Genomic DNA, 115,343 nt, shown 5'->3' on the forward strand with positions numbered 1-115,343 from the left:
GACGTCGAATTCGTTGCCCTCGGGGTCCTGCATAGCGGCGGCGTAGAGCCCCATGTCCGGCTCATCCTTGATCCGCAGCACGGTGGCACCAGCTTTGACCAGCCGTTCCACCGTAGCCTTGACCCGCTGTGTGCGGACGTCCAGTGGGACGTCACGGCCCCCACCGACCTTCAGGTCGAAGTGCCACCGGTTCTTGGCGACCTTCGGCTCCGGAACCTGCTGGAACCACACCCTCGGTCCTCGTCCGGCAGGATCGGTGATCGACTCCGGAATGTCCCCGGCACCGGCCGGCAAATCTGCCTCGGGCACGCCCATCGACGCCCAGTAAGCACGCCACGTGGCGTGCCCGCCCGGCGGAGGCTCAGGCACATAGCCCAGGGCCTCGGCCCAGAAGGTCACCATTTTCTGTGGATCGGAGCAATCGATCGTCAGTTGCAGCGTCATCTCCATGCTCGGAGCATCCCAGACAGGTCTGACAGACGATCCACTTTCGCAACAGGTCCTGTCTAGGGGCGGGTTCGGCACAGTTCCTGACCCATGAGTGTGAGCATGGCCTGCTGAGTGTCCTGGCCGCCGTCACTGGTGACGTACACCACGGCGGTCCGGGTCCCGCCTCGGGCGGCGCCACCCCAGGTGACATAGCCGAGGAGTTCGCCCCGGTGACCGAAGTAGCTGCCGCCACAGGGCAACGGAATCTCGGCAAGACCGAGTCCATACCTCACGCCCAGCTCGGGCGCGGGCACGGTGGTCGTCATCTCGTCGAGCTGCGCCGGAGCCAGCAGACGGCCGCCGAGCAGCGCGGCGTAGAACCGGTTCAGGTCGTGCGCGGTGCTGATGACCGAGCCGGAGCCGACGGTCATACTCGAATTGAGCTCCGTGACGTCGATGGCGGTGTCGGTGCCGAACGCGGCGTAGCCACGGGCGTGCGGGCCCAGGATGGATGGGAAGACGCCGGGCGTACTGGTGTCCCTCAGGTGCAGGGGGCGGATGATCCGGTCCTTCACCTCCCGTGCCCAACTCCGGCCGGTGACCTTGTGGGTGATCATTGCGGCGAGAGTGTAGTTGGTGTTGGAGTACGACCAGCCTTCGCCCGGAAAGAACTTGGGAGAGTGCCGCATCGCCAGACCCACCAACTCCTCGGGGGTGTACGTGCGGAACCGTTCGGCCCGATAGCCGTCCGCGCTGGTCAACGCGGATATCTGCGGTCCGACATCAGGGATGCCGCTGGTGTGCTGCAGCAACTGCCGCACGGTGATCCGGCTGCCGTCGTTGCCGTTGCCCCGGACCACTCCCGGCAGCCACTGCTCGACGGTGTCCTCCAGGGACATTCGTCCCTCGCCGACAAGTTGCAGCACAACCGTGGCGGTGAAGGTCTTGGTGGCACTGCCGATCCGGAACCTGCCGTCCCGCGGCATCGGCCTCCTTGTGTTCATCGCGGCCGTCCCGGCGTACGCGCTGTCGCGTGCGTCCGGTGACGTCACCTCGGCGTGCACACCGACGGCCCCGGTGTCGTGGATCGCCTCCACCTGCCGTTGGAGCGGATCGGCCGGCCGCGGCTTCGCCGCCGCCGTGGGCGCGGTCGATGCGGCGAGGAGAGCTGTAGCCAGGCTGGTCAGGACGAGCAGGCCTCGCCGACGCTTTCTTAACCCATGCACGACGACCCCTTCTCTGTTCAGGTTGCGCGCGTTCAGGGACCGCTCAGGCTGTGGCTCGCGACTGTGTCGCCCCTTGAGCCGACGGTCGGAGACCATCCCACCAGCGGAGAGGGGATCGGGCCATCCGGCTTTCCCCCTGACGTGCCGACGCGCTGTCCTCAGGGCGGTGCCGGGGGTTGCCCCCCGCAGGGAGGCTTGAGGCTCCCCCCGGCCGGTCCCGACCGGCAAGATCACGTTCTACGGCTGGATGCCTGTCCCGCGGTTGACACAGGGCGCGAGATCTTACGCAAGGGCCCGGTACCGCGAGAGCGTCGCGGTGCCGGGCCCCTTTGCCCGGTGCACGCGTACCTCCCTGGACGATTAGTTCCGAATGCTGTCGGCCCATCCGGAGTGCGGGGAGGGTGACCGAGATTGTTCACGGGAGGGCGGTGGCCGGCTCGGGCGGGCCCGCCACGCCGACGCACGCCTCGTTGCCCTCGGGGTCGGCCAGCACCCAGTTCGACGGCGCGTCGGCATCGTTCACCAGACGACCGCCGGCCGCGAGTGCTGCGGCTATCCGGGCCTCGGCCTGGTCGTAGGGCACCCACACGTCGACGTGGACCCGGTTGCGCTGTGGGCGTGGCGCGTCCATCTGCTGGAAGTAGAACGGTGCCCCGCGGCGGCGCGGGTCGATCAGGTCCTCGCCGCTGTTGGCGCGGTCCTGGTAACCGAGTAGGGCACGCCAGAACGCCACCACGTCGGGAGCGGCGAGGGCATCGATGGTGACCTGGACGGTCTGCACGACGGATGGGTCGGCCAGCATGTCCAGGGTGCGGGCCACCGCCGAGATCTGCCGGGCCAGCTCGATGTGTCGTTCGGTCATTCCGTAGTAGTCGTCCGTGACCGTGATCAGCCGAACGATCACACCCTCCTGCCTCACATCGACGTCCGGGTGATCGTCCTCAATTCCCGGTATCCCACTGATCGCCTGCACGAACTGGGCACCGACCGCGAACGACCCGGTGCGGAAGTACGCACACGCCCCCTCGCCCACCACGCGCCAGTCCTCCACACCGACAGTCTCGTGGAACTGCTGCGGCCTGATGCGCTCCGTCTTGCTCTCTACGTAGGTCATGCGCTCAACGTAGCGTGCAGGTCCGACAACTCCCGCCGATCTTGCGGGACCTCGGAACTACTCGTCGGGGCGGAGGCGCTCATTGCCCGGTCACTGGCCAAGGAATCGGACGGCCGATTCCCGGGCGAATCGACCGGTGCGCGAGATCAACGGGAGTCGGGGTCACCACTCGGAGCCTCGGCCGTGACCAGCAGGCCGGCGAGCAGGCCCGCGAGCAGCGTGAGGCCGACCGCCCACCAGAGGATGACGGAGTAGCCGCCCAGGACCGCCTTGTCGGTCTCCCTTACGACGTCGGACAGTGCCGCCGGAAGGTTCTGTCGGCTGAGCAGGACGCCTTGCTCGACTGCTTTGGTCAAGCCCTCAGGAGCGCCTGACATGTGATCCAGCTGAGCGGAGACCACCGAGGCGAGGATGCCGCCGAACAGGGGCGAGGCGGCCCAGCCGCCCGACTGCTGGGCCATGTTGACCATCGCCGAGGCCCCGCCGGAGTCCTGTGGGGAGATCTCGCCGGTCGCGGTGGCGAAGAGCGGCACGAAGGCCAGGCCGAGACCGAAGCCGATGAGGAGAGTGCCGGGCAGCACCTGGGTGGCGTACGCACTTTTGGCGTCGAGGCCGGTCAGGAGCGCCAGGCCGATCGCCGTCAGCACCAGGCCCGGCACGATGAGGACGCGGGGCGCCAGCCGGCGGTACAGGCGGGCGGAGACCTGGGTGGCGGCGATGACGACCGCACCGGCCATGGGCAGCAGGGCCACGCCGATCTGGGAGGGGGCATAGCCGAGGGCACCCTGCAGGTACCTGGTCAGTATCAGGTGCAGGGCGAACATGCCCATGCCGATGAAGGCCAGGGCGAGGCAGGAGCCGACGCGGTTGCGGTCCTGGAAGACGTACGGCGGCAGGAGTGGGCTGGTTGTCGCGGTCTGCCACCAGGCGAAGACCAGGAGCAGGGCGAGCCCGCCCACGAGGAGCAGCACGACCAGGAGATCGGTCCAGCCGCGCGACTCGGCCCGGCCGAAGCCGTAGACGAGGGTGGCAAGCCCGACGGAGCCGAGCAGCAGGCCCGGAACGTCGAGGCGGGCAGGGGAGCGGACCGGGCCGTCGTGCACCAGGGCGGCCGCACCGATCGCCGCTGTCACGGCGAGCGGGACGCCGGCGTAGAAGCACCAGCGCCAGCTCATGCTTTCGGCCAGCCATCCGCCCCCGAACAGGCCGATCGCCGTTCCGCTGCCGGCGATCGCCGCATAGATCCCGAAAGCCCTGCCGCGCTCCTTCGGACCGGTGAAGTCGGTTGACACCAGGGCCAGCACGGCCGATGAGAGCAGCGCGGCGGACGCGCCCTGCAGGACGTCGGCCGCGATGAGTACGCCGAAAGAAGGGGACAAGCCGCCGATCACGCCCGCCACCGCGTAGCCGACCAGACCGGTGATCAACGTCCGTTTGCGGCCGATGAGATCAGTGATGTGTCCGCCGAGCAGCAGCAGTGCGCCGAATGCCAGTGCAGAGGCGAGGGGCAACGAGTCCAGGTCGTCGGCAGCGAGGTGCAGATCGGCGTAGATGGACGGCAACGCCATGTTCGTGGTCGTCGTGCCGATCAGCACCAGCAGTTGCGCCAGCACGGCCACAGCCAGTCCCCCCCACCGTCTGGGGTGCGGACCATGGACGTCGGCCGGGGCCGGTGACGGGGGCCAGGCACCTGGCACCGGGCCCGCGGATGGCGCGAACCCCGGCGGCGCCGGGCGGTGGTCCGCCGGTGTCGTCGGGGTGTACACGGGAGGTGGGGGAAGTGGCTGGGCCTGGGCCGGGATACGCGGGCCCGGCTGCGCGGTCCGTGTCTCCGGGGCGAAGTCCAGCAACTGGGCCGCATGGCGTCCGAGTTGGGCGAGCACCGAGCCGGGCAGCCATTCGCCGTCCTGGTCGGTGACCGTACGGGCGGCCACGTCGGCGGGCGTGGGCCGCTGCGCCGGGTCCTTGTGCAGGCATGCGCGGACGAGATCGACGAGTGACTCCGGTACGCCGGTCAGGTCCGCTTCCTCCTCCGCGATCCGGAAGAGGTGTGCGTTCAGGCCGGTTTCCGTGGCGCCGAAGAGGAGGCGGCCGGTGGCGGCGTAGACGAGGACGGCACCCAGGCAGAACACATCGCTGGCCGGGGTGAGTTCGAGGCCGCGTACCTGCTCGGGCGACATGAAACCGGGGGATCCGATGAGCATCCCGGTGCGGGTGTGCAGGCTGTCCCCGGCGAGGCTGTCCATCGCCCGTGCGATACCGAAGTCGATCACGCGCGGGCCGTCCACCGTCACCAGTACGTTGGACGGCTTCAGGTCGCGGTGGATCAGGCCCGCCCCGTGGACCGACTGCAGGGCCACTGCCAGGCGGTTGGCGAGGGTGCGGACCGAGTGCTCGGGCAACGGCCCGAAGTCCTTGGCGACCACGGTGGTCAGATCGGGCCCGGGGATGTACTGGGTCGCCACCCAGGGCACCTGTGCCTCGGTGTCGGCGTCGAGCACGGCTGCCGTCCAGGTCCCGCCCACTCGCCGGGCAGCCGCCACCTCGCGTGCGAACCGCCTGCGGAATTCGGGGTGCTGGGCGTGCTCGGCCTGCACCACCTTCACAGCCACTGTTCGTCCGGCTTCCGAGCGGCCCAGGTACACCAGGCCCATGCCGCCCGCGCCCAGACGGGCGATCAGGCGATACGGGCCGATGCGCGTCGGATCCTCGGTGATCAATTGGTCCACGGCAGTAAGGTAGTTGAGGCGCCCGGACCTCGGTGTCGAATCACGGTGAATCATCGATGCAGTGTGTGAACGCCGTGCGGTCGGTGCTGGTCGAGGAGGCAGGGCAGACCGTGACATTCGAGATCCGTGGTGACGGCGAGCAGTGCCAGATCACCGACAACGGCTCGGGCCGGGCCTTCGTGGTTGCAGCAGGTGATCGGCCCAGCCGACTTTGATGTCGTGTCACTTTGACCCGGACGCGACCACGCTCTGCCGGACGCGGCGCAGGTGGGCGCTCCTGCTGGTGACGGCCACTGGGGCTCCATGTCCGCCGCAGCGGTCCTCACCATCGCTCCGACGGTGATCCTCTTCGCCTTCGCGAGCCGCCATATCGTGCCGGGGCTCACTTCGGGGGCAGCCAAGGGGTAGGGCGACGGCCTTCGGGCCCCCGAGTTGCCGGGGGCCCGGTCACCAAGGCGATGTCCAGCGGCTTTCCGCGTCGAGGTCGCGCCTCAGCCGATGCAGAGGACGAGTACGCAGATCTGCGAGGGCGACGTCGATGCCGGTGGAGGGCTCGCCGGTGTACCCGAGTCGGAGCCGGTGCTGCCGGTGTTGCTCGCGTTGTCGGCGGGCGCGGGTGCTTGCTGCGGCGGCTTGGCGGCGGGAGCGGGGGCCGTTTCGGTATCGGTCGACGGGACGGCGTCCCCCGTCCGAGGCACCGACCTCGCCACCGTACGAGGAGCGGCGGGGGCGTCCGGCCGGGCACTCAGCGGCGCGGCGTGGGCCGGGGCGGCAGTGGGCTGCCGACGGGCGGTGTCGGTCGCGGGCGACTGCGCGGCGGGGATGCGGGAGGAGCGCTGCGTCTCGGGCTGCGCCGCCGACGCGCCGGGGTGCTGCTGCGTCCGTTCCTCCGCGGAGTCCATGCTCGCGACGTCCGGCGCCGGGACCGCCGGCGCGCTGGCCGCCTGTGCCTGGTCGGCGGACTGCCGGTCCATCGCGGTGACGGTCAGGCCGCCTCCGACGAGCGCGACGGCGGTCGCGACCACGGCCCGGCGCTTGTTCTTCTTCCAGCGCGCCATCTCACGCCGTCGCGCCGCCCGCCCGCGCGGCGCAGGCACCGGGCCGGTCCGGGCCGTCGCCTCGTCACCGGGACCGCCGTCGTCGTCGTGCCAGGTGTGCGAGGGCGAGAACTCGTAAGCCGCCGTGGTGGCCCGGGCAGGGACGGCGCGACTGCCGACCGTGCCGGGAGCGATGTCCGGGGCGTAGGCACCGCACCCGGGACACACCAGGGCACCGTTGAGATGCCGACGACACGAGGAGCAGTAGTCCATCTGCGGTCTTCCTGAGTTGACATGCCGTCGAGCCGCCGGATCGCGGCCTGGTGCACGTTCGCACGTGGAATCGAGCGGCCAGCAACGCTAACGAGGATGTCGAGCAACTGTGTGCAGCCTGTGTGACGCTCCTGCACGGATTCTCTGCGAGCTTCGCATGCGGGCCATTACGGGGGGCCGTCGTCCCGGTCAAGGGCGTACCGAAATGCCGACGGCCGCATGGGCGCGTAGCGTGACTACCGGCTACGGACGGTGGCTGTGGGGCGGGTGGTCAGGAGGTGGAACGCCGACGGGCCCGGAGCACGAATCCGGCCGGCCCTCCAGCCGGTGCGGCGACGCCGTCCCGGCCTGCTCTCCCTTGACCTGCGGAGGTCGGACGTGAATCTCGGCTTGCACTACTGGAACTACTCGACACCGGCCGACCCCGCGCTCATCGCGCCGACACTCGCGGAGTCGGTGAGGATCGCCGAACAGGCGGGGATCTCGTCGTTCACCGTGATGGATCACTACTTCCAGATGGAGACCGGGCAGACCGTCGCCGACGACCCGATGCTGGAGGGGTACACCACGCTCGGCTACGTGGCGGCGGTGAGCGAGCGCATGACGCTCGGCCTGATGGTCACGGGCGTGATGTACCGGCACCCCGGGCTGCTGGCGAAGATCGTCACCAGCCTCGATGTGCTGTCGCGCGGCAGGGCCAGGCTGGGCATCGGCGCCTCCTGGTACGAGCGGGAGCAGTACGGGCTCGGAGTGCCGGTGGTTCCGGTCGCCGAGCGGTTCGAACGGCTGGAGGAGACGATCCTGATCTGCCTGCAGATGTGGAGCGACGACAACGGCCCGTTCCGGGGTCGTCATTACCAGCTCGCCGAGACGCTGTGCGTGCCCGAGCCGATCGGCGAGCGCCCGCCGATCATGATCGGCGGCGGGGGCGAGAGGAAGACCCTGCTCCTGGCCGCCCGCTATGCGGATGCCTGCAATCTGTTCGCCACCGACCAGGAAGAAGTGGCTCACAAGCTCGACGTGCTGCGCGCCCACTGCGCCACGGAGGACCGTGACTACGACGCCATCGCGAAGACCGTGATGTACAACGGCCCGGTGCTGGCCAGGCCGGACGCGTTTCTCGCGGAGGCGGAGGCGTACGCGAGGCTGGGCATCAGCGAGATCCAGGTGCTGCCCGACCGGCACCCGGTCAGCTTCACCCACCAGGTCGCCGAGCACATCGCACCTGGCATTGCCGCGATGGGGTAACCGGACGGGGCCCGGTGGGGTCGCGGCGGCGGGTGCCCAGGAGACACTGCCCGTATAGGAATATAACGGTCATATGGGTGTGCGACGTCTGTGGGATCACTTCCGGGAGCATCCAGCCGGTGGCGGGCTGGTGGCGGTCCCGTTCGTGCTGATCGTGACGATCGCCGCGCTGGATATCTCCACCGGGCGCGATATCCATCTGGGCCCGCTGCTGGTCATCGCGCCCGCTCTGACCGCCTCCCTCGCCGGGCCGCGGCTCACCGCTCTCGCGGGGGCCCTGGCAGTGGCGGCCCAGGTGCTCATCGCTGTCGTCCTCGGCGGACTGACCACGCCCAACCACTTGGCGCAGACCATTGCGCTGACCGTGCTCTCCGCTTTGGTGGTTTTCATGCGGTTTGTGCGGGAGCGGCGCGACCGGGCGCTGAGCCGGGCACGCTCCGTGGCGGAGACGGCTCAGCGTGTCCTGCTTCGGCCTCCACCACGCCGGATCGGCCCGCTGCAGGTGGCATGGCTGTACATGTCCGCGGAGGACGAGACCGAGATCGGGGGTGATCTGTTCGCGTTCGCCCGCGCCGCGCATGCCGCGACCCGGGTGGTCATCGGCGATGTCCGGGGCAACGGGCTGGCCGCCATCGGTGAGGCCTCGCTGGTGCTGGGGGCATTCCGTGAGGGCGCTCACCGGTATGCCACCCTCCCCGGGCTGGTAGCTGCCCTCGGAGACAGCGTCTCCCGGAACCTGGAGGACGTGACGGACACCGAGCACGACCCCGGCGAGCACTTCATCACCTGCCTCGTCCTGGAGATCCCCGACGACGGCCTGCCGGCCGCCGAGATGATCAATTGCGGACATCCCCCGCCCCTGCTGGTGCGCGATCAGCGGGTCACGGTCCTGTATGCCCGACAGCCCCTGCCTCCGCTGGGCGTGTGCGAACGAACGATCGAGGACGACCGCATCGACCCGTTCACCTTCGAAGGCGGTGACATGCTCGTCCTCTACACCGACGGTGTCATCGAAGCCCGCTCACCGTCCGGAGCGTTCTACCCGCTCGCCAAACGGGTCGCCTCCTTCCCCGCCACCAACCCCGACACCCTGCTGCACCACATCCACCGCGATCTGCTCGCCCACGTCGGCGGCCACCTCGCCGACGACGCCGCCCTCCTGGTCATCGAACGCACTTCTTCTCACCGGCCGCATCTCACGCCCCGTCTCCCCGACGGCCACCACCGGCACCACCCCGGCGGAGCCGGAACGTAGATCCAGGTCGGCGCCGATGCCGGATTCTCGCCAGAGGATGACCAACGGCCAAGGCTCGACTGCTCGCATGACCACCACGCGGCCGGAGAGGCGCCTTCGAGGCCCGCTGACCCGGCCACCACAAATCAGCACGACAACTACGGTGCCTCGGCACACCGTGCCGTTGTGACCGGGCGGTCGGTCACAGCACTAGACGCCGGTGGAGCCGTCGACGATCTCCCGGATCATGTCGAGGTGGCCGTTGTGTCGCGCGGTCTCCTCGATCAGGTGCAGCACGATCCAGCGCAGATCGGGATACCGGCCGTCTCTCTGCGGGCGTTTGGCCGGAGTGTCCAGGTCGTGGGAAGCGACCAGTTCGCGGTAGCGGGTGGTCCGTGCCTCGTACTCCGACAGCAGGTCGGCGAGCGGGATGTCCACCGCGATACGCATCTCGCGGTCGGGGTCCTCGTCCGTCCAGGGCCCTTCGTCCTCGCCACCCAGGAACGCCACTTCGAACCAGTAGTACTCCACCCAACTGAGGTGGCTGATCAGCCCGGAGACCGTCATCAGGGGCGAGCCGGGCAGCGGGGCGCGGCGGGCATCGTCGGTCGAGATGCCCTCGCACTTCGCGCGTGCGGTGCCGCGGGCGTAGTCGAGGAAGGTGGCCAGCTGGGTGCGTTCGTCCCATGCGGGAGGCGTGTCGGTGCGTGTCATCGACGTAAACCATGTGCGACGGCCCGCCCCCTGTCCATCCATTTCGGCCGGGAGCGAACCGAGCCGCAGTGGCGCGCCCTGCCCGACCGGGGCGGCTTCGACACCACGGCGATCTCCCGCGGCGCCCGTGCAGCCCTCGTCGAGGCGGCCCCGCGCAAGGCTCCCGCATGGCGTCCCTCCGAGGACCTTCCAGGGGGACCTGAGTCCCCCCTGGAAGAGGGGTGACAGGCCCAATGATCCCGGGGCGGTCGCACGACAGACTGCTCTCTGCCGGGACCAAGAGGACCCACTCGCAGGAGGCAGTCATGACAACACCAGCACCGCCCAGGCTCTGGCAGTCGCCGCTGCGGGGAATCGCCCTGGCGGCGCAGAAGGCGCCGCAGCTCGCACTCTTCGTCCTGACGGTGATCTCCCTCGTCTATCTCGGGTTCGGCGTGGGTGTGCTGCTCCTGCCGCTCGCGGTGGCGGGCGTACGGAAGCTGGCGAACCGGTCGCGGCGCCTGGCGTACACCTGGTCCGGGGTCAGGATCTCCGAGCCGTACCTTCCGCTGCCCGGCCAAGAGCCGGGATTCCTCGGCCGGGTGCGCCGCTGCCGGCAGCTGCTCACAGACCCCGCCACCTGGCGGGACATGCTGTGGACGATCACCGACCCGGTCATCGGTACCGTGCTCGCGCTGCTGCCCGCGGCCCTGCTCGTCTACGGACTGGAGGGCCTGGTCTTCCCGTTCGTCTGGGACGCTCTCGTGTCGGCCGGCTACGACGACCACTACGCCGGTCTGATCGATGTGAGCGGCGAGCGGGGTGTGGGGGCCTGGCTGATGCCTCTGGCCGGCATCGGGTTCATCGGCCTCGGCCTCTGGGCCGGCCCCCGCCTCCTCACCGCCCACGCCCTGTTCACGCGCAAGCTGCTCGGCCCGCGGCCCGGGGACGAACTCGCCGCGCGAGTAGGCCATTTGACCCGCACACGGGGGGCGGTCGTGGACAGTCAGGCGGCGGAGCTGCGCCGCATCGAACGGGATCTGCACGACGGGGCACAGGCCCGGCTGGTCGCCATGGGTATGAATCTCGACGCCGTCGAGCAACTCCTGGACACCAACCCCGAAGCCGCCCGCGCCCTGTTGGCGGAGACCCGGGACTCGTCCTCGAAAGCGCTCGGCGAACTCCGCGATCTCGTCAGGGGAATCCACCCGCCGGTCCTCTCCGACCGGGGACTGGGCGATGCCGTACGCGCCCTGGCCCTGGACAGTCCCCTCCCGGTCGACGTCGCCGTCGATCTGCCGGGCCGGCTGGACGCACCCGTCGAGTCCGCCGCGTACTTCGCCGTCAGCGAGTTGCTGACGAACGTGGCGAAGCACGCCCGCGCAGGGCGCGTCTGGATCGATGTCCGGCACGAGAACGACGCGTTGCGCATCAGCATGAGCGACGACGGAGTCGGTGGAGCGACCGCATCGGCGGGAACCGGGCTGCACGGAATCGAGAACCGCATTGCCGCATTCGACGGCATACTTGCCGTGAACAGCCCCCAGGGCGGACCGACGATGGCGACCATGGAGATCCCGTGCGCATTGTTCTCGCCGAAGATCTCTTCCTCCTGAGGGAAGGTCTGGTCCGCCTCCTCACGGCCCATGGATTCGAGATCGCCGCAGCCGTGGACAACGGACCCGCCCTCCTGGACGCGCTCATCGAGCACCGGCCGGACGTGGCGCTCGTGGATGTGCGTCTCCCGCCCACCTTCACCGACGAGGGACTGCGCGCCGCCATCGAGGCACGGACCAGGATCCCCGGACTTCCGGTGCTGGTGCTCTCGCAGTACGTGGAGCAGCTCTACGCACGCGAACTGCTGGCGGACGGCTCGGGCGGGGTCGGATACCTGCTCAAGGACCGGGTCTTCGACAGCCGGCAGTTCATCGACTGTGTGCGCCGGGTGGCCGCCGGAGGCAGCGCGATGGACCCGGACGTGGTGGCGAAACTCCTGGCGGGCAACGCGAGCGACGAACCGCTGGCCCGGCTCACCGCACGCGAGCGTGAGGTACTCGCGCTGGTGGCGGAGGGCCGGTCCAACGCCGCCGTCGCCGCACGGCTCGGTATCAGCGAGAAGGTCGTCACCAAACACACGTCGAATGTCTTCGCGAAACTCGACCTGGCACCGTCCGACGACGACAACCGCCGTGTTCTCGCCGTCCTTGCCTATCTGAATTCCTGAACGCCGCAGCTGTACAGGCGCCGTACAGCCGTCACGGGCATGCTGCGCCCGATGAGTCATGACCTCATTCGGGGAAATTCAGAGAAATTCAGATGAAGGCGCTCGCCGCCGACACCTCCTGGATCGAGCGCCACGACGCGGAGGCGGCACTCGCCGCACACCCACGGCCTGACCCCCAACCCCCCTGAATCCAACCCCTGGACGAGGAGTCCCCATGTCAAGACCGCACAGCTGGGCCGACCGGCTGCTGACCTCACCGGGCGGAAGGAAGGGCAAATGGCTGACGCTGATCGCGTGGCTGATCATCGTCGCCGTGTCCGTGCCGCTCGCCGGACAGCTGTCCGGCATCGAGAAGGACGAACTCACCGTCGAGCTGCCCCGCGGGGCCGAGTCCACCGATGTCGCGGGCCTCGCCGACCGGTTCGCCGACGGCAGGATCTCGCTCGGCATCGTCGTCTACGCCCACGCCGACGGGCTCACCTCCGAGGACAGGGCGAAGGTCGCCGCCGACGTCAAGGAGTACGCCGCACTGGCGGCCGGGCCGGTCGAACCGGCCAGGCCCTCCGCAGACGGCAAGGCGCTGACCGTACTGGTGCCCCTCGACAAGGAGGACGGCACCGCACTCGCGGACAACGCCAAGAAGGTGCGGGAGCGGGCCACGGCCGACCGGCCCGACGGCCTCGAAGCGAAGCTGACCGGACCGGCGGGCAACTCGCTGGACGCCACCGACGCCCGTGAGTCGACCGGCCGCGCGCTGACCGTCATCACGGTCCTGGTCGTCGCCGCGCTCCTGCTGATCACCTACCGCAGCGCGATCCTGTGGCTGCTGCCCCTCCTCGTCGTGGGCGTCGCCTTCCTCACCACCCAGGCCGTCTCGTATCTCCTCGCCAAGGGCTTCGGCCTGACGGTCGGCGGAGGGAACGAGATCGTGGTGACCGCCCTGCTGTTCGGTGTGGGCACCGACTACGCGATGCTGCTGCTGGCCCGCTACCGCGAGGAGCTGAGGGTCCACGACGACCGGCACCGGGCCGCCCGGATCGCGGCACGCCGTGCCGTGCCGGCCATCGCCGCGTCCGCGGCGACCGTCAGCATCGGTCTGCTCTGCCTCACCCAGGCGGACGTCGGGTTCAACCACACGCTCGGCCCCTCCGGAGCCATCGCCATCGTCTGCGGACTCGCCGCGATGACCACGCTCTTCCCGGCCGTGCTGGTGCTGCTCGGGCGCTGGGTGTTCTGGCCCAACGTGCCGCGCGCCGCGGTGGCCGTGAAGAACGCCGACCACCGCCTGTGGGACCGGATCGGCGGCCGGATCTCCCGGCGCCCCCGTCTGGTGTGGATCGGCTCCGCTCTCGTCCTCACCGTCCTCGCACTCGGTTCGCTGGGCCTCAGGACCGGACTCGACGACGACCACCTCGTGGTCGGCAAGCCGGGCTCGATCGCCGGCCAGGACCTCCTCGCCGCCCATTATCCGGCCGGGCAGAGCCGGCCGGCCCAGGTCATCAGCAGGGCCGACGCGGCCCCCGCGATCGCCGCCGCGCTCAAGGGAATCGACGGGATCGCCGAGGTGGCCCCGGCGGAGAAGTCCACCGACGGCACTCTCGCCGTCACGCGCGCCGTGCTGAAGGACAGCGCGGACAGCGAGGCCGCGGCCCGCACCGTGGACCGGATCCGGACCGCGGTGCACGCCGTGCCCGACGCCGACGCGAAGGTCGGCGGGCCCACGGCGATGGCTCAGGAGAAGGCCGAGGCGCAGGCGCACGACCGCAAGGTGGTGATCCCGCTGGTGCTCGCCGTCGTCTTCCTCGTCCTGGTGGCGCTGCTGAGGGCACTGGTCGCCCCGCTCCTCCTGATGGCGACCGTGGTGCTGTCCTACTTCGCCGCGCTCGGCATCAGCCGGCAGCTGTTCCAGCATGTCCTGGGCTTTCCGGCGGTGGACGTCCAGGTCATGCTGATCGGCTTCCTGTTCCTGGTGGCGCTCGGCGTCGACTACAACATCTTCCTCATCCACCGCATCCGCGAGGAGGTCGGTCATCGCGGCCACCACGCCGGGGTGCTCTCCGGCCTCACCTCCACCGGCGGGGTCATCACCAGTGCGGGCGCCGTGCTCGCGGCGACCTTCGCCGCGCTGACCACCGCACCGCAGGTGGCGTTCATCGAGATCGGCATCGTGGTGGCCGTCGGCGTCCTCATCGACACCTTCCTCGTCCGGTCCGTGCTGGTCCCCGCCCTGGCTCTCGATGTGGGCCGCAGGTTCTGGTGGCCGGGCAGGCCGGCCGCCACGGACGCCGCACCGCCGGCCACCGGGGAGCGGCTCGCGCCGGCCGCGGTGCCGGCCGACAGCGGGGGCGGGCGCACATGGCCCGGAGATGGCCAAGAGCCGGAAGGCGGTGGCCTGTTCAGCCGGGCATGACCGGCGGGCAGCTCCGCTCAGCCTGACGGGGACGGCCCATTGGGGCCCGCCCCTGGGCCCGTGGGCCCAAGCCCGGGCGGGCGGAGCTCATTACGCTCGTACCCGACCATCCATGAGCCCACCTGACCAGGCGCCCGTCACGAGCGCCTGTCCGGCGTGCCCATGCGCACCTGGATCTTCACGTTCCACCACTTCTTGGGGTGATGTGTCGATGAGTGACGGTTTCTTCTACTCGTACCACCTCGGCTGGAGCCGCCCGGATGCCGAGTCGCTCTTCGGCGATCTCGACGCGGCAGGACTGCGGCTCAGACACCCCGTCACGAGGCGGGTCACGCTCCTCGGCCCGGGGCCGGACCCGTGGGGCACTCCTTCGTGGGTGACCAGGGAGCAACTCGTGCTCCTGGCCGGCCTGCAGCGGATCGACCGGGTCGACTTCCTGCTGTGGGTGAACAGCGGAGCCGAAGTTCCGGCGCGCATCCGGCGGATGGGGGACGGAGTCGTCGCGCTCGAATTCGGATTCGGACGGCTGACGCGGGACGAGCAGGAGGTGGCCGCGCGGGCGATCAGAGAGGCGATAGGGCGGGCCTCCGTGCTCTGCATCGGCTTCGTGGTCGACCGGGAGGGCGCTTCCGCGGCGACCGACTGGAGCGGTGTCGTCATCAACGGCACGACATTCTTCGACAGTTGGCCGGACACGCTCGCAGTCCGGCATGAAATCGCGGCGATGCAGCCGCAGTTGTCAGGAGTGGCATCGTTCGATCAGTCGCCGTGGATGCTGTTCGGGAGCGAGGTCCCCAGCCGGTAGCGGGACGGTCCACCGACCCTCTGCGTATCTGCAACTCCTGGCGGAATCAGCAACTTTGAGCCTCGCATTGGGTCCTGAGGCCCATGCCCGAAGGGTGCCGATGTGGTCGGATGCGTGGAGTGGCTGAACTGTGGCTGCACACCGGCAAGCTGGGGGACTCGTCGTGTCTGGCATAGGCGGATTTGCGGTTTCGGGCGGCGCCGGTGGGGGTGCTGCCGTGGCTCAGCAGGGCAGGCAGCCGTTGCCGCGCCCGTTGCAGGCGGTGCTGATCCTCGTCCGGGTCCTCTTCGCGGCCGCGGTCCTGGGCGGCGCCGGTGTGCTGACGGTGGCGTCGGCGGTCAATGAGGTCGACGGCCAGCTGTTCGGTCTGCTGCTGTACGCGGCGCTGCCGAGCGTAACCGCATTCGTGCTCTCGCTGTATCTGCGGACCGGCGGCATCTGGATCTGGCGCGGGCTCCTGGCCGTACACGTCTGGCTCACCCTCGGTGCGCTGGCGACCCTCGGCGGGGACGGCGGCGGGCGAGGCGTGACGCAGCTGGTGATACCCGTCGCCGTTGTCATCATGCTGTTCCGGCCGAGCTCCCGCGAATGGTTCGAGCTTCCCCCCGAACAGCGTGTGCCGCACCGGCCGTTCAGTATCGCGCGGATGATCAGATGGCGCCGCGACGACGGCGGTCAGACCGCGATGGAATACCTGGGCATGGTCCTGGTGGTCGTGGCCCTCATCGGCGGACTCATCGCCACGGGGATCGGCGCCCAGCTGACCGGTGAGATGCGGAACGCGATCTGCCAGCTGACCGGGAGCGCGTGCCCCGCGCCCGGGGGCGATGTGGTGGCCGGGGACGGGAAGAACTCCGGGGGCACGGAGTCCGGGGGAGCCGGCTCGGACGCGGGTGGCGCGGCCGCGGCCGGGGGTACGGACTCGGGCGGATCCGTCGTCGGCGGCGGTACGGACTCCGGCGGGTCCGGGGCAGGTGGTTCCGACGCTGCCGGTGGTTCCGACGCGGCAGGTGGATCCAACGCGGCCGGTGGTTCCAACGCAGTCGGCGGCTCCGGTTCCGGCAGCTCCGGTGGAGGAGACACCGCCACCCAGGTCGACGACGGCGGCGACGACGTGGACACCTCCGGGGAACCGGACGGCGGCGACGATGTGGACGACAGCGGCAACGGCGGCGACGAGAAGCCCGGCGAGAGCTGCACCTCCGGCGTCGGCGCGTTCTTCTCCTGTGCCGCACACCAGACCGGTGGCTTCTTCAAGGGCCTGGTCGGCGACGGCCTGTGGGGTGACATCACCGGCACGATCGACACGGTCATCCACCCCATCAAGGCCTGGAACGGCCTGAAGGACTACGGCAAGAGCCTCGGCGACAAGTGGAGCCAGGACTCCAAGGGCGCCGGCGACAAGTGGTCCAAGGGCGACTACCTCGGTGCGGTCTGGGACTGGACCAAGGCGTCCGGCGGCACCGGCATCAAGGTCCTCGACGACGTGTTCATCGGCGACGACGTCCGGGACATGTGGAAGAACGGCAACGAGGGCCAGGCGATCGGCACCGGTCTCTGGAACATCGGCTCGCTGTTCATCCCCGGCTACGGCGAGGGCAAGCTCGTCGGCAAACTCGGAAAGCTGGGCAAGCTCGGGAAACTCGGCAAGCTGGGCGAGTTCGCGGAGAAGGCCTCGGAGGCCGCTTCCAAGGCGAAGAAGGCCGCCAAGGCGGGCGACGTCACGGCCGCGGAGAAGGCCGCGAAGGAAGCGCAGCAGCACGCCGACGACGCCGCCGAGCAGGCGGGCCTCAAGGGCTGCACCGTCGGGATGGGCGGTCGCGTACGGATCCCGTACGGCAGCGGCGCGGGCATCGGACTGCCCGGTTCCGGCACCGGCCTCCTGGCCGCGCCGCCCGCCTCCGTGCCCGTCGGGTTCCTCACCGGCAAGTGCGACGAGGTCGACCCGGAGAAGAAGGCCGCCGCCGACGAGGCCCAGAAGCTGGCCGACGAGGCGAAGAAGGCCGCGGACGCGGCCAAGCGCCGCAAGGCCCTGCAGGACGCCCAGAACCAGCCGAAGCCGGCCTGGTACAAGGACCTCAAGGACCCGCCGGCCGGGGCCAAGGACGGCGGTTCGGGCAACTGGCAGGAGATCAAGCCCGGCGTCTGGAACTACCCGACCGAGATGGGTGCCCGCTACCAGGAGCAGATCTCCAAGGTGGGCCGCGGCAAGGAGTACCGGGTACCGCTGGACAAACTCACCGGCAAGCCGGTCGACTTCGACGGCTGGGACGCCTCGCGGGGCACCTACCTGGAGGCGAAGTACGGGTACAAGGGCAAGGACTTCTACAACGCCGAGACCGGGACGCTCACCTCGAAGGTCGCCGACCGGTGGGCGGACCAGGCCCGCCGGCAGGTCGACGCGGCACGCGGCAAGCCGGTCGAGTGGCACCTGTCCGACCCGGACGTCGCCGAGGCGGCGCGCGAGATGTTCGAGGAGAAGGGCATCCCGGTTAAGGTGATCCACACCCCGGGGGATGTGACCGGCTGAACACCGGACGGGGTGTGGAACCGCAGACCGGAGCCCTAGGGAGAACGTGTCGTGCTGTACGTCGTCGTCAACGGTTTCTGGGGCCTGCGCGGGGAATCGGTGCCGGGCATCGCCGAGCGCTGGGCCGGCACGCTCAGCGCGCTCAAGGACATCGACGGCCCGACGTTCGACGTATGGCACGAGGCCGGTGACGACCTCCCGTCCGATCCCGTGCTGGAGCCCTCGGTCCCCGCGCTGACGGAGTACATCGAGCGGAAGAACACGGGCCCCGACCTCGACGTCGTGGGCTACACGACGTCGCTGTGGGCGCACAACCCCGCAGCGGCGCGGGTGTCCGTGGCCCTTCACGCGGGCAGTACCTCGCACTACGCGCTGAACTCCGTCTCGCTCGCCTTCCGGTCGCGCGAGGTGGACGAAACCGCGGAGGTGATCCGGCGTGCCCCGGAGATCCTGCGCCTCCTCGCGGAGAACTGGGAGATCGACGCCGGGCAGGTCTACAGCAAGCCCCAGTACCGGGCGGTGGCCGAGCGCTTCGACCTGGCGAACAGCGACCCCCGCTGCGGCCGTGCGGTCTTTCTCTCCGCCGGCCGTGCGGCCCTCGCCCCCGAGGGGCTGCCCGGCACGTACGTCCGCACCACACACGGTGGACTGGTCATCGACCTCACCCGTGGCGGTACGGAGTCCCCGGCCATCGAGACGATCATCGAGGCGAACACACGACTGCGGGCCGCTGGGGCGCTGGAAAAGCTCCCGATGCCGTTCGACCGGGCCACGTTCTGACCCCTGCGCGCCCGTGAGCGGCGTGTCTCAGAGCCACCCACGCATCGCCGCGAACCCGACCAGCAGCCCCACGGCGAACAACCCCAGCACGACCGCGAACACCGCGGGCATCACCACCGGCCCCCACGCCCGCGGGCCCGCCACCGTGGCGTGCTTCGACGGGGCCGCCGGGTCGTAGCTGACCCGGACCGGCGCCCCGACCTCGAAGCCGAAGGGGCCCGGGGCGTGGTCGGTGAACTCGATGTCGCGGCCGTCCCTGGTGCGGAACGCGAAGACGTACTCGGTGGCGTAACTTCGGTCCATGCCCGGACCCCGGTCGATGGTCCGGCGGTCCGCGCACCGGCCCTCGGCGTGTTCGCCGTGCCGCACCAGCCGCAGCACCCGATGCAGACGCAGTGCCGAGCGGACGGCGAACGCGCCGAGGAACAGGCCGAACAGAAGCAGGAACGTGGCCGTGCCGCCGGGCAGGATCTGCATGAACGTGCGCCCCTGATCCGCTACTTGACCGTGATCGAATCGACGAACGCGTCGAGGTCCTGCCGGCTCAGCGAGCCCTTCACCGCGTTGATCCGGACCGCGAACGGCACATGCTTCGAATCGACGCCCGCCACCACGACGCCCGTCATCTCGGTGCCCGGAGCCGGGGTCCGGTCCTTGCCGCTGGACGTGAACTCGTAGTCGATCCTGCGCGCCTCGCGGGCGCTCTCCGCGCCCGCGAGCCGCACGTCCGAGGTGTTCTTGCGGGTCGCCCCGAGACCGATACCGGCACCCGCCGCAGCCGCCGCCTCACCGGCGTCGTCCACGCCCGTGGCGAAGTCGAGCTGCACGGAGACCATGCCGCTGCGCAGCCCGCCCTCCTCCTTGACCGCGACGGCGGCGTTGGCCTTGGCGCGTTCGGCCGCGGACTGTTCCTTGTAGCCCTTCTTCTCGGGGTAGCCGACGGAGAGGCTCTTGGTGTCGAGCTTGCCCCAGCCCTCCGGGAGCGCGGCGGCGTCGCCGCCGCAGCCGGTGAGCAGGGTGAGGCCGATGGCGGCGGCAGCAGCTGCGCCGATTGCCCGGGACATCTTCATCGTCGTCGTCATCGCCTATCGCCTCTTCGTCGTGCGTGGTCGGTGCTGTGCCGTAGCGGTACCGTGCCGCAGCCGGTACCGCCTTGGCTACTTGGCGCAGTAGCTGTACGGAAGGTACGAGCGCTTGTCGCCCTGCGGAGCCCCGAGGAACTGCGCGTCCGTCAGTGTCTCCTTCTTGTGCTCGTCCGAGATGGAGAATCCGAGACTCATGCCGAGCGACACCTCGAAGCCGAACTCCTGGGCATCCGTCTCACCGTGGTACTTCATGCTGCTCGACAGCCCGTCCTGGAACATCAGCTGGTCGAACGGGTCGGTTCCGGTGGGCTTCTGCTGCATGGAGTGGTCGCCGAACATGTACTCGAACGGGGCGGTGTTGTTGCCGGAGCCGTTCAGCCACTGCTCGGCGACGGCCCGCTTGTCCTCGGTGGCCTGGTCCGTGTCCTTGCCGAAGACGATCGAGTTGGTCAGGACCTCGATGCCGGTCTCGCTGGAGGAGTCGGTGCCGCTGACCTTGCCGCCGCGCTTGTCGCCGTCCTTCTTGCCGTTGTCGCCGCTGATGTCGCCCTTGTCGGACTTCGCGCCGCCCTCGAGGGTCTGGGTCATGTCGATGCGGACGATCTTGCCGGTCTTCTGGTCGCGGGTGACGGTGATCGCGCCGGTCCGGCTGTCCTTCGCCGCGGCCGTGCCGCCGAGCGGACCGGCCGAACCGCCGACCTTGCCCTCCAGTTCGAGCTTGGCGGTGTACGTGTACGACTCGTTGCCGTTGACGTCGTCCTTGGTGATGGTCACCTCGGGGGAGAACTTGGCCTTGCCGCCGAGCTTGGCGCCGAGCTTGGTCTCGTCGCCCGCGCTGATGGAGAGGCCGCCGTCCGCGTACACGTTGAGGCCGATGGTCGAGTAGGAGATCTTCTTGTCGCCGATCTTCTTCTCGACGTCCTTCTTCTTGTCGGCCCACTTCATGCCGGAGTACCAGCCGCCGCCGTAACCACCGCTGTACTTGGTGGAGGTCTCCCACATCTTCATTTCCTCGATGTCGTCCCGCATCTTCTTGGCTTCTTCCTCGCTCTTGAAGACCCAGGTGTCACCGTTGGTGATCTTGATGCCGCCGCCGACGTCCACATCGGCCTTGCCCAGTTTGCCGAGCTTGATGCCGGGGGTGCTGGCGGTGGCGCCCGCCGAGGCCGCGTCGGTGAACGTCATGTAGACCAGCTTGTCGTTCTCGTCGACCTTGCCGTCACCGTTCACGTCCGTCTTGGCCTGGCTGACCTTCTGCTGGAAGCCGTACTCGTTGCCCCACTCGAACCAGCCGATCTTGACCTTGTCGCCGACGGTGTCGGAGATGCTGGAGACCTGGCACATCTTGGGCTCGTAGTCGGCGTCCGTCTTCGGCTTCGCGGTGGTTTCGCCGCCGCCGGTGGAGCAGCCGGCACCCCCGCCGCCCATCGAATTGATCGCACAGCGGATGCGTTCGCCGATCTGCCCGCCGACACCCGCCATGGCCATCGCGCCGATCATCGTGACGACGAGGACGATCACCCCGAGGTACTCCATGGCGGTGGCTCCGCCGTCCCGCCAGGAGTACGGCTGGTACGGCGCGGGCGACTGCTCCTCGCGGTCGTCCAGCAGCCGGTCGACGGCCAGCCCCAGAGCCGAACCGGTCACCAGCGAGACGACCGGCATCAACGCGCCCTCGAAGCCCATGAGATGCCAGGACACGGCGAATCCGTAGGCGAGCGCGGCCAGCGGGACACCCAGGGAGGCCAGCAGTGTCAGCAGGCGGGACTCGCGCTGCTCGTCGGGCAGGACGCGGGCCGAGGCCAGGACCGTGAGCACGGTCGTGATGACGTTCGGTACGTGCAGCAGGGCGAGGCGCCAGCCGAAGGACGTGAGCCGTTCGTCGGTGGCGAGCATCTCGACGAGCCCGCGCGACACCAGATATCCGGCGGCGATGTAGACCAGGGCGCCGGCGGCCCAACTACGGGTCAGCGCAAAGAACACGCCACTGCTCGTGCCGGAACCACCACCCCCGCTCCCCGGCGGTATGTGGCCCGCGCTTCCGCTTTCCCAGCCCCCGCCACCAGTCACGGTTCTTCCTCTCCGACGCCCACTTGTCATGCCTGTGCCCGCAGTTCTGCATGCGGGTGTGGGCGTGAGCGTACGGGTGTACGGGTCGGGTGACCTGGGCCCTTGGCCCCAAAGTCGGGCCCAACGACGGACGGTGCCCGGCCCCGCCCGCGTGGGTGCGCAGGAGAGGCCGGGCATCGGGGGAGAAGCGGCGAGGGTCAGTCCAGGTCGTCCGCGAACGTTCCCGCTCGTTCGGCGACTTCCGGCCTCCGGACCCGCAGCACGGCGAAGCCGACGACACCGACGACCAGCGCGCCCACGAACACGTACGGCAGCACGTTCAGCGGCCAGGCCGGGACGGGCCACAGGTTGCGGTAGAAGACGTAGATCATCGCGGCTGCGCCGATCAGTCCCAGGCCCCAGGTGACGATCAGGCCACGGGCCCCGATCCGGCGCACGAACAACGGCGCGGCCAGACACACCAGGGTGTAACTGAGCATGTAGCCGAAGACGCCGATGGTGTCGATGTACGACGTCGCGTCCAGCGGCTCGGTCCCGGCGCCGACCACGAGCACCGCGGGGAGGGCGACGAACGGGGCGACGGCCCAGATCGCCACGGAAGGGGTCCGGTGACGGGGGTGCGCGACACCGAGCCGGGCCGGCATCACCCCCTCCTTCGCCATCCCGAACAGCAGGCGGGCGGCGACGGTGATGCAGGCCATCACCACGGCCACGAACGAGGCCGCGAAGCCCGCGTGCAGGAAGAACTTCAGGAAGCCGAGGCCCGACAGCTCCGCCAGCTCGTCCATCGGGTCGGAGCTCTTCGCCAGGGCGTCCGCCCCGCCGAACCCGGCGACCTGTGCGTACGTCGCGAACATGTAGAGCACCCCGGCCAGCACCGCGCTGCCCATCACCGAGCGGGGAATCGCCCGGTACGGGTCGGTGGCCTCGGCCCCGAGCGATGCGGCGCCCTCGAAACCGACGAAGCCGAGCACACCCAGCACCACGGCGAAGACGACACCGTCGAGGGTCGATCCGCTGAGGCTCAGCTGGTCGGTGTCGATGATGTTCCCGCTCTTGAAGAAGGCGGGGACCAGCACGACGACGATGAGGACGATCGACACGACCTCCAGTACGGAGGCGACGCGTGCCGCCGTCCGCACACTCGCGATCGTCAGCCGGATCGCGACGGCGGCCAGCAGCACATCGAGCAGGATCTGGCCGGGGATCCCGGTGAAGAGCCCGATGCCGATCTGGTCGAGGGCGCGTGCCGTGTAGTAACCGGCGCCCGCGAGCGAACCCGAGCCGATGCACACCGCGCCGATGAGCAGGGCCCAGCCGGTCACGAAGGAGCCGGGCGCCCCGAGCGAGAGCCGGGAGAAGGCGTACAGCGAACCGACCCCGGCGCGCCTGCGGGCGAAGACGCAGATGCAGTACGCGATGGCGAGGACGGCGGCCATGGCCAGGAAGAACGAGAACCAGGCGCCGTTGCCCGCGGACGCCGCCATGCTGGCGGGGGCGAACGCGATGACGGCGCTGGGCGCGACATTCGCGACGCTCTGCGCACCGACCTCGAACGTGGAGACGGAGCGGTGGGCCAGCCCGTCGGCAGGCTTTCCGGGCGCGGCCTGCTTTCCGGCGGTGCTCATGTCCGGTCCTCCATCATCAGCAGCTGACGCAGGGCGTGCCCGGCGGCGAGGTCGGCCAGCGCGTCGCCCGCCTCGTCCAGCGGGCGCCGTGCCGAGATCATCGATTCCACGTCGAGTTCACCCGACACCACGAGGTCCACCAGATCCGGGATGTCGCGGGCGGCGTCGACCGAGCCGTAGTTGGAGCCGAGAATGCGCTGGTCGGCCTCGGCGAGCGCGAGCGGGTCGAAGCGCGCGGTGCGGCCGGTCGGCGGCAGGCCGACGATGACGGCGGCGCCACCCTGGCCGAGCGCCGCGATGGACTGCTCGGTGGTCTCGATCTTGCCGATGGCGTCGAACACGTAGTCGAGGCCCTCGGGGACCAGGGCCCGCAGCGCCTCGACGACATCGCCGTCACGCGCGTCGACCGCGTCCGTCGCTCCGAGCCGGCGGGCCAGCTCCAGCTTCTCGGGGACGACGTCGACGGCGACGATGCGGCCGGCCTTCGCCAGTCGGGCGCCCTGCACGCAGGACAGGCCCACGCCCCCGCAGCCGATGACTGCGACGGTGGCCCCGGCCTCGACGCCCGCGGTGTTGCGGACCGCGCCGACACCGGTGGCGATGGCGCAGCCGACCAGGGCGATCACATCGAGGGGTGCGTCCTTGCGCACCTTGACCGCGCCGGAGGCGGGGACCACGACGCGCTCGGCGAACGAGGAGACGCCCAGGTAGTGGTGGGCCCGCTCGCCGTCGACCGAGAGCCGGCTGGTGCCGTCGTACAGCACCCCGCCGGGCGCCACGACCTCGGCGACCAGGCTGCACGCGGCCGGGCGCCCGGAGACACAGAAGCGGCAGGTGCCGCAGGACGGGACCCAGGACAGGACGACATGGTCGCCGGGTTCGAGACCGGTGACGCCCTCGCCGAGCGCGGTGACCACGCCCGAGCCCTCGTGTCCCAGCACGACCGGGGTGGGGTGGTCCCACTCGCCGCGGATGACATGCAGGTCGGAGTGGCAGACACCGGCCGCCGCGACGGCGACCTCGACCTCTCCGGGGCCGGGCGGGGCCAGGGTGACGTCGGTGACGGTCACTTCCTGCCCCGGGGAGCGGAAGACGACGCCGCGCACGGTGCGTGCGGTGCTCGCTCGGTAGGACGGGGAGCTCATCGGCTTACTCCTCGGGTGGTGCGGGACGGGCAGGGAGGGGGAGGGGGGCGGCACGGCAGCTCACCAGGAGGCGTTGTCCGGTGCCTCACCCGGCGCCTTGTTTAGCGCCATTAAACTTTCGTCAATGTTTTACAGCACTAAACTCGATGGGTAAAGACCCTTGTGACCTGCATTTCTCCCCGGCCACTCCCCGTGACTTCCCCTACAGGTAGCGTGTCCGCCATGCCCGAAGCCCCTGACAGCCACATGTCCACGATCGGCCCGCGGCTGCGCGAGCTCCGCCTGGCACAGGGACTGACGCTCGCTCAAGTCGCCGAATCCGCAGGCGTGACCAAGGGTTTCGTCAGCCTCGCCGAGCGCGGCAAGACCTCGGTCTCCGTCCCGACCCTGATCCGTATCTGCGAGGCACTGGGCACCGGCATCGCCGCACTCTTCGACTACCCGGACCAGGACGTCGTGAAGGGCGGCCTGGGCGCCAAGCTGGAGATGGGCGGGCACGGCATCGAGGAGTTCCTGCTCACGCCCGCCGAGGAACGGCACGTCCAGGTCATGCGGACGATCCTGCGGCCCGGCGGCGGCTCGGGCGGCGCGTACAGCCTGGAGGCCGAGACCGTCTTCGCCTACCTGGTCCGCGGCACGCTGCGCCTCAGCGTGGACGGCGAGCCCAGGTTCCTGGAGGCCGGTGACTCGACGACCTTCTCGGCCCGCGCCGCACACGCCTGGGACAACCCGGGCGAGGACGAGGCCGAGGTCCTCTGGTCGATCGCCCCCGCCCTGCCGCTCTCCCGGACCAAGCTCCGCCCGTAGCCGGGCGCCGCTGCCCGGCCCGTGGCGGGTGGGGCCACCCGCTGCGGAGATAATCGGCAGCATGCCCGACGACGATCCGGCCGCCCAGGCCACCGCCCCCGCACAGCAGCTCGTGCGGCAGCGCGGCCGCCGAGCGCAGCCGCAACCGCCGCATCCCCCCGTCCGTGGTCGCCTCGTCGCGGCCCTCGCGGCTGCGGCACCGGCCCTCGGGGCGTACGCGGCCGTGCGTCTGGTCGGTCTCGTCGTCCTCGCCGCCGCCGCGTCCCACGCCGACAAGAGCGCCTTCCACCTCCTCGGCGAGCGCTGGGACTCCGTCTGGTACCAGCGGATCGCCGAGAACGGCTACGGCTGGACCGTCACCCTCCCGAACGGCGGCATCCACTCCGACCTGGCCTTCTTCCCCCTGCTGCCCGCTCTGGAACGCGGCATCGCCGAGCTGACCCCGCTCTCCCTCGCCGCCGCCGGACTGCTGGTCGCCTGGGTCGCCGCGCTCTTCGCGGCCTGGGGGATCCACGCCGTCGGGGCGCATCTCTACGGGCGTCGGGCAGGGGTGGTGCTGGCGGCGCTGTGGGGCGTGTACCCGACGGCGTTCGTCCAGTCGATGGCGTACACCGAGACACTGTTCACCGCGTTCGCCGCCTGGGCGCTCTACGCCGTACTGACCAGGCGCTGGATCGTGGCGGGCGCCCTGTGCGTACTCGCCGGGCTGACCAGGCCCTCCGCCGCTGCGCTCATCGCCGCCCTCGCGATCACCGCAGCGGTCACGCTCGTGCGGGAGTACCGGGCCGGCCGGACGGACGGCATCGTCCGCCGCAACGCACGGATGCTGACCGGTACCGCACTCGCACCGCTGGGCTGGCTCGCGTACGTGGTGTTCGTCGCCGTACGGGAGGGCAGCCCCTTCGCGTACTTCGACGTCCAGGCGCAGTGGGGCAACAGCATCGACGGCGGCGTGGCGCTCGCCTCGTTCATCCTCGGGCTGCCACTGCCCGGCGCGCTCGGGCTGTGCGCGGCGCTGGTGGGTCTGGGATGGGTGGTGTTCCTGTGCGTACGGCAGCGCCAGCCGCTCCCCGTGCTCGCCTACTGCATCGCCGTCGTCGTCATCGCACTGATCGGCTCCGGGTACTTCGGGTCCAGGCCGCGGCTGATGATGCCCGCGTTCCCGCTGCTCCTCCCGCCCGCCGTCGCGCTGCTGCGGCTGCGCACCACGGCCCGTACGGTGACGGTCGTCGCCGTGCTCGCGGTGGCTTCGGCGGCCTACGGGGCGTGGACGCTGCTCGGCTCCGGCCCGCCCTGAGCGCGAGCCCGGTCGGGGCCGGGGCAGGTCCAGGGGGAGTCCCGGTCAACTCGCCCTCCGCGGCTGCGCTCATCGCCGCCCAGGGCTATCCGATGGCCTGCCACGTCCGCGGCGACGTCATCTTCGACGCCGTACCCGTCGAGCGCCACGACCGTTTCCAGGAGGAGGTCGCCGTCCCGGCCACCTCCCTCGGCGGCCGCCCCACCTGGACGGCGTGAACGAGGTGTCGTAGGGGTGAGAGCGGCCCGGCTGCCCGGTACGCGAGGGCAGCCCGGCCGCCCACGCCTCAGAGCCTGTCGGGTGACCTCTGATCGGGCGGCCACGCCCTGGCACGCACGCTTCCCGCGTTACCGAAATGCCCTAGTAGCTCCGCTACGAGGGCATCCCGCCGCCTTGGAATCGCACGCACCAGACCGCGTCCGCTATCCGATCGAAGGTCATCCGACAGGCTCTCAGCCCCGGCCCTCCTGCGTCTGGACGATCCGCACCCGCGCCCCCGGCCGCAGTCCCCACTTCTCCATCGCCCCGGCCTCCGACTCGATCACATGACGGGCCCGCAGCCGCGGCATCCCGAGCCGGCCCGGCTTCATCGTGTGCACGGCGACCACGTTGAACTTCCGGTCCAGGTACGCCACATCGATGGTGAACCGCATCCGGAAGGTGTGCACACTCCCGCACGGGGTGATCAGCAGGGCGCCGTCGATCCCGTCCTGCCCGAGCAGCCCGCGGCTCCTGGTCCGGTACGTGGCGGCGATCCGCAGCGGTATCTCCGGCTCCTGCCCTCCCTGTGGATCGGTGACCGTCAACGTCCCATTCCCATTGCGCCATTGAGCCATGGCCAAGACGGTAGCGTCCGGTGACGGCCGCTGGGTCCACAACGGTGCGCAGTGGGCCCCAGGACCCATGACCCCGTGCCCGGCACCCGCCTAGGGTCTGCTCCGTGTACGCCATGCTGACAGTGCTCGCCGCACTCTGGGGCGCAGCGGCCGGACTGCTGGTCCCGCGCGCCGCCTACCGGTTCTCCGTCGAACCGGAGGACGCCTGGCGGGACACCTGCCCCGCGGGCCACGCCCTGACCGGTGCCGCCCGCGGCTGGCTCGGCTCCACCCGGTGCGCCATGTGCGCGGCGGCGGTGCCGGTCCCCACCGCTCCGGGCGCCGAGCCGGGAGACCCGGGCGGCGGGGAAGACACGGCGCAGCCCGCGGCGCGCTACGCCCCCGGTGTCCTCGTTCCCGTCGTCACCGCGCTCGCCTGCGCCGTGCTCGCAGCGGCCACCGGACTCCGGCCCGAGCTCGCCGTCTGGCTGCTGCTCGCCCCCGTCGGGGTACTCCTCGCGACCATCGACCGCCGCGTCCACCGCCTGCCCGACCGGCTGACCCTGCCCGCCGCGGGGGCGGTCGTCGCACTTCTGGGCGTTGCGGTGCTGCTCCCGGAGCACGGCGGATCCTGGCTGTCCGCCCTGCTCGGCGGTGCGGCCCTCGGCGCCTTCTACTTCCTGCTCTTCCTCATCAACCCGAACGGAATGGGCTTCGGAGACGTCAAGCTCGCCCTGTCGCTGGGCGTGGCCCTCGGCTGGTACGGCTGGGGCGTGGTGTTCGCCGGGGGCTTCGCCGGGTTCCTGCTCGGTGCGGTGTACGGGTTCGGGCTGATGGTCCTGAAGCGGGCCGGGCGCAAGACCGGCATCCCGTTCGGACCTTTCATGATCACGGGCGCGCTGCTGGGCATACTGCTCGGCGGACTGGCCGCCTGACCGCTGCTCGTCCCCGGCCCGCCGTATTGAGGTCGCGCGGGCCACCGCCCGGCTGACACCATTTCCGTATGCCCGGAACACCCGCAGAAGCAGCAGAACACGCACGGTTCGACGCCCTCGTCGCGGAGGCCGCCGCCGTCTCCGTCGACGGCTGGGATTTCTCCTGGCTCGACGGCCGGGCCACCGAACAGCGTCCCTCCTGGGGCTACGCCCGCGCCATGGCGGACCGGATGGGACGGGCCAGGGCCGCGCTCGACATCCAGACCGGCGGCGGCGAGGTCCTCGCCTCCGTGCCGAAGCTGCCGCCGCTCACCGTCGCCACCGAGTCCTGGCCGCCGAACATCGCCCGCGCCACCGCACTCCTGCACCCGCTCGGCGCGGCCGTGGTCGCCGATGCGGACGAGCCGCCGCTGCCGTTCGGCGACAACGCCTTCGACCTGGTGGTCAGCCGGCATCCGGTGACCACCTGGTGGGCGGAGATCGCGCGGGTGCTGACCCCCGGGGGTACGTACTTCTCGCAGCAGGTCGGCCCGGCCAGCGTCTTCGAACTCGTCGAGCACTTCCTCGGCCCGCAGCCGCCCGAGGTGCGCGGTGCCCGCGACCCGGAGAAGGCACGGGCCGGAGCCGAGGCGGCCGGACTCGAAGTCGTCGATCTGCGGATGGAGACGCTGCGGACCGAATTCTTCGACATCGGCGCCGTCGTCTACTTCCTGCGGAAAGTGATCTGGATGGTGCCTGGCTTCACCGTCGAGGAGTACCGGCCGAAACTGGCCGCGCTGCACCACCGGATCGAGACCGAGGGGTCGTTCGTGGCCCACACCACCCGATTCCTGATCGAGGCCCGCAAGACCGAGGCCGGCAAACCGGAGTAGGCCGTGCCCCCTGCTTTCGCCCGGAGGATGCGACCCTGGGCGGTGAGCGCATGGGAGGGAACCGGCCATGAGGGTGGGGAACGAAGGGGAAGCACCGCGTGCGCAGGGGAAGGCCGACTGGCTCAGAGGTGCACGGATCGTCGGAGTGCTCGGCGTCTTCTACCGGCCGGAGGGGCGGATGGGGGAGCCGGAAGCCGTCGAATTCCTGCTGGCCGACGGCCAGTCGGTGCTCCTGACCTGTGCCTCCGACCGGACCCTGCAGGTCGGCCCCGGTGCCTGGCCGAGGCTGCCCGACTGGTGCGTACCATCGGGACAGTGGGAGTTCGCCGCCGTGTGGAACCTGCCGCAGCCGCCCGACGGCGGCTGGACCGTCACCCGCACCGAGGAGCGCAGGGACGAGAAGGGCGAGGTGCGCGAGGCCGTCATCCGGTGCGAGGGCGGACGCTTCGTGGTCATCGGCGGTGACACCGTGTCGATCCGCTTCACCCGCGGCCATCGGGGCGCACCGGCGAGGGGCTGATTCGCTGCTTTCCGGCCCGTCCGGTGACTGAGGACGAAACGGCGACCGCACGGGCCCGGTGAACCAACGCTGTCGCAGCACCGGCCGCGCCGGCAGGCGCTACGCGTGCGGCCCCACCGTCACCTTCCCGACCGTCAGTTCCGGCTTTCCCTCGAGCACTTCGCCGACCCGCGCCACCTGCTCCTCCAGCCCCCGCAGCTGCCCGGCCGTGAGCGGTGACAGCGGCTCCACCGTCACCGTGATCCGCCGGCCCGACCGGCGTTGGTGCCACACCCCCGCCACGGTCCCGTCGATCAGCAGCACCGGGAAGTTCCCCGCCTGACCACCCGCCAGCGCACGGGTGTACGCCGCACCGGGGAAGAGCTTCCTGCGCGGCTGGGAGGCGATGAGATACGCGTCGAAGTAGGGGAGCAGCCGCACCCCGCGCACCGGCTCCACCGGAAACGCGGTGTCGCCCGCCACCAGCCAGGCCGGCTCCCCCTCGTACGCCACCTCCTCGATCTCCCCGCGCGCGGCCATCCCCGCGAACAGCTCCGCCGCCCAACGCTGCGGCGCCGCGAGCCACTTCGCGAAGTGCTGGGGCGTGGCCGGACCGTACGCGTACAGATAGCGGTGCACGAGACGGGCGAGCGCCTCCGGTCCGTCGAGCGGGACGGCGTCCGGGCGGGTGTAGGTGACCTTGCGCCCGCGATCGGGCGCGAAGCACAGCGCGCCGCGGTGACCCGCAAGGTGCATCACCTGCCGCCAGCGCGGCCACATGTCCTGGAACGCGGGCATCACCCGGTCCCCGGCCCATGCCCCGGCACGTTCCACCACCGCATCCGAGAGCTCGTCGACGGTCAGCTCGGCCCCGGTCAGCGCGTCCGCGATCGCGGCGAGCACGGCCTCGGTCTGCTCCGGTGTCATCCGGACATCACCGGAGGACGGATTGCGTCCGGCCGGTACGGCGGACAACGCGCCGGTCCACATGGGCAGTTCGGCCATCGGCAGCAGATGGACGGTGCCGCGCGGCCCGTGCGTCTTGACCAGGGTGCGCTCGGTCCACAGCGCCTCGCGCACATCGGTACGGGTCGCGTCCGCCGTCCGCAGCCCGATGGAGAGCTCGGCGGCCGACAGCACCTGCGCGTGCGCGGCCGGCAGCGCGCCGACCACATCGGCCGGGGTGAGGTGCACCGGAGCGGCGAGCCCCTGGCGTTCCATCCGGCGTGCGTTCGCCCCGGTCCAGGTCACGGTCGCGGTTCGTGTCGTCATGATGCAGAAACTAGCGGCCCATCAGGTCAGGTCCTGTCCCATACTCGGCCCATGACCTCTGCGAGACGTACAGCCCGGGCTCTCGCCACCGCGTCGGTGCTCCTCCTGGCGCCCGCCCTCGCCGGCTGCGGCACGGAGCGGGCCGGGGACGCCGGACCCGCTGCGGGGTACAGCCCTCCGGCGGTGGGCGCCTCCCCCTACGTCGAACCGGACGCCGGCGACGGCGCGCCGCACTACCGGGAGAACCACGCCTTCCAGTCCACCGCCGAGCTGTCCCCGGCCGACCGGGCCAAGGGCGATGCCGAAGTGAAAAGGGTCGAGGCGGGCCTGGCCGGCATCGCGGAGGGCCGCAGGACCACCGAGGCCCAGCTCCATGAGGCACTCGCAGGTCTGGGATACGGCCCCGAGACCATCTCCACCGGCACCTTCGGCCCTCACCGCAACACGTTCGTCATCGACCTCGGCGCGATCTGTGTGGAGGGGGCCCTGGACGGCGTGGTCAACGGGCTCGTCAAGGCCGAGGCGCACGGCCGCTACCTCGAAGGAACCGGCTGCGTAAAGCCGGCCGGCGGCCACTGAGACCCCACCGGATGCCGTGTTCGCACCGGAGTCCGGCGGATTCGGAGAGTAATTATGGAGTGGCGTGGCACGCAGCATCACTTACGAAGGGTTATGGTGGAAACCCCCCTCGGGCCGGTCCGTACTCCCCCCCCACGGACCGGCCCGTTTTTTGTGGGCCCGCTGTGCGGACCGCGTGGCGGCCGTGCGCCGGCTACGTACCGGCCCCGCGAAGACCGCCCCCGCGAAGACCGCCCCCGGTCAGCTCCGTCCGGCCCAGATGTTGGTGCCCGCGGTGTCCACGGCGAAGGCGTCGATCTCCTTCAGCTCCTCGGCGGACAGCGGCGCACCGGCAAGCGCCGCGACGTTCTCCTCCAGCTGCTTCACGCTCGAAGCGCCGATCAGCGCCGACGTCATACGGCTGTCCCGCAGCACCCAGTCGAGTGCCAGCTGGGCGAGTGACTGCCCGCGCCGCCGGGCGATGTCGTTCAGCCCGTTCAGCCGGCGCAGCACCTCGGCGGAGAGCAGGCCCGGGTCCAGGGACTTGCCCTGGGTGGCACGCGAGCCCTCCGGGATGCCCGTCAGGTACTTGTTCGTGAGCAGGCCCTGGGCGAGCGGCACGAAGGAGATGCAGCCCATGCCGGCCGTCTCCAGGGTGTCGAGCAGCCCGTCGTCCTCGATCCAGCGGTTGATCATCGAATAGGACGGCTGGTGGATCAGCGCCGGTACACCCATCTCCTTGAGCAGCCGGGCCGCCTCGGCGGTCTGCTCCGCGTTGTACGAGGACACACCCACGTACAGCGCCTTGCCCTGCTGCACGGCGGAGGCCAGCGCCCCCATCGTCTCCTCCAGCGGAGTGTCCGGGTCGAAGCGGTGGGAGTAGAAGATGTCGACGTAGTCGAGCCCCATCCGCTTCAGCGAGGCGTCGAGCGAGGACAGCAGGTACTTGCGGGAGCCCCACTCGCCGTACGGGCCGGGGTGCATGTCGTAGCCGGCCTTGGTGGAGATGATCAGCTCGTCCCGGTACGGGGCGAAGTCCTGCCGGAACATCTTGCCGAAATTGAGCTCGGCGGAGCCGGGCGGCGGCCCGTAGTTGTTGGCCAGATCGAAGTGGGTCACCCCGAGATCGAAGGCGCGGCGCAGGATCGCCCGCTGGGAGTCCAGCGTGCGGTCGTCGCCGAAGTTGTGCCAGAGGCCGAGGGAGATGGCCGGGAGCTTGAGACCGCTGCGGCCGGTGCGGCGGTATTCCATGGAGTCGTAGCGCGAACCGGCGGCCCGGTAGAAGAGAGGAGAATCAGTCACGTTTCTCTCCTTATCACGGACTTGTGACAGGCCGGGTTGGGCCGGTGCGCCGCCTGCGCAGTAATGTGGCGGCTTCGGGGACTGCCACGGCACGGCGCGGCGATGGACTCTGCGGAGTAGTGCGGCGATCCCCAGGGGGACGACCCCGGACCCCGGGCAATGGGGCGGGCGGGCCCGCACGGAACCGAGAGGTGAACTCAGTGAACTTGCGCGACCTGGTGTACGGGCTCTACGCGCGCCGGGTGGAGGCCCGCCTCGACCACACCCAGGTGCCCAAGCACATCGGCGTCATCCTCGACGGCAACCGGCGCTGGGCGAAGGCGTCCGGCGGCACGGCCGCGCAGGGGCACCAGGCCGGTGCGGACAAGATCCAGGAGCTGCTCGGCTGGTGCAGCGAGACCGATGTGGAAGTCGTCACACTCTGGCTGCTCTCCACGGACAACTTCGACCGGCCCGAATCCGAGCTGACGCCGCTCCTCGGCATCATCGAGAACACCGTGCGCGACCTCGCGGCGGACGGGCGCTGGCGGGTCCACCACGTCGGCACGCTCGATCTGCTGCCCGCCCACACCCAGACCGTGCTCAAGGAGGCCGAGCAGGCCACGGCCGACATCGACGGGATACTGGTCAATGTCGCCGTCGGCTACGGCGGGCGCCAGGAGATCGCGGACGCGGTCCGCTCGCTGCTGCTGGACCACTCCGCCAAGGGGACGTCCTTCGAGGACCTGGCGGAGATCGTCTCCACCGACCTGATCTCCGAGCACCTCTACACCCGGGGCCAGCCCGACCCGGACCTGGTGATCCGCACCAGTGGCGAGCAGCGGCTGTCCGGTTTCATGCTCTGGCAGAGCGCGCACTCCGAGTACTACTTCTGCGAGGTCTTCTGGCCGGCCTTCCGCCGCGTCGACTTCCTGCGAGCGCTGCGCGACTACGCGGCCCGCCACCGCCGCTACGGCGGCTGACACCGTCTGTTCACGGGGGCTCGCGTCCCCCGGAGAGAGCAACGTCCCCGGCGGCACCGCTCAACCCCGTCCGCGATCGCCGGACGGGGGTGAGCGGTGCCGCGTACCGTTTCGCCTTCCGGCCCGTCCGGCGTCTGCGGACGGAGCCATTCGGGTGGTGTGCCCGAACCCACAGGCCCGGGCCACTGCTCCCGTCTCACCGCCCGCTCCAGGACGGCATGGCTTCGCGTGTTCGAGGGAATACCCCTGACAGGTCGATGTCCGGTCACCAACCAGGCGGACGTCGTGTCCAAGTGAGCGGCATGGAGTCCGCTCGCCCGGGAGGCCTCTTGCACACGAAGGACCGTACATACAGTGCGGCCGACGCGGAGGGCCGGCGCTCGGCCCGTGCATCGGGGCCGCAGCCCGGTCCGTCCTCTCCCATTGGGATGCTCCGCGACGCCGTCGCACCCCAACCTCGTCCGAGGGGGTACGTCCTTCCGTGGTGACCAGCACAAAGCGCCGCATGTCCGACAGGCGCACCTATGTTCTCGACACCAGCGTCCTGCTGGCCGATCCGAACGCCATGGCCCGGTTCGACGAGCACGAAGTCGTGCTCCCGATCGTCGTGGTCACGGAACTGGAGGCCAAACGGCACCACCCGGAGCTGGGGTACTTCGCCCGGCAGGCCCTGCGCCTGCTGGACGACTTCCGGACCCGGTACGGCCGGCTGGATGCCCCGATCCCGCTCGGGGATCTGGGCGGGACGCTGCGCGTCGAACTCAACCATTCCGACCCCGGCGTACTGCCTGCCGGCTACCGGTTGGGGGACAACGACTCACGGATCCTCGCGGTCGCGCGCAACCTCCAGGCCGAGGGGTACGACGTCACGGTCGTCTCCAAGGACCTGCCGCTGCGTATCAAGGCGTCCTCGGTCGGCCTCCTCGCCGAGGAGTACCGCGCCGAACTCGCCATCACCGACTCCGGCTGGACGGGAATGTCGGAACTGCCCCTCGCCGCCGAGCAGGTGGATCTGCTCTACGGGGAGGAGACGCTGTACGTACCCGAAGCCGCCGAACTGCCCGTGCACACCGGACTGGTCCTCCAGTCCGAGCGCGGCAAGGCGCTCGGCCGGGTCACCGCCGAGGGAAATGTGCGCCTGGTGCGCGGCGACCGGGAGGTCTTCGGCATCCACGGCCGCAGCGCCGAGCAGCGCATCGCGCTCGATCTGCTCCTCGACCAGGACGTCGGCATCGTGTCGCTGGGCGGCAGGGCCGGCACCGGCAAGTCGGCGCTGGCGCTCTGTGCGGGTCTCGAAGCCGTCCTGGAGCGCAGGCAGCACCAGAAGGTGATGGTCTTCCGCCCGCTGTACGCGGTCGGCGGGCAGGAACTGGGCTATCTCCCCGGCACCGAGGCCGAGAAGATGAGCCCCTGGGCGCAGGCCGTCTTCGACACGCTCTCGGCGGTCGCCGGACGCGAGGTGATCGAGGAGGTGCTGGGGCGCGGCATGCTGGAGATCCTGCCGCTCACCCACATCCGGGGCCGCTCGCTCCACGACGCCTTCGTGATCGTCGACGAGGCGCAGTCCCTCGAACGGAACGTCCTGCTGACCGTGTTGTCCCGGATCGGGGCTAATTCCCGCGTGGTGCTCACCCATGACGTGGCCCAGCGGGACAACCTCAGGGTCGGCCGGTACGACGGAGTCGTCGCCGTGGTCGAGAAACTGAAGGGCCATCCGCTCTTCGCGCATGTCACGCTCAGCCGCTCCGAGCGCTCGCAGATCGCCGCGCTGGTGACCGAAATGCTGGAGGAAGGCCAGATCTGATACGGGATACGACAGTTGGTGCCGCCCGGCGAGCGAAGCAGCTTAGCCGGGCGGCATCGTGTTGCGGCGGCATTTCCGGAAAACACTTGCTCCGAACGGGGTGTGAGCTTTCACACGCAACGGAGAATTGCCTACCGGCGTGCCGTTCCGGCAGAGTCTTGCTTCCGTCAGGCCCCGCATACGGCACACCCGCACCTCCAGAGGTGCCACGCACCGCACAACTCAACAATCGCCGTCCGTATGCCGCCCGCGAGCACCACGCGGCACTCCCTCAGGGGAGTTGCCCACCGGGCCCGTGCCTCCCGTGACCCAAGCAGTAGGGAGGCCAGTGCCAGGGGCACGATTGCGTCCGCGAGGTCACCTAAGCGGGCGCTGCTGGAAGGACACCGTGTGAGCCGGATCTCGGTCCGGGGGTTCGCCGTGGCGTCAGCCACCGCGGTCACCACCGTCGGCGCCGTCGTAGGCGTTGCCTCGGGCAGCACTCCCGCTGCTGACGACAACAACTTCGAGGCGACCGCAGCCGACGCGACGCTTCTCGCCGACATCCCTGCGGGCCAGCAGGCCCAGGTGCAGACCGCCTCGCTGACGCAGCAGGCCGACGCCCAGGCATCCGCGGCCGACGCGGCGGCGAAGAAGTCCGTGGAGGAAGCGGCCCGTATCCAGGCTGCCAAGGACGCCAAGTCGAAGAAGCAGGCGGCCGAGGCCAAGCTGGAGAAGGAGCGCCAGGACAAGAAGGACGCGGCCGAGCGCGCCAGCCGTTCCGAGATCCGCAGCGCCTCCTCGTTCGCGCAGCAGGGCTCGTACACCGTGGCCGAAATCAAGGCGATCGCGCGGCAGATCGTTCCCGCCGACCAGTTCCAGTGCTTCAGCAACATCGTGAACGTCGAGTCGAGCTGGAACTACCGGGCGAGCAACCCGTCCTCCGGTGCGTACGGCCTCGTCCAGGCGCTGCCGGGCTCGAAGATGTCGAGTGCCGGAGCCGACTGGCAGACCAACCCGGCCACGCAGATCAAGTGGGGCCTCAGCTACATGAACGGCGCCAAGTACGGCAGCCCGTGCGGTGCCTGGTCCTTCTGGCAGGCCAATCACTGGTACTAGAACCTTCCGAGGTTCCGGTCTCAACCTCTCGAAGCCCCTCGCCGTCCTACGGTGAGGGGCTTCGCGCGTGTACGGTCGTTCCGGCCGGTTCGGCGGGGGAGCGGTGGGGAGAGAAAACGGGGGAAAGGGACGATCATGTCGAAGCTTCCGGGGTGGCTCGGCCGTCTGGGCGCCGAACTCACCGAACTGGGCGAGCGGCTGGAACAGCGCAGGGCCGAGGCAGAGGAGGGCGAGGTCGCGCCGATCGAGCTGCCGGAGACCGCCGCCGTACCCTCTGCCGTGCCTGCCGGAGCCGTACCGGCCGAGGCGGGCCGGCGTGGCGCCGAGGCCGACCGTGTGCCGCCGCCTCCCGCGTACGCCCCCTCCGTGGCGGCCCGGCCCGATCCGGTCGCGGCGATCCCCTGGGGCATGCGCGTCGCAGCCGAGGCGTCCTGGCGGCTGCTCGTCCTGGCGGGCACGCTCTATGTGCTGATGCGGGTCATCAGCGCCGTACAGCTGGTGGTTCTGGCCTTCGTCGCCGCGCTGCTCGTCACCGCGATGCTGCAGCCGACCGTCGCCCGGCTGAGGCGGTACGGTCTGCCGCGCGGACTGGCCACCGCGGTCACGGCGATCCTGGGCTTCGTCATCATGGGTCTGGTCGGCTGGTTCGTGGTCTGGCAGGTCATGGACAACCTCGACACCCTCTCCGACAAGGTGCGGGCGGGTATCGAGGAGTTGAAGCACTGGCTGCTCGACAGCCCCTTCCATGTCACCGAACAGCAGATCAACGACGTCGCGAAGAACCTCAGCGACACCATCGGCACCAACACCGAACAGATCACCTCAGCCGGGCTGCAGGGCGTCACCGTGATGGCGGAGGTCCTCACCGGGATACTGCTGGCGATGTTCTCGACGCTCTTCCTGCTGTACGACGGGAAGCGCATCTGGCACTGGGTCCTGAAGCTGGTGCCCGCGCAGGCCCGGCCGGGTGTCGCGGGTGCCGGGCCGCGTGCCTGGCGGACCCTGACCGCCTATGTGCGCGGCACGGTCATAGTGGCGCTGATCGACGCGATCTTCATCGGCCTCGGGATCTGGTTCCTCAAGGTGCCGATGGCGGTGCCGCTCGCCGTCTTCATCTTTCTCTTCGCCTTCATCCCGCTGGTCGGTGCGGTGATCTCCGGAGCGCTCGCGGTGGTCGTCGCGCTGGTCACCGAGGGCGTGTTCACCGCGCTCATGGTGCTGCTCGTGGTGCTCGCCGTGCAGCAGATCGAGGGCCATGTGCTGCAGCCGTTCATCCTGGGACGCGCGGTGCGGGTGCATCCGCTCGCCGTCGTCCTCTCGGTCGCCGCGGGCGGCATGATCGCCGGCATCGGCGGAGCGGTCGTCGCGGTGCCGCTGGTCGCGGTCACCAATACGGTGGTCGGCTATCTGCGGTCGTACGGGCAGGAGGAAGCCCTGCGGCACGCGCCGCCCCCGCGTGGGGCGACCGCGATCGACGTCGCCCCGACACCCGCACCGGGATCGCCGCCCGAGGACAGCGGCGGCAGGAAGACCGAGTGAACAGAAGAAGGGCCCCGGGGACGGTCGGTCGTCCTCGGGGCCCTTCTCGTACAAGGGGTACTGCTGGTCCTACTCGGCGAGCACGGCCTCGGCATCGAGGGTCACGCCGACCGCCTGGATCACCGAGGCAATCTTGACGGCTTCCTGAATGGTCTCACGGTCCACGCCGGCCTTGCGCAGCACCTGCTCGTGGGAGTCCAGGCACTGGCCGCAGCCGTTGATCGCGGAGACGGCGAGCGACCACAGTTCGAAGTCGATCTTCTCCACGCCGGGCTTGCCGATGACGTTCATCCGCAGGCCCGCACGGAGCGTCCCGTACTCGGGGTCCGACAGCAGGTGCCGGGTCCGGTAGAAGACGTTGTTCATCGCCATGATGGCGGCGGCCGACTTCGCGGCGGTGTACGCCTCCGCGGAGAGGTTGGCCTTCGCCTCCGGCTCCAGCTCGCGCAGCACCTTCGGCGAGCGCGAGGCGATCGCGCAGGCGAGGACGGTGCCCCAGAGCTGCTGCTGCGTAAGAAGCCCGGTGTCGTCGGCGTGTCCGATGACCGAACCGAGGTTCAGCTTCAGGTCCTTGGCGAAGTCCGGAACGGCGGCCTTCAGTTCGTCGAGTGCCATGTCGCTGTCAGCTCACTCGCCCGAGAGGAGCGCGACCGGGTCGAGGGTGTTCTCGCCCTTGGTCCAGTTGCACGGGCACAGCTCGTCGGTCTGCAGGGCGTCCAGGACCCGCAGGACCTCCTTGGGGTTACGGCCCACGGAACCGGCGGTCACCATCGTGAACTGGATCTCGTTGTTCTGGTCGACGATGAAGACGGCGCGCTGGGCGAAGCCGTCCTCGCCCTCGATGCCGAGGTCACGCATGAGCTCGTGCTTCGAGTCGGCCATCATCGGGAAGGGCAGGTCGGTCAGGTCCGGGTGGTCCTTGCGCCAGGCGTGGTGCACGAACTCGGAGTCACCGGAGAAGCCGAGGATCTGGGCGTCACGGTCGGCGAACTCGTCGTTCAGCTTGCCGAAGGCGGCGATCTCGGTGGGGCACACGAAGGTGAAGTCCTTCGGCCACGCAAAGACGATCTTCCACTTGCCCTCGTAGGTCTTGTGGTTGATCTGCTCGAACTCCTTGCCGCTCTCCAGCGAGACACAAGCAGTCAGGTCGAACTCGGGGAACTTGTCACCGACAGTGAGCACGCGCTCTCCTTGCAGCGTAGGAATTCCCTTTTGCGGGAGTTCCTGAGGGTTGGACGGTGTCCACCTTGGCACAGGGTGCATTGATCGCGGAAATAGCTACACTCGGTTGTGATGATCGGAGGTGCCTATCAGTGGCGCAGAGTAATCAGGGCAATCGGATCAAACAGCCCAGCCTGTCGCAGCTGCGCGCCTTCGCGGCCGTCGCCGAATATCTGCACTTCAGGGACGCGGCGGCAGCAATCGGGATGAGTCAGCCGGCGCTGTCGGGGGCCGTATCGGCGCTGGAGGAGGCACTGGGTGTCCAGCTCATCGAGCGTACGACGCGCAAGGTGCTGCTCTCGCCGGCCGGGGAGCGGCTCGCGGTCCGGGCCCGGGTGGTGCTGGAGGCCGTGGGCGAGCTGATGGAGGAGGCCGAGGCGGTCCGGGCGCCGTTCACCGGAGTGCTCAGGCTCGGCGTGATCCCGACCGTCGCGCCGTATCTGCTGCCGACCGTGCTGCGGCTGGTCCACGAGCGCTATCCGGAGCTGGACCTCCAGGTGCACGAGGAACAGACCTCCTCGCTGCTGGAGGGGCTGGCCGCCGGAAGGCTGGATCTGCTGCTGCTCGCCGTGCCGCTCGGGGTGCCGGGAGTGGCCGAACTTCCGCTCTTCGACGAGGACTTCGTGCTGGTGATGGAGCGGGAACACTGGCTGGGCGGTCGCGCCGATATTCCGCGCGAGGCCCTGCGCGAACTGCCGCTGCTGCTGCTCGACGAGGGGCACTGCCTGCGCGACCAGGCGCTCGACATATGCAGGGAGGCGGGGCGTACGGAGGGTGCGCCGGTCACCACGACCGCGGCCGGGCTCTCCACGCTGGTGCAGCTGGTCGCCGGCGGGCTCGGGGTGACGCTGCTGCCGCGCACCGCGGTGACGGTCGAGACCGGTCGCAACGATGCGCTGGCCACCGGGTACTTCACGGACCCCGCACCGTCGCGGCGGGTGGCGCTGGCGATGCGTACGGGGGCGGCGCGGCACGAGGAGTTCGAGGAGTTCGCGGCAGCGCTGCGGGTGGCGATGAAGGCGCTGCCGGTACGGGTGACGACGGGCAGGTAGGGCGCGGGAAAGGGGTGCGGTCCCCCGTTGCGGGGACCGCACCCCTCGCGGCTACGGCGACGTCACTCCGTGCGCAGTCCGTCCGGACGCATCATGCGCCACAGCGGTGGCAGCGACACCAGGGTGACCAGCGCGATCAGCGCCGCGCCCGCCCCCGCCATCGGCAGGAACAGCCACCAGTCGGTCACCTTCTTGCCGATCATGCGGACCATCACGGCCCCCAGGCCGAGACCCCCGGCGATCGCGACCGCCAGTCCGATGAGGACGGGAACGGCGGTCTGCCAGAGCACCGACCAGCCGAGCGTGGTCCGCCGGGTGCCGAAGGCGACCAGGACGGACAGCAGGCGCTTGCGCTCCCGCAACTGCTCCAGATGCGAGACCAGCATCGCGGCGGCGATCAGCAGCAGCGTCGCGGTCCCGCCGACCTGGAGACCCCTCTGCACACTGGCGTACTGCCGGTCGCGGACCACCGAGTTCACGGCGACGACACGCATCCCCGGGTCGAGCTCGGCCGCCGTGTTCCGTACGTACTCGGAGACGTCTTCGACGCTCCGGTCCACCCGGATCTGCGCGTTGGTCTGGGCGTGCGGCAGGGTGGTCGGGTCGATCGCGCCGACCGTGGCCACGATGCCGAAGTGTTCCTGGCCCATCGGATCGGGGCGGGCCGGAACGGTCCGGGCGTCGGCGGGCAGGGTCCACAGCTTCGACTTCTCGCCGGGTTCCCCCGCCATGTAGTTGAGCTCGACCGGCTTGCCCTTGCGGGCCGTCTGGTCCGTCCACTCGGCCGTGTCCTTGTCCCGGGGGTGGACGACAAAGACATCGCCCTCCTTGCAGGAGCCGATCCGGGCGATCTCGCGCACGGTCGCGCAGTCGCCGACGGTCAGCGAGGTGGTGGGCTGGACGTCGTCGCCCTTGTACTTGCCGGGTTTGACGACGTACGTCTCGACCATCCCGATGACCCCGGTCACCCCCTCGGTGGCCCGGAACTTCTTGATGGTCCGCGTGGCCGCGTCGCCGGTGACGGTCTCGGAGTACGTGTAGAACTGGGCCCGCGTCGGGTCCTGCCCCGTCATCCGGCTGAACTCGTCGCCCACCGCGGCGAACAGCATCTGCAGCGCCACGGCGCCCGCGACCGCGACCGTGATGCCGCTGACCGCGCGGGAGGCCGCGCCACTGCTCAGCTGGAGCCTGCGGGTGGCGAGCTGCCAGGGCACCGGACCGCCGTGCAACCGGTTCACGCACGCCTGGACCAGCCACGGCAGCAGCAGGGCGAGCCCGACGAGCACGAGTACGGCGCCGCCCGCGATCGGATACGGGTTCACCTCGGTGTCCGCCTTGCCGGACAGCACGAGCACCGCCAGGCCAGCGACGGGAACCAGCAGGCGCCACCAGATCCGGCGCCTGCGGTTGCGGCCGCTGCGCACGACTCCGAGCGGTTCGATGACCACCGAACGCAGGGCGACCAGCGTGACCAGGACCGCCGCCACCGGAACCGCGACCACGATCAGCGCCGCCAGCCAGGTGTCGGGGACCAGGTCCGCCGGGAAGGCGCTGACGTCCCACACCTCGACGGAGCCCATGAAGCGACGCCCCACCAGGAAGAAGGCCAGGCCGGCCAGCAGGCCGAGCACCGCCCCGAAGAATGCCTCGCCGGCCGCGATCCGACGGGTCATCCGGATGTCCGCACCGACCAGACGCAACGCGGCGAGCCTGCGGTCGCGCCGCTCGCCGCCGAACCGCACGGCCGTCGCGATGAAGATCGTGACCGGCATCAGCAGGACGACGCAGATCATGATGGTCAGCACGACGAGGATCGGCGACATGGGATCGGACGGGCCCGAGTCGCCGTAACCGGCGATCCGGTGGCCGCCGTTGGCGGGAGCCAGTGTGTCGCTGCCCGCGTAGTAGAACAGCTCTCCCGGAGCGATCAGGCCGGAGTCGGCGATCGTGCCGGTGATCCGGTACGGCAGCCGCTCCCTGAGGAGGCTGCCTTCCGAGGAATCGAGCAGCCTCTTCAGAGCGGGGGAGACCACCATCTCGTTCGCGCCGGAGAAGCGTGCGACACCCGGTGGGACGACCGGACGCGTACCGTCCGCACGCATCAGGTAGCCCCCGATGGTCCGGCCGCGGTACTCGGTCTCCGCGTTGATCCGGAGCACCGAGGTGTCGGTCTTCTCGGCCTGGGCGTCGGGCGATTCGGAGATCTTGGTCTCCGAGCGGGCCAGGTCGCGCGCGGAACGGTGGTCGAGCAGATTCGGCACGGAGGCGGCGACCAGCAGCAGCGCCACGCCGAGGCCGACTCCGACGGCGGTCAGCAGGGTGCGGATCCAGCCCTCGCGCCCGCCGGACGCGGCGAACCGGACACCGAGGCCGAGGTCGCGCAGCAGGGCGGCGAGGCCGGTGGGTCCGGTGGCCCGGGGCGGCGCGTCCACCGGGACGTTCTTGTGGTCGAGCAGAGTCATACCGCGTGCTCCGGGTCGCGTGCCCGGCCGTCGCGCACGGTGACGTCGCGGTCGGAGTAGGCGGCGACGCGGGCCTCGTGGGTCACCAGGACCACGGCGGCATTGGTGGACCGGGCCGCTTCGGTGAGCAGCTCCATGACCCGCTCGCCGTTGAGGGAGTCCAGGGCGCCGGTCGGCTCGTCGGCGAAGACGACCTTCGGGGACGCGGCCAGCGCACGGGCCACGGCGACGCGTTGCCCCTGGCCGCCGGAGACCTCGCCGGGACGCTTTGCGCCGACGGTGTCGACCTCCAGGCGCTCCAGCCAGTGACGGGCGGTGCGTTCGGCGTCCTTGCGCCCGGTGCCGCTCAGCCGGAGCGGCAGGGCGACGTTCTCCACACAGGTCAGCTCCGGGACGAGCTGGCCGAACTGGAAGACGAAGCCGAACTCGTTGCGGCGCAGGGCGCTGCGTTCGGCGTCCGACATCGCGGAGAGCTCGCGGCCCGCGTAGGTGATCGTGCCGCTGTCCGGGGTGACGATCCCGGCGAGGCAGTGCAGCAGGGTCGACTTGCCGGAGCCGGACGGGCCCATCACGGCGACGACCTCGCCGGGGTGGATGGAGAACGAGGCACCGTCGAGCGCGGGGGTCGATCCGTACGACTTGTGCAGGTTGTCGGCGCTGAGCAAGGAGCCGGCGGGGTTCACGCGCGTACCTCCGCGGCGAGTCGGTCCAGCCGGGCGGCGGTCAGTTCCAGCCAGCGCAGATCGGCTTCGAGGTGGAAGAGCGCGTGGTCGCAGATCAGCTGATCGGCGAGGTCGCCCTGGCGCTTGCGGTCGGTGAGGATGCGCATGAGGCGCAGGTGCTCGGCGCGCTGGGTGTCCAGCAGGGCCTCGGCGCTCCGGCCGGTGAGCAGAGCCAGGACGACCTTGGTGTAGAGCGTCGACTGCAGGTACGGCTCGGGCTTCTCCGGCTGCGCGAGCCAGGTCGCGACATCGGTGATGCCCGCCTCGGTGATCGCGTACCGCTTGCGCTCGGGGCCGCCGCCGCTCTCGACGCCGTCGACCTCGACGAGGCCGTTCTTGAGCAGCCGGGACATGGTCGAGTAGACCTGCCCGTAGTGCAGGGGGCGGTCGTGGCCGAACTTCTCGTCGAATGTCCGCTTGAGGTCGTAGCCGTGGCGGGGGCCGGACTCCAGGAGCCCGAGCAGGGTGTGGCCGATAGACATATGGAGCACTGTACACGGGGTGTATACCCCGGGTGTATACCCGGATGCCGGGCCGGGGAGGGCTCGCGCGCCCTCCCCGGCCCGCCCCCTCGCCGCCCGGCCTCAGCCGCCGGGCGGGTTCGGCCTTTCCTTCGGGGGGCGCCCCCGGCGGGGGATCGGGCGGGCCGTGCCCGGCAGGCGGCCCGCCTCCGCCAGTGCCCTGCGCAGCAGGAACTCGATCTGGGCGTTCGCGCTGCGCAGCTCGTCGGAGGCCCAGCGGGCCAGCGCATCGTGCACCGCGGGGTCCAGCCGCAGCAGCATCTGCTTGCGCTGCTGCGGCTGCCTGGGCCCGGGGGTCTCTTCCGTCACTGGTAAAGAGTGCCCGTATTGAGGACCGGCTGCGCGGCGCGGTCACCGCACAGCACCACCATCAGATTGCTGACCATGGCCGCCTTCCGCTCCGAGTCCAGCTCGACGATGTCCTGCTCGGCGATCCGGGTCAGCGCCATCTCGACCATGCCGACCGCACCTTCGACGATCTGCTGCCGGGCCGCGACCACCGCGCCGGCCTGCTGGCGCTGAAGCATCGCGGAGGCGATCTCGGGGGCGTACGCGAGATGGCTGAAGCGCGATTCGATGATCCGCACGCCGGCGGCCTGCACCCGGGCGGTCAGCTCCACGGCCAGCTTCTCGGTGATCTCCTCCGCGTTGCCGCGCAGGGAGAGGCCGCCCTCCTCATGGGCGTCGTACGGGTACTCGATCGCGATGTGGCGGACGGCCGCCTCGGTCTGGGTGGCGACGAATTCCAGGAAGTCGTCGACCTCGAAGAGCGCCTGCGCGGTGTCCTCGACCTTCCAGACGACGATCGCGGCGAGCTCGATCGGGTTGCCGTAGGCGTCGTTGACCTTCAGGACCGCCGTCTCGTGGTTGCGGACCCGGGTGGAGATCTTCCGGCTGCTGGTGAGCGGGTTGATCCAGCGCAGCCCGTCCGTACGGATCGTGCCGACGTACCGGCCGAAGAGCTGGATCACCCGCGCCTCGCCCGGTGCGACCATCTTCACACCCGTCATGCAGAAGAACGAGGCGATGACGAGCAGGACCCCGAGGATCAGGACCGGGACGCCCGCGCCGTTGTTCCCGTTCGAGCCGACGACGCCGCCGACGATGGCGAGACCGATGCCGGCGATCACTCCGATCACGGTCAGCAGCAGGCCGAGGCCGCCGGGAATGCTGTGCGCCGTCACCTCCCTCACCTGCGGTTCGGGCATCTCAGGGGCATCGGGCGTGAGATCGGCGGCCAGGGTGGCCACGGCGTGCGGATCGTGTGGGTCGGACATGGGATCCCCCGTTTCGAAAGACCTGCGTGGTGCTAGCAATGTGATTACACATTAACTGAATTAGCAACCATGGGCACCTCTCGTGAGTCGGTTCCCTAGAGAGCGGGTGCTGATTGTCACGTCCGGAAAAGGCCCCATCGCTTGCTTTTTGTCCCAGCCGACAGTGTTAGCTGGCTGGGCTGAGCTGATCTGGTCGAGCAGAGAAACAGGAGCAACACAGCAATGGGTCGAGCGGATGCGCGACGAGCCCAGCGGCGCGGAGCGCGGCGGGCTGCGAAGAGCGGCGGCATACGCAGACTCTTCACCTGGCGGAAGATGCTGGGCACGTTCTTCGGGTTCTGCCTGCTGATCATGGGCGCCTTCGTGGCGCTCTACCTGTACGTGGACATACCGAAGGCCAACGCCCTGGCCGAGCGGCAGAGCAACGTCTACCAGTACAGCGACGGCACCGTGCTGACCCGGACCGGTGACGGGGTCAACCGCCAGATCGTGGATCTCGCCGAGGTTCCCAAGGAGGTGCAGCACACCTTCGTCGCCGCCGAGAACAAGACGTTCTACAAGGACCAGGGCATCGACCTGAAGGGCACCGCTCGCGGCCTCCTCAACACGCTCTCCGGCAAGGGCAAGCAGGGTGGCTCGACCATCACCCAGCAGTACGTGAAGAACTACTACCTGACGCAGGACCCGACGGTCAGCCGCAAGCTCAAAGAGCTGGTGATCTCGCTCAAGGTCGACCAGAAGAAGGACAAGAACTTCATCCTCGCCGGGTACATCAACACCGCGTACTACGGACGCGGCGCGAGCGGGATCCAGGCCGCGGCGCAGGCCTACTACGGGGTCGACGCCAAGGACCTCAACGTCTCCCAGGGTGCCTATCTGGCCGCGCTGCTCCAGGCCCCCAGCCAGTACGACTGGGCGACCGCGACAGACACCGGCAAGAAGCTCGTCAAGGAGCGCTGGGGCTACACGCTCGACAACATGGTCGAGATGCACTGGCTCGACAAGGCCGAGCGCGACAAGCTCACGTTCCCGTACCCGGACAAGCCCAAGCCCGCCAAGGGCATGGAGGGCCAGACCGGTTACCTCGTCGAGGCGGCCAACAAGGAGCTGGACAAGCAGGGCATCACGGAGGACGTGCGGCGGGCCGGCGGCTGGACCTTCACCCTCAACATCGACAAGAAGCGGCAGAAGAAGCTGGAGCAGGCGGTCGACCGGCAGCTGGAGTCCAAGCTGGACCGCAAGGGCAACAAGGTCGACGCGACCGTCCAGGCGGGTGCCACCTCCGTCGATCCGAAGACCGGAGCCGTCGTCGCGCTCTACGGCGGCGTGGACTACGTCAAGCACTACTACTCCAACGCCACGCGTCGGGACTACCAGCCCGCCTCCACCTTCAAGCCGCTGGTGCTCGCCTCCGCGCTGGAGAACGAGTCGAAGACCCAGGGCGGCGATCTGATCGGCGTCAACACTCGCTACGACGGCACCAGCAAGCGGCCGGTGGTGGGCAGCGACACCCCGTTCGCCCCGGAGAACGAGGACAACCAGAGCTACGGCAACGTCACCGTGCAGACGGCGATGAACAAGTCGATCAACTCGGTCTTCGCGCAGATGGTGGTCGACGTCGGCCCGCCCGAGGTGAAGAAGACCGCGCTGGCGCTCGGCGTACCGGACCAGAACTTCCCCGAGCGTCCCGCCGTCTCGCTGGGCACGATGAACGCCTCGACCTGGGACATGGCGGGCGCGTACGCCACGCTCGACAACCACGGCAAGAAGGTCACCCCGTTCATCGTGAAGTCCGCCAAGAACCGCGACCGGACATACGAACCGGTCAAGGGAATCGGCGACCAGGTGATCAGCCGTAAGTCCGCCGACACCGTGACCTCCGTCCTGAAGGGCGTCGTGGACAGCGGCTCCGGCCGGGCGGCCAACACCTCGGCCTACGAGGCGGCGGGCAAGACGGGCACCTCGGAGAACAACAAGGCCGCTCTGTTCGCGGGCTACACCCCGGAGCTCACCACGGTCGTGGCGCTCTTCGGTGAATCCCCCAAGGACGGCGGCGGCCAGGTCAGCCTGACCGGTACCGCCAACTCCGGCCGGGCCAACGGTGGCGGCTTCCCGGCGCAGATCTGGGCGGACTACACCCTCGGTGCGCTGAACGGCGGCTCCAGTGCCCAGTTCGACCTGCAGGATGTCGAGCGCGGCGAGGTCACCGTGCCGGCCAGCCCGTCGACGACTCCCTCGCAGTCGATGAGCCCCGACCCGTCGACGTCCCAGTCGCCGGACGTGCCCTCGCAGAGCCCGAGCGAGACGCCCAGCCAGCCGACCAGCCAGTCGCCGGAGCCGCCGCCGAGCCAGTCGCCGGAGTCGCCGAGCGAGTCCCCCATCCTGCCGGGCGACGGAGCGGACCCCGGGCGGCCGGGAAACAACAACAGCAACAACAACCCGCTCAATCAGTGAAATGAACGCATGAGAGAGCAGTGAACGCATGAGTCAGGGGCGGTGCCGGCCGGCACCGCCCCTGACCCGTGTGACCGCGTATGTGTCAGCCGCCGTTGACCTTCTTCGCGATCCGGTCGCCGAGGTCCTTGTCCACGTTGCGCCAGTACTGCAGCGCCCGCTCCAGGACCGGGGCACTGACCCCGTCCAGCAGATGGCCGGAAATGTTCGACACCAGCCGATCACGCGCCGCGTCGTCCAGGACCTTGCGCACCATCGTGCCGGCCTGCCCCCAGTCGTCGTCCTCGCGGTGCAGCTTGTACGCCTCGTGGACCATCTCGCCCGCCGTGGCCCAGCCCGCCGGGTCGCCGTAGCGTTCGGTGTCCGCGGCCGGTCCACCGTACGAGTTCGGTGCGTAGACCGCTCCCGTACGCGCCGGCTCGTACCGCATCGGGCCGTCCTTCGCGTACGAGTTCCGGCCGAACCGCGGACGGTTCGGCGGCAGCTGCGCGTAGTTCGGACCGATCCGGTACCGGTGGGTGTCCGGGTACGAGAAGAGCCGGCCGAGGAGCATCTTGTCGGGCGACGGACCGATGCCGGGCACCAGGTTCGACGGCTCGAAGGACGCCTGCTCGATGTGGACGAAGAAGTCCTCGGGGTTCTCGTTGAGCGTCATCCTGCCGACTTCGATCTCCGGGTAGTCGCCGTGCGGCCACACCTTCGTGAGGTCGAACGGGTTGAACCGGTAGTCCGGCGCATCGTCGAACGGCATGATCTGGACGTACAGCGTCCAGCTCGGGTGATCGCCCCGCTTGATCGACTCGAACAGGTCGCGGCGGTGGATGTCGCCGTCGCTGCCCGCGATCTCGTCGGCCTCGGCCTGGGGGTAGAAGTCGATGCCCTGGTCGGTCTTGAAGCGGTACTTGACCCAGAACCTCTCGCCGCCCGCGTTCACCCACATATAGGTGTGCGAGCTGTAGCCGTTCATGTTGCGGTACGTCTTCGGGATGCCGCGGTCGCCCATCAGCCAGGTGACCATGTGCGCGGACTCGGGGGAGAGGGTCCAGAAGTCCCACTGCATGTCGTGGTCACGCAGGGCACTCTCCGGGCGGCGCTTCTGCGAGCGGATGAAGTCCTGGAACTTCATCGGGTCGCGCACGAAAAAGATCGGCGTGTTGTTGCCGACCATGTCGTAGTTGCCGTGCTCCGTGTAGAACTTCAGGGCGAACCCACGAGGGTCGCGCCAGGTGTCGGGAGAGCCCTGTTCACCGGCGACCGTGGAGAAGCGGGCGAGCATGGCGGTCTGCTTGCCCGGCTGGAAGAGGTCGGCCTTGGTGAACTGGCTGACGTCGTTGGTCACCTTGAAAATGCCGTAGGCGCCGGAGCCCTTGGCGTGGACCACTCGCTCAGGGACCCGTTCCCGGTTGAACTGGGCCATCTTCTCGATGAGGTAGTGGTCCTGGAGCAGAATCGGACCGTCGGATCCGACAGTGAGCGAGTGTTCATCGCTCTCCACCGGGATTCCGGCGTTGTTCGTGGTGTAGGGGGTGTTCTTGGTCTTCGATTCCTCAGGCACGAGCGTCCTCCCGTCGGTGGGGGTTTCGGTCAGGTCGTCTCGTTCACGACTGAAGTCAACTCCGCCGACAGGAGGTCGGCAACATTTGGCTACCGTCTGTGCAGGGCTCTTGTCCGCCCCGGCCCGGACCCCTCTACTGGCCCCGGGTCGGCATCTCGAACCAGACCACCTTGCCGGTCGAAAGACGAGTCGCCCCCCACCGTCTGGCCAGCCGGTTCACGAGGAACAGGCCGCGGCCGCCCTCGTCCATGTCCCGGGCCCGGCGCTGCCGGGGCAGCTGCGGTGCGTCGTCGCCGACCTCGCAGCGCAGGGTGTCGGTGCGCAGCAGCCGCAGCGTCACCGGCCGCTCCGCATATCGCACCGCGTTGGTCACCACCTCGCTGACCAGCAGCTCCACCGAGTCGGAGAGATCGTCGAGCCCCCAGCGGTTCAGCGCCCGGCGGGCCAGCCTGCGGGCCCGTCCCGGAGCTGTCTCCTCCGGTTCCAGGTGCCAGTACGCGACATCACTTGGCGCGATCCCGTCGAACCGTGCGGCCAGCAGCGCGATGTCGTCGTCCCGGTCGCCGGGGCCGAGCATGTCGAGCACGTCGTCGCAGAGGGCCTCCAGCGGCGGCGAATGATCCTGGCCGGTGAGCTGGGCGGTGGTGGCGAGACGTTCGCGCAGCTGCTCGATCCCGGTCCAGACGTCCCGCAGCCGGGACTCCACCAGACCGTCGGTGTACAGGAGCAGCGTGGCTCCCGCGGGAGCGTCCAGCTCGACGGCCTCGAAGTCCACACCGCCGACGCCGATCGGAGCGCCGGGCGGTACCCGCAGCACCTCCGCGCGGCCGCCCAGATGGAGCAGGACGGGCGGCGGATGTCCGGCGTTGGCGATGGTGATGCGGTGCGCGACGGGGTCGTACACCGCGTACAGGCAGGTCGCCATGCGGTCGCTGCCGAGCCGCTGCGCCTGCTCGTCGAGGTGGTGCAGCACCTCCTGCGGCGGCAGGTCGAGCCCGGCGAGGGTCTGCGCGGTGGTGCGCAGCTGGCCCATGATCGCTGCGGACGTCATGGAGTGGCCCATGACGTCACCGACGACCAGGGCGACCCGGCTCCCGGGCAGCGGGATCGCGTCGTACCAGTCGCCGCCGACCCGGGCCGTCTCGGCGGCCGGGAGATAGCGGGAGGCGAGCCGGACGCCGGTCGGCTGCGGCAGTGAGTCGGGCAGCATGGTGCGCTGCAGCTCGTCGGCGATGTACGCCTCGCGTCCGTACAGCACGGCCTTGTCGATGCCGAGCGCGGTGTGCGTCGCGAGCTGGGCGGCGACCAGCAGGTCATTGGCCTCGAAGGGTGGCCGTTCGGTCCCGCGCAGGAAGACGGCGGCGCCGATCACCCGTCGCCGTCCGCGCAGCGGGGCGAGGATCGCACGGTGCCCGGTGGGCACGGTCCGTCCGAGGCCGAGCAGTTCGGGCAGCGCGGCGCGGGCGGCTGCGGAGTCCCCGAAGACCGGCCGTACACCGCGCAGCACCTCGGCGAGCGCGCCGCCCGAGCGGACCTCGCACAGCTCGGCCGCCGGGGGCAGATCGCCGTACGGATCGATGGCGGGCAGCCGCAGTCGTTCGATCTCCGAGGAGGTCTCGGTCTCCTCCTCGTTTAAACGCAGCCGGTCCGACCGGCGCAGCCGCAGCACGAACGGGGAGACCGGCCGCTCGTCGCCGACCGGGAGCGGGTCGCGGAGGTAGACCAGTATGGCGTCGGAGAACGTCGGCACGCTGGCCCGGCACAGGCCCAGCACGATCTCGTCCAGGTCTATGCCGCGGGCGATCCGCCGGGTGGCGGCCCCCACGAAACGCAGCCGGTCGCCCTCGCGACGGGCCGCGGCCTGTGGGTCGAGTCCTGCGGGGCCGGGGTTCGCCGCGGAAGCCGCCGGATTCGCTCCCGCGCCCGGCGCCGGGGCCGGGCCGGGGATTGCGGCGGTGGCAGGGGAAGCGGCCGGCGCGGCATCCTGCTGCCGCGGCCGGGTGCGTTCCTGCGACCGGGCGGCAAGAGGCTGCCGGCCTTCGTGGGAGGTGGGATGCTCCGTCACGCGTGGGGTTCCGTCCGTCCGGGCCGGTTGTATGAGGCAATCACCTCGTGGGGCGCTACTGTGCCCCGGCAAGAGCGGCGATAACAACGGCTGTCACCGGATGCCCCCGAACGAGGGGCCGAAACCGGATGCCCGCAGCGTGGTTCGGTGACAACGTTTCCGGCGACAGGGCGGCCGAAAGCGAGCACGTCTCCACCCCCTCGTAGTGGCTCATTCGATTCATACGACTGATGCTGCTCATACAGCTCATGCAGTGCGTGGTGCTCGTGCGGTGACTCACGGTCAGGTCCGGTGCCGCGTCCGCCGGTTGGAGCGGAGCGGCCCTCCGGAGGACGATCCTACGTTTGCCCCCCTGGGGTGCATCAAGGGTCTCACGACGGCATATGCGAGGGGGTACGGTCCCAGTCATCCGGGAGCGCGGGAACCCGCCAGCGCGGATCGGGCCGCCAGTCCTCCCAGCCGTCCCGGAACGGCGTGCCCCAGTTCCGGATCACCTCGACGGCCGCGAGGCCCGCCTCCCGCACCCGCTGCGCGGTCTGCGGGGCCATCAGACCGACCCGCTGCGCCTGGGCGAACTCGTCCTCGTCGCGCCAGACCCAGCTGCGGTCCGGGTAGACGGAGATGTCGAGAAAGTGATCCTCGGAGTCGATGCCGCCCGCCCAGCGGGTGCGGGGTTCCTCCAGGTTCACGTACCAGCTGCGGAACTGCCAGCCGGCTTCCCAGAACAGCCAGACCGACCAGGGTTCACCGGGACGGGCGAGCTTCAGCACGCCGTTGCCCAGCCATGTCGAGCGGGCAGTGGTGCGCGGGGCGGTGTAGCGGGTGGCGAGCGGCTCGTCGTGCACCTCGGTGCCGTTCGCCAGCACCGGCTTCACGCACTCGGTGCCGGGTGCCACCCATACGGCGAGCAACTCGGCGGTGTCCTGGACGACGGTGACGGGGCGACAGATGTGGACCGGGCCCCGGGCGTGATCCGGCGAGGCGTCCCGCCGCAGACGGCTGTTGCCGCGGTAGCGCCACAGGATCTGATCGCCCGGCGCCCAGTGCTCGATGTATCCACTACCTGCCATGGGCAGATCTTAGAGATGCCGCGGCCCGGTTGCCGCGACGCATGTCACGGGCGGGTCATGCGCAATACGTCCAGCGCCTCGTCGAGCTGCTCCACCGTGAGGTCGCCGCGCTCGACATATCCCGAGTCCAGCACCACCTCGCGGATCGTCCTGCGCTCGGCCAGGGACCTCTTGGCGACCTTCGCCGCCTCCTCGTAGCCGATGTACTTGTTCAGCGGAGTGACGACGGACGGCGAGGACTCCGCGTACTCCCTGGCCCGCTCCACGTTCGCGGTGATCCCGTCGACCGTACGGTCCGCGAGCAGCCGGGAGACGTTGGCCAGCAGCCGCACCGACTCCAGCAGATTCTTCGCGATGACCGGAAGCATCACATTCAGTTCGAAATTGCCCGCCGCGCCCGCGACGGCGACCGTCTGGTCGTTCCCCATCACCTGGGCCGCGACCATCAGAACGGCCTCGGGAATGACCGGATTCACCTTCCCCGGCATGATCGACGAGCCCGGCTGGAGGTCGGGAAGGCTGATCTCGGCCAAACCGGTGCGCGGGCCGGATGCCATCCAGCGCAGATCGTTGGAGATCTTGGTGAGCGAGACGGCGATCGTGCGGAGCTGACCCGACGTCTCGACGAGCCCGTCCCGCGCGCCCTGCGCCTCGAAATGGTCCCTGGCCTCGGTGAGCGGCAGCCCGGTGGCGCGGGCGACCTCGGCGATCACGGCGGCGGAGAAGCCGGGTGGGGTGTTGATGCCGGTGCCGACGGCCGTGCCGCCCAGCGGTAGTTCGGCGAGGCGGGGGAGGGAGGCGCGCAGTCGCTCGATGCCGTACCGGATCTGCGCCGCGTAGCCGCCGAACTCCTGGCCCAGGGTCACCGGCGTCGCGTCCATCAGATGCGTACGGCCCGACTTCACGACCGTTGCGAACTCGGCGGACTTGCGCTCCAGCGCGGCCGCCAGATGGTCCAGGGCGGGGATCAGCTCACCGGTGACGGCCGCGGTCGCGGCGATGTGGATGGAGGACGGGAAGACGTCGTTGGACGACTGCGAGGCGTTGACATGGTCGTTGGGGTGGACCTCGCGGCCCAGGCGCTCGGTGGCGAGGGTGGCCACGACCTCATTGGTGTTCATGTTGGACGAGGTGCCGGACCCGGTCTGGAAGACATCGATCGGGAAGTGCGCGTCCCAGCGCCCCTCGGCGACCTCCTCGGCGGCCTCCTGGATCGCCAGGGCGATGTCCGGGTCGAGCACCCTCAGCTCGGCATTCACCTTGGCCGCGGCCGCCTTGATCCGGGCCAGGGCCTCGATGTGGGCCCGTTCCAGGCGCTGGCCGGAGATCGGGAAATTCTCCACCGCGCGCTGCGTCTGGGCCCGCCACCTGGCGTCCTTCGGCACCCTCACCTCGCCCATCGAATCGTGCTCGATGCGGAAATCCGTGCCGCCCGCGGGGGTCTGTGCGGGGGTCTGTGTGTCGTCCATGGGGTTCAACCTCCTGAAAAAGTTGAGCACTTGTCTTGTTCTGTGTATTCCCAAGTCGCCTACCGACCAGTAAATACCGGGGGTAACCACAACCCGGGGAGGCGCAATGAGGCGCACCAGGCGCAGACTTCGCTGTACGGTCGCGGCCGCCGCGGCCATGGCGGCGGCAATGGGCGGCATGGCCGCCGCCGCAGGACCGGCGGGCGCGGCGGACCGGTCCGATATCACCACTACCGCATCCACCCCCCTGTCGCCCGAGCTGGAGGCCATCCGCGCCGCCGAAGCCACCCGGCTGTACGGCGACCCGGCCGAGCGCCCGCTCGCCGACCGCAAGACCGGGCTGATCTCGCTCGGCGACAGCGAGATCTCCGGCGAGGGCGTCGGCACGTACGAGGCAGGCACGAACGGCCCCGACAACTGGTGCCACCGCTCGCCCGACTCCGCCATCCACCGCACCGGCATCCCGGCCGACGTCACGTACAACGTCTCCTGCTCCGGCGCGTACACCGGCAACATCGTGATCGGCGGATCGAAGCAGTACGCCGACGAGCTCGTGCAGAGCGACAACCTCGCCATCAAGGCCCGCAACACCCGCATCAAGATGATCGTGCTGGTCGCCGGCGCCAATGACGACCTCCAGTTCGGCCCGGTCATGACGGACTGCGTCCAGCGCTGGGTGCTCTCGCAGGGCACCTGCCAGCCGAAGTACGAGGGCGGCTGGCAGGCGCGCGTCGACGGCCTCGTCCCCAAGGTCGAGAAGACGGTGCGCGATCTGAAGACCGTCATGTCCGACGCCGGATACAGCAACACTGACTACAAGCTCGTGGTCATGGGCTACCCGAGCCCCATCGGCCCGGACTTCTACGACAACCCCAACTTCCCCGGCAAGCTTCCCGGCGGCTGCGCCGGATACGACTCCGACGCCGCCTGGGGCCGTAACGTCGCGGTCCCCGCCTTCGAGCGCGGCATGCGCAAGGCCGCCGCCGACACCGGAGCCGTCTACCTCGACAACTCCCGGCTCTTCCACGGCCACGAGGTCTGCAGCGACAACACCTGGGCCCGCGGCCTCTACATCGACCTGTCGCACTTCCCGCCGGACTCCAACTCAGTCCGGCAGTCCTTCCACCCGAACGCGCGCGGCCACGCGGCCTTCGCCTCCTGCCTGACCCAGATCTACAACTCGTCCCTGCGCGAGGCGAGCTGCGCCGACCCGGCGAGCACGGGACAGCCGGTTCTCCAGGCCGCGGCGTGGGACGACGTCTTCAAGCCCCTGAAGAACGAGGCCACGGGCACCTGTGTGGACGTCCCCGCCTCGGTGACCCGCAACGACACCGAGATCGGCGGCTGGGACTGCCACGGCGGCCGCAACCAGGGCTGGTGGTACGACTCCGGAACGAAGAGCATCGTGACGGAGCTGAGCCACGACCGGTGCCTCGACGTGCCGGGTGCCGACTACAAGGCGGGCGCCACGCTCATCGTGTGGAACTGCTCGGGCGCGGCCAACCAGCAGTTCGTCAAGGAGTCGGGCACCTTGCGCCCGGCGGCCTCGACCGGACTGTGCCTGACGCTCGCGGCGGCCAAGGACCCGCTGAAGCTGCAGAGCTGCGACGGCAGTGCGAAGCAGCGGTTCGCGTAACTCCTTCCCGCGGTGCGGGGAGGGGTGGGGTGGCCGAGGCCGCCCCACTCCTCCCTGGCCGGCGTGTCAGCCGGACGTCACGAACGCGGCCAGGACGGCCGCCAGATGACCGGGGTCGTCGGCCCCGCACAGCTCGCGCGCCGAGTGCATGGACAGCCCCGGCACCCCCACGTCGACCGTCGGGACACCCAGCCGGGCCGCGGTGAGCGGGCCGATCGACGTGCCGCACGGCATCGCGTTGTTGGAGACGAACGGCTGCCACGGCGCACCCGCCCGCTCGCACGCCGCCGCGAACACCGCCATGCCGGTGCTGTCGGTGGCGTAACGCTGATTGACGTTGACCTTGACGGCGGGGCCGCCGTTGGGCAGCGGGTGATGGCCCGGATCGTGCCGTTCCGCGTAGTTGGGGTGCACCGCGTGCGCCATGTCGGCGGAGACGCAGAAGCCGCCGGACAGGGCACGGGAGAAGTCCTCGGAGCTGCCGCCGCGCGCGGTGACCGAACGGCCGAGGACCCGTTCCAGCAGGGGGCTCTGCGCGCCCGTCTCCGAACCGCTGCCGACCTCCTCGTGGTCGAAGGCCGCCAGGACGGGGATGTACGAGGGATCGTCGTCAGCGGTCGCCGCACCCGCCAGGGCCGTCACGCCCGCATGCACCGACACCAGGTTGTCCAGCCGCGAGGACACCACGAACTCCCGGTCCGCACCGAGAAATCCGGGCGGCTGGATGTCATGGAGCATCAGATCCCAGCCGAGGACGTCGTCCCGGTCCACCTCCGCGGCCGCCACGACCCGGCGCAGCAGTGACCCTTCCTCGGGCGTCCCGAGCGCCCACAGCGGGGCGAGATGGCGCTGTCGGTCGAGGGCGAGCCCCTCGTTCACCGTACGGTCCAGATGGATGGCCAACTGCGGTACCCGCAAGAGCGGTTCGTCGATCTGGACGAGCCGGGACTCGACCCCGCCGCCGGGGCCGCGCAGCGCGAGCCGCCCCGAGATGCCCAGATCGCGGTCGAGCCAGGTGTTCAGCGGAACGCCGCCGTAGATCTCCACGGCGACCTGCCGCCAGCCCGCCGACCCGGTGTCGGGGGTGGGCTTGACCCGCAGATTCGGGGAGTCCGTGTGTGTGCCGACGATCCGGAAGGGGGTGTGCGCGGGGGCGCCCTCGGGGGCGTACCAGGCGATCAGGGCACCGCCGCGGACGACGAAGCTGCCGCCGGTCGTGCCCGTCCAGTCGTCCGTGCCGCGCAGTTCGCGGAAGCCGGCCTTTTCCAGGCGCTGGGCGGCACTCGCCACCGCGTGATACGGGGAAGGGCTGGCTCTGATGAAGGACAGCAGGTCGTCGGCGTGGCTGCGGTGGGGAAGCGGCGTCATACGGCGTCCGCCTTTCCGGTGTTCGACGGTGAGATGAGGGTGGGCGATCCCGCGCCGAGCCGCTGGGCGCGGCGCGGTGTCCGGGGTGTGGGGGTGGCGGCTGTTTCCTGGTTCCCCAGGACTGTTTCCTGATGCCCGGGGTCGGCGGAGCACTGCAGGAACCTCCGACAACCCACCGCAGCAGCGCGGCAAGACGCAAGTCCGCGGCGCGGCCCGCTGCGTGAAATCGGCGGTGCCGGACCGGCTGCCCCGGCGCCCGGGCCCGAGGTGACCGGGAGCGTGTGGGGCCCGTGCCGGGACGTCCGGCAAGAAGCTGCGGAGGGCCGGGACACGCGACACCCCGTTCCCGAGCACCGCCCGGTCCCGCCGGCCACGCATGGGTGCGCCTCAAGATTGGCTGAATCCCGTCGTACGCGAACCCTCACCGCACCTGCTCACCGCGATCGGCACCGGAGCGTGGCGCGGGGACACGATCTCGTCTCCGCGACCCCGTCACCCTGATCAGGAACACCACGGCGATCACGATGGCCACCCCGTGCGACCAGGCGACGACGGTCAGCGGCCGGTGGCCGTCGAGTGCCGCCGCGACCAGGACCATGCCGACGCCGAATCCGAGATTCTCCACCGTCGCGGAGAGCCCGAACGCATGACCGCGCAGATCGGTGGGGAGCGTCTGCAGATGCGAGGTGTACGAGACCTCGGTGAGTCCGTCGGCCGCCCCCGCGACCAGTGCGATCACGGCGGTCGCCGCCGACGGGAACCCGGCGAACGCCAGAATGAACGCCCCGGACATCAGACACGTGCCGTACCCGAATCCCGGTGCACCCACCGACCGCCCGGTGTGCTTGATGTACCGCTGGATCAACTGCTGCGCGACGACGTTCCCCAGCGCCCACAGACACCAGAACGCGCTGACGAACACGGCAGGGTGCGAGGCATCGAGCCCGGCGGAGTAGACCGGCAGTGCGGCGTTGTGGGAGGACGAACCGAAGGCGTCCGCACCCCGCAGCACCACCATCAGACCGAGACCGGGCGCGGCGGCCGACCTGAGGAACGCCCCCGGCATCCGCCGCCCCGTCCCGGTCCCCTGCTCCCCTTTTTGCGTACGTCCGCCGGAATCCCCCTCCGATTCCGGCCGGGCGTCCTTCCTCCTGCCCCCGCCCGCGATCGGCAGCAGGGCCACCGTCATGGCGCAGACCACAAAGGTGGCCATGTCCACCACGAACGCGGCGGTGTAGCCGACCAGCGAGACCACCACACCCGCCGAAGCGAAACCGGCCACCATGGCCAGCGAACGTCCGGTGATGGACAGGGAGTTGGCCCATGACCGCCGCTCGCCGCCGACCATCTCGGGAATGGAGCTGCGCAACGACACCATGAAAAGCGTTCCGCAGGTGCCCACCACCACGGAAACGGCCATCAACGCGGCCGTCCGTATCCCCTCCGGCGCGAAGACCAGCAACAGCATCACCGTCGCCTGCGCCACATTCGTCCACAGCATGAGGCTCTTGGCCGTGAATCGGGCGAGGAGACCGCCGGCAGCGAGTCCGGCGAGAAATCCGGAACCGAGCCGCACGGCCATGAACAGGCCCATCGCAAGCGCTCTGCCCGTCGTCTCGTAGACGAACAGATTGAGCGCCACCATATTGAGGAAGGTGCCGTACGAGGAGAACGCGTATCCGGCGACGAGGAATCGATAACGGCGCTCGCCGCGTGCCGTGTCGGCCGGATCGATGTCCGGTGCCGGGTCCGGCCGGTCGTCCGCCTGTCCGATGTCTTGTGTCACCGGCCCATAGTCACCAGTCGTGCTCACCCATGGCCTGCGGATTGCACGAATGTAATCTGCATGGTTTTGACATCCTCTCCCTGCAAGGAGGGGATTCCTGGCTCACGTTGGCTGCGGACCGGCGGTCCGTCAGCTCTTGCACGATCAGCACCAGCCGGGTTGAGCCCCCAACCCAGCCGCCCCCACTGACAACGCCCGCCGGGGTGGGAACGGCCCGCGGGGGCGCCCCGGCCCGTGGAAATGCGGCCGGAACGCCCCCGCGGGGCCGTACCTGTCGTGCCTCGGCACGCCTCAGTTCATCAGGCGAGACCCGGACCCCGCACCGGAATGCTGGTGAACGTCGGTGCCGGGGCGGGCTCGGTGAAGAAGTCGTTGCCCTTGTCGTCGACGACGACGAACGCCGGGAAGTCCTCGACCTCGATCTTCCAGACCGCCTCCATGCCGAGCTCCTCGTACTCGACGACCTCGACCTTCTTGATGCAGTCCTGCGCGAGGCGCGCCGCCGGTCCGCCGATCGAGCCGAGGTAGAAACCGCCGTGCGTGTCGCACGCGTCGGTGACCTGCTGGGACCGGTTGCCCTTGGCCAGCATCACCTTGGAGCCGCCCGCCGCCTGGAACTGCGCGACATAGCTGTCCATACGGCCGGCCGTCGTCGGGCCGAAGGAGCCGGAAGCGTACCCCTCGGGCGTCTTCGCCGGGCCCGCGTAGTAGACCGGGTGGTCCTTCAGGTACTGCGGCATCTCCTCGCCCGCGTCCAGCCGCTCCTTGATCTTGGCGTGCGCGATGTCGCGGGCCACGACCAGCGGACCGGTCAGCGAGAGCCGGGTCTTGACCGGGTACTTGGTCAGCTCGGCGAGGATGTCGTCCATCGGCCGGTTCAGGTCGATCCTGACGACGTCACCCGCCTCGTCGAGGTGCTCGTCCGTGGTGTCCGGCAGGAAGCGGGCCGGGTCCTTCTCCAGCTGCTCCAGGAACACACCCTCGGCGGTGATCTTCGCGGTGGCCTGACGGTCCGCGGAGCAGGACACGGCGATCGCCACGGGCAGCGAGGCGCCGTGGCGGGGGAGGCGGACGACACGCACGTCGTGGCAGAAGTACTTGCCGCCGAACTGCGCACCGATCCCGATCTTCTGCGTCAGCTCGAAGACCTTCTCCTCCAACTCCTTGTCCCGGAAGCCGTGACCGGTGGGGGAGCCCTCGGCGGGCAGCTCGTCCAGGTAGTGCGCGGAGGCGTACTTCGCGGTCTTCAGCGCGAACTCGGCCGACGTACCGCCGACGACGATCGCCAGGTGATACGGCGGGCAGGCGGCCGTACCCAGCGAACGGATCTTTTCCTCCAGGAACTTCATCATGGAGGCCTCGTTCAGTACGGCCTTCGTCTCCTGGAAGAGGAACGACTTGTTGGCCGAGCCGCCGCCCTTTGCCATGAAGAGGAATTTGTAGGTGCCGCCGTCGGTGGCGTACAGCTCGATCTGCGCAGGCAGATTCGAGCCGGTGTTCTTCTCCTCCCACATGGTGAGCGGAGCCATCTGCGAATAGCGGAGGTTGAGCTTGGTGTAGGCGTCGAAGATGCCGTGCGACAGGGCCTCTTCGTCACCGCCCTCGGTGAGTACGTTCTGTCCGCGCTTGCCCATGACGATCGCGGTGCCGGTGTCCTGGCACATCGGCAGCACACCGGCGGCGGCGATGTTCGCGTTCTTCAGCAGGTCGAGCGCGACGAACTTGTCGTTGGACGACGCCTCGGGGTCGTCCACGATCCGCCGCAGCTGCGCCAGGTGGGCGGGGCGCAGGTAGTGCGAGATGTCGTGCATGGCCTCGGCGGCCAGGGTGCGCAGCGCCTCCGGGGCGACCTTGAGGAACGTACGGCCGTCGGCCTCGAAGGTGGATACACCCTCGGCGGTCACCAGACGATACGGCGTGGTGTCCTCTCCCAGAGGGAGCAGATCGGAGTACGCAAACTCTGGCATTACGGCCATTCCTCACTCGGCAGACAGCGGCTGACCTCCCTTGGGCAGCGCACCCACCAGGGTAGAGCGCCGCGCGGACGCCGAAGCTGTGAGGTAAGGCTCAGTCCGGCATCCGCAGGGGAGCGGCACGAGGGCGACACGGCGGAGGCGCGGTGGGGACTAGTCGCGATCTATCGCGTTTGGGTACCCTGGGCCGGTGGACCTCGAAAAGCACCCCCAGCAGCCCGTAGCCCCGGCGGAGCCGGCCGGTATCCGCGCCTCCGACGCGGACCGTGACCGGATCGCGGACATCCTGCGCGAGGCCATGGCCGAGGGCCGGCTCACCGCTGAGGAACACGCCGAGCGGGTCGATGCGGTCTACCGCGCCAAGACCATCGGCGAACTGGAGCCGCTGGTACGGGATCTGCCTGCCCCCGGGGGCGCCTCCCGCTCGGCCGCCGAGCCCGGTGCCTTCGGCCACGAGAGCCCCACGGGCCCGGCCGAGAACATGGTGGCGATCTTCAGCAGCTCCACCCGCAAGGGCCGTTGGCGGGTCGGTGGCCGTACGAACGCCTTTGCGCTCTTCGGCAGCGTGGAGATCGATCTGACCGAGGCGCTTTTCGGCCAGAGGCTCACGGTGATCAATGCGACCGCCATCTTCGGAAGTGTCGACATCAAGGTCCCCGAGAACATCTCGCTGCGCGGCAGCGGGACGGGCGTCTTCGGCAATTTCGAAGTCGCCACACTGGAATCCGCGGACCCCGAAGCGCCAGTGGTGGTCGTCAACGGCTATTCGGTGTTCGGCAGCGTCGAGGCGAAGCCCAAGCGCGGGAAGTTCATTGCGGATCTCCAGGACCGGCTGCGTAAATACCTCGGCTAGGACCCGGCCGGGAACGGCGCGGTCCGTCCCGCTGCGACTCTTCCGAACTGCTCTGACACTCCTTCGAGAACAAGCCATATTCCTGACCGGCCGCAATTCCGCAGCCCGGATCAAGTGCCACTCAGTGCATAGGCGTGCGCACAGCGGGTAGGGAGTGCTGCATCGTCTCTCGCTCGCGAAAGCCGTCGTCAGGAGTAGACCGTGCTGCAACTGCCGCATCAGCCCCTGCAGGTCGCTGCCGTCCCTCCCCAGCGCACCCCCGCGCGGGAGGACGAGGCCGGCCCCTGGCACTCGGAGGCGGTGTGCCGCCGGGACGAAGCCGGGCTGTTCTTCGCCCCGTCGAAGGAGCCGACTGCTGCCAGACTCGCGCGCGAGGAGTCCGCGAAGCGGGTCTGCGCGCGCTGCCCGGTGATGGTCGAATGCCAGGAACACGCACTCATGCAGCCGGAGCCGTACGGGGTGTGGGGCGGCCTCACCGCCGCCGAACGCCGCGTGGTGCTCGCCCGTCGCAGACGGCGCGAGATGGAACTCAAGGCATCGTCCGCATCCTCCGCCACGGGCCGCATAGCCGCGGCGGGCTGACCGGCCGCCGGGGTGCCGGGGGCCTGCCTGAACCGGTCCGCTCGCGTCCGTACCGCGAAGAGGCGCCCCCACCGCACACGGGGGCGCCTCTTCGCGTTCTGCTCCCCGGGCCTCGGGGGCGGGACCTACTTGGCGCGGTCGAAGTCGATCGCGCTGTAGGCACGCAGCTTCGACAGCCGGTGGGTCGAGTCGATCTTCCGGATGGTGCCGGACTTGGACCGCATGACGATCGACTCGGTGGTCGCCGTTTCCGCGCGGTACCGCACACCGCGCATCAGCTCACCGTCCGTGATGCCGGTCGCGACGAAGAACACGTTGTCGCCGCTGACCAGGTCGTCGGTGGACAGGACCCGGTCCAGGTCGTGTCCGGCGTCCAGCGCGCGCTGCCGCTCGGCCTCGTCCTTCGGCCAGAGCTTGCCCTGGATGACACCGCCGAGGCACTTTATGGCGCAGGCCGAGATGATGCCCTCGGGGGTGCCGCCGATGCCCATGAGCAGGTCGACGCCGGTCCCCTCGCGGGCGGCCATGATCGAGCCCGCGACATCGCCGTCGGAGATGAACTTGATCCGGGCGCCGGTCTCCCGGATCTCCTTGACGATGCCGTCGTGGCGGGGGCGGTCGAGGATGACGACGGTGACGTCCTCGGGGGCGGAGTTCTTCGCCTTCGCGACCCGGCGGATGTTCACCGCGACAGGCGCGTTGATGTCGACGAAGTCGGCGGCCTCGGGGCCGGTGACCAGCTTGTCCATGTAGAAGACCGCGGACGGGTCGAACATGGCGCCGCGGTCGGCGGCGGCCAGTACGGCGATCGCGTTCGGCATGCCCTTGGCGTTCAGGGTCGTACCGTCGATCGGGTCAACGGCGATGTCGACCTCGGGACCGGTGCCGTCACCGACGCGCTCGCCGTTGAACAGCATGGGGGCCTCGTCCTTCTCGCCCTCGCCGATGACGACGACGCCGTTCATCGAGACGGTGGAGACGAGGGTCCGCATGGCCTTCACGGCGGCGCCGTCGGCGCCGATCTTGTCGCCGCGGCCGACCCAGCGCCCTGCTGCCATGGCGGCGGCCTCGGTGACCCGGACCAGCTCCAGGGCGAGGTTGCGGTCGGGGGCCTCCGGGGAGACCTCTAGCTGAGACGGCAGATGATGCTCGGACATCGGAGCGCACCTTTCTGTACGGCGACGACCGGAAGAGGGTGCTCTGACTCTATCGTCAGGTCGACAGAATGAGCAGGCCGGGTCACGTATGAGCGGGCTGCCCCCGGTCCGGGTCCATCAGGCCTGATGCGACCATGGACCCGTGGCTAGCAAGCGAGGCAAGCAGACAGTGCGGGACATGTTCCTGTCGATGGCGGTGATCTCCGCTGCGGCAGGGCTCGTTTACATCTTCATTCCGCACGACGAGAACGCCAACCCGGTCAAGGCGGTCGACTACCGGGTGGAGCTCCTGACGGCGCGGCGCGCGGCACCGTACCCGGTGGCCGCCCCGGACGGACTGGCCAAGGAGTGGAAGCCGACCTCGGTCAGTTACGACCGCCAGGCGGGCAACAGCTGGCACCTGGGCTTCCTGGACCCGGAGGGCAAGTACGTCGCGGTGGAGCAGTCCACGTCCCCGGCGCAGAAGTATGTGACCGAGGTCAGCCAGGATGCCAAGAACACCGGGCGTACGCAGCAGGTCGCGGGCGAGACCTGGCAGCACTGGAAGGGCGAGAAGTACGACGCCCTCGTGCGCCAGGACAAGGATGCGACCACGGTGGTCACGGGTTCCGCCTCGCCGGAGCGGCTGGCGGAGATGGCGGCCGCACTCAAGTCGTCCTGATGTCCTGTGCGGGGCATCTGCCTCGTGCGGGACGTACGGAGGAGGCCCCGGAGCATCACGTGCTCCAGGGCCTCCTCCGTACGCGTGGCGACGGTCAGACGGTCGTGATGACCTCGTCGTAGGCGAGGCGCGGCAGACGCGGGAACCAGGCGTCCTCGCCCGGCTTGCCGATGTTGACGACCATCAGCACCTTGTGGTCGCCGTCCAGGAACTCCTTCTCGATGCCCGCGGCGTCGTAGCCGGTCATCGGGCCGGCGGCGAGGCCGGCGGCGCGGACGCCGATGATGAAGTACGCGGCCTGCAGCGCACCGTTGAGGGCGGCGGACGACTCGCGGACCGGGCGCTCGGAGAAGAACGCGTCCTTGGCCTGCGGGAAGTGCGGCATCAGGGCCGGGAGCTCCTCGTGGAACTCGTTGTCGGCGACCAGGATGGCGACCAGCGGGGCCGTCGAGGTCTTCGGCTGGTTGCCCTCGGCCATGTGCTTGACGAGGCGCGCACGGGCGTCGTCGGAGCGGACCAGGACGACACGCAGCGGCGACTGGTTGAACGCGGTGGGGCCGTACTTGACCAGGTCGTAGATCGCCTGGACCTGCTCCTCGGTCACCGGCTCGTCGGTGAAGGTGTTGGCGGTGCGGGCCTCGCGGAAGAGGAGATCCTGGGCGGCGGGGTCAAGAACGAGGGACATCTGGCGGTTTACCTTCCGGGTGTACACGTGGATCAAGCAACGGCGGCCACGTTACGGGAGAGGTAGGTTAACTTTCAACTAAAACTGGAACGGAGTGATCCGTTCCACAGTGCGGGCCTCTTGTGCCATTCACCGGCAAGGGCTCCGATCGCGGGCGCCGCCTGCCGCGCGCCCGCGTCGCCGCGGTCGGGGAAGCCGGGGACGTCTCAGTCGTCGTCGGCTGTCGTGCCGCCGCCGCTCTCCTGAGGGTCGGCCGGCCCCGCCAGAGCCGCGTCCAGCCGTGCGCGCGCCCCTTCCAGCCAGTGCCGGCACACCTTCGCCAGCTCCTCGCCCCGCTCCCACAGCGCGAGGGACTCCTCCAGCGTCGTACCGCCCGCCTCCAGGCGGCGCACCACCTCGATCAGCTCGTCACGGGCCTGCTCGTATCCGAGCGTGCCCGCGGCACCAGCTGTCGTAGTCCCGTCGTCCGTCATGCGCCCCACCCTACGTTCCGACCCACCAGGAGCCTCCTGCCTCGCCCGTCATCACTTTCGAGCCGCCTAGGCGCCCGTCCGCCTCGCCCGCCCCCGTATCGAAGCCCCGCTCACTCACTCACCCGCACCGCGAACTCGCCCCCCGAAACCCGCGCCCGAAGCACGTCGCCCGGCGCCCCCGCGTCCGCGGGAGCCCGCACCACATGGCCGTCCGCCCGCTGCAGCACCGCATATCCGCGCTCCAGCGTCGCCGCGGGCGACAACGCGACCACGCGCGCCCGGGTGTGGGCGAGCTCGGAGTCCGCCCGGTCCAGCAGATGCCCCAGTACCCGCCGGCCCCGCCCGATCAGCGCATCGATCTCCGACGCCCGCTCGTCCACCATCCGCTGGGGATACTCCATCGCGGGCCGGCCCAGCGCATGCGCCAGCCCCCGCTCCTCCCGGTCCAGCAGCCCCCGTACCGTCCGCAACGCGCGGTCCCGCAGCTGCTGCACCCGGTCCAGCTCCTCGCCCACATCGGGCACGACCTTCTTCGCCGCATCCGTCGGAGTGGAGGCGCGCAGATCCGCGACCAGGTCGAGCAGCGGGGAGTCCGGCTCATGACCGATCGCCGACACCACCGGCGTACGGCACGCGGCGACCGTACGGATCAGCTGCTCGTCGGAGAACGGCAGCAGATCCTCCACACTGCCGCCACCCCGCGCCACGACGATCACGTCGACGTCCGGCAGGTCGTCCAGCTCCTTCACGGCCTGGACGACCTGATTCACCGCGTGCACCCCCTGCACCGCCGTATTGCGCACCTCGAACCGGACTGCGGGCCACCGCCGCCGCGCGTTCTCCAGGACGTCGCGCTCGGCCGCCGAGGCCCGGCCGCAGACCAGTCCGATCAGCTGCGGCAGGAACGGCAGCGGCTTCTTCCGGTCGAGTGCGAAGAGCCCCTCCGAGGCCAGCGACTTCTTGAGCTGCTCCAGCCGCACCAGCAGCTCACCGATGCCGACCGGCCGTATCTCCGTGGCCCGCAGGGACAACTGGCCGCGCGGCGCGTACCACTCGGGCTTGGCGAGCACGACGACCCGCGCTCCCTCCGTCACGACATCCGCGATCCGGTCGAAGACCTGGCGGAAGCAGGTCACGCTCACCGAGATGTCGTGCGACGGGTCGCGCAGCGTCAGGAACACCACCCCGGCGCCCGGCCGCCGCGACAGCTGGGTGATCTGCCCCTCGACCCAGACGGCCCCGAGCCGGTCGATCCATCCGCCGATGAGCCGTGACACCTCGCCGACGGGCAGCGGGGCTTCCGCGGACGTATTGAGAGCCATGCGAGCGAGCGTATCCGCCCCCACGGACAACAGGGCAGCCCTACACAGCCGGGCCCCGCCCCCACTGCACCGCCAGGACCACCAGCCCCACCCCCAACCAGCACACCCCCACCACCTGAGCGCTCGCGGTCGCCCCCACAATCACCGCGATCAGCACCCCCGCACCCACCACCGGCACCAGCACATGCCGCCACCAGCTGGGCGGCCCCGCCATCCGGCGTACGGCGAACCAGCCGACCACCGACGCGTGCAGCAGCACGAACGCCGTCAGCGCACCGATGTCGACGACCGACACCAAATAATCGAGACCTTCGGCGCGCCGGGCCGCCCACACCGCCGCCACCAGCGTCACCGTCGCGGCGAGCAGGATCGCGACCCGCGGCACCCCGGACCGCGGGTCGACCTTGGACAGGAGCAAGGGCAGCCGCCGTTCCCTGGCCATCGCGAACAGCAGCCGCCCCGCGGCCGCCTGCCCGGCCAGTGCGGCGAAGGCCGCCCCGATCGCCTTGCTGACCGCCACCAGATCGTGCAGCCAGGTCCCGACGGCGAAGTCCACCGTGTCGTAGAACGCCGACCCCTGCGCGGCCGGATCGGCGGCCAGCTCCGCCGACGTCATCGGCTCCAGCAGCGCTGCCAGATACCCCTGCGCCACGAACAGCACGCCCGCGAGCACCAGACAGAACAGCACCGCCCGCGCCACCTTCGACGAGCCCCCCGTCACCTCCTCCGCGAACGAGGCGATCGCGTCGAAGCCCAGATACGACAGCACGGCCACCGACACCGCCCCCAGCACCGCCGAAGCGGAGAAGCCGGAATCGCCGGTGAGCGGGGTCAGCCAGCCCCGCTGCGCCCCGTTCCGTACCAGAACCACCACCGCCGACACCAGGAACACCAGCAGCACCGCGATCTCCATCGCGAGCACCGCGAAGCCGACCCGGGCGGCAGCCCGTACACCCCGGAGATTGAGCAGCGTGGTGACGACTACCGCGAGCGCCGTCCACACCCACCGCGACACCGAAGGCACGAGCGAGTTCAGCGCGATCCCGGAGAAGAGATAGGCGACCGCGGGGATCAGCAGATAGTCGAGCATCGCCATCCACCCGGCGATGAACCCCGGCCCTTCCCCGAGCCCCTTGCGGGCGTACGCGAAGACCGAGCCCGCCAACGGGGCGACCCGCACCATCTGGGCGTAGCTGAAGGCCGTGAACGCCATCACGACGGTCGCCGCGACATAGACCAGCGCGACCGCACCGCCCGATTTCGCATCGAGTGTGCCGAATACGCCGACAGGTGCCATCGGAGCGATGAAGAGGAGCCCGTAGACCACCAGATCCCGGAAGCCGAGTGTCCGCCGCAGCCTGCCTTCCTCCCGGCGCGCACCCTTCGCCTCCGTGGCCCCGCCGCCACTGCCGCTGCCCGTCGCCGACATGAGCCCTCCGTCGATCGCGTACGCATCAGTCTCGCGACCGAGCCGATCATCCGCGCGTCCGGCTCGGCCTTACGATGGGACGCATGACTGCTACGACACCTCGCCGCGTCCTGCTCGCCGCTCCCCGTGGCTACTGCGCGGGCGTGGACCGTGCCGTGATCGCCGTGGAGAAAGCCCTGGAGCAGTACGGCTCCCCGGTGTACGTGCGCCACGAGATCGTCCACAACAAGTACGTCGTGCAGACCCTGGAGAAGAAGGGCGCGATCTTCGTCGAGGAGACGGCGGAGGTCCCCGAGGGCTCGATCGTGATGTTCTCCGCGCACGGCGTCGCGCCGACCGTGCACGAGGAGGCGGCCGAGCGGAAGCTCGCCACGATCGACGCGACCTGCCCCCTGGTCACCAAGGTCCACAAGGAAGCCGTCCGCTTCGCGCAGGACGACTTCGACATCCTCCTGATCGGCCACGAGGGCCACGAGGAGGTCATCGGCACCTCCGGCGAGGCGCCCGAGCACATCACGCTGGTCGACGGCCCCGAGGACGTCGCCGATGTCGAGGTGCGCGACCCGTCGAAGGTCGTCTGGCTCTCCCAGACCACGCTCTCCGTCGACGAGACGATGGAGACGGTCGGCGCGCTCAAGGAGAAGTTCCCGCTCCTGATCTCGCCGCCCAGCGACGACATCTGCTACGCCACGCAGAACCGCCAGATCGCCGTGAAGCAGATGGGTGCGGACGCCGACCTCGTGATCGTCGTCGGCTCCAAGAACTCCTCGAACTCGGTCCGCCTGGTCGAGGTGGCCCTCGGCGCCGGTGCGAACGACGCCCATCTGGTCGACTTCGCCGACGAAATCGACGAGGCCTGGCTGGAGGGTGTCTCCACGGTCGGCGTCACCTCGGGGGCGTCCGTTCCCGAGGTCCTGGTCGACGGCGTCCTGGCGTGGCTCTCGGAGCGCGGTTTCGAGGACGTGGAGATCGTGAAGGCGGCCGAGGAGTCCATCACGTTCTCGCTGCCCAAGGAACTCCGCCGCGACCTGCGCGCCGAGGCCGCGGCGCTCGTGGAGAAGTGACGGTTTCCTGTCGACGGCTTCCCGTTCCGGGAAGTGAGCCGGGCCTCCTGCCCGTACCGTGGATTGCATGCAGATCTTCGGCGTGGACATCGGCGGATCCGGGATCAAGGGCGCTCCCGTGGACCTGGACCGCGGAGACCTGGCGCAGGAGCGCCACAAAGTACTGACACCGCACCCGGCCACGCCCAAGGACGTGGCCGATTGCGTGGCCGAGGTGGTCGGCCATTTCGACTGGTCGGGCCCGGTGGGCATCACCTTCCCGGGCGTCGTCACGAGCGGCTGCACACGCACCGCGGCCAATGTCGACAAGAGCTGGATCGACACGGACGCCCGCGGACTGCTCGGCGACAGGCTCGGCCTTCCCGTCACCGTCCTGAACGACGCCGACGCGGCCGGCCTCGCGGAGATGGCGTTCGGTGCGGGGCGCGGCCGCAGGGGGACGGTGATCGTACTGACGCTCGGTACGGGAATCGGCAGCGCCCTCTTCATCGACGGCAAGCTCGTCCCCAACACCGAGCTGGGCCACCTGGAGCTGAACGGCCACGACGCGGAGAAGCACGCCTCCACCAAGGCCAAGGAGGACGAGGAGCTGAGCTGGCACCACTGGGCGCACCGGGTGCAGAGCTACCTGACCCATGTGGAGATGCTGTTCTCTCCCGAGCTCTTCATCATCGGCGGCGGAGTCAGCCGCAAGGCCGACAAGTTCCTGCCGCTGATCGAACATGTACGGGCCGAGATGGTGCCGGCAGAGCTGCAGAACAACGCGGGCATCGTGGGAGCGGCGATGGCGGCGGCGAACACGGCGTAGGGCTCACCCGGCTGCCCCGCCCTGCCCTGCGGCTCCGGGCCACCGCCGGGGGCGACGCGGCCGCCGCCGTTCCTCGGCCCCCGGTCAGCGCTGGGGGCGACGGGGCGGCTGGGCGGGCCGAGCCGTCTGCGCGGCGAGCAGCATCCGACGCTGGCGTTGCCGCTGCCGCATCAGCCGCACCTTCCGTACGGTCGCGATGAGCCCGGCGATGAGCGTGCCGCCGTACAGCCACCCGGCATGTACGGCGAGCGCGGTGACGAGCGCCATGGTCTGGCCGCCGAAGCCGCCCGTGCCGCCGGAGATCGGGATGACGCCGACGGCGAATGCGATCGGCACGATGATCGGCGCGGTCACCAGGTCCGCGGGCCGTACCCACAGCGCGGTCAGCGCGCTGACCGGCAGGAACAGCACGCCGAACACGGTCGACGAACCGTCGAGGACCAGCCAGTCGAGGCACGCCAGCAGGAACATGGAGGCGGCGGCGAAGAGCCCCGCCCCGATGCCGGTCAGCCGGGGATTCGGCAGCCTGCGCAGCGCGAGAACGGCGGGCGGCACCGGCCGGGACCGGCCCTCCGGCTTCGCGTCCATCACCCGATAGACGGCGGCGGCCTCGTCGATGGTGCCCTGCGGGGACAGCGGGGCCTGCCGAGACTGCCTGCGCTGCGGGGGACGTGTCCTGTGCTGCTCCACCCGGACAACGTAGGTCGACGGGCGGGAGGAAACGGGTGCGGGACACGCGCTTTGGGCGACCTAGGGGGTGAGTTCGATGCCACACGGCCGAACGGGAACCGAATCGACGCCCGGCCGGACCCGTGGCTGCCCGGTTGCCCCCGCCCGTAAACTGGAGAATCGGCCCACCCGGGCCCGACGCTTTTCCGCCCGTCCCACCACCTCCTCATCCCTCCTCCTCACTCCTCAGGAAGTCGCCAACGTGTCGCTCACGATCGGAATCGTCGGCCTGCCGAATGTCGGCAAGTCGACCCTGTTCAACGCCCTGACCAAGAACGACGTGCTGGCGGCCAACTACCCGTTCGCCACGATCGAGCCGAACGTGGGTGTCGTCGGCGTCCCCGACTCGCGCCTGAACAAGCTGGCGGAGATCTTCGGCTCCCAGCGGCTGCTCCCCGCGACGGTCGACTTCGTCGACATCGCCGGCATCGTCCGAGGGGCTTCGGAGGGTGAGGGCCTGGGCAACAAGTTCCTCGCGAACATCCGCGAGTCCGACGCGATCTGCCAGGTCATCCGCGCCTTCAAGGACGAGAACGTCGTCCACGTCGACGGCAAGATCTCGCCCAAGGACGACATCGAGACGATCAACACCGAGCTGATCCTCGCCGACCTCCAGTCCGTCGAGAAGGCCGTCCCGCGCCTCACGAAGGAGTCCCGCCTCCAGAAGGAGAAGGTCGCGGTCCTCGCCGCGGTCGAGGAGGCCCAGAAGATCCTCGAGTCCGGCCAGACCCTCTTCGCCGCGGGCATCACCGCAGGCACGGAGAAGGGCAAGCTCCTCCACGAGCTGCACCTCCTCACCACCAAGCCCTTCCTCTACGTCTTCAACGTCGACGAGGACGAGCTGGTCGACGAGGACTTCAAGAACGAGCAGCGCGCCCTGGTGGCTCCCGCCGAGGCGATCTTCCTCAACGCCAAGATCGAGTCCGAGCTGATCGAGCTCGACGACGACGAGGCCCTCGAACTCCTCCAGTCCATGGGCCAGGAAGAGCCCGGCCTCGCCACCCTCGGCCGCGTCGGCTTCGACACCCTGGGCCTGCAGACCTACCTCACGGCAGGCCCGAAGGAAGCCCGAGCCTGGACGATCAAGAAGGGCGCCACGGCCCCCGAGGCGGCCGGTGTGATCCACACCGACTTCCAGAAGGGCTTCATCAAGGCGGAGATCGTCTCCTTCGAGGACCTGGTCGAAATGGGCTCGGTCGCCGAGGCCCGCGCCAAGGGCAAGGCCCGCATGGAGGGCAAGGACTATGTGATGCAGGACGGGGACGTGGTGGAGTTCCGCTTCAACGTCTAATACGTCTAGAGAGAGGCCGTCTGACCTGCGGCGGATTGGGTTGGACGGCCTTTGCGGTCCGCGGATAGTCCGCAGGGGGCGACGCGTATTCAATACATCGCTGGCAGTTCCCGTTACGCTCCAACACGTGCTCGCCGGGGACGGCGAGTCCACCAGGCAGAGTATGGAAACGAGTAGTGATCGAGTGGGGTCGAGTGCGGTCGGCACGGGGGAGCAGGAGCTTCCGATGCCGTTGACGCTGGGAGAGCTGAAGTCGTACCTGGCGAAGGCGGCTGATCTGCTGCGGGGCAGCATCGATCAGGCGGACTTCAAGGCGTACATCTTCCCTTTGATGTTCTTCAAGCGGATCAGCGATGTGTATGACGAGGAGTACGCCCGCGCGCTGGATGAATCCGGCGGTGACCACACGTATGCGGCGTTCGAGGAGAACCACCGGTTCACCATCCCTGAGGGATGCCACTGGGCAGATGTGCGCGAGCGCACTGAGAACGTTGGCGAGGCGCTCAAGACCGCCTTCCGCGGGATCGAGCAGGCCAACCAAGGCACGCTGTACGGCATCTTCGGTGGTGCGACGTGGACCAACAAGGACAAGCTGCCGGATCGCAAACTGATCGACCTGATCGAGCACTTCTCGACCAAGACTCTTTCGATCTCCCAGGCCGCGCCCGACGTGCTGGGGCAGGCATACGAGTACCTGATCAAGCGTTTCGCCGACCAGTCCAACAAGAAGGCCGGTGAGTACTACACCCCGCGCGAGGTGGTCGGGCTGCTGGTCAACATCCTCGACCCCCAGGAGGGTGAGACGGTCTACGACCCGGCCTGCGGCACCGGCGGCATGCTGATCGAGGTCATCCAGCACATCAAGGCCCGCGGCGGTGACCCGAAGACCGTGCTCGGCAAGCTGTACGGCCAGGAGAAGGTGCTCACCACCTCCGCGATCGCCCGAATGAACCTGCTGCTGCACGGCATGGAGGACTTCCACATCGAGCGCGGCGACACACTGCGCGATCCGGCCTACTTCGATCATGGCCGGCTGGCGAGGTTCGACTGCGTGATCGCCAACCCGCCGTTCTCGTTGAAGAACTGGGGCCAGGAGAAGTGGGCTTCCGATCCGTGGGGTCGTCATGAGCTGGGCTCGGTTCCGCCGAAGGGGTACGCCGACTGGGCCTGGGTCCAGCACATGCTCACCTCCGCCGCACCCACCGGGGGAAGGGTCGCGGTTGTCCTCCCGCAGGGCGCCCTGTTCCGTCAGGGCGCCGAGGGCCGCATCCGCGAGCACGTCCTCAAAGCTGGCTCCGTGGAGGCCGTCATCGGCCTGGCGCCTAACCTGTTCTACGGCACCGGCTTGGCCGCCTGCGTGCTCATCCTGCGCCGCCAGCGCCCCGCAGAACAGCAGGACAAGGTGCTCTTCGTCAACGGCGAAAGACTCTTCAAGCGCGGCCGCAACCAGAACACCCTCGAGCCCGACCACGCCGAGTCTCTCCTGAAGGCATATCAGCGGTACGCCGACCAACCCGGCCTGGTCTCGGTCGCGACCCTGAACAACATCAAGGCCAACGGCTGGAACCTGAACATCCCGCTCTACGTCGAGCCGGAAGACACCGGCGAACAGATCACCCTGAAGCAGGCCTTGGCCGACCTGGAGACCGCGCACGCGAATGGCCGCGAGACCCGCGCAGCGCTGGAGACCGAGCTGGCGAAGTGGGGGCTGGGCGCATGACCACGACGAGTCCGAAACGGATCACCCAGCGGGAACTGGAGTCCTACCTGTGGGGCGCCGCAGTACTGCTGCGCGGCCTGATCGACGCCGGCGATTACAAGCAATACATCTTCCCGATGGTCTTTCTCAAGCGGCTCTCCGACGTCTACGACGAGGAGCACGCTGCAGCCCTGGAGATGTACGGCGACGAGGAGTTTGCCGACCTTCCGGAGAACCACCGCTTCGCTATCCCCGCCGACGCCCACTGGGCCGACCTACGCAAGGTCACTAGCAACGTCGGCACCGCGCTCAAGGCCGCGATGCGAGCCATCGAGTCCGCCAACCCCGATACCCTCACTGGCGTCTTCGGAGACGGCGAGTGGACCAACAAGGACCTGCTCCCCGACTCGACCCTCTCCGACCTGATCGAGCACTTCTCGACTAAGAAGCTGTCGGTCGGGAACCTGCCCGAGGACGAGCTCGGGCAGGGCTATGAGTACCTGATTAAAAAGTTCGCTGACGACTCTGGTCACACCGCCCAGGAGTTCTACACCAACCGCACCCTGGTGCACCTGATGACGATGATGCTTCAGCCCGAGCCGGGGGAGTCGGTTTACGACCCCACCTGTGGCACCGGCGGCATGCTCATCTCCACCGTCGCCGAGCTCAAGCGCCAGAGCAAGGAGTGGCGCAACCTGCGCCTGTACGGCCAGGAGCTCAACTACGGCACCTCGGCGATCGCGAAGATGAACCTCTTCCTCCATGGCATCGCTGACGGCCACATCACCCATGGCGACACCCTCGCCAAGCCGGGCTTCCTCGACATCCAAGGCCAGCTGCAGACCTTCGACGTCGTCCTGGCCAACCCGCCCTACTCCATCAAGGCCTGGAACCGGGCCGCCTTCACCCAGGATCCCTACGGCCGCAACATGTGGGGCGTCCCGCCACAGAACCGGGCTGACTACGCTTTCCTGCAGCACATCGCGAAAAGCCTCGACCCGAGAACCGGCCGGGCTGCGATCCTCCTGCCGCATGGTGTGCTGTTTCGTCGCGATGAGGTCGTCGTGCGGGAGGGCTTGGTCGAATCCGACATGGTCGAGTGCGTGCTCGGGCTTGGCGAAGGGCTGTTCTACAACTCGCCAATGCCGGCAGCCGTTGTCATCCTGCGCACGCAGAAGCCACGCGAGAGGCGAGGCAGGATTCTGCTGATCGATGCGAGCAAGGAGGTTGCGCGCGAGCGGACACAGTCATTCCTCCGTGCAGCAAACCAGACAAGGATCCTTGATGCCTACCAGGCCTTCGAGCCCGTTGACGGCTTCGCAGCCGTGGCGACCATTGATGAGGTCCGCCAGCGTGGGCACTCGCTGGCCATCTCCTCGTACGTCACCTCAGCGACGGACAGCAGAGCTAGCGCTGGTGGTGAGTCGCTCGATGTCGCGCTGAGGAAGTGGCGTGCGGCCGCAGCGGAATCCGACCGGGCGGTCGAGGAAGTCCTGGCCATGCTCGGCGAGGAAGTGTCTCAGTGAACCTCAAATTGGACAAGTCCGCCTGGAAGCGCGTCGCCCTCGGCGACGTCGCAAGGCATGTCACCGATCGCGTCGATGCCGAGATGTCTGGACTCGAGCGCTTCCTCGCAGGTGAGCACATCCCTAGCAACGACCTCGCAGTCACCCAATGGGGAGTCATCGGGCGCGACCCGATCGGGCCGATGTTTTATAAGCGGTTCAAGCCTGGTCACGTCCTCTACGTCTCACGGCGCTCCTACCTGCGTAAGGCAGCCGTCCCAGAATTTGAGGGAATCACTGGAGAAAAGACCTTCGTGCTGGAGAGCCGTGATGAGTCGGTCCTGCTCCAGCGGTTCTTGCCGTTCGTCCTCAGTGCTGAGGTATTCCACTCGTATGCGGTTGCCAATTCCCGCGGTTCGGTCAACCCGTACATCAATTGGACGGAGCTGGCGAACTACGAGTTCGACCTCCCACCCCATGACGAACAACAGCGCCTCGCCGACCTCCTCTGGGCCATCGAGGGGCACCGGCGTTCGGTCGTGAGCGCGATGGCGGCAGGCCTCAGTGCTAAGTACGCATGGCTAGGCACTTCGATTGGCACCCTCGTGGACAGAGAAGCTGTGCCGTTCGAGCGTGTATGGGAGCGATCCCCCGAGAGCGGGTGGTCTGCTGCACCTGTCGACGAGGCGACAGGCCACCATGTGCTGTCGCTGGCAGCCATAGGCCAGTTTGGCTACCGCGCCGGCCAACTGAAGAACGTTCCAGACAGTCCCGAAGTGAGGGCGGCCAGACTCAATCAGGGAGACCTATTGATCTCGCGAGCGAACACAGTCAAGACCGTCGGCCGCCCCTGCATTTTCACGGAGGACCGGTCAGACGTCTCGTTCCCGGACACGATGATGCGTCTGCATCTCGTTGACGACGTTCAGCCCGCGTTTGCAGAGGCAGTCCTCGCTAGCCCTCACGGGCGCAGTCACATGAGGAGAAACGCCGCCGGGAGTGCGACCAGCATGGTTAAGATCAACCGTCAGTCGCTGTCCCGCTTTGCGTTCCCGACGGCAACCGCTGAGGAACAGAACGAGTTCCTTGACAGGCTTGCGCGATTTGATGAAGCAGCGGATTTGGTGCAGTCCGATCTCCTTGCACTGGATGCCTCACGAGGAGCCGTGTCTACCGAGATCTTCGGAGGTGCCGCGTGATCTTCAACGAGGCGAACACCGTCCGCGACTTCGTCCGGGATCTGGCGGAGTCGGTGGACATGCGATTCGTGCCGGGGAGTCATTTGCCGCGGCGCACCGATGAGGTGTTGCTGGAGCAGCATGTGCGGGAGGCGTTATTCCGCCTCAATCCGACTATCGAGGCGGATCCGCGTCTGGCCGATGAGGTGATCTACCAGCTGCGCGCGATCCTGATCTCCGCGCGCAGCACGCCGAATCCAGTGGTGGCAAACGCGGAGTTCGCGGCATGGCTCACCGGGCAGAAGTCGATGCCGTTTGGGCGCGACGGCGAGCATGTGACCGTCAAGCTGATCGACTTCGATCATCCCGGCGAGCACAGCGCGAATGACTGGGTCGTCTCCACCGAGGTGGCCTATGGGGTCGGGCGGCTAGAGCGGCGCTTCGACTTGGTGATCTGGTGCAACGGCTTTCCGTTGGTCGTTGGGGAAGCGAAGTCACCGGTGCGGCCGGCGTACTCCTGGATCGACGCGGCGGCACAGATCAAGGAAGACTACGAGGTCAACGTGCCGGCGTTCTTCGTGCCGAACGTGCTCAACTTCGCCACCGAGGGCAAGGACTTCCGCTACGGGTCGGTCGGAATGCCGGTGGAGCTGTGGGGGCCGTGGCGGGCGGACGAGTCCGGTGGCGACCACACGCCGGTGAAAGTGGGCCTCGCGACGGTCAAGGGGGCGGTTGAGGGCCTTTTGGATCCAGATGCGATCCTGGACTTCCTGCGGTTCTTCACACTATTCGCGACCGACAAGAAGCACCGCAAGATCAAGGTGATCGCACGGTTCCAGCAACTCCAGGCGACCAACCTGATCGTGGAGCGGGTGCTGCACGGGCAGATCAAGCAAGGGCTTATCTGGCACTTTCAGGGGTCGGGGAAGTCGCTGCTGATGGTGTTTACTGCGCAGAAGTTGCGCGCAACGGCGGGGCTGACCTCGCCCACGGTGATCATTGTGGTCGACCGGATCGACCTGGACACCCAGATCACCGCGACGTTCAACGCCTCGGACGTACCCAACCTCGTCTCAACGGAGTCCCGCCAGGAGCTGCAAGAGCTCCTGGCTGCTGGCGCGCGGAAGATCATCATCACCACGATCCATAAGTTCGGCGAGGCCTCGGGCGTGTTGGACGCGCGCGACAACATCATCGTGATGGTCGACGAGGCCCACCGCTCCCAGGAGGGCGACTACGGCCGCAAGATGCGCGAGGCGCTGCCCAACGCGTTCCTGTTCGGGCTGACCGGGACCCCGATCAACAAGCGCGACCGCAACACGTTCATGTGGTTCGGCTCCGGGGTCGACGAGTACGGGTATCTCTCGCGCTACTCCTTCTCTGACTCCATCCGGGATGGCGCCACCCTGCCGCTGCACTTCGAGCCACGCCTCTCGGAGATCCACCTGGACGAGGAGGCGATCACCACGGCCTTCGCTGAGCTCGCCAACCGCCACAGGCTCAGCGAGGAGGACCGCACCGCCCTGTCGAAGAGGGCCGCCTCCCTGGAGGTCCTGATCAAGGCCCCCGCCCGGGTCCGCGAGATCGCCGCCGACATTGCCGAGCACTTCACCGCCAAGGTCGCCCCGCAGGGCTTCAAGGCGCAGGTCGTGGTCTACGACAAGGCCACCTGCGTGGCGTACAAGAAAGAGCTCGACGGCCTGCTTGGCCCGGACGTGTCCACGATCGTGATGTCCACCGGCCGCAGTGACAAGCTGACGTGGAAGCAGTGGACCCCAGGCCGTGAGGAGCTGGAGCGGATCACCGCCCGCTTCAACGACCCGGCCGACCCGCTGAAGATCATCATCGTGACCGCGAAGCTGCTCACCGGCTTCGACGCCCCGATCCTCTACGCCCAGTACATCGACAAGCCGCTGCGCGAGCACACCCTGCTCCAGGCGATCTGCCGCACCAATCGGGTCTACCCGCCCGCGAAGACCCACGGCCTGATAGTGGACTACCTCGGCATCTTCGACGACGTTGCCAAGGCCTTCGAGTTCGACGACAAGTCCGTCCAGCAGGTCATCTCCAACATCGCTGTACTCCGCGACCAGCTCGGGCCGGCGATCGAGGCTGCTCTGGCGTTCTTCCCGGGCGTCGACCGCACCGTCGGCGGCTATGAGGGCCTGATCCAAGCGCAGACCGCGATCGACTCCGATGAGTCCCGCGACGCCTACGGAGCCGCGTACAGCGTCGTTGCCCAGCTGTGGGAGACCCTCTCCCCGGACCCGGTCCTGTCCGAGTACGAGTCGGACTACCGCTGGCTGACCGACGTCTACCAGTCCGTGCAGCCCACCGACGTCACCGGCCGCCTGGTCTGGCACACGTTGGGCGCCAAGACCCTCGAGCTCATAAACGAGCACGTCACCATCGAGGTCCCGCGCACCGACCTGGAGACCATCGTCCTCAACGCGCAGGTCATCGAGGACTTGATGACCGGCAAGCGCAAGGACATCGACCCCATCGAGGTCGAGAAGTGGATCACCGCCCGCATCGCCAAGCACGTCGGCAACCCGGCCTTCGTCGAGCTCGGCCAGCGGTTGAATGTTCTGAGGGAGAAGTACGCCTACTCCCAGCAGGCATCGCTGGAGTTCCTCAAGGAGCTCTTCGCGCTGGCGCGAGACACGGTCGCAGCGGAGAAGGCCGCCGCCGAGGTGCCCCGCGAGGAGCGCGGCAAGGCCGCCCTGACTGACCTCTTCGAGTCACTCAAGAGCGAGGAGACCCCGATCATCGCCGAGAAGGTCGTCGACGAGGTCGACTCCGTGGTCCGTACCGTCCGCTTTGACGGCTGGCAGGGCACCAACGAAGGCGATCGCCTCGTCCAACAGGTGCTTCGCAAGGCGCTCTATATCAAGTTCAAGATCCGCGACCAAGATGTCTTTGGGAAGGCACTGGGATACATCAGGGAGTACTACTAGAGGCGCCGGAGCCCTGGCGGTCTCATCGACCGACCGGCCCCGGTGCCATGTACGTAAACGGCTTCAGTCAGCGGCGGGGTAGCCGCTACACGGCTTCAGCGGCAGGCGCCTTGCCGTCCGCAGGGCGGCCCGCGTACGCCTTGTCGACCGCGGCCCGGGTCCGCTCCTCAGAGTCGGGCCACAGGTGGGTGTAGATGTTCAGCGTCATGGCCGCATTGGTGTGGCCGAGGCGCTCGGAGACCGTCTTTACGGACTCGCCGTGCTTGATAAGCAGGCTGGCGTAGTGGTGCCGGAGGGCGTGGGGCCCGGTGCCCTTCGGTATGCCGGCCTTCGCACAGGCGGGCCGCCAGGACCCGTCCATGAAGTGCGTGTAGACCACGGGCCCGCCTTGCGGCGCCGTGAAGATCCAGCTCTCCGGCCCATCGGCGGGGAAGTCCCGCAGGTGGGCCTTCATCGCATCCACCGCTATGCGGGGGAGTGGAACCGTGCGGTGCGAGCGAGCGGTCTTGGGCGGGCAGACGTACACGCCGTGCTTGGCGGTCTGCTGGATCTGCTGCTCGACCGAGACGGTGGCGTGCAGCAGGTCCACGTGCCGGAGCTGGAGGCCGAAGAGCTCGCCAGGGTGGAGCCCCGTGCATGCGCCCAGCAGGACCAGGCCCCTGTAGCGGCCGGGTATCTCCTCGGCCAGCGTCCGCACCTGCTCGACGGCCAGGGGTACGACCTTCTTCCTCGGAACTGAGGGCAGCTTCGCGTCGGTGCAGGGGTTGTGCGGAATCATGCGGTCGCGAACCGCTGCCCGGAAGACGGCGTTGACCGTGTTGAAGACGGTGCGGGAGATGCTCGCGGCGAGCTTGTGGGTGGTCGTCAGGCTGGTGATCCAGCTCTGCACGTCACCGGGCTTGATCGCGCCGAGTGCCCGCTTCTCCCAGACGTGGTAGGCGTAGCAACGCAGGTGCTGGGCTACGGCCTTGGCCGTCGACGGCCGGTGCGGCTGGCTGGCCCGCCACTCCTCCGCGTACTCCTTGAAGGGCTTCTTCGCCGAGCGCGGGTCGACGTACTGCCCGGTGACCACGCTGGTCGTGACCTCGTCGAGCCAGCGCTGGGCGTCGATCTTGCGCTCGAAGTGGCGCGCGTGCTCCTTGCCGTCGAGGTCGCGGTAGCGGGCGCGCCATTTGCCGTTGGGTCGCTTCTGGATGTTCGCCAAGTGGCTTCTCCTTTATGCCGGTTGTCAGTAGTGGCCGCGCAGCATCCTGATGCCCTCGCTGCTCGCGGCAGCGAGGGCATCAGTCGTCAGACGGCTCGGGCTGTGGGCAACTGCGCGACCCACTTCGTCACCTCGGTCAGATGCTCGGGCTGCAGACCGAGATGTGGGTCGGGCTGAACGATGAGGGTCGGCGTTCCCCTGGCGGTGCGCTCCGCCGCCCAGGCGTGGTCGAGGCTGGTGAAGTCGTCGTCGATCCAGACGGCGGGGGCATCTGCCAGCCAGACGTCGACGTGGTCGCGTTTCCAGAGGTAGCCGTCGGGGTGGCTGGTGGTGATCTGGGGGCGAGGCAGGTCGAGGTAAGGGAAGTCAGGCAGCCCCAGGAGAGGGCCGATGATCGTGGTGGCGTCCCTGCGCCAGCTCGTGCACCACACGGGGGTGACGAGCCCGCTGGTCAGGAGGTCGGTGAGAATGCGGCCCTGGCTCGGGTCGAGCCAGATGGGCACGGGGTCGTCGGGGTGTCGGCCGGTGGGCAGGACGGTGTGGCGGACGTGGGTGGGCGGGGTGCTGCCGTCGGCGGCCGGGAACGGTATGAGGACGCCGTCGATGTCGAGGAGCAGGTAGGGCAGGGGCATCGTTGCCTCCGTCGGTCAGCGTTTGCGGGCGGTGATCAGGAGGGTGGTGGGCCACGGGTCGCGGCGCGGGTGCCGCAGCTCCACCGTCGAGGTGACGCGCAGGCCCGCCCGGGAGAGGTGGGATCTCCAGCGGTGGGCGTCGAACTCCCATCGGGCGAGGGGCAGTCGGGTGCGGTCGGGCATGGTGACGTAGTCCTCGCGCGGACGGTCGTCCGTGGATGGATGTCTTCCGGCCCGTGCCGGGTGAGGGACGGAGAAGGCCAGGACACCGCCAGGTTTCAGGCGTCGGGAAACGGCGGTGAGGAGGAGTTCGGGGGCGACGAGGCCGACGGCGCCGAAGACGGAGTAGATCGCGTCGAAGGTCTGGCCGGTGGCCTGCAGGTGGTGCAGTGCGTGGCCGGCGGCGAAGGTGGCGCCGTCGATGTGGCCGTAGTGGGAGCGGGCCCGGCGTACCTGGAGGCCGACCAGGTCCACGCCGGTGACGCGGGCCTGGTGGTGCTTCGCGAGGTGGGCCACGTTGTGGCCGGGGCCGCAGCCCAGCTCCAGGACACGTTTGCCACACAGGTCCCGTCCCAGGATCTCGGCGCCGGGACCGATGCCGGCGTGGGTGCTCCATTCCATCCGGGCCGGTGCGGTGAGGGCGTGCGCGGGGGCAGCGGCTGTGCGCTGGGCTGCGTGGGCGTACCAGGGGGAGACCTGGGCGAGCACCTAGACCTCCAGGAGTTGAACCACGTCGTTGAGGTGGCGGCGGACGACGGGGATGTACGCGGGGTCCTTGGCCGGATCGTCGATCCAGCGAATGGCCTGCTCCATGAACCACTCCACGGCCCACATGCGGTGCCAGCCCAGGGCCCATGCCTCTGCGGCCAGGCCGCCCCGGGAAGCGAGGGCGTCCTCATGACCGCCTGCGGTGACGTACTGCTCCAGGAACACCCGCATGCGGAAGGGGCTCGGCACGTCGGTAGTGCCGTGGTACGAGGCGAGGTCGATCAGGCCGGGGCCGGTGAAGGCGCGTGCGAAGTCGAGGAGGTGCCAGCCGTTCTCCCCGATGTGGACGCTCGTGGGGTGGAACTCGGAGTGCACCCAGCCGAACGGGTCGAGCGTCGCCCCCTGCGCACGAGCCTCGGCCGCTGCGGAGATTTTTCCCAGCGCGGTCTCGATGTCGTCGCAGTCCGTCCAACGGTCGGCTTTCCGTAGCCGCCCGAGGTGATCGAGGGATCGGCCAGGCAGAGCTGCGAGGCCCGCTCCGTCGAGGAGTGGCAGACCGCCCGCCGGGCGTGCGGCGTGGAGCATGACGGCGGCGGCGACGCCGTCGAGGTCGTCCGCATTCCGTACGGGGGTGCCGAGGTCGTCCATGAGCATCCCGAGGCACTTGCCCCGCAGGGCGGTTGCGTGGAGCGCAGGGACCGGGAGCCGTCGCTGGTAGGCCAATCGCAGGGCCTGGGCCTCGCGGTCGAAGGGTTCCTTGGCGTATTTGAAGACGGCCGTGGTGCTGTCGGGGAAGGTGACGCGTTCGACGCCGGACATGCCCCAGACGCGAATCTTGGTACGTTCGGGGAGGGGCTTGCTGACGAGAGCGCACAGGTCGTTCAGCAGGGTGGCGGACAGGCTCTGATCCATGGAGGTCTCCAGGGGGTGGAGGGCTCCGGGGCGGGCGCGCGCGAGCTGGCCCGCCCCGGAGCCGTACTGGGGGCAGGGTTACTCGGCTGCGGTCACGCGGTAGGCGTAGACCTGCTCGATCCAGCCCGCCTTGAACTCGGTCAGGTCATCACGGAAGTTGGCCATCGAGGCACCGTAGGGCGCGACGACGCCGCCGGACTGGTCCGGCACGGACTGGCAGCCGTGCACGAGTCGGCCGCCGAGCGCGGCGTGGGCCTTGATGGACTCGATCCGGCGGTGCTCGTTGAACCAGCCGCCGTGGTAGACCTCGTCCAGCATTCCGCCCGTCGCGTCGTCCAGGTCAAAGACGACGGAAGTGGCGGCGGGGAAGAACCAGCACGGGCCGACGTTGGAGATGTGCCCGTCCAACTCGACCTTGTTGAGCGCCATGAGCGTGGCCGCCTCGCGCAGCATGCGCAGGTGCTCGGCGGTGATCTGCGGCAGGCCGAGGCCGGCCAAGTGCTCCTCGCGGAAGAGGTACGAGTACACCCCGTACGCCGTAGCCAGCACGCGGGCTGCGTCGGAGGTGGACTCGCTGTGGTTCTTGATGAAGTCGAGCGCGAGCTGCTCGACCGCGCTCTCGGTGGTCTCGTCCACGTCCAGGAGCTGAGTCTTGACCAGCTCCCAGTCGGCGACGAGCCACGTGTTCGACTCGAAGCGGAAGAAGTACTCCGCCGGGTCGATGGTGATGCGCCAGCCGTCCACGTGGATGCCGGGCAGGCGGTTCCAGCGCGGGTCGAAGGCGTTGGGCAGCTCGACCGTGATGGTCGAGGTGTCGATGGTGGTCACCGTGTCTCCGTCTCTGATCGTCCGGGTTCGGGCATAGGAATGCCCGAGCCCGTTGGGGCGTACGGAACTTGGGGCCGCCCGGCCTGAAAGTGGGGCGGCTGTCGATAAGTGAACCGCCCGCTACGCAGAGTGGGTACGGTGTGACCGAGGTCAAGCGGTATACACGGTTTACGGACCCGGAGCGGAGGCGATCGTGCCGGCACCGACCAGCGCCAACTCCCGCCTGCGCGAGACGATCAACGCCGCCGGGTGCACGTACGACGCGCTCGCCAAGGACGTACGCCGCATCGCCGCCGAGAACGGCGAACTGCTCCAGACGAACAAGTCGGCCATCTCCCACTGGGTGAGCGGTGCACGTGCGCCGTCCGGCCAGGCAGGGCAGTACCTCGCCGAAGCGCTCTCCCGACGACTGAGCCGCGTCGTCACCCGAACCGAGCTCGGGCTCCACTCGCCCGACACGGAGTCGCCACCGGACACCGACCCCGTCACCGCGGTCACCGACCTCGGCCGCGCGGACGTCGAGCGCCGCCGCTTCCTTGCCATCGCCGCCTTCACCACGGCCGGCGTCGCCATGCCGCTCCTGCACGACCACGAAGCCACCTCTCGGATGCTCCGCGCCCGCACCGCCAGCTCCCTCGTCGGCAGCGACGACATCGACGTCATACGACAGATCACGGCAGCCTTCAGCGCCGCCGACGAAAGGCTCGGCGGCGGGCACGGCCTGACCACGGTCACTGCGTACCTCGCTGACACAGCCGCACCTATGCTCCGTGGACGCTTCCCCTCGGAACCCTTACGCCAGGCCGCCTTCGGAGCCGTCGCTGAACTTGCCTACCTCGCAGGGTGGAAGCACCACGACTTGGGCCACGAAGGGGCAGCTCAGCGCTACTACCAGGTCGGCTACCAACTCGCCTGCGAAGCCGACCCCCACGGCCACGCCGCCTGGATGATGCGTGCCCTCGCCCACCAGTCCCTCAGCCTCAAGCAACCCCACCACTGCGTGGACCTCGTCGAAGGCGCGCTCACCCGCGGCCTCGGCCACGTCGACGGACAGACGGAAGCACTCCTCCACATCACGCACGCCCGCGCCTACGCCGCCGTCGGCGAGAACCCGTTGGCCGCTCGCGCTCTCCTCGCCGCCGAAGACGCCCTCCTGCGCGAGGACGGTCCCCAGCCCAGCTTCTCCCGCGTCAGCGGCCCCGCCGCCGGTACCGTAGCCAGCCACACCGCCCGCACCTTAACCGACCTCGCCGACCACATTGGTACGGAACAGCAGCACCGCGACGCGCTCACCCGCTGGGACCGGGAGAAATACAAGCGCGTCCATGCCCTCACCCACGCCGACCTGGGCGACAGTCTTGCCGCCCAGGCCCGAGCCGACGAAGCGGTCGCGGCCTGGACCCAGGCCCTCATCCTCATGGAGGGCATGACCTCCGACCGCACCCGTAAAGCGATCACCTCGATCCGTTCCACGCTCGCGATCTACCAGCGCCGCCGCGTCCCCGGTGCCGCGGATCTCGCCCGCCGAGCCCGCGAGGCCCTCGCCTAACATGCCCAACAACCCGCCCGACGAAGGGAACCCCGTGGCTCAGCAGACCGACAATCGCCCCCCAGCCCTCAAGCCGGCGCTCGACTCGATGACGCTGCTGGTCGCGGCCGTCATCGTCCACGACAAGGCCACCAACCGCGTCGTGCTCCTCCAGCGCAGCGAGAACGCCAAGTTCGCCCAGGGAATGTGGGACCTGCCCGTCGGCAAGAGCGAGCCGGGGGAGCCCATCACTGAGACTGCGGTCCGCGAGCTCTACGAGGAGACGGGCCTCACGGTGAGGCCGGAGTCCCTCAAAGTCGCCCACATCATCCACGGCGCCTGGGGCGTCGAGGCCCCCAACGGCTTCCTCACGGTCGTCTTCGCCACCCATGAGTGGACCGGCGAACCCGAAAACCGCGAACCTCGCAAGCACGCCCAGGTCCGCTGGGTCGACGCCACCGCTATCCCGGAAGCCTTCGTGGATACCACCGCCAGCGCTCTTGGCTTCTACCTGACAGGCGGGACTGACGTCTCGCTTGACGGCTGGGGCTGAGCAATTGCCGTCCTGGGCAGGTGGCCCCCTGGGCTCTACAGCGAGCGGTCGGAGCAGCCTTCGGGGCAGAGCGCGGCGCAGCTCATTCGGGTGCCGAGGCTATCCCGTGGCGCCACCGCGTCTTGCAGGCTAGCGCGGGCAGCGAGCGATCTTCGGAAGCCGTGACGAGCTTAGGAGTCGATCAAGAGCCGGCACCCCATCGTGGTGGAGTGGTGGGCCAGAAGAACCTGGCAAAAGTCTGCGCAGGGCACAGGTTGCGACATCGGTCAGTGTCGCTCCGATTTCCGGCCCGAGCGAGAGGTCGAGACTTCGGGCCAGATACACTTGCCGATCGCCCCACTCATCGATGTGCTCGGTGAGGAAGTCCACAACCACGGATTGCCGCCGACCCAGAAGGAGCACCTCGCAGGCTTGCACGACGTCGCGAAGATCGAAGATGATTCGGGCGGCTATCCATGAAGGTCCGAGGTCGGGTTCCTCACAGCTGATGACGAGTTCGTCGGCGTCGAGGCTTTCGGCGGCGACACCCAGTTGGAGGCCGCCGCGTTTCAGGAAGTCCTCAACCGCCCGTTGTTCTTGCCTACCGTGAACGACTAGGGACCACCAGGGAATCGCAGCCCATGTGCCATGGTTCATCTTATGTTCTTCGAAGGGCGTGAAGACTTGAGAGCGCTTCAGAAGGTGCTTGCTGAAGGTGGCAAGGCAACCGTCCTGGAAGTGCTCGTCCGCTGTGCGCTCGCGTAGCAAGTCGTATTCGATGGCGCTCATACTTTCGATGGCTAGTGCGATGTCCTTCAACTGCTCTTCGATGATCTCCGCCGCCCGTACAAAAACTGCACGGGAGTGATGGCCCGCCGGTGCCAGATCGACGTACTGGGCGAGGGCCCGCTGAGCTGCCTTGCATCGGACGAGATCGCCGCCAAGTTGAACCAAGTGGCGAGCCTTGAGTGTGCTCCACGGGCGAGTGGACATCCAGTGTTCCCATGCACGGCTGCCCCCACCGTGCTCGCCGAGCATCATTGCTGTGACGGTGCGGACTCGAAGATCCGGCTCGGCCTTCAGCTTCTTCCAAGGGTCGGGATAAGCGGCCAGTGGGAGGGACGGCAGCGAGGAGTGCGCGCTCAGGACACGGGTGTCCGCGGTGTCCCAAAGCTCGCTGAGTTCCCGCTCCACGCGCGGGCGAGGCATCGTACGGCCCCGCTGGGCAGCCCAGTATTCGCTCAGCAGCATGTACGTACCCTCTGGCGCCCAGGGGAAAAGTCCCAGACCTCCGAGGATCGGAACGCTGTGGGCCAGCCCGTCTGCTTCGTATGCGAATTGGACCTCGGCGATGAGTTCGGAGAGTTCGTCAGCGGTGGGGCACGGAGCGGCGAAGACCCCGCTGGAGGAGAGCATGCCGCTGATGGTCGTCGTGCTTTTGCCCTGGGCGAGTTGGACGGCGATTCGCGCTACCAGCAGGGAGCGGATGAGCCTCGAATCGCCGAACTCAGGGCGGAGCTGGTCTTGGGCAAGTGCCGAGACATCCCTCAAGCGCTTGAGCAGTTCGTGATGAATCTCGCGGAACCATTCCTCCCGCTTTACCGAGAGTGTCGGTTTCTCTGTGGGTGGGCGCCACTTGTTGTGGAACAGTGCGATGTCGTGCCCCAGGCCGCTGGCTCGTTGCTGGGGCAGTGGCATTCCCTGCGATTTGAGTTGACCATGCACGTACCTGTACAGGGAGCTCATGCCCAGCGGGTCCGGCGCTTCAGCTATGCCATTGGTAATCGCTTTGATGAGTTCGCCGGTGAACGCTGTAAGTGGGGCGTCCGGGGGAGCCATAGCCGCTTGCGTCGCTGCTGAGGCGGTCATGACGTAGGTGCCTTCGATGATGGTCTCGTCCGCGACCTCATCGGTGCTCCCCATGAACCCCTCCAGTGCAGCACCGCTGTAGCAACAGTCCAGGATCACGACCTTGTTGGCAGCCATGCTGTCCAACACTTCGGCACGGAGGTCGTCGAAGGCCACAGACGCGTACTGTTTCCTGCCCCGTTCTGAGTTGCGCACGGCGAGACGGAGGGAGCCATCGGACAGCGGCATACCGTGGCCGGCGAAGTACACCACCAGGGTGTCCGACGCTTCACTCGCCGCCCGGTGTACGGGGTCGAGCGCGCTGTCGATGTCAGTGGGGTTGAGCACCATCGTGCAATGTCTGGCCGGAAGGCCCCCACCGAGTGGGGACCTGAAGAGCTTGGCCAGCTCGGTGAGGTTGTTGCGCACCGCCGGCAAAGGCGGGAGGTGCTGGTATTCGTCTACCCCGATCAGCACTACACGAGTTCCGTCAGGATTAGGCAGACGCATCACTGATCGTCGGAGACGGAGGGCGCCGACGTCTGGCTCGTGCCGATGGCCCCTGGCGCTACTTCGGGAGGTGCGGATGTCAGCAGGGCCGCTACGCGACGCAGAGTGCCCTCTGATGTGTCGTGGACTGTCACGGTCATTCCGTCGCGACCGAAGACGACCGGCCCGGGTGGTGATGGGCGGGCTGCTCGCCAGGCAACCACGACGTTCACCAACAGGCTCACGGCAGCCAGACCGTTGCTGACGAACATGTTGATGGTCTCTCCCACGTTCATGCGGCCAGAAGTGCTAGCGGGCAGCGCTAGCTCGACCTGTGCGTGGCGTCGGAGTTCACGATCCTGCCGGAGCCAGTAGTACAGATCGTGGGCCGCTGTGTCGTCGCCGTGTGTATCGACGGTGATCTGCAGCTCCATGCCGTCTCCCCCTATCGCCTACGGTGCTCGATGCGCATGGCAGAGAACGACCGCACCTTCGTGACTCCTGCCCCAGCCTTCAACCTGAGTGGAAGGATACGTCTCCCAATGGGGTTGGCTCCTCGCGAAGTTCGTCGACCAGGTGCATCGGTGCCCCTCATAGCTGAGGCTGATCGGTCAGCTGTCGAGAGGGGGGATCTGCTGGCCGGCGATGGCCTCTCTCAGGAGGCTCTGTGTGCTGGGGTGTCGTCGGTACATAGCTTCGATCTCACGCGATGCGGCCTCATGGTCGTAGGGCAGCGCGACCTGACGAGCGATGCCGTACCGGAGCGCGTCCGCGACGTCTTTGTTTATCTCGGCCGTGCGCAGACCCTCGACGATGCTGGTCGAGGCATCGACGAGCACCATGTGCGCGGTGAAGGGCTCACCCTGCTGCCCGGGCACGCCGACAGTGCGGTCGCGTTGGCGATACGCCTCCCATGGCGAGTCACCCCAACCGAGACTCGCCTTCGGGGCTCCGGGCCTTGTCGGGGCCTCGAAGCGATAGCACCACATCAAGTGTCTGTCCCCGACGGTGACCGCGAGTGCCGCTGAGCCGGTCGTGAAAGCGGCCTGCTCGCCCGGCGTGAGACCGTCGAACGAATAGATGACCTCGACGTAGCTCGCGTGGAGGACCAGGTTGGCCCCGGACTTCGGCCAGTTGACCTGCCTCGGATACGGCTCACCGACGACCAGCGAGTACGACATGGTGTTTCCTCTCTTGCCGGTCTCGAACCAGGCCTGCTTTATCTGCCAACTATTTCAGAGTAGTTGAGCTGCAGCAGACGCAACCGCGACGACTGTGACCGAGGTGCCGTGGTCGGAGCGCCGGATTCAGTGTGGGAGGTCAAGAGCGGGTCCAGCCGTTGGCGAACTCGCACTGGAGGTCTGTCGAGCGGCGCCGCTCGACGGGGATGTACGCGGGGTGGCCGCGGAGGTGGGCCAGGGCATTGACCCACTGGTCCCAGAGACCGTCAGGCTGGGTGAAGCGGTCCGCATGGTGGGTGCCGAGGTGGGCGTCGAGGCGGAGGAGGGCGCCGAGGGCTGCGGGCTGGTCGTAGCGGAGGTCGGTGCGGGGGAGGTAATGGTCGAGGTAGGCGGTGAGGATCTCGGCGTCCGCGTGGGTGCCGAAGCGGGTCAGGGCGAAGCAGTAGGCGCTGCCGGAGAAGCAGACCTCGCTGGCCAGGAGCAGGTTGCCGATGCGTTCGCGGAACTGTTCGCGGCGGTCGACGCCGATCAGCCATGCGGCAGTGAGGCGCGAGCGCCACTCGTAGTCGAGGAGGGCTACCAACTCGGCATCGGTGATCGTGGCCGCGTCGTCGATGAGGTGATGGGCGAAACGTTCGCCGTGAGGCCACTCGGGCCGCAGGAATCGACCACTTTTCAGGACGAGGTAGCGCGCGTGGCCCGAGTCCTTCCTTGCCGCGTAGCGCTCGATCACGTAGCCGTAGCCGACCTCCTCGGGGTGCTGGAACGGCATCGGTCACCTCTCCGGGTACAGGTCGGTACGGTCGATCCAGGTGGGGGCGACGAAGATGTTGCTGCCGGTGGGGGCTTCTGAGGCTTCCAGCAGGGACCAGGTGCGGGACTCCTCGACCAGGTGCTCCCAGGGCGCGGTCCAGTCGAGTTCCCAGTCCAGGGCGGGGCCGGAGAGGAGTCCCGTGTTAGGTCGATGGGGCGCCAGGCGGGGTCGAGCGGTTCGTCCTCGGCCGGAGGGCGGACGTACCGCAGGCCGTGCTGGTCGCAGGCGCCGAAGTTCTGGTAGTTGCGCTGGGCCTCGATCAGGGAGACCTTGTTCGCGCCGCCAGCCATGGTCGGCCAGCGGAACTGGACCCCGTCGCCCTCCCAGAAGCAGACGGGGCAGATCTCGTACGAGCCGGGCATGGCGTCGAGCACGCGGTGCCCGCAGCATGGACAGGGGTAGCGGTCGCTCACCTGCGCAGTCTCGTTGTGAGTCCGGCCGGTGCGCCATGGATTTCTCGGCCTAGGCACCCCCGGGCAGTCCGCAGCCAGTCCGCAGGACACCCGTAAACGGCCATCGGCCGCCAACGCATGCCAACGAGGAATCCCAGGTCAGGGCCCTGCACAGGGCTCCGCCGCAGGTCAGGATCAGCCCCCAGACATTCCGCTTCAACGTGTAGTGGGCACGACACGGTACGTCACTGGCCTGGCAAAAAAGCAGGTCAGAAGGGGCCCGGCTCTTCTGAGTCGAGCCCCTGGGTTTTCCCCTGTTCGATCCATCAGGTCACGAGGTGGGTGAAGTAAGATTCAATCTACGTAAGAATCTATCTACGTTAATTGTCTTCAGGGGCGCGTCGTGGAGTTTCAAGGTCGGGCCGGAGATCTTGAGCTGCTGGCTGAGCAGTACCGGACAGTGGCAGAGGCGGTTGGAGCCACTCGGGGGCGGGCTGTGATCATGACGGGCCGGCGCCGAGTGGGGAAGTCGCGACTGGTCCAGGAGTTCTGCGACCGCTCGGGAGCGCCGTACGTGGTGTTTCAGGCCACCCGTGGGCGCAACCCTGTGACGGAGCGCGCCGACTTTGCCGCGACGCTCGCGCAGTCGCTACTGCCTGGGGCGGAGCTGGTCGCCGGCCTCCAGGCGCAGGACTGGAACCAGGCCCTGCGCTCTCTGGCGCTCGCGGTACCCGATGACTCGCCCAGCATCGCGGTGATCGACGAGGTGCCCTGGCTGGTCGAGCAGGATCAGGAATTCGAGGGCGCACTCCAGACTGTCTGGGACCGTCACTTGTCCTCCAAGCCCGTGCTTCTGCTGCTGGTTGGCAGCGATACATCGGTGATGGAGGCACTGCAGTCGTACGGACGCCCGTTCTTCGGTCGGGCAGCGAAAATGACCGTCCACCCCCTGAACCTGGCCGACGTACAGGCCATGACCGAACTCGACGCCGCAGGGGCCGTCGACGCACAGTTGATCACTGGGGGATTCCCCGAGATCGTGCAGTCGTGGCGGCCGGGAATGGGGCGTACAGCCTTCTTGCAGGCGTCGGTCGCCAATCCTCTCTCGCCCCTGCTGGTGGCCGGCGAGCTGTCCCTGCTGGGCGAATTTCCCGAGGCTTCGCACTCACGGGCCGTGCTGGAAGCGGTTGGCAGCGGTGAGCGCACGTTCAGTGCAATCGCAGCCCAGGCCGGCGGCGCCAGCGCTCTGCCGTCCGGCACGCTCTCCCCGCTGCTGGCCATGCTGCAGGCCAAGCGAGTCCTGGCTGCTGATCTCCCCCTGTCGGTCAAGCCGGACAGCAAGAACAAGCGCTACCGCATCGCCGACCCGTATCTGCGGTTCTGGCTGGCGTTCCTGGCACGCGCGATCCCACTCATCGAGCGAGGCCGCGGTGACTTGGCACTGGAACGCATCGAGCGGTCATGGACCAGTTGGCGCGGGCGGGCGGTCGAGCCACTGATCCGCGAGTCCTTGCTGCGTCTGATGCCCAATGATGAGTGGCCCGAGACCGAGGCCATCGGCGGTTGGTGGAACCGTCAGAACAACCCCGAGATCGACCTCATCGGTGCAGACCGCGAGCCGGTGGCCCGGCAGGTGTCCTTCGTCGGGTCGGTCAAGTGGCTGGAGACCCAGCCCTTCGGCCGTCATGAGTACGACGCCTTGGTGCGCGACATGCTCGCCGTCCCCGGTACCGCCCCGGATACTCCACTGGTCGCGGTCTCCCGCTGTGGGGTGACCGATGATCTGCCGCTCACCACGCACTGGGGGCCGGAGGACCTCGTACGGGCGTGGCAGCCCCGATAGCCGCGAAGTCCGGGATCTCTCACGTCGTGAATGATCCGGCGGAGCCCCGCACAGGAGCATCGTCAGCAATGCGCTCCGACTCGCACCTTGCGAGATGAGCGCAGCGACGAGGTCTGCCTCGGCCGGATCGGCCCCACTGCCTCAACACCCGTGTCTTGAGGACCGTCGGCACCAGAACGCGCCCTCTATGCGCTCTGGTCACGGCCGGGATCTGAGGTACAAACCCAGGTCTGCCTCCCGCGCCCCCGGTCCCGTGGAAGCGGAGACCGGACGCCCGCAACTCGCGCGCAGCCAGTTCCTGGTCGCCATGACCCGTGCCCGCGGCCTCGTTCCTGGGGAGTGTGGGTCTGCCCGGGAGGGGGCACACCCGGTGTCGATCCGTCGGCAGGCCGTGGCGTGGCGGGGCGATGCCCGCGGCAGTCCCGGCCGTGGTGGTGGTTACGGCGTGGGGATGATGCCTCCGTCCAGCGCGCCGTGGCGGATGCGCCGTGTCAGGGCGAGCTGTTCGCGCAGCAGGCGCTCGTGTTCGTCCAGCTGTGTCATCGTGTCGGCGATCGCCTGCTGGGTTGCGAGGTCGGGCAAGACCACGGGCAGATCGCCGAGTACGCCGAGAGAGATGGTCTTCATCTTCATGCTCCCCGTGGCGTGGGATTCCAGCCACGTCCGTGCCTCCGGACCGCGCAGGTACGCGGCGAAGTAGTCGGCGTCGAGTCCGGCGGGGGGCGCAGCACGAAGCACCCGGTGCCGCACACCCAGCCGTGCTGCTCCTCGCGGACGACGGCGGCTCGCCCCAGCTCCCCGCGGCGCGCCAGGACAACGTCGCCCCGTCGGAGGCGGAAGCGCTCCAGCTCCATGGCCTGTCGCTCGTTGATGCGTCGGATGCTCGCCGTGCTGAAGCCGTTTCCCGTCAGGTCTTTGGGCATCACGACGGGGACGCCGTCGGCGTCGACGTAGTGCTCGGCGCGGATCAGGCTCCCCGACGGTCCCGCGAGCAGCAGGCCCGGGGCCGGGGCCTCGAACGCCCCCTCCACGGTGCCCTCCACGACGCGCCGGAGCGGCAGACGCGGGGCTTCGGCCTCGCTGTGGGCCACCCGCTCGCTCCGGTCGAAGCTCTTGCGCAGGCGGGCAGCCGCCCCTGCTGTCGACTCGGCCTGCCCCACCAGCTCGTCGAGCAGGCGACGCGTGTCCAGCGCCGCGGGCGGTCGCTCCCGCGCCGGCGCCAGGTGGCGGATGAAGCGTTTGGCGTGCGGCCACCCCGGCCGCAGGACGCGCGCGCTGTTCAGTTCGAGGTGGCGCGGGTGGTCCGAGTCCTTCCTCGTCACGTAGCGCTCGATTACGTAGCCGTAGCCGATCTCCTCGGGGTGCTGGAACGGCATCGGTCACTTCTCCGGGTATAGGTCGGTACGGTCGATCCAGGATCGCGGCCGCCCTCGAGCAGCCGCTCCACATCCGAATCGGCGATGCCGCCTGAGTTAATGGCGGCCGCTGGGCTCATCATCACGACACCCTGGTTCACAGCTGAATCCGGGCGCTGCGGTGGGCCGGTCAGCTCTCCGGTCGCTCCTGTCGGTGCTCGGTTAGGCGCGGCAGGCCGGTGCGCGTGCCCGCGTCGGTTGACGGAGAGTCCTCGGGTGCTGGGAAGCGCGGAGACCAGGGCCCCGTGGTGTCCCTCTCGCCCGAAGGTCCATCATCCGGTCCCTCACCCTCACTCTCGCTGTCGTCGGGGGCCGGGAAAGGGGACTGCCTGATCTCCTCAGCGGCCTCGTCCAGCCCGGCCGCTTCCAGATCCTGCACCACACGGTGCACGAACACCGTGTACTCGTCGATGTCCGGTTTCAGGCCCACTGCTGTCACAGGAGACGAGACTCTGTCGATCGCGCCGCAGAAAGGGGACTGTGAACCGTTCGGGGCAGCTCCTGGCCAAGGAGGATGGCTCCTCGGTGAGGGGTGGAAGAAGCGCCGGCGCCGGACTGGTCCGGGGCGTTTCCGTGCAGGGCTGCCGACGGCTCTGGCTGCTGTCTCCATCCGTTGCGCCTGGCAGGTACCGCGTCGGCTGAATGCCGGCAGGCCGACCCCGCCGGTCGGGCTGGCGAGGTTCCTCGGCATCCGCCCGGGCGGCGAAAGTGCGGAACTTCGCTTACGACGTAGGCGTGGGCTTCGGTGATGTCGCGTTCGATCGGCTTGCGACCTGGACCGGTGCCCCTCTTTCGGACCGTGCGGGACGCCGGGTCCACGACTGGTGACCGTAAGCGACAACTGGCTCTCTACAAACGTCTATGTTGCTAACATTAATGTTAGTGTCGCGAGTGGAGGTCGGCAGGCGTGGTGGATTTTGTGGGCCGTCGGCAGGAGCTGGCGACGTTGGGGCGAGAGCTGCAGAAGGTGGCGGCAGGGGTCGGCGGGGAGCGGCCCGGTCGGTGTGTGATGTTGCGTGGGCGGCGCCGGGTGGGCAAGTCGCGACTGGTCGAGCGGTTCGCGGAGCGCTCCGGAGTCCCGTTCTTGTTCTACGCGGCGACCGGCGCGTCCCCGAGGGATGATCTGGCACGGCTGGCCCGGGACGCTCAAGCGTCGACGCTGCCGTTGGCGGGGCTGGTGGCCGCCGCGCGGCCGGAGAGCTGGGACGCCGCGTTCGATGTGCTGGCTGCGGCGCTGCCCGCCGACCGGGCGAGCGTGCTGGTCATCGACGAGGTGCCGTACCTGATGGATGCCGATGGCGCCTTCGAGGGGATGCTGCAACGGGCCTGGGACCGGGTGCTGGAGACCAAGCCGGTGCTGCTCGTGCTCATCGGCTCGGATCTGTCGATGATGGAGGCACTGAACAGCTACGGACGCCCCTTTCATCAGCGCGGCCGGGAGATGGTGCTGGGGCCGCTGAACCCCGCCGAGGTAGGGAGGATGCTCGGGCTGGAACCGGCGGAAGCCTTCGACGCCGCGCTGGTCACAGGTGGGCTGCCGCTGATCTGCGCGGAGTGGTCGAGGGGGGAGAGGTTGTGGGACTTCCTCGGAGAGGCGCTGAGTGATCCGGTCTCGGCCCTGCTGGTGTCGGCCGAGCGCTCGCTGGCTGCCGAATTCCCCCCACAGGCCCAGGCGCGTACGGTGCTGGCGGCCATTGGGAGTGGCGAGCGGACCTTCACCAACATCGCCCGTGCGTCCGGCGGGATCGGGGCCACGCCCCTGCAACGAGCGCTTCAGCTGCTTACGGACAAGCGGGTCGTCGCTGCGGAGCTGCCCGTATCGCTGCGTCCGTCGAAGGACCGCCGCTACCGGGTGACAGATCCCTATCTGCGGTTTTGGCTGCATTCGCTCGGCCCGTCCATGGAGGAGATCGAGCGAGGGCGGGGCGATCTGACCTTGGCGCGGATCCGGGAGAGCTGGACCAGCTGGCGCGGCCGGGCGATCGAGCCGCTCATCCGAGAGGCGCTCGCCCGGATACTGCCCGACGACAGTCTCCCCGCAGCGCCCGCAGTCGGCGGCTACTGGACCCGCACCAACGACGTCGAGATCGACATCGTCGGAGCGGACCGCGCCCCCATTGCCAAGGAGCTGATCTTCGTCGGCTCCATCAAGTGGCTGGAGCAGTCGCCCTTCGACCGGCACGACTTGGCCGCTCTCCATCGACATCGGGCCGCCCTCACCGACGAACCTGTTCCAGTTGTGGCGGTCTCGCGCAGTGGAGTCGACTGTCCGGGGCTCGACGCTGCCTACGGCCCCGGAGATTTGCTGGCCGCTTGGCCACTGTGAGTGGCGGAGGGCAGGCGAGGCACGGGAGTTGGTGAGCGCGATCAGGTTGCAGACGTTGCGGAGATGTCCCACAGGCCTCGGCTCCTTGTCGGCACTGTTGTGTGGCGTTGGCGACCCCGAGTCCTTCGCGTACCTTGTCGTGGATACCGTGCTGACGTGCCGTTACCTTCGGGTTGAAGTCGTCGCCGGGCTCTGGGCGAGCATCGGCTGGAAAGAGGAGTCCTCCTCGGCGGGCCCGTGCGGGAGGAAGCCGTCAGGCACGGTACGGGCGGCGGTGATGAGGAGGCGGTCCAGGACTTCCCGTTCCGTGGCCGGGGGGAGTCCCAGGGCGGTGAGGAGACGATCACGGACCGCGGGGTGGTCCGGGTGGTCGTCGAGGTAATCGGAGTTGAGGGCCGGGGGTCGGAAGCCGGCCAGGGCGTCGTGCCAGGACGGGAGGACGACGACGAGGGTCAAGGCCTCGGCGAGGGACTCGGCGATCAGAGAGGCCCGGCCCTCGGAGTCTGTGTAGAGGACTGGGCGGGGGCCGCCGAGGGCGGCCGGGCCGCAGAGGTAGTGGGTGCCGCCCGCGTTGCAGCCGGCGATGGGCTCCACCGGGAGGCCGTTGGGCAGGGCGATCGGCTCGACCGGGTCGGTGCGGGCCAGGTCGAACTCGCCGTCGCAGGCCAGGTAGGAGGCGGCCTCGGGATGCGCGGCGATCCTGCGGAGCAGGGCGTTGTCCGAGAGTGCGGCCGGGTTGAGGGCTGCGGCGATCGCAGGAGTGAGGGGGCGGCCGACGAGGACGTGCCGGACGGCGTCGAGGGGGATGGGGCGCTCGTAGTAGTCCTCGAAGTGGGCCTGGACTGCCTCGGGGGAGCGGTCGGTGAGCAGGTGGAAGAGGAAGCCGGAGCCGTCGGGGTCCTCGCTGCCGGGCGGGAAGGCGATGGCGGAGCCGGCGCGCCAGGCCGTGTCGCCGGTCTCCCGCCACAGGCAGGCGGTGACCCGAGGGGCGTCGATGCCCGCGTCATGGAAGGCGGGTTCATCCAGGAGTTGACGCAGAGTGGCGGGGACTTCGTCGATGACACCCGGCCAGACCTGCTCCCCGTCCGTCGCGTACGGGCTCATCTCCGACTCGTGGTCGAAGCCGCGTATGAGCACGCCGGCCGGGGTGAAGAGGACGGAGAAGTCGTCCCCCGAGCCGTTCTCCATCAGGGCTGCCTCTTCGCCGGGGCCCCAGGCCGTGTCGAAGCTGTAGCGGCAGAACTGCGGATCGCCGCCGATCGTGGCATCCAGAATGGCCAACGCGCCCAGGTGGGAGCGGAGTTCGGTGGGGTCGGGGAGGAGGGCGGCGGTCTCGTGCACAGTGCTCATGGCGCCATGAAAGCAGGCGTTACTGACAACTCGGCGCGGTCGGCCCGGCCAGTGGTGCGCTACCTCCATCGGATTCTGGCCGGCCGGGTATTCCTGGCGCGGGATCAGGTGTCATGGGCGGTCTTCGCACTCACGGGCCGTACTGGAAGCGGTTGGCAGCGGTGAGCGCACGTTCAGCGCGATCGCAGCCCGGGCCGGCGGCGCCGGCGCGCTGCCGGCCGGCACGCCCTCCCCGCTGCTGGCCACGCTGCAGGCCAAGCGAGTCCTGGCCGCTGCGGCGGTGCATCACACGGCGCCCAGGGCGCCACAGCGGAAGATGCGGCGGTCCACCGGGCTGTCCCGCAGGATCGCCTCCTGCAGATCCTGCAGCTCGCGGCTCAGATCCAACCCCAGCCGCGCGGTCATCTGTGCTCGCGCCGAGGACAGCACTCGCAGCGCATCCGCGCGACGGCCGCACTCGTAGAGCGTGGCCGCACGGAAGGCCAGGAGCATCTCGTGTTCCGGATAGTCCTCGGTGAGCCGCGCGAGCTCCGCGGCGAGCGACCAGTAGTTACGCAGCTTGAACTCCGCCGCGACACGCAGCAGTTGCGCCGAGATCAGCAGTTCGTCGAAAGCGGTGCCGACACCTCGGCGTGTCCGCTCGGATGCGACGTCCTCCAGCACCGCCCCTCGCCACTCGGCCAGGGCGGACGAGGCGAGTCGTGAAACCTCCTGCGGCTCGGTGCCCTGCTGGGCCCGGTTGACCAGCTGAGTGAAGCGGTGCAGATCCACCAGCTGCGGATCGCCGGTCAGGGTGTACGTCGAACCGCTCCGCACCAGCCGCACCGACCCGTCGCATCCGCCCTGGCGAAGGCTCGCCCGCAGCCGGCAGACATTCACATACAGATCGGCCCGGGACCGCGGTCGTTCGTCCTCGTCCGACAACAGCTCGATCAGCCGGTCCATCGGGAGCGGCCGGCCCATCTCCAGCAGGAGCAGACCCAGCAGCAGACGCTCGCGGCGGCGGCCGATGGCTCTGGGGCGCCCGTCGACGGTCCACTCAACTCTGCCAAGCACTCGAAAATGCGACCCCGTGGCAAGCATGGCGGCAATGATGCTCAGCTCGTCATGTTCCTGGCAAGGTCTTGGCATCCTCCCGACAGGCCTCATCTATCACACTGCTCCCCCGTGCAACCGCGCCAGGGGGTCGAAACTTGCCTTACGTCATTGCCGGTCTGGTGCTCGTCGGAGCCGTCGCCCTGCTCAACCTCGTCCTGCTCATGGTCATCCTGCGTCGCTGGCAGGAGCTCGAAGTCGTGCGCCGACGCGACGACTTCGCAGCCCAGGGGCCGCAACCCGGAGACGGACTCCCGGACTTCACCGCCACCGCGCTCAGCGGCCGGACCCTGAACCAGGACGACTTCCGCTCCGGGGAGCTGCTGCTGGGCGTCTTCTCCCACGACTGCCCGTCCTGCACCGACAGCCTCCCCGACTTCGCCGACCGGGCCGACCGGGCCCGGGCAGCAGGCGGCCGGGTCCTGGCCCTGGTGATCGGCGCCGAAGCCGGCGAGAGCAGCCTGACCGCCCAACTCGTCGGGCCGGCGGACGAGGTGGTACCGGAGCCCGAGGCTTCACCACTGTTCCGCGCCCTGCGCGTCCCTGCCTTCCCCACGATCCTCAGCTATCAGGACGGCGTTGTCGCCGCTCCCTCCGCCGCCGGCCGCGAACCGGTATCGGCGGCCTCCTGAACCCCGGTGCGACCGCGGACCGCGGTCGCACCGCGGAGTACGCACATCCCATCCACACAGGAAGAGGAGAACCATGCGCACACTCAAGGCCGGTGCGGGTCGCCTGATCGAGCGGATTCTGCCCAAGGCCGAAGCCGAGGCAGGCTGTCCGCCGGACTGCTGGACCGAGTGGAGCACCAGCGCCCAGCGGTGCCGCCGCTGCTGCTACACGGGCGCGTGCGGGGTCAGCTGCGGCAGCTGGAACTACTGCTGAACAACCACGGGGCGGGCCGCGTGCGGCCCGCCCCGTGCCCGCCGGCCCAGGACCCATTCTTTCGGAGTCACCCTTGTCCGACCTGCTGCTCGTCTGCCGACTGACCCTGATCTGCGTGCTGGCCGTGGCCGGCCTCGCCAAGCTGCGCGACCGCCGCCGATTCGCCACGGCACTGGGCGACCTCACCTACCTGCCGGCCGCAGCCCGTCCGGCTCTCGCCGTCCTGGTGCCCGCGGCCGAGCTCATCGCCGCCGTGCTCCTCGCCCTGCCCCGGACGCTCACCGCGGGCCTGGCCGTCTCCGCCGCCCTGTGCGCGGCATTCAGCGCCGTCGCCGTCACCACCATGCTGCGCCGCAGCTCCGCCGGCTGCCCCTGCTTCGGCAGCAGGACCACTGTGCCCATGGGCCCCTGGCATGTCGCCCGCAACGCCACACTCACTGTGCTCGCCCTCCTCGGCGGCGCCATCGCCCTCACCCACGGCACCACCACCCCCCTCAACGCCCCCGCACTCGCGCTCGCCGCCGCCGTCGCCGTCTATCTCACCGCGTTCGCCGTCTTCACCGACGACCTCGCCTCCTTCTTCTCAGCCCGTACCGGCCAACGCTGAAAGGACGATCACAGAGTGAGCTACGCCATCACCGGCCTCGCCCTTCTCGCCGCGGTCACCCTCGTCAACGCCCTCCTCACCTTTGCGGTCATCAAACGCTGGCGCGCCACGATGGCCGCCCCCGCCCCGGCCGCCGCGGCCTCGGGCCCTCCCACCCTTGCCGTACACGAAGGTGACCGCACCCCCGCTTTCACCCTGCACACCCCCCGGGGCGAAGTCAGCGAATCCACCCTGACCGGGCACCCCGCCCTCATCTGTTTCCTCCGCCCCGACTGCGGGCCGACCAGGGAAAGCCTCCCCGGGATCCAACGGTGGGCCGAGGCGAACACCCCGTCAGGCGCGCATCTCGTCGCCGTCATCAGCGGACAGCCCGCCGAAGCCGGCCCCCTGCTCGAAGCAGTCGGCCCGCTCACCGGACTCACCGCCACCGAACCCCCGAACGGTCCCGTCGCCGGCGCCTTCGGCGTACGCCACCACCCCACCTTCGTCCTCCTCGACGCCGACGGGACCATCACAGAGACGGGCATCGGCCAAGGTTCCCTGCCCGCGCTCAACCTCCTCACCGCATGAGCGGGCAGTCCACCTCCCGCACGGCCGAATTCCTGCGGGGCCTCACCGCCGTACTCGCCCTCACGCTGCGGTCCTGCCCCGGGGCCCTCGCCGTCCGCAGCGCCGCCGTCGTCATCGCGGGTACAGCCCCCGTAGCCGCCTCCTGGCTGCTCAAGTACGTGGTCGACAGCCTCACCGCGGATGAATTCCGCGCCTCGGACCTCAACTGGGCCGCAGCCGGCATCGGACTGCTCACGGTCCTCCTCGCTGCCGCCTCAGCCATTTCCTCCTACGCCGACGGCCGCATCCGCCGCGCCACCTCCACCCGGGCCCAGAGCGACCTGCTCACGGCTGTCAACCGGCTCAGCGGTCTGTCCAAGCTCGAACAGCCCGCCTTCCACGACCGCGTCCAACTCGCCATCCAAAGCGCGCAGGGGGCCGAGCGACTCGTCGGTGCAGCACTCCAGGGCGCCCAGGGAGTCCTCACCCTGGCGGGCTTCCTGGGAAGTCTCCTGCTCATCAGCCCCACCCTGGCCGCCATCCTCGTCGCCGCGGCCGTTCCGGCCCTCTTCGCCCACCTGGCCAACAGCCGGCATCGCGCGGACATGTTCTGGCGCACCAGCAACCTCGCCCGCCGCCAGATCTTCTACCGAGGGCTGCTCACCGACGCTCAAGCGGCGAAGGAGATCCGCCTCTACGGCCTCGGCGGCTACTTCGCGCAGCGCATGCGTACCGATCTCGACAGCATCAACCAGCAGGAGGAACGCCTCGACCGCCGCCTCGCCGGCTACGAGACGGCCCTCGCTGCCCTCGGAGCCGTCGTCTCCACCGGCGCACTCGTCTGGGGCGTGCACCAGGCCGCCGCCCACGCCCTCACCGCCGGTGACGTGTCCCTCCTCGTCGCCGCCCTCGCCGGCATGCAGACGGCACTCATCGGCCTGGTGGGGTGCATCGCCCAAAGCCACCAGACGGCCCTGCTGTTCAGTCACTACCTGCACGTCACCCAGGTCCGGGACGACCTCCCCGCCCCGGCCGCCCCGATCGCCCCACCGCCCCTGAGCCACGGCATCGAATTGCGGGACGTCTGGTTCCGCTACACCGACGACGGACCGTGGATCCTCCGCGGAATCAGCCTGACCATCCCGCACGGCACCAGCCTGGCCGTCGTCGGTCTCAACGGGGCCGGCAAGAGCACCCTCGTCAAACTGCTGTGCCGCCTCTACGACCCGCAGCGGGGCAGCATCCACTGGGACGGCATCGACCTCAAGGACTTCCCCGCGGACCAGCTGCGCCGACGGGTCAGCGTCGTCTTCCAGGACCCGATGGAGTACGACCTCACCGCCGGGGAGAACATCGGCCTCGGTGACCTCGGATCTCTCCACGACCACGGACGCATCCAAGCCGCCGCCGCCGATGCCGACATCCACACCGCCCTCGCCCGCCTCCCACAGGGGTACGACACCATGCTCAGCCGGATGTTCTTCCCCGACGACACCGAAGACACCAGCCCTGGCGTCCAGCTGTCGGGCGGCCAGTGGCAGCGCCTCGCGCTCGCCCGGGCCCTGATGCGTTCCGAACGCGATCTCATGATCCTCGACGAGCCCAGCACCGGCCTCGACGCGGTCGCCGAACGCCACGTCCACGACCGGCTCACCTCACTCCGCCGGGGCGCGACGAGCATCCTCGTCTCCCACCGCCTCAACACCGTCCGCGCCGCGGACGTCATCGTCGTCATCGCCGACGGAACCGTGCAGGAGACAGGCACCCACGAACAGCTCATGACCGCCCACGGCACCTATGCCGAGCTCTTCACCACGCAAGCCGAAGGCTACGAGGAGAGCGTCCGGTGACCGCCGCGGTCCTGGTGCTCCTCGCCCTCGCAGGACTCCTCGTCCTCGCCGCAGCCCTGTTGCTGGCGCGTGGGCGGCTGGTGGCCGTGACGGTCCGCGGATACAGCATGTCGCCGACTCTCATGCCCGGCGACCGGATCCTCATGCTCCGCGGCAGACGCCGTGTCGCCACGGGCCGGGTGGCCGTCGTCGTCGCACCCCACCCCGAGCACGGCTGGCACGCCCCCGCGGGCACCACGCCCGACTCGTGGTACGTCAAACGCATCGTCGCCGTCGCCGGAGAGCCCGTACCGCACTGGGCCCGCCGATGCCCCGGTACCCACGTGCCGCCGGGCATGCTCGTCCTCCTGGGCGAAAGGCCGGGCTCGATGGACTCCAAACAGTGGGGCTACTGCCCCGAGGACAAGCTCATCGGAACCGTCCTGCTCCGCCTGCGGGCCGCTGCGGCTTCCGGTGCGCCTTCTTCGCTTCCTTCTTGAGGCCGCGACGTGCCGTACCGGGACGGAGGCCGGCCTACGGGTCGGGCTGCACCAGCAGTGTCGGTCGGCCTCGGGCGGTGCGTTCGGCGGCCCAGGTGTGGCCGAGGGCGGTGAAGTCATCGTGGCGGCGTCCCCGCGCCGGCTCGTGCACCACACCGGGGGGTGCCGGCCCAGGGACGATGCCTCGGCGGTCGGGCAGCCCGCCATCACTACTGACCGCGGAGCGGTTCTGGGCGGGAGGGCGGCGTCCGGCCGGTCAGGAAGGCGCGCCGGCCAGGACTTCCACCTTGCCGGTGTCGAGCGAGTAGTAGGCGCCGACCACGGCAAGGGCGCCCCGCCGCACGAGTGGGGCCAGGTCCTGGTTGGAGCGCAGGTCGGCTGCGGTCAGCTCGACCTGGGCGCGGGCCATGGACTCGACCGGGTCGCCGCCGCCTTCCCTGACGGCCTGCTCGTACGCCGGCCGCAGAGCCTTGGCGATCGCCTCCAGGTTGCCGGGCAGCGGCTTGCCGTCACGGATGGAGTTGTACGCCGCTTCGACGGCGCCGCAACGTTGATGCCCGAGGACCACGATGAGCGGAGTGCCACTCGTCATGGGCCCGTACTCCACGGAACCCGTGACCACCGGGCCGATCGCCTCCCCGCCCGTGCGCATCACGTACAGGTCACCCAGCCCGGTGTCGAAGAGGAGTTCAGGCGGTACGCGGGAGTCGATGCACGAGAGGATCGCCCCGAAAGGTTCCTGCTTCTGGGCTACGAACTGGCGCCGGTTCGGATCCCGGTCGGGGTGTTGGAGGTCTCCGCTCACCCAGCGCTTGTTGCCGTCCATCAGTCTCGTGAATGCCGCGGCGGGCGTGGTCGGCCGCGCTTCCGGCGAAGTGCTGGTCGCCAAGGGGGTGGCACTCGTCGATGAGCATCCCGCAAGTGCGACCGAGGCGACCACGAGTCCGCCGGCGAGCAGAGTCCTGCGATCCGGATGTCCCGCTCTGTCCATCGGTCGTTCCCCTCAGTCCGCTGAGACGCGTCCGCACGCCCTGACCCGGGTGATTGTTCAGCGTGGTGCGGGAGCCCGACGGCAGGCGCAAGCGGGCGCGGGCCGCTTTGCCACCGACGGCCCACAGGAACCGGCCGGTTGCGTGGTGGTTTCTGGGGGGCGCGTGGTGGGAGAGGCGGCGGATTCGACTCTCCCCGGCGTGCCGATCGATCCGCCCTGTGCGCTCGTCCGTTCAGGTGGCTACTCGTCAAGATGCTTGAGCCATATTCCATCCGTATGGGTCACTTGGGTGACCGAACCGGTGGGCCGCCCATCCCTCTCCGGGGGAGCGCGGAACCGTTCTGTTCGCCGACCGTCCATGTGTGACGGACCTCGGCATCGTTTGCTCCGGACAGCCGCGATGGGCGCCCCTGTGGAGGACTTGGATCCGACCAGTCGCCCCTGCCACGTAGCGGCAGGGGCTGGTGCGACAGCCCCCGGCCTCTGCAAGAGAGCGGTGCGCGAACCATCCGCGCACACCGAGCACCTCGTCATCGAGGCCACAAGCGTGGCCGCCGGCCGCGGCGTCCGGGGCCGGCGGTGCGCGACACGGCCCATCACGGCTCCGAGCACCCTGCGCGAGGACGGCCGGGTCCGACAGCGGCCCGGTGTTCCAAGCCATGGCCATGGTTCTTGAGCCGGACCCGGCGCGGATTCAACTCCCTTGCTCGGGAGTCCAGTTCATACTCACGGAGGACGATCATGCCAATCAGTCCGAACCAGGGTTCCACCGGTGGCGGTACCACTGTCACCATCACGGGAACCAACCTCACGGGCACCACCGCTGTGCTCTTCGGCACCAAGCCGGCGACCGGCGTCACCAACGTCTCGCCCACCCAGGTCACCGCTGTCTCGCCGTCCGGCTCCGGCACGGTCGGCGTGACGGTGACCACCCCGGGCGGAACCAGCAACCCGATCCCGTTCTTCTACGTCGGCGCCCCGTTCAAGTCCGGTCTGAGCGTGAGCTCGGGCGCCACCGCAGGCGGCAACACCATCACCATCAGCGGCACCGGCCTGTCCACCGCCACGGGGGTGTCCTTCGGCGCCAACACCGTGACGCCGACGGTGGTGTCGGACAGCCAGATCAGCGTCGTCGTGCCCGCTGGTGCGGCAGCCGGGCCGGTGGGCGTCAGCGTGACGACCGCCGGAGGCACCAACAACGGTCTGTCGTACACGTACATCGACGTCCCGACCATCACCGGGATCACTCCGGCTTCCGGACCGACGTCCGGCGGAACCGCGGTGACCATCACGGGCACCAACCTGACCTCGACGAGCCAGGTCACGTTCGACTCGGTGCCGGCACCGTTCTCGGTCATCAACGCGACGACGGTGTCCGCAGTCACCCCGCCCGGGACCGTCGGCGCGGTCGACGTCGGTCTCTCCAACCCTGCGGGCACAGCCACGGACGTCGGCGCCTTCACGTACGTGACAGGCCCCGGCATCTGATCCGTCACGGCTGCGGCACCGACTGCCGACGCGGAACAGCGTCCGGCGCCGGTACCGCCTCCGGATGCATGGCGTCCGCCCGGTCCGGGACATTCCCCGCCCGGCCGGGCGGGCCACCAACCGGCACCACTCGCTCGTCGCCGCCCGGCCAGGAGGTCCGGGCGGCGCCCCGGCGTCCCGTCCGCAACGCCCTGATCACGCCCCACAGATCACATCACCCAACAGGAGAACGGCTTTGGAGAGCTCCGGCAGCTCAATGCCCCGCGCCACGCAACCGTCGACGGCCGCGGCGGCCCCCACAATCACCACGAACGGCCCCGTCTCGGGGACCGCCGGAACGGTCGTCACACTGACCGGCACCGGATTCACCGGCGCGACCGCGGTCACCTTCGGCGGTGCTCCCTCCGCTTCGTTCACCGTGGTGTCCGCGACCGTGATCACCACGGTCGCCCCGGCCGGTGCGGGCACCGTACAGATCACGGTGGCCACGCCCGATGGAACCAGTAACGCCATTGGCTTCACCTACACGATCGCGACACCCGTGATCAGCTCCGTCGTCCCCAACCAGGGGTCGGTCGAGGGCGGGAACACGGTCACATTGACCGGAACCGGCTTCACCGGCGCCACCTCGGTCAGTTTCGGTACCGTGGCCGCCGCGTTCATCGCCGTCTCCGCGACGCAGGCCACCGCGGTCGCCCCCGCCGCGCCCGTCGGCACCGTCAACGTCACGATCACCACTCCGGGCGGCACCAGCGCCGGGATCCCCTATACGTATGTCGCCGCTCCGGTTCTGGGCAGTGTGACTCCGGCCCAGGGGCCACTCGCGGGTGGGAACAGCATCACCTTGTCCGGGACCGGCTTCACCGGAACGACCTCCGTTCGCTTCGGGGCGAACGCGGCGACTTCGTTCAGCGTCGTCTCGGCGACCCAACTGACTGCCGTTGTCCCCACCGGCGGCCCGGGTCCGGTTGCCGTCACGGTCACCACGCCCGCGGGTACCAGCACCCAGGCCGTCCCCTACTACTACCTCGCCGCACCGGTGATCAGCGGCGTCACCGCCGGGTCCGGGCCGGTGGGCGGTGGCATGGCCGTGACGCTGACCGGTGCGAATTTCCTCCAGGCCACGGCGGTTCGCTTCGGTGCGACGGCGGCGACCCCTTACACCATCTTCTCGGCCACGGAGATCAGAACGGTATCGCCGCCCGGTGCCGCCGGCACGGCCCCGGTCACCGTCACCACACCCGGTGGCACGAGCAACGGTGCAGCCTACGTATATCTGGGTGCCCCGGCCGTCACCGGTCTGGTGCCCAACCAGGGGCCGTTGGCCGGCGGGAACACGTTGACGCTCACCGGCGTCGGACTGACGTATGCCACCTCGGTACTGTTCGGTGCCGTGCCCGCCGGTTTCACCGTGGTCTCCGACACCCAGCTGACAATCACGGCACCGCCCGGCGTGGCGGGCGCAGTCACCGTCAGGGTCGTCACCCCCGGTGGCACCAGTGTCGGCGTTTCCTACACCCGAATCGGCACCCCCGGCATCTGAGCGGTCCGGCACGCAACGTGAGGAGAGATGCCGGCCGGTGTGCGGACGGGGAAGCGGCTCGACGGGCAGGCAGGTCGGCTCGGCGAACGGTCGGTGGGTTTCCGAAGGGGCCCGGCCCGTGCACAATCGCGGCCATGAGTGAAGAGTCGATACGAAACTACCTGGCCGCGGTCGAGAGCCGACTGGCGGCCGACGGCTGTGCCCCGCGCTGGGAGGACTGGGCCGGGGTCCCTGTGCTCGTCGGACGGCGGGCCGACTTCCGGATGCGCTGGGCGGCCACCAATCTGCATCTGTTCACCGTGGCCGCCGCCGTGCCCGAGGTCACCGTGCCGGTCATCGACACGTTCACCACGCAGGTGCTCGCGTACGCCAAGAAGAACAAGGGCGGCCTGCCCGTCGGGATGCAGACCGGCGTCGCGTCCTTCCCCGTCCTGGTCAGCGACCGGATCGATCCGGCCGCCATGGCGTGGGCGGAGGAGAAGCAGCGCAATCAGTTCGCCTGCTTCGCGCGGCCGGTCGTCGTCGACAGCGCGCAGGGCTACGTGGGCATGTACCGGGGGAAGCCGGCCCTGGGGCGGGCCTACGCCTCGCATCTGATCGAGAAGGGCGCCCGCTACTTCCAGCCGCAGGGCTGAGCCGCCGAGTTCAGGGGTGTTTCAGCCGGCGTCGTGCCGTGGGGTGTTCGCGGGCCGGTTCGCCGTGTGGCGGGGATCACGTGCGGTCTCATGCGCCGTGCGGCGGCTCCACGCGGCTCAGCCATCCGGTCAGGAGCGCCTCCAATTGTGCCGCCTCCTGCGGTGACAGGGCGTCCAGGAGGCGGCGTTCGTTGCGCATGTGCTCGGTGAAGGCCTGGTCGATCAGTTCCCGCCCCGCGTGGGTGAGTGCGACCACCCGGCCCCGGCCGTCGCCGGCCGAGCGGCGGCGGGTGACGAGGCCGTCCCGTTCCAGGCGGTCGATCCGCTTGGTCATCGCCCCCGTGGTGACCATGGTGCGCACCGCCAGCTCCCCGGGGGCCCGTTCGTACGGCTCTCCCGCGCGGCGCAGCGCCGCCAGCACATCGAACTCGCCCTCGCTCAGGCCGAAGTGCCGGTAGACCACACAGAGCTGCTCCGTGAGCATTCCGGCCAGGCGGTGGAGCCGGCCGATCACCCCTTGGGGGCTCACGTCGATTTCCGGCCGTTCCCGGGCCCACTCGGCCTGGATGCGGGCGATGTGGTCGAGGGGCGGGGGAGAGGGCCGGGCGGTTTCGGGCTGCATGGGTTCACTGTAGCTTCCCTGGAAGGCATAATAACTTCCATGGAAGCTACTTTGCGGTGGGTCCTGATCACGGCGATCGCACCCGTCGCCTGGGGTACCACCTACTTCGTCACCCATGCCTACCTGCCGGCCGATCACCCCCTGTACGGGGCCGCGATCAGGGCACTGCCGGCCGGGCTGCTTCTCCTGGCCGTGTGCCGGGAACGGCCGCGCGGTCCCTGGTGGTGGAAGTCCCTGGTTCTCGGAGCCCTCAACATGGGCGGGTTCTTCGCCCTGATCTACGTAGCCGCGCAACTGCTCCCGACCAGCACCGCCTCGACGGTCATGGCGACCTCACCGCTCGTGATGATGCTGATCGCCTGGGCGCTGCTCGCCGAACGGCCGCGCGTGCTGCCACTGGCCGGTGCCGTCGTCGGTCTCGGCGGGGTGTGTCTCATGCTGCTCACCGGGACGGCGTCGATCGACCTGCGCGGAGTACTCGCCTCCGTCGCCGCGATGCTCATGTCGTCCCTCGGCTATGTCCTGGCCAAGCGGTGGGGCGGCGAGGTCGATGTGCTCGCCTCGACCGCCTGGCAGCTGATCGCGGGAGGGCTTCTGCTGCTGCCCCTCGCCGCCCTCGTGGAGGGTGCGCCACCCGCGCTCGACATACCGGCCGCCCTCGGATTCGGCTACGTCACCGTCGTGGCGACCGCGCTCGCCTTCGTCGCCTGGTTCGCGGGCCTGCGCCATCTGCCCGCCGCCACGGTCGGCCTGGTCGGACTGCTCAATCCGGTGACGGGCGTGCTGCTCGGTACGGTGATCGCCGGTGAGACGCTCACCCCCAGGCAGCTCTGCGGACTGGCCCTGGTGTCGGCCGGGATCCTCCTCGGGCGGCCGGTGCGCGGGAGGAGGGTTCAGCACCCTGCTAGGGCTGCGCGACCCGCAACTCCCGTACGCCCACCGGCTTCTCCGCGTCATCCGAAGTGACCGTCAGCCGCACCTGACGGGCCGTCGCCCCCGGCCGGTACGGCTGCCAGTCCGTGCCGTTCACCGATGTCTCCAGGCTGTAGGAGGGGAAGCGTGCGTCCGTCCATTCCGGCTCGATCGAGGTCACCGGGGCCGCACGCCCCAAGTCCACCGTCAGCGCGCCCGTCGCGCCGTCCGGGGACCAGGACGTGACCGGGCTGCCGTCCACCGCGGCGGCCGCGTACAGGCCGGGGATCTCGGAGGTCGCCGTCGCCGGGCGGCAGCGGGCCGCGTCCGTCGTCCGGGCGAGGTCGGGGCGGCGGGTGGCGAGGGCGAGGGTGCCGGTGAGGAGACGGGGGCCGGTGGGGGTGTGGACGGTGAAGGGGGCGCCGGAGACCAACCGGACCGTCGTCGTCAGGGGGCCGATCGCGATGTCGTACGTACGGCCCCGGTAGCGCAGCCCCGTCAGAGTGACGCCCTTTCCCAGCTGCGGCGGCAGCAACGGATCGAGGCGCACCCCGTCCTCCCGCAGCCGAAGACCCGTCAGACCATGCGTGAAGACCTGGAGGAATCCACCCTTCCCGGTGAGGAAGTCCTGGGCGGGGGAGCCCGACAGCGGGTCCTGCGCGCCCGCTTTCGCGCCCCGGGCCTCACTGAACAGGGCGTACGGGCCGCGCATGAACGGGCGCACGGCGCGCTGGAGATAGGTGTACGTTGCGCAGCCGGCCTCCCCGATCGTGGCGGCGTCGATCGCATGGACCGAGTCCGTCATCGCCGGTCCGTCCGGATCGGTGCGCGCGGCGTAGTAGTCGAGCGTGGACGCCCGGGCGCCCGGCTCCATCGGCCACTCGAGCGGGTAGATCAGCAGCACCGCGTCGGCCTGTTTGATCGTCGAGCCGTTGTAGCCCGCGTACTGGAGGAAGAGTTTCCGCTCCGGGTCGTACGGGATGCGCAGACCGTCCGCGACCCGCGTCCACTCGGCCGGTGCCGGGTGCCCGAGCAGTTGCGCCGCGCGGGTGGCGTTGCGCAGGGACGTGGCCGCGACCGCGTTGGTGAAGACCCCGTCGGTGACGCCGTTGCTGTATTCGTCGGGGCCCGCGACGTTTTTCACCGAGTAGCTGCCGTCGCCGTTCGCGGTGGCCCGCGAGGCCCAGAAGTCGGCGATCCCCCGAAGCAGTGGCCAGCCGTGCCCGGCCAGCCAGTCGCGGTCCCCGGTCGCCAGGTAGTACTGCCAGACCGCGAGCGAGATGTCGCCCTGGAGATGGTTCTGGGTGAGGCAGTGCGGGGGATCCCAGCTCTGGCACTCGGTCCAGAGGTTGCCGTTGCTCGCGCTCGTCCACGGGTAGAACAGCCCCCGGAATCCCAGCCTCTGGGCGTTGGTACGGGCAGCTCCGCGCGTGCGGTAGCGGTACTCGACGACGGAGCGGGCCAGTTCGGGGCGGGTGACGAGCAGCGCCGGGTACATCCAGGTCTCGGCGTCCCAGAACACCAGGCCCGCGTAGTTGTCACTGGTCAGACCGGTCGGAGCGATGCTGTCGCGGGACCCGGGCCGGGTGGAGGCGAGCAGTCCGTACTGTGCCGACCGCAGCCACCTCTGCAGTTCGGGACTGTCCGGTACGGAGATGTCGGCCGCCCAGGCCCGCTGCCAGGCGCCGGCGTTCGCGTCGAGGACACCGGACCAGCCGCGCCGGGCCGCGCGCCGGGACGCCTCGCCGGCGGCCGCGCGCGGGGCGGACGAGGTGAGCGCGGTGTCCACTCCGACGTACTTCTCGAAGGTGTACGTGTGCCCGTTGCGCACCCGGACCGTGCTGCGTACCCGGTCGGTGCCGCGTGCCTGCGCCGACGTCGATCCATCGGTGCGCATCGTCTGGACGATGGCGCCCGCCGTCCCGGTGCCCTGCGTGCGGAACGTTCCGTCGTCGTTGAGCGTGATCCGGCGTGCGCCCCGCGGGTCGAGGCGGCCGGTGACGGTCGCCGTGCCGCTCCAGTGCGGTGTCATGCGCAGCCGCACGGCGCCGGTGTGCACATCGGACCGGTCGGCGAGCACCTCGTACGTCAGGTCCGTCGCGCGCCCGTCGGCCGTGGTCCAGCGCAGCGACGTACGCACCAGGCCGCAGCGCAGGAACACCGTCTGGCGATAGCGCGAGATCCGGCCCGGAGGCATGGCGGAACCGTAGGTCTCGTTGCCGACGCGTACGTCGAGCGTCGTCCAGCTCGGCAGTGCGGCGATCACCTCGCGGCCGGCGGCGAGGTTCTTGTCGCGCCCGAACAGGCCGGAGACGAAGGCGCCGTCGTAGCGCGGAGTGAACAGCGGCCAGCCGGTCTTCCCGCCCGGGGCGGCATAGCCGACGCCTGTGGCGGGCACTCGATGGGCCAGATATCCATTGCCGACATAGGGGTCGTAACCGGCGGCCTCGCCGAACCGGGTGGAGGTCGGCGCCCAGGTGGGGTCGGTGTCCCGGCCGCAGGCCGTGGACGAGGCCGGGAGGGGAGCAGCGGCATATGAGAGGGGCGGCAGCGGTGCGATCAGGGCGCCCGCGACCAGAGACGTCAGGGACGTGAGGAGACAGAGGCGCGGGAGGCTCACCATATGAAGGTATGGACGCGCGTGCCGAGCGGCGGTGCACGGCGCGCGGCGCGCGGGTGAACGGCCGCCGGACCCGTCAGCCGGCGAGGCCTGTTTTGAGGCCTGCGCCGCACAGGGGCACGACGACGCTCCGGTCCGTCCAGTCGCCGACCGCGGCCCAGCAGGCGACGCCCGTCGTCTCCACATAGAACCCGCGGGCGGCCAGATCCAGCTGTGCCGTGCGGATCTGATCCTCGGTCACCGTGAGGAAGGTGCCGCCCGATTCCCGTACCGCGGCCAGGATGGCCCGGGCACGCGGTGGGCGGGGGATGGCGATGCCCTCGGCGAGGGTGGGGGCGGCCGCGCCGGCCGGGGCGTCGAGCAGTCCGTCCGCTTCCGCGCGGAAGGCGGCGGCCAACGGTGACACGGCCTCGGCCTGTACGGCGATCAGCGCCGGGCGTTCGTCGATCAGCCCCTGGGCGTGGAGTTCGGCGGTGGCCAGGGCCGCGCCGAGGAGGAGCGTGCCGTTGCCGACCGGTACGGCGATGGCGTCCGGGAGGCGGCCGCCGAGGTCCTCCCACATCTCGTATACGTAGGTCTTCGTGCCGTGCAGGAAGTACGGGTTGAAGACGTGCGAGGCGTAGAAGGTGCCCGGGGTGTCGGCGGCGGTGCGGGCGGCCCGCGCGGTTGCCTCGCGGTCGCCGGGGACGATCTCCAGGCGGGCGCCATGGGCCCGGATCTGCTCGGTCTTCTTCGGGGACGTGCCCTCGGGGACGTACACCGTGCAGGGGAGCGAGGCACGGGCGCAGTACGCGGCGACGGCCGTTCCCGCGTTGCCGCTGCTGTCCGCGATGACGCGCTCGGGCGAGAGGCGGCGGGCCAGTTCGGCGAGCATCACGGCGCCGCGGTCCTTGAAGGAGAGCGTCGGCATCAGGAAGTCGAGCTTGGCCGAGACCGTGCCGGTGAGCGGGACGAGCGGGGTGCGCCCCTCGCCGAGGGTGGTCGTGGGTGCGGCGAGGGGCAGCGCCTCTTCGTAACGCCACAGCGAATTGACGCGACCGGTCAGCGAGTTGAGCGAGAGCGGTCCTGCGACCTCGAAGTCGAGGTCCCAGGGGCCGCGACAGACCGGGCAGCACCAGGTGAGGACGGTGGTTTCGGCGCGGGTGCCGTCCTGCGGACAGAGATACATGGTCATGCCCGTCAGCATGTCAGGCATGTGGCGGCTGCATGGCGAAGGTATGGCACGCGTCAAGGCACCCTTGTGTGATTGCCATGGATCGGTCAATCTTTCGCTGTCGGCCGGGCCGTGAGCGGCGCGGAATCCGAAGCGATTGATTGTCATGCTCATGCTATTCGAGTCCACTCGACTCGGTTCGGCCCGGCCCTGCCCCACCTCCATTTCCCGTGGAACCCCCCACCAGCGCACCGCAATCGAGGAGGACCCCTCACATGTCAGTGATGCGTCACACCCCCCACGCCCGTCGAAGACTCGCCGCGGCGAGCGTCATAGCCGGTGCCGCCCTCGCGCTCTCCACCGCGGCGGCGTTCCCCGCCACCGCGGCCGGGACGGCGGCGGAAGGCCGGATCGAGAACGCGGGTGCTCCGGGCACCATCAGCGGCAGTTACATCGTCACGCTCGACGAAGCGGCGGCCGACGCCGGCTCCGCGCAGGGCAAGGCGCTCGCCAAGGAGTACGGCGCCAAGATCAAGAAGACCTACCACGCGGCCCTCAACGGCTACGCGGTCGAACTCTCCGCCGCACAGGCGAAGAAGTTCGCCGCGGACCCGGCCGTGGAGTCCGTCGTGCAGAACCGGACCTTCACGGTTTCCGGCACGCAGCCCTCGCCGCCCTCCTGGGGGCTGGACCGGATCGACCAGAAGACCCTGCCGCTGAACCAGAGTTACACCTATCCCGACAAGGCGGGTGAGGGTGTCACCGCGTACATCATCGACACCGGTGTCCGGATCACCCACAGCGACTTCGGTGGCCGGGCCTCGTACGGCTACGACGCCATCGACAACGACAACACCGCGCAGGACGGCTACGGTCACGGCACCCATGTGGCGGGCACCGTCGCCGGTTCGGCGTACGGCGTCGCCAAGAAGGCGAAGATCGTCGCCGTCCGGGTCCTCGACAACAGCGGCTCCGGCACGACCGCGCAGGTCGTCGCGGGCATCGACTGGGTGACGGCGAACGCCGTCAAGCCGGCCGTCGCCAACATGAGCCTGGGCGGCGGGGCGGACTCCGTGCTCGACGCCGCCGTACGGAAGTCCATCGCGTCCGGCATCACCTACGCGGTCGCCGCGGGCAACGAGTCCACCGACGCCTCCACGAAGTCCCCGGCACGGGTCACCGAGGCCATCACGGTCGGCTCCACGACCAGCACCGACGCCCGCTCCAGCTTCTCCAACTACGGCAGCGTGCTGGACATCTTCGGCCCGGGTTCGTCGATCACCTCGGCCTGGAACAGCAGTGACAGCGCCACCAGCACGATCTCCGGTACGTCGATGGCGACCCCGCACGTCGCCGGCGCCGCGGCCCTCTATCTGGCCGACCACCCGAGCGACAGTCCGGCACAGGTCTCCGCCGGACTGGTCGCCGCGGCCGGCACCGGAGTGGTGACGAGCCCGGGTACGGGCTCCCCGAACCGGCTGCTGAATGTCGGCAGCGGCACCACCACGCCGCCGGGCAAGAAGTTCGAGAACACGACGAGCTACGCCATCGGCGACAACTCCACCGTCGAGTCGCCGATCACCGTCACCGGTGTCACCGGCAACGCGCCGGCCACGCTGAGCGTGCCAGTCGACATCACGCACACCTACATCGGCGACCTGAAGATCGACCTGGTCGCGCCCGACGGTTCGGTCTACAACCTGAAGGCGTACGGAACGGGTGGCAGCAGCGACAACGTGGTCACCACCTACTCGGTGAACGCCTCGTCGGAGGTGGCCAACGGCACCTGGAAGCTGCGGGTCGGCGACAATGCGGCGGCCGACACCGGGAGGATCAACTCCTGGGCCCTGCAGTTCTGATGATGGCTCCGTAAGCCATTGAAGGTGTGGGGCGGCCGCATCCGCGGCCGCCCCACACCTTGCGTCGGCGCCGGTCGAGGCCCCGGCCGACCGCGGTCATCGGCCCGCCGTCGTCCGCGTCCCCGTCCAGCGACCGGAACATCGCGCCGCCGAGACCGTGCTTGTGGGTGCACGAGGTCTTGGTACGCAGTACCTGCGGGTCGTCGTACGTCCACAGGGTGGTGCCGAAGGGGCGAGGCCTCTCCGGTGGCCGGCGGCGGGATATGCGCGAGGGCGTGATGAATCATCACTTCGGGTGAAACTCTGGCCTGCACTTGCGATCCACAACCGACGGTTGTCAGGCTGTTGCAGACTGTCAACCTGTTGGGAGTGGCCTGTGGCTTTCGGTGAGCAGCCCGCCTATCTGCGCGTGGCGAGCGATCTGAGAGAGAAGATCGTCAACGGTTCGCTGCCGCCGCATACGCGCCTGCCGTCGCAGGCCCGTATCCGAGAGGAGTACGGAGTCTCGGACACTGTCGCGCTGGAGGCGCGCAAGGTGCTCATGGCCGAGGGTCTGGTCGAGGGACGTTCCGGCTCCGGTACGTATGTGCGCGAGCGGCCGGTCCCGCG

Annotated in this window: 101 protein-coding genes and 1 pseudogene (1 of these 102 running past the window's edge); 49 read left to right on the forward strand and 53 right to left on the reverse strand. The window is 69.3% G+C overall.

What is annotated here, in order from left to right:
- From GA0115254_RS20645 to GA0115254_RS20660, 4 genes are all read right to left on the reverse strand, one after another.
- A partial coding sequence (locus GA0115254_RS20645) for a VOC family protein (RefSeq protein WP_093896762.1) occupies nt 1-450 on the reverse strand: 450 nt, incomplete at its 3' end.
- 56 nt (nt 451-506) lie between these two features.
- Nucleotides 507-1,655, reverse strand: a complete 1,149-nt coding sequence (locus GA0115254_RS20650; protein ID WP_176740216.1) for a serine hydrolase domain-containing protein — start codon at nt 1,653-1,655, stop codon at nt 507-509.
- A 415-nt stretch (nt 1,656-2,070) separates the two neighbouring features.
- On the reverse strand, nt 2,071-2,769 hold the full coding sequence (locus GA0115254_RS20655; protein ID WP_093896763.1) for a VOC family protein: 699 nt from the start codon (nt 2,767-2,769) through the stop codon (nt 2,071-2,073).
- Between the two features lie 146 nt (nt 2,770-2,915).
- Nucleotides 2,916-5,498, reverse strand: a complete 2,583-nt coding sequence (locus tag GA0115254_RS20660; protein ID WP_093896764.1) for an MDR family MFS transporter — start codon at nt 5,496-5,498, stop codon at nt 2,916-2,918.
- 56 nt (nt 5,499-5,554) lie between these two features.
- Between GA0115254_RS20660 and GA0115254_RS44620 the strand changes: the two genes are divergently transcribed.
- On the forward strand, nt 5,555-5,713 hold the full coding sequence (locus tag GA0115254_RS44620; RefSeq protein ID WP_176740217.1) for a hypothetical protein: 159 nt from the start codon (nt 5,555-5,557) through the stop codon (nt 5,711-5,713).
- 276 nt (nt 5,714-5,989) lie between these two features.
- On the opposite strand, the gene GA0115254_RS20665 is transcribed toward GA0115254_RS44620, so the two are convergent.
- The gene (locus GA0115254_RS20665) at nt 5,990-6,808 is read right to left on the reverse strand and encodes an SCO2400 family protein (RefSeq protein WP_093896765.1); all 819 of its coding nucleotides are present in this window, start codon (nt 6,806-6,808) and stop codon (nt 5,990-5,992) included.
- Nucleotides 6,809-7,186: 378 nt separating this feature from the next.
- Here GA0115254_RS20665 and GA0115254_RS20670 point away from each other — a divergent pair, with 378 nt between their 5' ends.
- Together GA0115254_RS20670 and GA0115254_RS20675 are read left to right on the forward strand one after the other, a co-directional pair.
- A complete protein-coding gene (locus tag GA0115254_RS20670) occupies nt 7,187-8,056 on the forward strand; it encodes an LLM class F420-dependent oxidoreductase (protein WP_093896766.1) in 870 nt (289 codons plus the stop codon).
- A gap of 73 nt (nt 8,057-8,129) precedes the next feature.
- Nucleotides 8,130-9,311, forward strand: a complete 1,182-nt coding sequence (locus tag GA0115254_RS20675; RefSeq protein ID WP_093896767.1) for a PP2C family protein-serine/threonine phosphatase — start codon at nt 8,130-8,132, stop codon at nt 9,309-9,311.
- Nucleotides 9,312-9,500: 189 nt separating this feature from the next.
- Here the strand turns inward: GA0115254_RS20675 and GA0115254_RS20680 are convergent, their stop codons facing one another.
- On the reverse strand, nt 9,501-10,004 hold the full coding sequence (locus GA0115254_RS20680) for a DinB family protein (protein WP_093896768.1): 504 nt from the start codon (nt 10,002-10,004) through the stop codon (nt 9,501-9,503).
- A gap of 305 nt (nt 10,005-10,309) precedes the next feature.
- Between GA0115254_RS20680 and GA0115254_RS20685 the strand changes: the two genes are divergently transcribed.
- The 6 genes from GA0115254_RS20685 (at nt 10,310) to GA0115254_RS20710 (ending at nt 18,732) form a co-directional block, all read left to right on the forward strand.
- Complete coding sequence (locus tag GA0115254_RS20685) at nt 10,310-11,599, forward strand: sensor histidine kinase (protein ID WP_093896769.1); 1,290 nt, start codon at nt 10,310-10,312, stop codon at nt 11,597-11,599.
- On the forward strand, nt 11,563-12,207 hold the full coding sequence (locus GA0115254_RS20690; protein WP_093896770.1) for a LuxR C-terminal-related transcriptional regulator: 645 nt from the start codon (nt 11,563-11,565) through the stop codon (nt 12,205-12,207). Before GA0115254_RS20685 ends, GA0115254_RS20690 begins: the two co-directional genes overlap by 37 nt.
- A gap of 214 nt (nt 12,208-12,421) precedes the next feature.
- Nucleotides 12,422-14,617, forward strand: a complete 2,196-nt coding sequence (locus tag GA0115254_RS20695; protein ID WP_093896771.1) for an MMPL family transporter — start codon at nt 12,422-12,424, stop codon at nt 14,615-14,617.
- A gap of 211 nt (nt 14,618-14,828) precedes the next feature.
- A complete protein-coding gene (locus tag GA0115254_RS20700; protein ID WP_093896883.1) occupies nt 14,829-15,422 on the forward strand; it encodes a hypothetical protein in 594 nt (197 codons plus the stop codon).
- Nucleotides 15,423-15,639: 217 nt separating this feature from the next.
- The gene (locus tag GA0115254_RS20705; protein ID WP_256102708.1) at nt 15,640-17,952 is read left to right on the forward strand and encodes a Tox-REase-5 domain-containing protein; all 2,313 of its coding nucleotides are present in this window, start codon (nt 15,640-15,642) and stop codon (nt 17,950-17,952) included.
- A 51-nt stretch (nt 17,953-18,003) separates the two neighbouring features.
- The gene (locus GA0115254_RS20710) at nt 18,004-18,732 is read left to right on the forward strand and encodes an Imm52 family immunity protein (protein WP_093896773.1); all 729 of its coding nucleotides are present in this window, start codon (nt 18,004-18,006) and stop codon (nt 18,730-18,732) included.
- A 27-nt stretch (nt 18,733-18,759) separates the two neighbouring features.
- Here the strand turns inward: GA0115254_RS20710 and GA0115254_RS20715 are convergent, their stop codons facing one another.
- The 5 genes from GA0115254_RS20715 to GA0115254_RS20735 all read right to left on the reverse strand — a co-directional run bounded on the left by GA0115254_RS20715 (nt 18,760) and on the right by GA0115254_RS20735 (nt 24,660).
- The gene (locus tag GA0115254_RS20715; RefSeq protein ID WP_093896774.1) at nt 18,760-19,209 is read right to left on the reverse strand and encodes a DUF3592 domain-containing protein; all 450 of its coding nucleotides are present in this window, start codon (nt 19,207-19,209) and stop codon (nt 18,760-18,762) included.
- A gap of 20 nt (nt 19,210-19,229) precedes the next feature.
- Nucleotides 19,230-19,814 carry a hypothetical protein gene (locus GA0115254_RS20720; RefSeq protein WP_370740911.1) on the reverse strand — a complete coding sequence of 195 codons (585 nt, stop codon included), beginning with the start codon at nt 19,812-19,814 and terminating at the stop codon, nt 19,230-19,232.
- Nucleotides 19,815-19,889: 75 nt separating this feature from the next.
- Entirely contained in the window at nt 19,890-21,887 is a 1,998-nt protein-coding gene (locus GA0115254_RS20725; RefSeq protein ID WP_093896775.1) for a hypothetical protein, read from the reverse strand.
- Nucleotides 21,888-22,084: 197 nt separating this feature from the next.
- Nucleotides 22,085-23,515: an APC family permease gene (locus GA0115254_RS20730; protein ID WP_093896776.1), complete on the reverse strand. Its 1,431-nt coding sequence runs from the start codon at nt 23,513-23,515 to the stop codon at nt 22,085-22,087.
- Nucleotides 23,512-24,660 carry a Zn-dependent alcohol dehydrogenase gene (locus GA0115254_RS20735; RefSeq protein WP_093896777.1) on the reverse strand — a complete coding sequence of 383 codons (1,149 nt, stop codon included), beginning with the start codon at nt 24,658-24,660 and terminating at the stop codon, nt 23,512-23,514. The genes GA0115254_RS20730 and GA0115254_RS20735 overlap by 4 nt, the downstream gene beginning before the upstream one ends.
- A 222-nt stretch (nt 24,661-24,882) precedes the next feature.
- Here GA0115254_RS20735 and GA0115254_RS20740 point away from each other — a divergent pair, with 222 nt between their 5' ends.
- The 3 genes from GA0115254_RS20740 (at nt 24,883) to GA0115254_RS20750 (ending at nt 26,982) form a co-directional block, all read left to right on the forward strand.
- Nucleotides 24,883-25,467, forward strand: a complete 585-nt coding sequence (locus GA0115254_RS20740) for a helix-turn-helix domain-containing protein (protein ID WP_229845691.1) — start codon at nt 24,883-24,885, stop codon at nt 25,465-25,467.
- Between the two features lie 61 nt (nt 25,468-25,528).
- Nucleotides 25,529-26,764: a hypothetical protein gene (locus tag GA0115254_RS20745; protein ID WP_256102709.1), complete on the forward strand. Its 1,236-nt coding sequence runs from the start codon at nt 25,529-25,531 to the stop codon at nt 26,762-26,764.
- Nucleotides 26,734-26,982 (forward strand): hypothetical protein, encoded by a 249-nt coding sequence (locus GA0115254_RS20750; protein WP_093896778.1) that lies wholly within the window; start codon nt 26,734-26,736, stop codon nt 26,980-26,982. The genes GA0115254_RS20745 and GA0115254_RS20750 overlap by 31 nt, the downstream gene beginning before the upstream one ends.
- Nucleotides 26,983-27,216: 234 nt before the next feature.
- On the opposite strand, the gene GA0115254_RS20755 is transcribed toward GA0115254_RS20750, so the two are convergent.
- The gene (locus tag GA0115254_RS20755; protein WP_093896779.1) at nt 27,217-27,600 is read right to left on the reverse strand and encodes a DUF192 domain-containing protein; all 384 of its coding nucleotides are present in this window, start codon (nt 27,598-27,600) and stop codon (nt 27,217-27,219) included.
- A 104-nt stretch (nt 27,601-27,704) separates the two neighbouring features.
- Between GA0115254_RS20755 and GA0115254_RS20760 the strand changes: the two genes are divergently transcribed.
- The 3 genes from GA0115254_RS20760 to GA0115254_RS20770 all read left to right on the forward strand — a co-directional run bounded on the left by GA0115254_RS20760 (nt 27,705) and on the right by GA0115254_RS20770 (nt 29,906).
- Nucleotides 27,705-28,514, forward strand: a complete 810-nt coding sequence (locus tag GA0115254_RS20760; RefSeq protein ID WP_370740912.1) for a prepilin peptidase — start codon at nt 27,705-27,707, stop codon at nt 28,512-28,514.
- Between the two features lie 68 nt (nt 28,515-28,582).
- Nucleotides 28,583-29,386, forward strand: a complete 804-nt coding sequence (locus tag GA0115254_RS20765; RefSeq protein ID WP_093896780.1) for a class I SAM-dependent methyltransferase — start codon at nt 28,583-28,585, stop codon at nt 29,384-29,386.
- A gap of 67 nt (nt 29,387-29,453) precedes the next feature.
- A complete protein-coding gene (locus GA0115254_RS20770; RefSeq protein WP_093896781.1) occupies nt 29,454-29,906 on the forward strand; it encodes a hypothetical protein in 453 nt (150 codons plus the stop codon).
- Between the two features lie 99 nt (nt 29,907-30,005).
- On the opposite strand, the gene GA0115254_RS20775 is transcribed toward GA0115254_RS20770, so the two are convergent.
- Nucleotides 30,006-31,157, reverse strand: a complete 1,152-nt coding sequence (locus tag GA0115254_RS20775) for a winged helix DNA-binding domain-containing protein (RefSeq protein WP_093896782.1) — start codon at nt 31,155-31,157, stop codon at nt 30,006-30,008.
- Between the two features lie 51 nt (nt 31,158-31,208).
- Here GA0115254_RS20775 and GA0115254_RS20780 point away from each other — a divergent pair, with 51 nt between their 5' ends.
- Nucleotides 31,209-31,736: a hypothetical protein gene (locus GA0115254_RS20780; RefSeq protein ID WP_093896783.1), complete on the forward strand. Its 528-nt coding sequence runs from the start codon at nt 31,209-31,211 to the stop codon at nt 31,734-31,736.
- Nucleotides 31,737-31,976: 240 nt separating this feature from the next.
- Here the strand turns inward: GA0115254_RS20780 and mgrA are convergent, their stop codons facing one another.
- Nucleotides 31,977-33,017, reverse strand: a complete 1,041-nt coding sequence (mgrA, locus tag GA0115254_RS20785) for an L-glyceraldehyde 3-phosphate reductase (protein WP_093896784.1) — start codon at nt 33,015-33,017, stop codon at nt 31,977-31,979.
- Nucleotides 33,018-33,217: 200 nt separating this feature from the next.
- On the opposite strand from mgrA, the gene GA0115254_RS20790 reads away from it, so the two are divergent.
- The 4 genes from GA0115254_RS20790 (at nt 33,218) to GA0115254_RS20805 (ending at nt 38,420) form a co-directional block, all read left to right on the forward strand.
- Nucleotides 33,218-33,979 (forward strand): isoprenyl transferase, encoded by a 762-nt coding sequence (locus GA0115254_RS20790; protein WP_093896888.1) that lies wholly within the window; start codon nt 33,218-33,220, stop codon nt 33,977-33,979.
- A gap of 481 nt (nt 33,980-34,460) precedes the next feature.
- Entirely contained in the window at nt 34,461-35,783 is a 1,323-nt protein-coding gene (locus GA0115254_RS20795; RefSeq protein ID WP_093896785.1) for a PhoH family protein, read from the forward strand.
- A 390-nt stretch (nt 35,784-36,173) separates the two neighbouring features.
- On the forward strand, nt 36,174-36,881 hold the full coding sequence (locus tag GA0115254_RS20800) for an aggregation-promoting factor C-terminal-like domain-containing protein (protein WP_093896786.1): 708 nt from the start codon (nt 36,174-36,176) through the stop codon (nt 36,879-36,881).
- 135 nt (nt 36,882-37,016) lie between these two features.
- Nucleotides 37,017-38,420, forward strand: a complete 1,404-nt coding sequence (locus GA0115254_RS20805; protein ID WP_093896787.1) for an AI-2E family transporter — start codon at nt 37,017-37,019, stop codon at nt 38,418-38,420.
- 69 nt (nt 38,421-38,489) lie between these two features.
- On the opposite strand, the gene GA0115254_RS20810 is transcribed toward GA0115254_RS20805, so the two are convergent.
- Nucleotides 38,490-39,035: an alkyl hydroperoxide reductase gene (locus GA0115254_RS20810; RefSeq protein WP_093896788.1), complete on the reverse strand. Its 546-nt coding sequence runs from the start codon at nt 39,033-39,035 to the stop codon at nt 38,490-38,492.
- Nucleotides 39,036-39,047: 12 nt separating this feature from the next.
- Nucleotides 39,048-39,602 carry a peroxiredoxin gene (locus GA0115254_RS20815; RefSeq protein ID WP_031083404.1) on the reverse strand — a complete coding sequence of 185 codons (555 nt, stop codon included), beginning with the start codon at nt 39,600-39,602 and terminating at the stop codon, nt 39,048-39,050.
- Nucleotides 39,603-39,733: 131 nt separating this feature from the next.
- Between GA0115254_RS20815 and GA0115254_RS20820 the strand changes: the two genes are divergently transcribed.
- Nucleotides 39,734-40,693: a hydrogen peroxide-inducible genes activator gene (locus GA0115254_RS20820; RefSeq protein ID WP_093896789.1), complete on the forward strand. Its 960-nt coding sequence runs from the start codon at nt 39,734-39,736 to the stop codon at nt 40,691-40,693.
- Nucleotides 40,694-40,755: 62 nt separating this feature from the next.
- Here the strand turns inward: GA0115254_RS20820 and GA0115254_RS20825 are convergent, their stop codons facing one another.
- From GA0115254_RS20825 to GA0115254_RS20845, 5 genes are all read right to left on the reverse strand, one after another.
- The gene (locus GA0115254_RS20825; protein ID WP_093896790.1) at nt 40,756-43,155 is read right to left on the reverse strand and encodes an FtsX-like permease family protein; all 2,400 of its coding nucleotides are present in this window, start codon (nt 43,153-43,155) and stop codon (nt 40,756-40,758) included.
- Nucleotides 43,152-43,838, reverse strand: coding sequence for an ABC transporter ATP-binding protein (locus GA0115254_RS20830; RefSeq protein ID WP_093896791.1), 687 nt, complete (start codon nt 43,836-43,838; stop codon nt 43,152-43,154). Before GA0115254_RS20830 ends, GA0115254_RS20825 begins: the two co-directional genes overlap by 4 nt.
- On the reverse strand, nt 43,835-44,359 hold the full coding sequence (locus GA0115254_RS20835; RefSeq protein ID WP_093896792.1) for a PadR family transcriptional regulator: 525 nt from the start codon (nt 44,357-44,359) through the stop codon (nt 43,835-43,837). The genes GA0115254_RS20830 and GA0115254_RS20835 overlap by 4 nt, the downstream gene beginning before the upstream one ends.
- A gap of 102 nt (nt 44,360-44,461) precedes the next feature.
- Nucleotides 44,462-44,707: a type II toxin-antitoxin system antitoxin gene (locus GA0115254_RS20840; RefSeq protein ID WP_093896793.1), complete on the reverse strand. Its 246-nt coding sequence runs from the start codon at nt 44,705-44,707 to the stop codon at nt 44,462-44,464.
- Nucleotides 44,704-45,675 carry an SPFH domain-containing protein gene (locus tag GA0115254_RS20845; RefSeq protein WP_093896794.1) on the reverse strand — a complete coding sequence of 324 codons (972 nt, stop codon included), beginning with the start codon at nt 45,673-45,675 and terminating at the stop codon, nt 44,704-44,706. Before GA0115254_RS20845 ends, GA0115254_RS20840 begins: the two co-directional genes overlap by 4 nt.
- A gap of 222 nt (nt 45,676-45,897) precedes the next feature.
- Here GA0115254_RS20845 and GA0115254_RS20850 point away from each other — a divergent pair, with 222 nt between their 5' ends.
- Entirely contained in the window at nt 45,898-48,129 is a 2,232-nt protein-coding gene (locus GA0115254_RS20850) for a transglycosylase domain-containing protein (RefSeq protein WP_093896795.1), read from the forward strand.
- Nucleotides 48,130-48,214: 85 nt separating this feature from the next.
- Here the strand turns inward: GA0115254_RS20850 and GA0115254_RS20855 are convergent, their stop codons facing one another.
- From GA0115254_RS20855 to GA0115254_RS20870, 4 genes are all read right to left on the reverse strand, one after another.
- Nucleotides 48,215-49,684, reverse strand: a complete 1,470-nt coding sequence (locus GA0115254_RS20855; protein ID WP_093896796.1) for a catalase — start codon at nt 49,682-49,684, stop codon at nt 48,215-48,217.
- 133 nt (nt 49,685-49,817) lie between these two features.
- Nucleotides 49,818-51,749 carry a SpoIIE family protein phosphatase gene (locus tag GA0115254_RS20860; protein ID WP_093896797.1) on the reverse strand — a complete coding sequence of 644 codons (1,932 nt, stop codon included), beginning with the start codon at nt 51,747-51,749 and terminating at the stop codon, nt 49,818-49,820.
- 371 nt (nt 51,750-52,120) lie between these two features.
- Nucleotides 52,121-52,819, reverse strand: a complete 699-nt coding sequence (locus GA0115254_RS20865; RefSeq protein ID WP_093896798.1) for a cytidylyl-2-hydroxypropylphosphonate hydrolase — start codon at nt 52,817-52,819, stop codon at nt 52,121-52,123.
- Nucleotides 52,820-52,863: 44 nt separating this feature from the next.
- On the reverse strand, nt 52,864-54,288 hold the full coding sequence (locus GA0115254_RS20870; RefSeq protein ID WP_093896799.1) for a class II fumarate hydratase: 1,425 nt from the start codon (nt 54,286-54,288) through the stop codon (nt 52,864-52,866).
- Nucleotides 54,289-54,394: 106 nt separating this feature from the next.
- On the opposite strand from GA0115254_RS20870, the gene GA0115254_RS20875 reads away from it, so the two are divergent.
- Nucleotides 54,395-55,924 (forward strand): ricin-type beta-trefoil lectin domain protein, encoded by a 1,530-nt coding sequence (locus GA0115254_RS20875; RefSeq protein ID WP_093896800.1) that lies wholly within the window; start codon nt 54,395-54,397, stop codon nt 55,922-55,924.
- 66 nt (nt 55,925-55,990) lie between these two features.
- Here GA0115254_RS20875 and GA0115254_RS20880 read toward each other — a convergent pair whose 3' ends face one another.
- The 3 genes from GA0115254_RS20880 to GA0115254_RS20890 all read right to left on the reverse strand — a co-directional run bounded on the left by GA0115254_RS20880 (nt 55,991) and on the right by GA0115254_RS20890 (nt 61,045).
- Nucleotides 55,991-57,292, reverse strand: coding sequence for a M18 family aminopeptidase (locus GA0115254_RS20880; protein WP_093896801.1), 1,302 nt, complete (start codon nt 57,290-57,292; stop codon nt 55,991-55,993).
- A gap of 421 nt (nt 57,293-57,713) precedes the next feature.
- Nucleotides 57,714-58,937, reverse strand: coding sequence for an MFS transporter (locus GA0115254_RS20885; RefSeq protein WP_093896889.1), 1,224 nt, complete (start codon nt 58,935-58,937; stop codon nt 57,714-57,716).
- A gap of 440 nt (nt 58,938-59,377) precedes the next feature.
- A complete protein-coding gene (locus GA0115254_RS20890) occupies nt 59,378-61,045 on the reverse strand; it encodes a fumarate hydratase (RefSeq protein ID WP_176740218.1) in 1,668 nt (555 codons plus the stop codon).
- Nucleotides 61,046-61,241: 196 nt separating this feature from the next.
- Here GA0115254_RS20890 and GA0115254_RS20895 point away from each other — a divergent pair, with 196 nt between their 5' ends.
- Entirely contained in the window at nt 61,242-61,904 is a 663-nt protein-coding gene (locus GA0115254_RS20895; protein WP_093896803.1) for a DUF1707 SHOCT-like domain-containing protein, read from the forward strand.
- Nucleotides 61,905-62,105: 201 nt separating this feature from the next.
- Nucleotides 62,106-62,486 carry a WhiB family transcriptional regulator gene (locus tag GA0115254_RS20900; RefSeq protein WP_093896804.1) on the forward strand — a complete coding sequence of 127 codons (381 nt, stop codon included), beginning with the start codon at nt 62,106-62,108 and terminating at the stop codon, nt 62,484-62,486.
- A gap of 125 nt (nt 62,487-62,611) precedes the next feature.
- Here GA0115254_RS20900 and glpX read toward each other — a convergent pair whose 3' ends face one another.
- Complete coding sequence (gene glpX, locus GA0115254_RS20905) at nt 62,612-63,643, reverse strand: class II fructose-bisphosphatase (RefSeq protein WP_093896805.1); 1,032 nt, start codon at nt 63,641-63,643, stop codon at nt 62,612-62,614.
- A gap of 142 nt (nt 63,644-63,785) precedes the next feature.
- Here glpX and GA0115254_RS20910 point away from each other — a divergent pair, with 142 nt between their 5' ends.
- Entirely contained in the window at nt 63,786-64,304 is a 519-nt protein-coding gene (locus tag GA0115254_RS20910) for a DUF4245 domain-containing protein (RefSeq protein WP_093896806.1), read from the forward strand.
- Between the two features lie 94 nt (nt 64,305-64,398).
- On the opposite strand, the gene GA0115254_RS20915 is transcribed toward GA0115254_RS20910, so the two are convergent.
- From GA0115254_RS20915 to GA0115254_RS20930, 4 genes are all read right to left on the reverse strand, one after another.
- Nucleotides 64,399-64,989, reverse strand: a complete 591-nt coding sequence (locus GA0115254_RS20915) for a malonic semialdehyde reductase (RefSeq protein WP_093896807.1) — start codon at nt 64,987-64,989, stop codon at nt 64,399-64,401.
- Nucleotides 64,990-65,195: 206 nt separating this feature from the next.
- Nucleotides 65,196-65,462 (reverse strand): exodeoxyribonuclease VII small subunit, encoded by a 267-nt coding sequence (locus GA0115254_RS20920; protein WP_093896808.1) that lies wholly within the window; start codon nt 65,460-65,462, stop codon nt 65,196-65,198.
- 110 nt (nt 65,463-65,572) lie between these two features.
- Nucleotides 65,573-66,784, reverse strand: coding sequence for an exodeoxyribonuclease VII large subunit (gene xseA, locus GA0115254_RS20925; protein ID WP_093896809.1), 1,212 nt, complete (start codon nt 66,782-66,784; stop codon nt 65,573-65,575).
- A gap of 40 nt (nt 66,785-66,824) precedes the next feature.
- Nucleotides 66,825-68,213: an APC family permease gene (locus tag GA0115254_RS20930; RefSeq protein ID WP_093896810.1), complete on the reverse strand. Its 1,389-nt coding sequence runs from the start codon at nt 68,211-68,213 to the stop codon at nt 66,825-66,827.
- A gap of 74 nt (nt 68,214-68,287) precedes the next feature.
- Here GA0115254_RS20930 and GA0115254_RS20935 point away from each other — a divergent pair, with 74 nt between their 5' ends.
- Nucleotides 68,288-69,277 (forward strand): 4-hydroxy-3-methylbut-2-enyl diphosphate reductase, encoded by a 990-nt coding sequence (locus GA0115254_RS20935; RefSeq protein WP_176740219.1) that lies wholly within the window; start codon nt 68,288-68,290, stop codon nt 69,275-69,277.
- Nucleotides 69,278-69,344: 67 nt separating this feature from the next.
- On the forward strand, nt 69,345-70,085 hold the full coding sequence (gene ppgK / locus GA0115254_RS20940) for a polyphosphate--glucose phosphotransferase (protein ID WP_093896812.1): 741 nt from the start codon (nt 69,345-69,347) through the stop codon (nt 70,083-70,085).
- 84 nt (nt 70,086-70,169) lie between these two features.
- On the opposite strand, the gene GA0115254_RS20945 is transcribed toward ppgK, so the two are convergent.
- Nucleotides 70,170-70,775 (reverse strand): DUF6542 domain-containing protein, encoded by a 606-nt coding sequence (locus GA0115254_RS20945; RefSeq protein WP_176740220.1) that lies wholly within the window; start codon nt 70,773-70,775, stop codon nt 70,170-70,172.
- Nucleotides 70,776-71,016: 241 nt separating this feature from the next.
- On the opposite strand from GA0115254_RS20945, the gene ychF reads away from it, so the two are divergent.
- The 5 genes from ychF (at nt 71,017) to GA0115254_RS20970 (ending at nt 79,444) form a co-directional block, all read left to right on the forward strand.
- Nucleotides 71,017-72,105, forward strand: a complete 1,089-nt coding sequence (gene ychF, locus GA0115254_RS20950) for a redox-regulated ATPase YchF (protein ID WP_093896813.1) — start codon at nt 71,017-71,019, stop codon at nt 72,103-72,105.
- Between the two features lie 226 nt (nt 72,106-72,331).
- Complete coding sequence (locus GA0115254_RS20955) at nt 72,332-73,825, forward strand: type I restriction-modification system subunit M (RefSeq protein ID WP_093896814.1); 1,494 nt, start codon at nt 72,332-72,334, stop codon at nt 73,823-73,825.
- A complete protein-coding gene (locus GA0115254_RS20960) occupies nt 73,822-75,330 on the forward strand; it encodes a type I restriction-modification system subunit M (protein ID WP_093896815.1) in 1,509 nt (502 codons plus the stop codon). Before GA0115254_RS20955 ends, GA0115254_RS20960 begins: the two co-directional genes overlap by 4 nt.
- On the forward strand, nt 75,327-76,508 hold the full coding sequence (locus GA0115254_RS20965) for a restriction endonuclease subunit S domain-containing protein (protein ID WP_093896816.1): 1,182 nt from the start codon (nt 75,327-75,329) through the stop codon (nt 76,506-76,508). Before GA0115254_RS20960 ends, GA0115254_RS20965 begins: the two co-directional genes overlap by 4 nt.
- Nucleotides 76,505-79,444 carry a type I restriction endonuclease subunit R gene (locus GA0115254_RS20970; RefSeq protein ID WP_256102710.1) on the forward strand — a complete coding sequence of 980 codons (2,940 nt, stop codon included), beginning with the start codon at nt 76,505-76,507 and terminating at the stop codon, nt 79,442-79,444. The genes GA0115254_RS20965 and GA0115254_RS20970 overlap by 4 nt, the downstream gene beginning before the upstream one ends.
- 85 nt (nt 79,445-79,529) lie before the next feature.
- Here the strand turns inward: GA0115254_RS20970 and GA0115254_RS20975 are convergent, their stop codons facing one another.
- From GA0115254_RS20975 to GA0115254_RS20995, 5 genes are all read right to left on the reverse strand, one after another.
- Nucleotides 79,530-80,648 (reverse strand): tyrosine-type recombinase/integrase, encoded by a 1,119-nt coding sequence (locus tag GA0115254_RS20975; RefSeq protein ID WP_093896817.1) that lies wholly within the window; start codon nt 80,646-80,648, stop codon nt 79,530-79,532.
- A gap of 86 nt (nt 80,649-80,734) precedes the next feature.
- Nucleotides 80,735-81,280: an HAD domain-containing protein gene (locus tag GA0115254_RS20980; protein ID WP_093896818.1), complete on the reverse strand. Its 546-nt coding sequence runs from the start codon at nt 81,278-81,280 to the stop codon at nt 80,735-80,737.
- Between the two features lie 15 nt (nt 81,281-81,295).
- A complete protein-coding gene (locus tag GA0115254_RS20985) occupies nt 81,296-81,988 on the reverse strand; it encodes an SAM-dependent methyltransferase (protein WP_093896819.1) in 693 nt (230 codons plus the stop codon).
- Nucleotides 81,989-82,900, reverse strand: coding sequence for a phosphotransferase family protein (locus tag GA0115254_RS20990; RefSeq protein WP_093896820.1), 912 nt, complete (start codon nt 82,898-82,900; stop codon nt 81,989-81,991).
- 78 nt (nt 82,901-82,978) lie between these two features.
- Nucleotides 82,979-83,728, reverse strand: coding sequence for a hypothetical protein (locus GA0115254_RS20995; protein WP_093896821.1), 750 nt, complete (start codon nt 83,726-83,728; stop codon nt 82,979-82,981).
- A gap of 193 nt (nt 83,729-83,921) precedes the next feature.
- Here GA0115254_RS20995 and GA0115254_RS21000 point away from each other — a divergent pair, with 193 nt between their 5' ends.
- Nucleotides 83,922-85,277 (forward strand): transcriptional regulator, encoded by a 1,356-nt coding sequence (locus GA0115254_RS21000; protein ID WP_093896822.1) that lies wholly within the window; start codon nt 83,922-83,924, stop codon nt 85,275-85,277.
- A 1-nt stretch (nt 85,278) separates the two neighbouring features.
- On the forward strand, nt 85,279-85,809 hold the full coding sequence (locus GA0115254_RS21005) for an NUDIX domain-containing protein (RefSeq protein WP_093896823.1): 531 nt from the start codon (nt 85,279-85,281) through the stop codon (nt 85,807-85,809).
- Between the two features lie 129 nt (nt 85,810-85,938).
- Here GA0115254_RS21005 and GA0115254_RS21010 read toward each other — a convergent pair whose 3' ends face one another.
- From GA0115254_RS21010 to GA0115254_RS46330, 5 genes are all read right to left on the reverse strand, one after another.
- Nucleotides 85,939-88,113 carry a caspase family protein gene (locus GA0115254_RS21010; protein ID WP_176740221.1) on the reverse strand — a complete coding sequence of 725 codons (2,175 nt, stop codon included), beginning with the start codon at nt 88,111-88,113 and terminating at the stop codon, nt 85,939-85,941.
- A 32-nt stretch (nt 88,114-88,145) separates the two neighbouring features.
- Nucleotides 88,146-88,559 (reverse strand): effector-associated constant component EACC1, encoded by a 414-nt coding sequence (locus GA0115254_RS21015; protein WP_093896825.1) that lies wholly within the window; start codon nt 88,557-88,559, stop codon nt 88,146-88,148.
- 177 nt (nt 88,560-88,736) lie between these two features.
- Nucleotides 88,737-89,306 carry a hypothetical protein gene (locus GA0115254_RS21020; protein WP_093896826.1) on the reverse strand — a complete coding sequence of 190 codons (570 nt, stop codon included), beginning with the start codon at nt 89,304-89,306 and terminating at the stop codon, nt 88,737-88,739.
- Between the two features lie 139 nt (nt 89,307-89,445).
- Nucleotides 89,446-90,078 (reverse strand): DUF6000 family protein, encoded by a 633-nt coding sequence (locus tag GA0115254_RS21025; protein ID WP_176740222.1) that lies wholly within the window; start codon nt 90,076-90,078, stop codon nt 89,446-89,448.
- Nucleotides 90,036-90,623: a CPCC family cysteine-rich protein gene (locus tag GA0115254_RS46330; protein WP_370740913.1), complete on the reverse strand. Its 588-nt coding sequence runs from the start codon at nt 90,621-90,623 to the stop codon at nt 90,036-90,038. Before GA0115254_RS46330 ends, GA0115254_RS21025 begins: the two co-directional genes overlap by 43 nt.
- 292 nt (nt 90,624-90,915) lie before the next feature.
- Between GA0115254_RS46330 and GA0115254_RS21035 the strand changes: the two genes are divergently transcribed.
- Nucleotides 90,916-92,355, forward strand: a complete 1,440-nt coding sequence (locus tag GA0115254_RS21035) for an ATP-binding protein (RefSeq protein ID WP_093896827.1) — start codon at nt 90,916-90,918, stop codon at nt 92,353-92,355.
- A gap of 438 nt (nt 92,356-92,793) precedes the next feature.
- Here GA0115254_RS21035 and GA0115254_RS44625 read toward each other — a convergent pair whose 3' ends face one another.
- A complete protein-coding gene (locus GA0115254_RS44625; protein ID WP_176740223.1) occupies nt 92,794-92,982 on the reverse strand; it encodes a restriction endonuclease subunit S domain-containing protein in 189 nt (62 codons plus the stop codon).
- A gap of 2 nt (nt 92,983-92,984) precedes the next feature.
- Complete coding sequence (locus GA0115254_RS44630) at nt 92,985-93,731, reverse strand: restriction endonuclease subunit S (protein WP_176740215.1); 747 nt, start codon at nt 93,729-93,731, stop codon at nt 92,985-92,987.
- Between the two features lie 946 nt (nt 93,732-94,677).
- Here GA0115254_RS44630 and GA0115254_RS21050 point away from each other — a divergent pair.
- Nucleotides 94,678-96,096, forward strand: coding sequence for an ATP-binding protein (locus tag GA0115254_RS21050; RefSeq protein ID WP_093896828.1), 1,419 nt, complete (start codon nt 94,678-94,680; stop codon nt 96,094-96,096).
- Nucleotides 96,097-96,258: 162 nt separating this feature from the next.
- On the opposite strand, the gene GA0115254_RS21055 is transcribed toward GA0115254_RS21050, so the two are convergent.
- Both GA0115254_RS21055 and GA0115254_RS21060 read right to left on the reverse strand, forming a co-directional pair.
- A complete protein-coding gene (locus tag GA0115254_RS21055; RefSeq protein ID WP_093896829.1) occupies nt 96,259-97,446 on the reverse strand; it encodes a hypothetical protein in 1,188 nt (395 codons plus the stop codon).
- Between the two features lie 285 nt (nt 97,447-97,731).
- Nucleotides 97,732-98,502: an AfsR/SARP family transcriptional regulator gene (locus GA0115254_RS21060; RefSeq protein WP_176740224.1), complete on the reverse strand. Its 771-nt coding sequence runs from the start codon at nt 98,500-98,502 to the stop codon at nt 97,732-97,734.
- Nucleotides 98,503-98,639: 137 nt separating this feature from the next.
- Between GA0115254_RS21060 and GA0115254_RS21065 the strand changes: the two genes are divergently transcribed.
- The 6 genes from GA0115254_RS21065 (at nt 98,640) to GA0115254_RS21090 (ending at nt 102,911) form a co-directional block, all read left to right on the forward strand.
- Nucleotides 98,640-99,173: a redoxin domain-containing protein gene (locus GA0115254_RS21065; RefSeq protein ID WP_141720884.1), complete on the forward strand. Its 534-nt coding sequence runs from the start codon at nt 98,640-98,642 to the stop codon at nt 99,171-99,173.
- Between the two features lie 73 nt (nt 99,174-99,246).
- Entirely contained in the window at nt 99,247-99,426 is a 180-nt protein-coding gene (locus GA0115254_RS21070; protein ID WP_093896832.1) for a hypothetical protein, read from the forward strand.
- 73 nt (nt 99,427-99,499) lie between these two features.
- Nucleotides 99,500-100,033, forward strand: coding sequence for a MauE/DoxX family redox-associated membrane protein (locus GA0115254_RS21075; protein ID WP_176740225.1), 534 nt, complete (start codon nt 99,500-99,502; stop codon nt 100,031-100,033).
- Between the two features lie 15 nt (nt 100,034-100,048).
- Nucleotides 100,049-100,603 (forward strand): TlpA family protein disulfide reductase, encoded by a 555-nt coding sequence (locus GA0115254_RS21080; protein WP_093896834.1) that lies wholly within the window; start codon nt 100,049-100,051, stop codon nt 100,601-100,603.
- The gene (locus GA0115254_RS21085) at nt 100,600-102,432 is read left to right on the forward strand and encodes an ABC transporter ATP-binding protein (protein ID WP_093896835.1); all 1,833 of its coding nucleotides are present in this window, start codon (nt 100,600-100,602) and stop codon (nt 102,430-102,432) included. The genes GA0115254_RS21080 and GA0115254_RS21085 overlap by 4 nt, the downstream gene beginning before the upstream one ends.
- On the forward strand, nt 102,429-102,911 hold the full coding sequence (locus tag GA0115254_RS21090) for a S26 family signal peptidase (RefSeq protein ID WP_093896836.1): 483 nt from the start codon (nt 102,429-102,431) through the stop codon (nt 102,909-102,911). Before GA0115254_RS21085 ends, GA0115254_RS21090 begins: the two co-directional genes overlap by 4 nt.
- A gap of 256 nt (nt 102,912-103,167) precedes the next feature.
- Here GA0115254_RS21090 and GA0115254_RS21095 read toward each other — a convergent pair whose 3' ends face one another.
- A complete protein-coding gene (locus tag GA0115254_RS21095) occupies nt 103,168-103,902 on the reverse strand; it encodes a carbonic anhydrase (protein WP_176740226.1) in 735 nt (244 codons plus the stop codon).
- A 741-nt stretch (nt 103,903-104,643) separates the two neighbouring features.
- On the opposite strand from GA0115254_RS21095, the gene GA0115254_RS21100 reads away from it, so the two are divergent.
- The 3 genes from GA0115254_RS21100 to GA0115254_RS21110 all read left to right on the forward strand — a co-directional run bounded on the left by GA0115254_RS21100 (nt 104,644) and on the right by GA0115254_RS21110 (nt 107,568).
- Nucleotides 104,644-105,390, forward strand: a complete 747-nt coding sequence (locus GA0115254_RS21100) for an IPT/TIG domain-containing protein (protein ID WP_093896838.1) — start codon at nt 104,644-104,646, stop codon at nt 105,388-105,390.
- A gap of 256 nt (nt 105,391-105,646) precedes the next feature.
- Complete coding sequence (locus tag GA0115254_RS21105) at nt 105,647-106,933, forward strand: IPT/TIG domain-containing protein (RefSeq protein WP_093896839.1); 1,287 nt, start codon at nt 105,647-105,649, stop codon at nt 106,931-106,933.
- Between the two features lie 134 nt (nt 106,934-107,067).
- Nucleotides 107,068-107,568: a levansucrase gene (locus tag GA0115254_RS21110; protein WP_093896840.1), complete on the forward strand. Its 501-nt coding sequence runs from the start codon at nt 107,068-107,070 to the stop codon at nt 107,566-107,568.
- An 88-nt stretch (nt 107,569-107,656) separates the two neighbouring features.
- On the opposite strand, the gene GA0115254_RS21115 is transcribed toward GA0115254_RS21110, so the two are convergent.
- Nucleotides 107,657-108,190, reverse strand: coding sequence for a MarR family winged helix-turn-helix transcriptional regulator (locus GA0115254_RS21115; RefSeq protein WP_093896841.1), 534 nt, complete (start codon nt 108,188-108,190; stop codon nt 107,657-107,659).
- Between the two features lie 39 nt (nt 108,191-108,229).
- Between GA0115254_RS21115 and GA0115254_RS21120 the strand changes: the two genes are divergently transcribed.
- On the forward strand, nt 108,230-109,156 hold the full coding sequence (locus tag GA0115254_RS21120) for a DMT family transporter (RefSeq protein WP_176740227.1): 927 nt from the start codon (nt 108,230-108,232) through the stop codon (nt 109,154-109,156).
- Here the strand turns inward: GA0115254_RS21120 and GA0115254_RS21125 are convergent.
- Together GA0115254_RS21125 and GA0115254_RS21130 are read right to left on the reverse strand one after the other, a co-directional pair.
- Nucleotides 109,095-111,725, reverse strand: a complete 2,631-nt coding sequence (locus GA0115254_RS21125; RefSeq protein ID WP_370740914.1) for a discoidin domain-containing protein — start codon at nt 111,723-111,725, stop codon at nt 109,095-109,097. The genes GA0115254_RS21120 and GA0115254_RS21125 overlap by 62 nt on opposite strands.
- A 73-nt stretch (nt 111,726-111,798) precedes the next feature.
- The gene (locus tag GA0115254_RS21130) at nt 111,799-112,896 is read right to left on the reverse strand and encodes a threonine synthase (protein ID WP_256102712.1); all 1,098 of its coding nucleotides are present in this window, start codon (nt 112,894-112,896) and stop codon (nt 111,799-111,801) included.
- Nucleotides 112,897-113,150: 254 nt separating this feature from the next.
- Here GA0115254_RS21130 and GA0115254_RS21135 point away from each other — a divergent pair, with 254 nt between their 5' ends.
- On the forward strand, nt 113,151-114,734 hold the full coding sequence (locus tag GA0115254_RS21135; protein WP_093896843.1) for a S8 family peptidase: 1,584 nt from the start codon (nt 113,151-113,153) through the stop codon (nt 114,732-114,734).
- Nucleotides 114,735-114,801: 67 nt separating this feature from the next.
- Here the strand turns inward: GA0115254_RS21135 and GA0115254_RS46340 are convergent.
- Nucleotides 114,802-114,960 (reverse strand): annotated as a pseudogene (locus GA0115254_RS46340) (glycosyl hydrolase); the annotation flags it as partial.
- A gap of 150 nt (nt 114,961-115,110) precedes the next feature.
- Between GA0115254_RS46340 and GA0115254_RS21140 the strand changes: the two are divergent.
- Nucleotides 115,111-115,343: the 5' portion of a GntR family transcriptional regulator gene (locus tag GA0115254_RS21140; RefSeq protein ID WP_093896844.1), read on the forward strand. It continues 520 nt past the right edge of the window; the window shows 233 of its 753 coding nt (coding positions 1-233); it begins with the start codon at nt 115,111-115,113; its stop codon lies off the right edge, out of view.

Source organism: Streptomyces sp. Ncost-T10-10d (assembly GCF_900091955.1).
Lineage (GTDB): Bacteria > Actinomycetota > Actinomycetes > Streptomycetales > Streptomycetaceae > Streptomyces.

Excerpts from the sequence above, each read along its gene's own strand:
- GA0115254_RS21070 (WP_093896832.1), top strand. The coding sequence starts at position 99,247 with ATGCGCACACTCAAGGCCGGTGCGGGTCGCCTGATCGAGCGGATTCTG.
- GA0115254_RS20885 (WP_093896889.1), bottom strand. The coding sequence starts at position 58,937 with ATGGTGGCGCTCAATCTGTTCGTCTACGAGACGACGGGCAGAGCGCTT.
- GA0115254_RS20890 (WP_176740218.1), bottom strand. The coding sequence starts at position 61,045 with ATGCCAGAGTTTGCGTACTCCGATCTGCTCCCTCTGGGAGAGGACACC.
- GA0115254_RS21055 (WP_093896829.1), bottom strand. The coding sequence starts at position 97,446 with ATGAGCACTGTGCACGAGACCGCCGCCCTCCTCCCCGACCCCACCGAA.
- GA0115254_RS20865 (WP_093896798.1), bottom strand. The coding sequence starts at position 52,819 with ATGGCAGGTAGTGGATACATCGAGCACTGGGCGCCGGGCGATCAGATC.
- GA0115254_RS20920 (WP_093896808.1), bottom strand. The coding sequence starts at position 65,462 with ATGACGGACGACGGGACTACGACAGCTGGTGCCGCGGGCACGCTCGGA.
- GA0115254_RS20825 (WP_093896790.1), bottom strand. The coding sequence starts at position 43,155 with ATGACTCTGCTCGACCACAAGAACGTCCCGGTGGACGCGCCGCCCCGG.
- GA0115254_RS20665 (WP_093896765.1), bottom strand. The coding sequence starts at position 6,808 with ATGGACTACTGCTCCTCGTGTCGTCGGCATCTCAACGGTGCCCTGGTG.
- GA0115254_RS21020 (WP_093896826.1), bottom strand. The coding sequence starts at position 89,306 with ATGTCGTACTCGCTGGTCGTCGGTGAGCCGTATCCGAGGCAGGTCAAC.
- GA0115254_RS20755 (WP_093896779.1), bottom strand. The coding sequence starts at position 27,600 with ATGGCTCAATGGCGCAATGGGAATGGGACGTTGACGGTCACCGATCCA.
- GA0115254_RS20765 (WP_093896780.1), top strand. The coding sequence starts at position 28,583 with ATGCCCGGAACACCCGCAGAAGCAGCAGAACACGCACGGTTCGACGCC.
- GA0115254_RS21130 (WP_256102712.1), bottom strand. The coding sequence starts at position 112,896 with ATGACCATGTATCTCTGTCCGCAGGACGGCACCCGCGCCGAAACCACC.
- glpX (WP_093896805.1), bottom strand. The coding sequence starts at position 63,643 with ATGTCCGAGCATCATCTGCCGTCTCAGCTAGAGGTCTCCCCGGAGGCC.
- GA0115254_RS21025 (WP_176740222.1), bottom strand. The coding sequence starts at position 90,078 with ATGCCGTTCCAGCACCCCGAGGAGGTCGGCTACGGCTACGTGATCGAG.
- GA0115254_RS44620 (WP_176740217.1), top strand. The coding sequence starts at position 5,555 with ATGCAGTGTGTGAACGCCGTGCGGTCGGTGCTGGTCGAGGAGGCAGGG.
- GA0115254_RS21015 (WP_093896825.1), bottom strand. The coding sequence starts at position 88,559 with ATGGAGCTGCAGATCACCGTCGATACACACGGCGACGACACAGCGGCC.
- GA0115254_RS20845 (WP_093896794.1), bottom strand. The coding sequence starts at position 45,675 with ATGTCCGACCCACACGATCCGCACGCCGTGGCCACCCTGGCCGCCGAT.
- GA0115254_RS20805 (WP_093896787.1), top strand. The coding sequence starts at position 37,017 with ATGTCGAAGCTTCCGGGGTGGCTCGGCCGTCTGGGCGCCGAACTCACC.
- GA0115254_RS20875 (WP_093896800.1), top strand. The coding sequence starts at position 54,395 with ATGAGGCGCACCAGGCGCAGACTTCGCTGTACGGTCGCGGCCGCCGCG.
- GA0115254_RS20870 (WP_093896799.1), bottom strand. The coding sequence starts at position 54,288 with ATGGACGACACACAGACCCCCGCACAGACCCCCGCGGGCGGCACGGAT.
- GA0115254_RS21120 (WP_176740227.1), top strand. The coding sequence starts at position 108,230 with ATGGAAGCTACTTTGCGGTGGGTCCTGATCACGGCGATCGCACCCGTC.
- ppgK (WP_093896812.1), top strand. The coding sequence starts at position 69,345 with ATGCAGATCTTCGGCGTGGACATCGGCGGATCCGGGATCAAGGGCGCT.
- GA0115254_RS21125 (WP_370740914.1), bottom strand. The coding sequence starts at position 111,725 with ATGGTGAGCCTCCCGCGCCTCTGTCTCCTCACGTCCCTGACGTCTCTG.
- GA0115254_RS20700 (WP_093896883.1), top strand. The coding sequence starts at position 14,829 with ATGAGTGACGGTTTCTTCTACTCGTACCACCTCGGCTGGAGCCGCCCG.
- GA0115254_RS20715 (WP_093896774.1), bottom strand. The coding sequence starts at position 19,209 with ATGCAGATCCTGCCCGGCGGCACGGCCACGTTCCTGCTTCTGTTCGGC.
- GA0115254_RS20655 (WP_093896763.1), bottom strand. The coding sequence starts at position 2,769 with ATGACCTACGTAGAGAGCAAGACGGAGCGCATCAGGCCGCAGCAGTTC.
- GA0115254_RS20770 (WP_093896781.1), top strand. The coding sequence starts at position 29,454 with ATGAGGGTGGGGAACGAAGGGGAAGCACCGCGTGCGCAGGGGAAGGCC.
- GA0115254_RS20915 (WP_093896807.1), bottom strand. The coding sequence starts at position 64,989 with ATGTCCCTCGTTCTTGACCCCGCCGCCCAGGATCTCCTCTTCCGCGAG.
- GA0115254_RS20675 (WP_093896767.1), top strand. The coding sequence starts at position 8,130 with ATGGGTGTGCGACGTCTGTGGGATCACTTCCGGGAGCATCCAGCCGGT.
- GA0115254_RS20735 (WP_093896777.1), bottom strand. The coding sequence starts at position 24,660 with ATGAGCTCCCCGTCCTACCGAGCGAGCACCGCACGCACCGTGCGCGGC.
- GA0115254_RS20810 (WP_093896788.1), bottom strand. The coding sequence starts at position 39,035 with ATGGCACTCGACGAACTGAAGGCCGCCGTTCCGGACTTCGCCAAGGAC.
- GA0115254_RS20850 (WP_093896795.1), top strand. The coding sequence starts at position 45,898 with ATGGGTCGAGCGGATGCGCGACGAGCCCAGCGGCGCGGAGCGCGGCGG.
- GA0115254_RS20745 (WP_256102709.1), top strand. The coding sequence starts at position 25,529 with ATGCCCGACGACGATCCGGCCGCCCAGGCCACCGCCCCCGCACAGCAG.
- GA0115254_RS20695 (WP_093896771.1), top strand. The coding sequence starts at position 12,422 with ATGTCAAGACCGCACAGCTGGGCCGACCGGCTGCTGACCTCACCGGGC.
- GA0115254_RS20740 (WP_229845691.1), top strand. The coding sequence starts at position 24,883 with ATGCCCGAAGCCCCTGACAGCCACATGTCCACGATCGGCCCGCGGCTG.
- GA0115254_RS44625 (WP_176740223.1), bottom strand. The coding sequence starts at position 92,982 with ATGAAGACCATCTCTCTCGGCGTACTCGGCGATCTGCCCGTGGTCTTG.
- GA0115254_RS20780 (WP_093896783.1), top strand. The coding sequence starts at position 31,209 with ATGACCTCTGCGAGACGTACAGCCCGGGCTCTCGCCACCGCGTCGGTG.
- GA0115254_RS20960 (WP_093896815.1), top strand. The coding sequence starts at position 73,822 with ATGACCACGACGAGTCCGAAACGGATCACCCAGCGGGAACTGGAGTCC.
- GA0115254_RS21135 (WP_093896843.1), top strand. The coding sequence starts at position 113,151 with ATGTCAGTGATGCGTCACACCCCCCACGCCCGTCGAAGACTCGCCGCG.
- GA0115254_RS20685 (WP_093896769.1), top strand. The coding sequence starts at position 10,310 with ATGACAACACCAGCACCGCCCAGGCTCTGGCAGTCGCCGCTGCGGGGA.
- GA0115254_RS20730 (WP_093896776.1), bottom strand. The coding sequence starts at position 23,515 with ATGAGCACCGCCGGAAAGCAGGCCGCGCCCGGAAAGCCTGCCGACGGG.
- GA0115254_RS20955 (WP_093896814.1), top strand. The coding sequence starts at position 72,332 with ATGCCGTTGACGCTGGGAGAGCTGAAGTCGTACCTGGCGAAGGCGGCT.
- GA0115254_RS21110 (WP_093896840.1), top strand. The coding sequence starts at position 107,068 with ATGAGTGAAGAGTCGATACGAAACTACCTGGCCGCGGTCGAGAGCCGA.
- GA0115254_RS20720 (WP_370740911.1), bottom strand. The coding sequence starts at position 19,814 with ATGACGACGACGATGAAGATGTCCCGGGCAATCGGCGCAGCTGCTGCC.
- GA0115254_RS21105 (WP_093896839.1), top strand. The coding sequence starts at position 105,647 with ATGCCCCGCGCCACGCAACCGTCGACGGCCGCGGCGGCCCCCACAATC.
- GA0115254_RS20680 (WP_093896768.1), bottom strand. The coding sequence starts at position 10,004 with ATGACACGCACCGACACGCCTCCCGCATGGGACGAACGCACCCAGCTG.
- GA0115254_RS20935 (WP_176740219.1), top strand. The coding sequence starts at position 68,288 with ATGGGACGCATGACTGCTACGACACCTCGCCGCGTCCTGCTCGCCGCT.
- GA0115254_RS20775 (WP_093896782.1), bottom strand. The coding sequence starts at position 31,157 with ATGACGACACGAACCGCGACCGTGACCTGGACCGGGGCGAACGCACGC.
- GA0115254_RS21095 (WP_176740226.1), bottom strand. The coding sequence starts at position 103,902 with ATGGACAGAGCGGGACATCCGGATCGCAGGACTCTGCTCGCCGGCGGA.
- GA0115254_RS21085 (WP_093896835.1), top strand. The coding sequence starts at position 100,600 with ATGAGCGGGCAGTCCACCTCCCGCACGGCCGAATTCCTGCGGGGCCTC.
- GA0115254_RS21100 (WP_093896838.1), top strand. The coding sequence starts at position 104,644 with ATGCCAATCAGTCCGAACCAGGGTTCCACCGGTGGCGGTACCACTGTC.
- GA0115254_RS20835 (WP_093896792.1), bottom strand. The coding sequence starts at position 44,359 with ATGTCTATCGGCCACACCCTGCTCGGGCTCCTGGAGTCCGGCCCCCGC.
- GA0115254_RS20880 (WP_093896801.1), bottom strand. The coding sequence starts at position 57,292 with ATGACGCCGCTTCCCCACCGCAGCCACGCCGACGACCTGCTGTCCTTC.
- GA0115254_RS21115 (WP_093896841.1), bottom strand. The coding sequence starts at position 108,190 with ATGCAGCCCGAAACCGCCCGGCCCTCTCCCCCGCCCCTCGACCACATC.
- GA0115254_RS20930 (WP_093896810.1), bottom strand. The coding sequence starts at position 68,213 with ATGTCGGCGACGGGCAGCGGCAGTGGCGGCGGGGCCACGGAGGCGAAG.
- GA0115254_RS20980 (WP_093896818.1), bottom strand. The coding sequence starts at position 81,280 with ATGCCCCTGCCCTACCTGCTCCTCGACATCGACGGCGTCCTCATACCG.
- GA0115254_RS21005 (WP_093896823.1), top strand. The coding sequence starts at position 85,279 with ATGCCCAACAACCCGCCCGACGAAGGGAACCCCGTGGCTCAGCAGACC.
- GA0115254_RS20990 (WP_093896820.1), bottom strand. The coding sequence starts at position 82,900 with ATGGATCAGAGCCTGTCCGCCACCCTGCTGAACGACCTGTGCGCTCTC.
- xseA (WP_093896809.1), bottom strand. The coding sequence starts at position 66,784 with ATGGCTCTCAATACGTCCGCGGAAGCCCCGCTGCCCGTCGGCGAGGTG.
- GA0115254_RS44630 (WP_176740215.1), bottom strand. The coding sequence starts at position 93,731 with ATGCCGTTCCAGCACCCCGAGGAGATCGGCTACGGCTACGTAATCGAG.